The organism is Mesorhizobium sp. P3_A10 (assembly GCF_056403175.1).
Genome location: NZ_JBFUFZ010000001.1, coordinates 733,597 through 846,754, shown reverse-complemented (window position 1 = coordinate 846,754; position 113,158 = coordinate 733,597). Strand labels below are relative to the sequence as shown.

General features: G+C 61.2%; 102 protein-coding genes, 1 tRNA gene and 2 pseudogenes (1 of these 105 cut by a window edge). 58 read left to right on the top strand and 47 right to left on the bottom strand.

Annotated elements, in window-relative coordinates:
• Window positions 1–92 precede the first annotated feature (92 nt).
• The 3 genes from AC1DXU_RS04005 to AC1DXU_RS03995 all read left to right on the top strand — a co-directional run bounded on the left by AC1DXU_RS04005 (window position 93) and on the right by AC1DXU_RS03995 (window position 2,068).
• Window positions 93–485, top strand: coding sequence for a RidA family protein (locus AC1DXU_RS04005; RefSeq protein ID WP_477364636.1), 393 nt, complete (start codon window positions 93–95; stop codon window positions 483–485).
• Window positions 486–681: 196 nt separating this feature from the next.
• A complete protein-coding gene (locus tag AC1DXU_RS04000; RefSeq protein ID WP_477364633.1) occupies window positions 682–1,074 on the top strand; it encodes a RidA family protein in 393 nt (130 codons plus the stop codon).
• Window positions 1,075–1,183: 109 nt separating this feature from the next.
• Complete coding sequence (locus AC1DXU_RS03995; RefSeq protein WP_477364630.1) at window positions 1,184–2,068, top strand: Abi-alpha family protein; 885 nt, start codon at window positions 1,184–1,186, stop codon at window positions 2,066–2,068.
• Window positions 2,069–2,185: 117 nt separating this feature from the next.
• On the opposite strand, the gene carB is transcribed toward AC1DXU_RS03995, so the two are convergent.
• The 4 genes from carB to AC1DXU_RS03975 form a co-directional block, all read right to left on the bottom strand.
• Window positions 2,186–5,689, bottom strand: a complete 3,504-nt coding sequence (gene carB / locus AC1DXU_RS03990) for a carbamoyl-phosphate synthase large subunit (protein ID WP_477364627.1) — start codon at window positions 5,687–5,689, stop codon at window positions 2,186–2,188.
• A gap of 361 nt (window positions 5,690–6,050) precedes the next feature.
• The gene (locus AC1DXU_RS03985; RefSeq protein WP_477364624.1) at window positions 6,051–7,076 is read right to left on the bottom strand and encodes an SH3 domain-containing protein; all 1,026 of its coding nucleotides are present in this window, start codon (window positions 7,074–7,076) and stop codon (window positions 6,051–6,053) included.
• The gene (locus AC1DXU_RS03980) at window positions 7,037–7,795 is read right to left on the bottom strand and encodes a metallophosphoesterase family protein (RefSeq protein ID WP_477364622.1); all 759 of its coding nucleotides are present in this window, start codon (window positions 7,793–7,795) and stop codon (window positions 7,037–7,039) included. The genes AC1DXU_RS03985 and AC1DXU_RS03980 overlap by 40 nt, the downstream gene beginning before the upstream one ends.
• Window positions 7,796–7,823: 28 nt before the next feature.
• Window positions 7,824–8,180 carry an ArsR/SmtB family transcription factor gene (locus AC1DXU_RS03975; protein ID WP_477312707.1) on the bottom strand — a complete coding sequence of 119 codons (357 nt, stop codon included), beginning with the start codon at window positions 8,178–8,180 and terminating at the stop codon, window positions 7,824–7,826.
• Window positions 8,181–8,372: 192 nt separating this feature from the next.
• On the opposite strand from AC1DXU_RS03975, the gene AC1DXU_RS03970 reads away from it, so the two are divergent.
• A complete protein-coding gene (locus AC1DXU_RS03970; protein WP_477364619.1) occupies window positions 8,373–9,551 on the top strand; it encodes an MFS transporter in 1,179 nt (392 codons plus the stop codon).
• 35 nt (window positions 9,552–9,586) lie between these two features.
• On the opposite strand, the gene AC1DXU_RS03965 is transcribed toward AC1DXU_RS03970, so the two are convergent.
• Window positions 9,587–10,051 (bottom strand): MarR family winged helix-turn-helix transcriptional regulator, encoded by a 465-nt coding sequence (locus AC1DXU_RS03965; protein WP_477312703.1) that lies wholly within the window; start codon window positions 10,049–10,051, stop codon window positions 9,587–9,589.
• Window positions 10,052–10,235: 184 nt separating this feature from the next.
• Here AC1DXU_RS03965 and AC1DXU_RS03960 point away from each other — a divergent pair, with 184 nt between their 5' ends.
• Window positions 10,236–11,030, top strand: a complete 795-nt coding sequence (locus tag AC1DXU_RS03960) for an SDR family NAD(P)-dependent oxidoreductase (RefSeq protein WP_477364616.1) — start codon at window positions 10,236–10,238, stop codon at window positions 11,028–11,030.
• Between the two features lie 9 nt (window positions 11,031–11,039).
• Here AC1DXU_RS03960 and AC1DXU_RS03955 read toward each other — a convergent pair whose 3' ends face one another.
• Window positions 11,040–11,639 (bottom strand): LysE family translocator, encoded by a 600-nt coding sequence (locus AC1DXU_RS03955; RefSeq protein WP_477364613.1) that lies wholly within the window; start codon window positions 11,637–11,639, stop codon window positions 11,040–11,042.
• Window positions 11,640–11,733: 94 nt separating this feature from the next.
• Between AC1DXU_RS03955 and AC1DXU_RS03950 the strand changes: the two genes are divergently transcribed.
• Window positions 11,734–12,603: a LysR substrate-binding domain-containing protein gene (locus tag AC1DXU_RS03950; RefSeq protein ID WP_477364610.1), complete on the top strand. Its 870-nt coding sequence runs from the start codon at window positions 11,734–11,736 to the stop codon at window positions 12,601–12,603.
• A gap of 66 nt (window positions 12,604–12,669) precedes the next feature.
• On the opposite strand, the gene AC1DXU_RS03945 is transcribed toward AC1DXU_RS03950, so the two are convergent.
• The 3 genes from AC1DXU_RS03945 to AC1DXU_RS03935 all read right to left on the bottom strand — a co-directional run bounded on the left by AC1DXU_RS03945 (window position 12,670) and on the right by AC1DXU_RS03935 (window position 15,778).
• Entirely contained in the window at window positions 12,670–13,320 is a 651-nt protein-coding gene (locus tag AC1DXU_RS03945; RefSeq protein WP_477312695.1) for a dihydrofolate reductase family protein, read from the bottom strand.
• Window positions 13,321–13,437: 117 nt separating this feature from the next.
• Window positions 13,438–14,325 carry a protein-L-isoaspartate O-methyltransferase family protein gene (locus tag AC1DXU_RS03940; RefSeq protein WP_477364607.1) on the bottom strand — a complete coding sequence of 296 codons (888 nt, stop codon included), beginning with the start codon at window positions 14,323–14,325 and terminating at the stop codon, window positions 13,438–13,440.
• Window positions 14,326–14,410: 85 nt separating this feature from the next.
• Window positions 14,411–15,778, bottom strand: a complete 1,368-nt coding sequence (locus tag AC1DXU_RS03935) for an Nramp family divalent metal transporter (RefSeq protein ID WP_477364604.1) — start codon at window positions 15,776–15,778, stop codon at window positions 14,411–14,413.
• Window positions 15,779–16,020: 242 nt separating this feature from the next.
• On the opposite strand from AC1DXU_RS03935, the gene mntR reads away from it, so the two are divergent.
• The gene (mntR, locus tag AC1DXU_RS03930; RefSeq protein ID WP_477366016.1) at window positions 16,021–16,473 is read left to right on the top strand and encodes a manganese-binding transcriptional regulator MntR; all 453 of its coding nucleotides are present in this window, start codon (window positions 16,021–16,023) and stop codon (window positions 16,471–16,473) included.
• Window positions 16,474–16,567: 94 nt separating this feature from the next.
• The gene (locus AC1DXU_RS03925; RefSeq protein WP_477364601.1) at window positions 16,568–16,756 is read left to right on the top strand and encodes a hypothetical protein; all 189 of its coding nucleotides are present in this window, start codon (window positions 16,568–16,570) and stop codon (window positions 16,754–16,756) included.
• Between the two features lie 37 nt (window positions 16,757–16,793).
• Here the strand turns inward: AC1DXU_RS03925 and AC1DXU_RS03920 are convergent, their stop codons facing one another.
• Window positions 16,794–18,845 (bottom strand): hypothetical protein, encoded by a 2,052-nt coding sequence (locus tag AC1DXU_RS03920; RefSeq protein WP_477364598.1) that lies wholly within the window; start codon window positions 18,843–18,845, stop codon window positions 16,794–16,796.
• A 201-nt stretch (window positions 18,846–19,046) separates the two neighbouring features.
• Between AC1DXU_RS03920 and ypfJ the strand changes: the two genes are divergently transcribed.
• From ypfJ to AC1DXU_RS03905, 3 genes are all read left to right on the top strand, one after another.
• Window positions 19,047–19,976, top strand: a complete 930-nt coding sequence (ypfJ, locus tag AC1DXU_RS03915; RefSeq protein WP_477364595.1) for a KPN_02809 family neutral zinc metallopeptidase — start codon at window positions 19,047–19,049, stop codon at window positions 19,974–19,976.
• Between the two features lie 213 nt (window positions 19,977–20,189).
• Window positions 20,190–21,455: a TCR/Tet family MFS transporter gene (locus AC1DXU_RS03910; RefSeq protein WP_477364592.1), complete on the top strand. Its 1,266-nt coding sequence runs from the start codon at window positions 20,190–20,192 to the stop codon at window positions 21,453–21,455.
• Window positions 21,452–22,372, top strand: a complete 921-nt coding sequence (locus AC1DXU_RS03905; protein ID WP_477364590.1) for an aldo/keto reductase — start codon at window positions 21,452–21,454, stop codon at window positions 22,370–22,372. The genes AC1DXU_RS03910 and AC1DXU_RS03905 overlap by 4 nt, the downstream gene beginning before the upstream one ends.
• A gap of 3 nt (window positions 22,373–22,375) precedes the next feature.
• On the opposite strand, the gene carA is transcribed toward AC1DXU_RS03905, so the two are convergent.
• Entirely contained in the window at window positions 22,376–23,575 is a 1,200-nt protein-coding gene (gene carA, locus AC1DXU_RS03900) for a glutamine-hydrolyzing carbamoyl-phosphate synthase small subunit (protein WP_477364587.1), read from the bottom strand.
• 253 nt (window positions 23,576–23,828) lie between these two features.
• Between carA and AC1DXU_RS03895 the strand changes: the two genes are divergently transcribed.
• Window positions 23,829–24,278 carry a GatB/YqeY domain-containing protein gene (locus tag AC1DXU_RS03895; protein ID WP_477364584.1) on the top strand — a complete coding sequence of 150 codons (450 nt, stop codon included), beginning with the start codon at window positions 23,829–23,831 and terminating at the stop codon, window positions 24,276–24,278.
• 48 nt (window positions 24,279–24,326) lie between these two features.
• Here the strand turns inward: AC1DXU_RS03895 and AC1DXU_RS03890 are convergent, their stop codons facing one another.
• The 3 genes from AC1DXU_RS03890 to AC1DXU_RS03880 all read right to left on the bottom strand — a co-directional run bounded on the left by AC1DXU_RS03890 (window position 24,327) and on the right by AC1DXU_RS03880 (window position 27,609).
• The gene (locus AC1DXU_RS03890) at window positions 24,327–25,508 is read right to left on the bottom strand and encodes an MFS transporter (RefSeq protein WP_477366013.1); all 1,182 of its coding nucleotides are present in this window, start codon (window positions 25,506–25,508) and stop codon (window positions 24,327–24,329) included.
• Between the two features lie 128 nt (window positions 25,509–25,636).
• Window positions 25,637–25,846 carry a DUF2061 domain-containing protein gene (locus AC1DXU_RS03885; protein ID WP_477272597.1) on the bottom strand — a complete coding sequence of 70 codons (210 nt, stop codon included), beginning with the start codon at window positions 25,844–25,846 and terminating at the stop codon, window positions 25,637–25,639.
• A gap of 98 nt (window positions 25,847–25,944) precedes the next feature.
• A complete protein-coding gene (locus AC1DXU_RS03880) occupies window positions 25,945–27,609 on the bottom strand; it encodes a Na/Pi cotransporter family protein (protein ID WP_477364581.1) in 1,665 nt (554 codons plus the stop codon).
• Between the two features lie 338 nt (window positions 27,610–27,947).
• Here AC1DXU_RS03880 and AC1DXU_RS03875 point away from each other — a divergent pair, with 338 nt between their 5' ends.
• The 7 genes from AC1DXU_RS03875 (at window position 27,948) to AC1DXU_RS03845 (ending at window position 34,935) form a co-directional block, all read left to right on the top strand.
• Window positions 27,948–28,259, top strand: a complete 312-nt coding sequence (locus AC1DXU_RS03875) for a hypothetical protein (RefSeq protein WP_477364578.1) — start codon at window positions 27,948–27,950, stop codon at window positions 28,257–28,259.
• A 119-nt stretch (window positions 28,260–28,378) separates the two neighbouring features.
• The gene (dnaG, locus tag AC1DXU_RS03870; protein ID WP_477364575.1) at window positions 28,379–30,319 is read left to right on the top strand and encodes a DNA primase; all 1,941 of its coding nucleotides are present in this window, start codon (window positions 28,379–28,381) and stop codon (window positions 30,317–30,319) included.
• Between the two features lie 378 nt (window positions 30,320–30,697).
• A complete protein-coding gene (gene rpoD, locus AC1DXU_RS03865; RefSeq protein WP_477364572.1) occupies window positions 30,698–32,722 on the top strand; it encodes an RNA polymerase sigma factor RpoD in 2,025 nt (674 codons plus the stop codon).
• A gap of 209 nt (window positions 32,723–32,931) precedes the next feature.
• Window positions 32,932–33,225 carry a GYD domain-containing protein gene (locus tag AC1DXU_RS03860; protein ID WP_477245259.1) on the top strand — a complete coding sequence of 98 codons (294 nt, stop codon included), beginning with the start codon at window positions 32,932–32,934 and terminating at the stop codon, window positions 33,223–33,225.
• Window positions 33,226–33,309: 84 nt separating this feature from the next.
• A complete protein-coding gene (locus AC1DXU_RS03855; protein WP_477364569.1) occupies window positions 33,310–33,435 on the top strand; it encodes a hypothetical protein in 126 nt (41 codons plus the stop codon).
• 51 nt (window positions 33,436–33,486) lie between these two features.
• A complete protein-coding gene (locus AC1DXU_RS03850) occupies window positions 33,487–34,551 on the top strand; it encodes a DMT family transporter (protein ID WP_477364566.1) in 1,065 nt (354 codons plus the stop codon).
• Window positions 34,552–34,554: 3 nt separating this feature from the next.
• Complete coding sequence (locus AC1DXU_RS03845) at window positions 34,555–34,935, top strand: thiol-disulfide oxidoreductase DCC family protein (RefSeq protein ID WP_477364563.1); 381 nt, start codon at window positions 34,555–34,557, stop codon at window positions 34,933–34,935.
• A 58-nt stretch (window positions 34,936–34,993) separates the two neighbouring features.
• Here AC1DXU_RS03845 and AC1DXU_RS03840 read toward each other — a convergent pair whose 3' ends face one another.
• Entirely contained in the window at window positions 34,994–35,251 is a 258-nt protein-coding gene (locus AC1DXU_RS03840) for a DUF2798 domain-containing protein (protein ID WP_477364560.1), read from the bottom strand.
• A gap of 272 nt (window positions 35,252–35,523) precedes the next feature.
• Here AC1DXU_RS03840 and AC1DXU_RS03835 point away from each other — a divergent pair, with 272 nt between their 5' ends.
• Both AC1DXU_RS03835 and AC1DXU_RS03830 read left to right on the top strand, forming a co-directional pair.
• Window positions 35,524–36,198 (top strand): PadR family transcriptional regulator, encoded by a 675-nt coding sequence (locus AC1DXU_RS03835; protein WP_477364557.1) that lies wholly within the window; start codon window positions 35,524–35,526, stop codon window positions 36,196–36,198.
• Window positions 36,199–36,368: 170 nt separating this feature from the next.
• The gene (locus AC1DXU_RS03830) at window positions 36,369–36,665 is read left to right on the top strand and encodes an HlyU family transcriptional regulator (RefSeq protein WP_477364554.1); all 297 of its coding nucleotides are present in this window, start codon (window positions 36,369–36,371) and stop codon (window positions 36,663–36,665) included.
• A 69-nt stretch (window positions 36,666–36,734) separates the two neighbouring features.
• Here AC1DXU_RS03830 and AC1DXU_RS03825 read toward each other — a convergent pair whose 3' ends face one another.
• The 3 genes from AC1DXU_RS03825 to AC1DXU_RS03815 form a co-directional block, all read right to left on the bottom strand.
• On the bottom strand, window positions 36,735–37,766 hold the full coding sequence (locus AC1DXU_RS03825; protein ID WP_477364551.1) for a hypothetical protein: 1,032 nt from the start codon (window positions 37,764–37,766) through the stop codon (window positions 36,735–36,737).
• The gene (locus AC1DXU_RS03820; RefSeq protein WP_477364548.1) at window positions 37,756–39,462 is read right to left on the bottom strand and encodes an Hsp70 family protein; all 1,707 of its coding nucleotides are present in this window, start codon (window positions 39,460–39,462) and stop codon (window positions 37,756–37,758) included. The genes AC1DXU_RS03825 and AC1DXU_RS03820 overlap by 11 nt, the downstream gene beginning before the upstream one ends.
• Before the next feature lie 274 nt (window positions 39,463–39,736).
• Window positions 39,737–40,372: an FMN-dependent NADH-azoreductase gene (locus tag AC1DXU_RS03815; RefSeq protein WP_477364545.1), complete on the bottom strand. Its 636-nt coding sequence runs from the start codon at window positions 40,370–40,372 to the stop codon at window positions 39,737–39,739.
• 109 nt (window positions 40,373–40,481) lie between these two features.
• Here AC1DXU_RS03815 and AC1DXU_RS03810 point away from each other — a divergent pair, with 109 nt between their 5' ends.
• Entirely contained in the window at window positions 40,482–41,438 is a 957-nt protein-coding gene (locus AC1DXU_RS03810; RefSeq protein WP_477364542.1) for a LysR family transcriptional regulator, read from the top strand.
• On the opposite strand, the gene AC1DXU_RS03805 is transcribed toward AC1DXU_RS03810, so the two are convergent.
• Window positions 41,371–41,997 (bottom strand): TetR/AcrR family transcriptional regulator, encoded by a 627-nt coding sequence (locus AC1DXU_RS03805; protein WP_477364539.1) that lies wholly within the window; start codon window positions 41,995–41,997, stop codon window positions 41,371–41,373. The genes AC1DXU_RS03810 and AC1DXU_RS03805 overlap by 68 nt on opposite strands.
• A 66-nt stretch (window positions 41,998–42,063) precedes the next feature.
• Here AC1DXU_RS03805 and AC1DXU_RS03800 point away from each other — a divergent pair, with 66 nt between their 5' ends.
• Window positions 42,064–42,489, top strand: a complete 426-nt coding sequence (locus AC1DXU_RS03800; protein WP_477364536.1) for a VOC family protein — start codon at window positions 42,064–42,066, stop codon at window positions 42,487–42,489.
• A 102-nt stretch (window positions 42,490–42,591) separates the two neighbouring features.
• Window positions 42,592–43,503: an arginase family protein gene (locus AC1DXU_RS03795; RefSeq protein ID WP_477364533.1), complete on the top strand. Its 912-nt coding sequence runs from the start codon at window positions 42,592–42,594 to the stop codon at window positions 43,501–43,503.
• Window positions 43,504–43,506: 3 nt separating this feature from the next.
• Here the strand turns inward: AC1DXU_RS03795 and AC1DXU_RS03790 are convergent, their stop codons facing one another.
• Window positions 43,507–44,457 carry a S1C family serine protease gene (locus tag AC1DXU_RS03790; protein ID WP_477364530.1) on the bottom strand — a complete coding sequence of 317 codons (951 nt, stop codon included), beginning with the start codon at window positions 44,455–44,457 and terminating at the stop codon, window positions 43,507–43,509.
• A 169-nt stretch (window positions 44,458–44,626) separates the two neighbouring features.
• Here AC1DXU_RS03790 and AC1DXU_RS03785 point away from each other — a divergent pair, with 169 nt between their 5' ends.
• The 3 genes from AC1DXU_RS03785 (at window position 44,627) to AC1DXU_RS03775 (ending at window position 47,150) form a co-directional block, all read left to right on the top strand.
• Window positions 44,627–45,517, top strand: a complete 891-nt coding sequence (locus AC1DXU_RS03785) for a S1C family serine protease (RefSeq protein ID WP_477312647.1) — start codon at window positions 44,627–44,629, stop codon at window positions 45,515–45,517.
• A gap of 8 nt (window positions 45,518–45,525) precedes the next feature.
• On the top strand, window positions 45,526–46,170 hold the full coding sequence (locus AC1DXU_RS03780) for a helix-turn-helix transcriptional regulator (protein ID WP_477364527.1): 645 nt from the start codon (window positions 45,526–45,528) through the stop codon (window positions 46,168–46,170).
• A 113-nt stretch (window positions 46,171–46,283) separates the two neighbouring features.
• On the top strand, window positions 46,284–47,150 hold the full coding sequence (locus AC1DXU_RS03775; protein ID WP_477364524.1) for an SDR family oxidoreductase: 867 nt from the start codon (window positions 46,284–46,286) through the stop codon (window positions 47,148–47,150).
• Window positions 47,151–47,167: 17 nt separating this feature from the next.
• Here AC1DXU_RS03775 and AC1DXU_RS03770 read toward each other — a convergent pair whose 3' ends face one another.
• Complete coding sequence (locus AC1DXU_RS03770; RefSeq protein ID WP_477364521.1) at window positions 47,168–47,686, bottom strand: TIGR00645 family protein; 519 nt, start codon at window positions 47,684–47,686, stop codon at window positions 47,168–47,170.
• Window positions 47,687–47,907: 221 nt separating this feature from the next.
• A complete protein-coding gene (locus tag AC1DXU_RS03765) occupies window positions 47,908–50,079 on the bottom strand; it encodes an OmpA family protein (RefSeq protein WP_477364518.1) in 2,172 nt (723 codons plus the stop codon).
• 199 nt (window positions 50,080–50,278) lie between these two features.
• Between AC1DXU_RS03765 and AC1DXU_RS03760 the strand changes: the two genes are divergently transcribed.
• Complete coding sequence (locus tag AC1DXU_RS03760) at window positions 50,279–50,725, top strand: YcgN family cysteine cluster protein (RefSeq protein WP_477313675.1); 447 nt, start codon at window positions 50,279–50,281, stop codon at window positions 50,723–50,725.
• Between the two features lie 266 nt (window positions 50,726–50,991).
• Complete coding sequence (locus tag AC1DXU_RS03755) at window positions 50,992–51,381, top strand: hypothetical protein (RefSeq protein WP_477364515.1); 390 nt, start codon at window positions 50,992–50,994, stop codon at window positions 51,379–51,381.
• A 176-nt stretch (window positions 51,382–51,557) separates the two neighbouring features.
• Here AC1DXU_RS03755 and AC1DXU_RS03750 read toward each other — a convergent pair whose 3' ends face one another.
• Complete coding sequence (locus tag AC1DXU_RS03750; RefSeq protein ID WP_477364512.1) at window positions 51,558–52,268, bottom strand: SIMPL domain-containing protein; 711 nt, start codon at window positions 52,266–52,268, stop codon at window positions 51,558–51,560.
• A 134-nt stretch (window positions 52,269–52,402) separates the two neighbouring features.
• Between AC1DXU_RS03750 and AC1DXU_RS03745 the strand changes: the two genes are divergently transcribed.
• A tRNA-Ile gene (locus AC1DXU_RS03745) sits at window positions 52,403–52,478 on the top strand.
• 143 nt (window positions 52,479–52,621) lie between these two features.
• On the opposite strand, the pseudogene AC1DXU_RS03740 reads toward AC1DXU_RS03745, so the two are convergent.
• Together AC1DXU_RS03740 and AC1DXU_RS03735 are read right to left on the bottom strand one after the other, a co-directional pair.
• A pseudogene (locus tag AC1DXU_RS03740) lies at window positions 52,622–53,110 on the bottom strand (tyrosine-type recombinase/integrase); the annotation flags it as partial.
• 563 nt (window positions 53,111–53,673) lie between these two features.
• A complete protein-coding gene (locus tag AC1DXU_RS03735; protein WP_140734961.1) occupies window positions 53,674–53,922 on the bottom strand; it encodes a hypothetical protein in 249 nt (82 codons plus the stop codon).
• A 562-nt stretch (window positions 53,923–54,484) separates the two neighbouring features.
• On the opposite strand from AC1DXU_RS03735, the gene AC1DXU_RS03730 reads away from it, so the two are divergent.
• From AC1DXU_RS03730 to AC1DXU_RS03705, 6 genes and pseudogenes are all read left to right on the top strand, one after another.
• Window positions 54,485–54,685 carry a hypothetical protein gene (locus AC1DXU_RS03730; protein WP_477364509.1) on the top strand — a complete coding sequence of 67 codons (201 nt, stop codon included), beginning with the start codon at window positions 54,485–54,487 and terminating at the stop codon, window positions 54,683–54,685.
• 458 nt (window positions 54,686–55,143) lie between these two features.
• A complete protein-coding gene (locus tag AC1DXU_RS03725) occupies window positions 55,144–55,758 on the top strand; it encodes an HNH endonuclease (protein ID WP_477364506.1) in 615 nt (204 codons plus the stop codon).
• Window positions 55,759–55,826: 68 nt separating this feature from the next.
• Window positions 55,827–56,016: pseudogene (locus tag AC1DXU_RS03720) on the top strand (hypothetical protein); the annotation flags it as partial.
• A 268-nt stretch (window positions 56,017–56,284) separates the two neighbouring features.
• On the top strand, window positions 56,285–58,942 hold the full coding sequence (locus AC1DXU_RS03715; RefSeq protein WP_477364503.1) for a TrlF family AAA-like ATPase: 2,658 nt from the start codon (window positions 56,285–56,287) through the stop codon (window positions 58,940–58,942).
• Between the two features lie 2 nt (window positions 58,943–58,944).
• A complete protein-coding gene (locus tag AC1DXU_RS03710) occupies window positions 58,945–59,364 on the top strand; it encodes a GNAT family N-acetyltransferase (RefSeq protein ID WP_477364500.1) in 420 nt (139 codons plus the stop codon).
• A gap of 347 nt (window positions 59,365–59,711) precedes the next feature.
• Window positions 59,712–60,857, top strand: coding sequence for a restriction endonuclease (locus AC1DXU_RS03705; protein ID WP_477364497.1), 1,146 nt, complete (start codon window positions 59,712–59,714; stop codon window positions 60,855–60,857).
• Between the two features lie 185 nt (window positions 60,858–61,042).
• Here AC1DXU_RS03705 and AC1DXU_RS03700 read toward each other — a convergent pair whose 3' ends face one another.
• The 4 genes from AC1DXU_RS03700 to AC1DXU_RS03685 form a co-directional block, all read right to left on the bottom strand.
• The gene (locus tag AC1DXU_RS03700; RefSeq protein WP_477364494.1) at window positions 61,043–62,116 is read right to left on the bottom strand and encodes a hypothetical protein; all 1,074 of its coding nucleotides are present in this window, start codon (window positions 62,114–62,116) and stop codon (window positions 61,043–61,045) included.
• 507 nt (window positions 62,117–62,623) lie between these two features.
• Window positions 62,624–64,447 (bottom strand): hypothetical protein, encoded by a 1,824-nt coding sequence (locus AC1DXU_RS03695; protein ID WP_477364491.1) that lies wholly within the window; start codon window positions 64,445–64,447, stop codon window positions 62,624–62,626.
• A 351-nt stretch (window positions 64,448–64,798) separates the two neighbouring features.
• On the bottom strand, window positions 64,799–65,032 hold the full coding sequence (locus tag AC1DXU_RS03690) for a hypothetical protein (RefSeq protein ID WP_477364488.1): 234 nt from the start codon (window positions 65,030–65,032) through the stop codon (window positions 64,799–64,801).
• A gap of 14 nt (window positions 65,033–65,046) precedes the next feature.
• Complete coding sequence (locus AC1DXU_RS03685) at window positions 65,047–65,871, bottom strand: hypothetical protein (protein ID WP_477364486.1); 825 nt, start codon at window positions 65,869–65,871, stop codon at window positions 65,047–65,049.
• Window positions 65,872–66,496: 625 nt separating this feature from the next.
• Between AC1DXU_RS03685 and AC1DXU_RS03680 the strand changes: the two genes are divergently transcribed.
• Entirely contained in the window at window positions 66,497–66,760 is a 264-nt protein-coding gene (locus AC1DXU_RS03680; RefSeq protein WP_477364483.1) for a DUF982 domain-containing protein, read from the top strand.
• A 71-nt stretch (window positions 66,761–66,831) separates the two neighbouring features.
• Window positions 66,832–67,425 (top strand): SOS response-associated peptidase, encoded by a 594-nt coding sequence (locus AC1DXU_RS03675; protein WP_477364480.1) that lies wholly within the window; start codon window positions 66,832–66,834, stop codon window positions 67,423–67,425.
• Window positions 67,426–67,605: 180 nt separating this feature from the next.
• Here the strand turns inward: AC1DXU_RS03675 and AC1DXU_RS03670 are convergent, their stop codons facing one another.
• Complete coding sequence (locus tag AC1DXU_RS03670; RefSeq protein WP_477364477.1) at window positions 67,606–68,361, bottom strand: hypothetical protein; 756 nt, start codon at window positions 68,359–68,361, stop codon at window positions 67,606–67,608.
• A 157-nt stretch (window positions 68,362–68,518) separates the two neighbouring features.
• Between AC1DXU_RS03670 and AC1DXU_RS03665 the strand changes: the two genes are divergently transcribed.
• Window positions 68,519–68,980, top strand: coding sequence for a hypothetical protein (locus AC1DXU_RS03665; RefSeq protein WP_477364474.1), 462 nt, complete (start codon window positions 68,519–68,521; stop codon window positions 68,978–68,980).
• Between the two features lie 409 nt (window positions 68,981–69,389).
• Here AC1DXU_RS03665 and AC1DXU_RS03660 read toward each other — a convergent pair whose 3' ends face one another.
• The 9 genes from AC1DXU_RS03660 to AC1DXU_RS03620 all read right to left on the bottom strand — a co-directional run bounded on the left by AC1DXU_RS03660 (window position 69,390) and on the right by AC1DXU_RS03620 (window position 86,957).
• Window positions 69,390–69,680: a ribbon-helix-helix protein, CopG family gene (locus AC1DXU_RS03660; RefSeq protein WP_477364471.1), complete on the bottom strand. Its 291-nt coding sequence runs from the start codon at window positions 69,678–69,680 to the stop codon at window positions 69,390–69,392.
• A gap of 436 nt (window positions 69,681–70,116) precedes the next feature.
• Window positions 70,117–70,578, bottom strand: a complete 462-nt coding sequence (locus AC1DXU_RS03655) for a hypothetical protein (RefSeq protein WP_477364468.1) — start codon at window positions 70,576–70,578, stop codon at window positions 70,117–70,119.
• Window positions 70,579–70,762: 184 nt separating this feature from the next.
• On the bottom strand, window positions 70,763–75,442 hold the full coding sequence (locus AC1DXU_RS03650; protein WP_477364465.1) for an AAA family ATPase: 4,680 nt from the start codon (window positions 75,440–75,442) through the stop codon (window positions 70,763–70,765).
• Window position 75,443: 1 nt separating this feature from the next.
• Complete coding sequence (locus AC1DXU_RS03645; protein ID WP_477364462.1) at window positions 75,444–76,799, bottom strand: hypothetical protein; 1,356 nt, start codon at window positions 76,797–76,799, stop codon at window positions 75,444–75,446.
• On the bottom strand, window positions 76,792–78,345 hold the full coding sequence (locus AC1DXU_RS03640; protein WP_477364459.1) for a hypothetical protein: 1,554 nt from the start codon (window positions 78,343–78,345) through the stop codon (window positions 76,792–76,794). Before AC1DXU_RS03640 ends, AC1DXU_RS03645 begins: the two co-directional genes overlap by 8 nt.
• Window positions 78,346–78,398: 53 nt before the next feature.
• On the bottom strand, window positions 78,399–80,453 hold the full coding sequence (locus tag AC1DXU_RS03635; RefSeq protein WP_477364456.1) for a Druantia anti-phage system protein DruA: 2,055 nt from the start codon (window positions 80,451–80,453) through the stop codon (window positions 78,399–78,401).
• Window positions 80,454–80,722: 269 nt separating this feature from the next.
• The gene (locus tag AC1DXU_RS03630; protein ID WP_477364453.1) at window positions 80,723–81,406 is read right to left on the bottom strand and encodes a hypothetical protein; all 684 of its coding nucleotides are present in this window, start codon (window positions 81,404–81,406) and stop codon (window positions 80,723–80,725) included.
• Window positions 81,399–82,751, bottom strand: a complete 1,353-nt coding sequence (locus tag AC1DXU_RS03625) for an FAD-dependent oxidoreductase (protein WP_477364450.1) — start codon at window positions 82,749–82,751, stop codon at window positions 81,399–81,401. Before AC1DXU_RS03625 ends, AC1DXU_RS03630 begins: the two co-directional genes overlap by 8 nt.
• A 420-nt stretch (window positions 82,752–83,171) precedes the next feature.
• The gene (locus AC1DXU_RS03620) at window positions 83,172–86,957 is read right to left on the bottom strand and encodes a CHAT domain-containing protein (protein WP_477364447.1); all 3,786 of its coding nucleotides are present in this window, start codon (window positions 86,955–86,957) and stop codon (window positions 83,172–83,174) included.
• A 485-nt stretch (window positions 86,958–87,442) separates the two neighbouring features.
• On the opposite strand from AC1DXU_RS03620, the gene AC1DXU_RS03615 reads away from it, so the two are divergent.
• Complete coding sequence (locus AC1DXU_RS03615) at window positions 87,443–89,572, top strand: ParB/RepB/Spo0J family partition protein (RefSeq protein ID WP_477364444.1); 2,130 nt, start codon at window positions 87,443–87,445, stop codon at window positions 89,570–89,572.
• A 220-nt stretch (window positions 89,573–89,792) separates the two neighbouring features.
• Here the strand turns inward: AC1DXU_RS03615 and AC1DXU_RS03610 are convergent, their stop codons facing one another.
• Window positions 89,793–90,119, bottom strand: coding sequence for an HU family DNA-binding protein (locus AC1DXU_RS03610; protein WP_477366009.1), 327 nt, complete (start codon window positions 90,117–90,119; stop codon window positions 89,793–89,795).
• An 863-nt stretch (window positions 90,120–90,982) separates the two neighbouring features.
• Between AC1DXU_RS03610 and AC1DXU_RS03605 the strand changes: the two genes are divergently transcribed.
• Window positions 90,983–91,294: a DUF736 domain-containing protein gene (locus AC1DXU_RS03605; RefSeq protein ID WP_477364441.1), complete on the top strand. Its 312-nt coding sequence runs from the start codon at window positions 90,983–90,985 to the stop codon at window positions 91,292–91,294.
• Between the two features lie 89 nt (window positions 91,295–91,383).
• On the opposite strand, the gene AC1DXU_RS03600 is transcribed toward AC1DXU_RS03605, so the two are convergent.
• Window positions 91,384–91,914, bottom strand: coding sequence for a Ros/MucR family transcriptional regulator (locus tag AC1DXU_RS03600; RefSeq protein WP_477366006.1), 531 nt, complete (start codon window positions 91,912–91,914; stop codon window positions 91,384–91,386).
• A gap of 414 nt (window positions 91,915–92,328) precedes the next feature.
• Between AC1DXU_RS03600 and AC1DXU_RS03595 the strand changes: the two genes are divergently transcribed.
• Window positions 92,329–93,534, top strand: coding sequence for a DUF932 domain-containing protein (locus AC1DXU_RS03595; protein ID WP_477366003.1), 1,206 nt, complete (start codon window positions 92,329–92,331; stop codon window positions 93,532–93,534).
• 233 nt (window positions 93,535–93,767) lie between these two features.
• On the opposite strand, the gene AC1DXU_RS03590 is transcribed toward AC1DXU_RS03595, so the two are convergent.
• Window positions 93,768–93,983 carry a helix-turn-helix domain-containing protein gene (locus tag AC1DXU_RS03590; protein ID WP_136616935.1) on the bottom strand — a complete coding sequence of 72 codons (216 nt, stop codon included), beginning with the start codon at window positions 93,981–93,983 and terminating at the stop codon, window positions 93,768–93,770.
• A gap of 126 nt (window positions 93,984–94,109) precedes the next feature.
• On the opposite strand from AC1DXU_RS03590, the gene AC1DXU_RS03585 reads away from it, so the two are divergent.
• From AC1DXU_RS03585 to AC1DXU_RS03540, 10 genes are all read left to right on the top strand, one after another.
• Window positions 94,110–94,388, top strand: a complete 279-nt coding sequence (locus AC1DXU_RS03585; RefSeq protein ID WP_477364438.1) for a DUF2285 domain-containing protein — start codon at window positions 94,110–94,112, stop codon at window positions 94,386–94,388.
• 172 nt (window positions 94,389–94,560) lie between these two features.
• On the top strand, window positions 94,561–94,728 hold the full coding sequence (locus AC1DXU_RS03580; protein ID WP_477366000.1) for a transcriptional regulator domain-containing protein: 168 nt from the start codon (window positions 94,561–94,563) through the stop codon (window positions 94,726–94,728).
• Complete coding sequence (locus AC1DXU_RS03575; RefSeq protein ID WP_477364435.1) at window positions 94,673–95,314, top strand: DUF2285 domain-containing protein; 642 nt, start codon at window positions 94,673–94,675, stop codon at window positions 95,312–95,314. Before AC1DXU_RS03580 ends, AC1DXU_RS03575 begins: the two co-directional genes overlap by 56 nt.
• Before the next feature lie 134 nt (window positions 95,315–95,448).
• Window positions 95,449–95,739, top strand: a complete 291-nt coding sequence (locus AC1DXU_RS03570; RefSeq protein ID WP_064994699.1) for a helix-turn-helix transcriptional regulator — start codon at window positions 95,449–95,451, stop codon at window positions 95,737–95,739.
• 18 nt (window positions 95,740–95,757) lie between these two features.
• Complete coding sequence (locus AC1DXU_RS03565) at window positions 95,758–96,642, top strand: replication initiator protein A (RefSeq protein ID WP_477364432.1); 885 nt, start codon at window positions 95,758–95,760, stop codon at window positions 96,640–96,642.
• A gap of 319 nt (window positions 96,643–96,961) precedes the next feature.
• Window positions 96,962–97,426: a DUF2840 domain-containing protein gene (locus tag AC1DXU_RS03560; RefSeq protein WP_477364429.1), complete on the top strand. Its 465-nt coding sequence runs from the start codon at window positions 96,962–96,964 to the stop codon at window positions 97,424–97,426.
• Window positions 97,423–97,983, top strand: a complete 561-nt coding sequence (locus tag AC1DXU_RS03555) for a S26 family signal peptidase (protein ID WP_477364426.1) — start codon at window positions 97,423–97,425, stop codon at window positions 97,981–97,983. The genes AC1DXU_RS03560 and AC1DXU_RS03555 overlap by 4 nt, the downstream gene beginning before the upstream one ends.
• Before the next feature lie 45 nt (window positions 97,984–98,028).
• Window positions 98,029–98,355, top strand: a complete 327-nt coding sequence (locus AC1DXU_RS03550) for a DUF736 domain-containing protein (RefSeq protein WP_477364423.1) — start codon at window positions 98,029–98,031, stop codon at window positions 98,353–98,355.
• A 4-nt stretch (window positions 98,356–98,359) separates the two neighbouring features.
• Window positions 98,360–99,448 carry a lytic transglycosylase domain-containing protein gene (locus tag AC1DXU_RS03545; RefSeq protein ID WP_477364420.1) on the top strand — a complete coding sequence of 363 codons (1,089 nt, stop codon included), beginning with the start codon at window positions 98,360–98,362 and terminating at the stop codon, window positions 99,446–99,448.
• 247 nt (window positions 99,449–99,695) lie between these two features.
• On the top strand, window positions 99,696–101,435 hold the full coding sequence (locus tag AC1DXU_RS03540; protein ID WP_477365997.1) for a relaxase/mobilization nuclease domain-containing protein: 1,740 nt from the start codon (window positions 99,696–99,698) through the stop codon (window positions 101,433–101,435).
• A 51-nt stretch (window positions 101,436–101,486) separates the two neighbouring features.
• Here AC1DXU_RS03540 and panD read toward each other — a convergent pair whose 3' ends face one another.
• From panD to AC1DXU_RS03515, 5 genes are all read right to left on the bottom strand, one after another.
• A complete protein-coding gene (panD, locus tag AC1DXU_RS03535; RefSeq protein WP_477364417.1) occupies window positions 101,487–101,939 on the bottom strand; it encodes an aspartate 1-decarboxylase in 453 nt (150 codons plus the stop codon).
• A 62-nt stretch (window positions 101,940–102,001) separates the two neighbouring features.
• Window positions 102,002–102,856 (bottom strand): carboxylating nicotinate-nucleotide diphosphorylase, encoded by an 855-nt coding sequence (nadC, locus tag AC1DXU_RS03530; RefSeq protein ID WP_477364414.1) that lies wholly within the window; start codon window positions 102,854–102,856, stop codon window positions 102,002–102,004.
• Window positions 102,856–104,391: an L-aspartate oxidase gene (locus tag AC1DXU_RS03525; RefSeq protein ID WP_477364411.1), complete on the bottom strand. Its 1,536-nt coding sequence runs from the start codon at window positions 104,389–104,391 to the stop codon at window positions 102,856–102,858. Before AC1DXU_RS03525 ends, nadC begins: the two co-directional genes overlap by 1 nt.
• Window positions 104,388–105,362 carry a quinolinate synthase NadA gene (gene nadA / locus AC1DXU_RS03520; protein ID WP_477364408.1) on the bottom strand — a complete coding sequence of 325 codons (975 nt, stop codon included), beginning with the start codon at window positions 105,360–105,362 and terminating at the stop codon, window positions 104,388–104,390. The genes AC1DXU_RS03525 and nadA overlap by 4 nt, the downstream gene beginning before the upstream one ends.
• Before the next feature lie 59 nt (window positions 105,363–105,421).
• On the bottom strand, window positions 105,422–106,396 hold the full coding sequence (locus AC1DXU_RS03515) for an NUDIX hydrolase (RefSeq protein ID WP_477365994.1): 975 nt from the start codon (window positions 106,394–106,396) through the stop codon (window positions 105,422–105,424).
• 344 nt (window positions 106,397–106,740) lie between these two features.
• Here AC1DXU_RS03515 and AC1DXU_RS03510 point away from each other — a divergent pair, with 344 nt between their 5' ends.
• The 6 genes from AC1DXU_RS03510 to trbE form a co-directional block, all read left to right on the top strand.
• Window positions 106,741–108,738, top strand: a complete 1,998-nt coding sequence (locus AC1DXU_RS03510; protein WP_477364405.1) for a conjugal transfer protein TraG — start codon at window positions 106,741–106,743, stop codon at window positions 108,736–108,738.
• 55 nt (window positions 108,739–108,793) lie between these two features.
• Complete coding sequence (locus AC1DXU_RS03505) at window positions 108,794–109,195, top strand: CopG family transcriptional regulator (protein WP_477365991.1); 402 nt, start codon at window positions 108,794–108,796, stop codon at window positions 109,193–109,195.
• Between the two features lie 214 nt (window positions 109,196–109,409).
• The gene (gene trbB / locus AC1DXU_RS03500) at window positions 109,410–110,408 is read left to right on the top strand and encodes a P-type conjugative transfer ATPase TrbB (protein ID WP_477365988.1); all 999 of its coding nucleotides are present in this window, start codon (window positions 109,410–109,412) and stop codon (window positions 110,406–110,408) included.
• A 49-nt stretch (window positions 110,409–110,457) separates the two neighbouring features.
• On the top strand, window positions 110,458–110,721 hold the full coding sequence (locus AC1DXU_RS03495) for a TrbC/VirB2 family type IV secretion system protein (protein ID WP_245461199.1): 264 nt from the start codon (window positions 110,458–110,460) through the stop codon (window positions 110,719–110,721).
• Window positions 110,721–110,984, top strand: a complete 264-nt coding sequence (locus tag AC1DXU_RS03490; protein ID WP_477364403.1) for a VirB3 family type IV secretion system protein — start codon at window positions 110,721–110,723, stop codon at window positions 110,982–110,984. The genes AC1DXU_RS03495 and AC1DXU_RS03490 overlap by 1 nt, the downstream gene beginning before the upstream one ends.
• A 13-nt stretch (window positions 110,985–110,997) precedes the next feature.
• A protein-coding gene (gene trbE / locus AC1DXU_RS03485) for a conjugal transfer protein TrbE (protein ID WP_477364400.1) crosses the window boundary here: on the top strand, window positions 110,998–113,158 show its 5' portion. It continues 392 nt past the right edge of the window; 2,161 of the gene's 2,553 nt are visible here — the first part of the coding sequence; the start codon lies at window positions 110,998–111,000; its stop codon lies beyond the right edge, outside the window.

Sequence of the window (113,158 nt, the reverse complement as noted above, 5' to 3'; positions counted from 1 at the left end):
CCCACCTTCTCCCACAAGGGGAAAAGGGAAGAACGGCGCTGGCGTTCGCCGGGTGGCGCGATAAGCTCCCGGCAAACCCAGGGAGGATTGTCATGAAGAAGGAAATCATCGAGGTCCCGGTGCTGTCGGCGGCCGTGCGCGCGCTGGGCCTGCCGCTGTCGCTGGTGACCAAAGCTGCGGGGCTGGTCTTCGTGTCCGGCACGCCGCCGCTCGATATCTCGACCGGCAGACTGGTCAAGGGCGACATCGAAACCCAGACCGAGGCGTCGCTGAAGGCGCTGAAACATTGCCTGGAAGCGGCCGGAACCTCCCTGGACAATGTCGTGATGGTGCGCATCTACGCCGTCAATTCCGGCTTCTACAACGCCATCAACCGCATCTATGCCAGGCATTTTCCCGAAAATCCGCCGTCGCGGACCTTCGTTCCGGTGGCGTCATGGCCGATGGAGTTCGATATCGAGATCGAGTGCGTGGCGACGGCTTGAGCCCTGGACCATGCATCGGCGCTGGCGTTCCGCCAGTGCCGGGATAAGCTCCCTGAAACAATAGGGTTGTCGCAGAAGACCCCCTCATCCGGCCGCTTCGCGGCCACTTCTCCCCTCGGGGAGAGGTCAGCCGAGCGTAGCGGAGGCTGGGTGAGGGGGCCTTTGCGCCAGCGTGACCAACAAACGGAGGACCACCATGAAAAAAGAAGTCATCGAAGTGCCGGTCATGTCGGACAAGGTGCGGGCGCTTGGCCTGCCGTGTTCGACGGCGGTCAGGGCCAACGGCTTCGTGTTCATCTCGGCGACGCCGCCTGTCGACATGGTGACCGGCGAGATGGTGCGCGGCGACATCGAAACGCAGACCGAGGCATCGTTGAAGGCGCTGAAGCATTGCCTGGAAGCGGCGGGAACCTCGCTGGACAATGTGGTGATGGTGCGCATCTACGCCGTCAATTCCGGCTTCTACAACGCCATCAACCGGGTCTATGCGAAGTACTTCAGCGTCAACCCGCCGGCGCGCAGCTTTGTGCCGGTGGCGTCTTGGCCGATGGAGTTCGATATCGAGATCGAGTGTGTGGCGGTGGCGTGAGGGGGGAAGCTACTGGAGAACTCTGTTGTTTCCTAAAGAAGCGATTCGATAAATCTGCCAGAGATGACTATGTTTAAGTAAGTTCAACTAGCTGGAGGCCGCAGGAATTTTGAGCAAGCTCCCTATTTCATTGGATTTAGGTTTAGGCGCCAAAGCGGAAATACGGGCAGAGGTAAAAACTGAAATTCCATCAGAGACGTCAGGAAAATTTCTCGATGCGATAACTGACATCTTTCGCCCATTTAGTGAACGGCGCGGTTTGCGAGCAGATCAAATCCGGCTGCAACGCGAGGATGTGCTCATCGCAATTGCAAGAAAGGCTCAGGAAAGGCTCGCAGTTGAGGGCAAGGTTCCCAACTCGATCCCGAACAGAGTGCTGATTCCCTTCATGGAGAAAGCATCTCTCTCTGATTTGGAGGATGAAGTCCTTACGAGCGCCTGGTCAAATATTCTTGCCGCAGCTTCGAACGGCGTAAAGGCAAACCACGCGGTTTTTGTCGACATTCTTGGAAAATTGGATTCCGCTCACCTACGATTTCTCTCTTTTATCGCTCAGCCCGAAAAATTGGAATCTGCAGAAGATGGATTTCTGAACCTAGCTGATAACTTGGTGAGGGCTGAGATTGATACACTAATCGAACATCATATCGAGAATGAAAGTGAGCAATCTTTTGATGAGAGAATTGAACAATTTTCAGATGCGATAGCTAACTTCCTGCGCCAACGGGGATCTTGCCTTATCAGCGGCGGCTTGGAACTGATAAAAAATGAAAATGATTCAGATTACTATGAATTGTTGGGAGAAAGAGATTTTGAGGAATTTCCGGAAAATATCTCGGGTGCCCTGGAAGGGTTAAGTCTAATAAAGCGTGTTGAATTGCACAATTTTCAGAAGAGTAATTTTGTGTTGTGGCTCGATTTTCACGTCATGACTATGTTTGGGTATGAATTCTTTTACGCCTGCCATGATGGAAGAGACGTATTCGAGATTTGAAAATTGGCGGTGTGTTAGCCGTAGTAGCTCGGCTGCAGTGGCGGACTGGATGCCAGCCGTTACTTCCAGTCATCCCGTTCCGGCGCTATCGCGCCGGTCCACCTTTCCCGCAAAGGTCTACGCAAAATACTCCTGCAGCGGCCTGACCTCCAGGCTCCCCGCCTTCAGCGCCGCAATCGCCTCCGCCACCGCAGCCGCGCCCGACAGCGTCGTGTAATACGGCACCTTCTGCATCAGCGTCGCCCGGCGCAGCGATTTCGAATCCGACACCGCCTTCTGGCCGTCCGTCGTGTTGAAGACGATCTGCACCTGGCGGTTGCGGATGGCGTCTTCGATGTGAGGGCGGCCTTCCAGCACCTTGTTGATTTTCTGGGCGTCGACGCCGTTTTCAGCGAGGAAGCGCTGCGTGCCTGAGGTCGCCAGCACCTTGAAGCCGAGGCCGGCGAGGCGCTTGACCGCCGGCAAGATGCCCTTCTTGTCCTCGTCGCGCACCGAGACGAACAGCGTGCCGGATCGCGGCAGGTCGACGCCGGCCCCTAACTGGCTCTTGGCGAAGGCCAGTGCAAAATCGCGGTCGAGGCCCATGACCTCGCCGGTCGAGCGCATTTCCGGGCCGAGCAGGATGTCGACGCCGGGGAAGCGGGCGAAGGGGAAGACGGCTTCCTTGACCGCAATGTGGCCGGGATTGCGGGGGTCGGGCATGGCGCCGTAATGGGCGAAGGCGTCTTCCAGTTTCTCGCCGGCCATGATGCGGGCGGCGATTTTCGCGATAGGACGCCCGATGGTTTTTGCGACGAAGGGCACGGTGCGTGACGCCCGCGGGTTGACCTCCAGCACATAGACGGTGCCGTCCTTGATCGCATACTGCACGTTCATCAGGCCGCCGACATTGAGCGCGCGGGCGAGTGCCGCCGTCTGGCGCTCCAGCTCGTCGACCAGCTCCGAAGGCAGCGAGTGCACCGGCAGCGAGCAGGCACTGTCGCCGGAATGGATGCCGGCCTCCTCGATGTGTTCCAGAATGCCTGACACAAAGGTCGACTTGCCGTCGCACAGGCAATCGACGTCGACCTCGATGGCGCCCGAGAGATAGGTGTCGAACAGCAGCGGGTTCTTGCCCAGCAGCGTGTTGATCTGGCCGGTCTTGTCGTTGGGGTATTTCTGCTTGATGTCCTCCGGCACCAGGCCGGGCACGGTGTCGAGCAGATAGGATTGCAGCATGCTCTCGTCATGGATGATCTGCATGGCGCGGCCGCCGAGCACATAGGACGGGCGCACCACCAGGGGGAAGCCGAGCTCGCCGGCGACGAGGCGGGCCTGCTCGACCGAATAGGCGATGCCGTTCTTCGGCTGGCTGAGGTTCAGCTTGTGCAGCAGCTTCTGGAAACGGTCGCGGTCCTCGGCCAGATCGATCATGTCGGGTGATGTGCCGAGGATCGGGATGCCGGCCTTCTCCAGCGCATCGGCCAGCTTCAGCGGCGTCTGGCCACCGAACTGGACGATGACGCCGACCAGTTCGCCCGAGGCCTGTTCGGCGCGCAGGATCTCCAAAACGTCCTCCGCCGTCAGCGGCTCGAAATAGAGCCGGTCGGACGTGTCGTAATCGGTCGACACGGTCTCGGGGTTACAGTTGATCATGATCGCTTCGAAGCCGGCGTCGCGCAGCGCAAAGGCGGCATGGCAGCAACAATAGTCGAACTCGATGCCCTGGCCGATGCGGTTGGGACCGCCGCCGAGGATGACCACCTTCCTGCGCGACGAGACCTGCGCCTCGTTGGCGAGCGCGCCGGCGAAGGGCACTTCATAGGTCGAATACATGTACGCGGTGGGCGAGGCGAATTCGGCCGCACAGGTGTCGATGCGTTTGTAAACCGGATGAACGTCGAGCTTTTCGCGAGTCTTCTGAATCACTTCGGCGTCGGTCTTCGTCAGCGACGCGAGGCGGGCGTCGGAAAAACCCATCGCCTTCAGCATGCGCAGATTGACGGCATCCTCGGGAATGCCGTGCTCGCGAATGCGGGCTTCCATATCAAGGATGCCGGCGATCTGCTCGAGGAACCACGGGTCGATCTTGCACATGGCGTGCACGTCTTCGAGCGACGTGCCCATGCGGATCGCCTGCGCCACCATGCGCAGCCGGTCGGGCGTCGGCGTGCCCAGTGCGGCGCGGATGGCGTTGCGGTCGTCGGCATGGTTGGCGACGGCGGCACCGTGGCCGAGGCCGGGGATCTCGATCTCGTCCAAACCCGTCAGGCCGGTTTCCAGTCCCCGCAAAGCCTTCTGCAGCGATTCCTGAAAGGTGCGGCCGATGGCCATGACTTCGCCGACCGACTTCATCGACGTGGTCAGCACCGGCTCGGCGCCAGGGAATTTCTCGAAGGCAAAGCGCGGGATCTTGGTGACGACGTAATCGATGCTCGGCTCGAACGAGGCGGGCGTGGCGCCGCCGGTGATGTCGTTCTCCAGCTCGTCCAGCGTGTAGCCGACGGCGAGTTTGGCCGCGATCTTGGCGATCGGGAAACCGGTCGCCTTGGAAGCCAGTGCCGACGAGCGCGAGACGCGCGGGTTCATCTCGATCACCACCAGCCGGCCATCGGCCGGGTTGACGGCGAACTGCACGTTGGAGCCGCCGGTCTCGACGCCGATCTCCCTGAGCACCGCAATCGAGGCGTTGCGCATCATCTGGTATTCTTTGTCGGTCAGCGTCAGCGCCGGGGCAACGGTGATTGAATCGCCGGTGTGCACGCCCATCGGGTCGATGTTCTCGATCGAGCAGACGATGATGCAATTGTCCGCCTTGTCGCGGACAACCTCCATCTCATACTCCTTCCAGCCGAGCACGCTTTCCTCGATCAGCACTTCGGTGGTCGGCGAGGCGTCGAGGCCGGACTGGACGATCTCATAGAATTCGGCGCGATTGTAGGCGATGCCGCCGCCGGTGCCGCCCATGGTGAAGGACGGGCGGATGATGGCGGGCAGGCCGACATGGTCGAGCGCCTGGGCGGCGATCGCCATGCCATGACTGATGTAGCGCTGCTTGCGGTCGCCTTCGCCGAGGTTCCAGCGGGTTTCCAGCGCGTCGAGCGCGGCGTCGAGATTGTCCGGCTTCTCGGCCTTGAGCGCGGCGCGCTCGGCCTCATGCGTCTTGCGGTCGGTGTTCTTGACGTCGGTGGCGTTGGCCAGCATCGACTTTGGCGTTTCCAGGCCGATCTTCTGCATCGCCTCGCGAAACAAGGCGCGGTCCTCGGCCTTGTCGATGGCATGCGCGTCGGCGCCGATCATCTCGACATTGTAGCGGTCGAGCACGCCCATGCGGCGCAGCGACAAAGCGGTGTTGAGCGCGGTCTGGCCGCCCATGGTCGGCAGCAGCGCGTCCGGCCGCTCCTTGGCGATGATCTTGGCGACGACTTCGGGCGTGATCGGCTCGATGTAGGTGGCGTCGGCCAGTTCCGGGTCGGTCATGATGGTGGCCGGATTGGAATTGACCAGGATGACCCTAAAACCCTCTTCCTTCAGCGCCTTGCAGGCCTGGGTGCCGGAATAGTCGAACTCGCAGGCCTGGCCGATGACGATGGGGCCGGCCCCGATGATCAGGATCGACTTGATGTCAGTGCGTCTTGGCATGTCATAGGTCCGTTCGGCGGGCGGCTTGCACAAAAAACCGGGACGGGGAAGACCCGGCCGGTTGTGCTCGCGATTCTGGTATCAGGCTAGGAGGGCCTTATAGGGAAGAGTTTTGGCGGATGTAACCCCGAAAATGCGGGTTCTTATGGCAACTAGCGCCGCGTTCCTTCGCGCCCCCCTCTGCCCTGCCGGGCATCTCCCCCACGAGGGGGGAGATTGGACGTCATGAACGCTTTCGCCAATTTTCAACGACGAAGGAAGGTGGAGGCGCCGGAACTGCCGATCTCCCCCCCATGTGGGGGAGATGTCCGGCAGGGCAGAGGGGGGCGCTGTCCCGCCAGCGTTCAAAGTGAGATTTACCTTAATCCCCAAACGCCAGCGCATCCGTAATCTCGAAACGCTCAGATACTCCGACACGGACGATGCTCAGGCTGCCCTCGCGGGTGAAGCGGAAGTCGCCGGGGGCGTTCGAACCGGTGGGCAGACCGGCGGTAAAGCTGATGACACGCGTGCCGCCATCGGGCCAGGTTACGGTCACGTCGGCCTTGTCGCCGCCTGTGCGGACAACGCTTGCCGCGCAGCCTGTCATCGGCTGGCCGATATACCGGGCGCACGGAACCTCGCCGGTGGCAGTTGGAGCGGGCGCGTTCACCGCCGGCGCCTCTGTCTCCCCGGTCGACGGGTCGGCCGCGAGCGCCATTGTGTAGGCATCCTCGATGGCGGTCTTGCCGATGATCTCGGCGGCCGTCTGAGCGGTTTCAGGATCGTCCAGCCGCGCTGTCAGGCCGGGCGGCGGCTGGTCCGCTGTGGTGGGACTTGCACCGGTCGCCTCGGTGTCCGCAACGGCCACCGGGTTCTCCGGGTTCAAATAGCGCGCCGGCGCCCATCCGCTCATTTGCGGGTTGTCGATCGCTTCGACCTTGCACCAGCGATGCCCGTTGACGTCGTTGCAGCCGAGGTTCTTCAAGCTCGAACCACCGGGCAGGCGCGCTTCGGTCTTGCCGATCGGCGATGGCGTGGTGCGGACGTTGAGAAGATCGCCCGGGGCGAGGTTGGTGACGATGGAGATGACCAGAGCCGGATCGTCCTCGGCCTTGGCCGCGATCGCCGCCAGCAGCAGCGGAGCGGCAATCAGCGCGGCTAGCGTCGTCCGGAGGGAATGTGTGCGCCTCATCATCTGGCCATGGGCGATCGATTGCGTTGCCGAGAATGCGGCCAGACTCAAGAGCGCCACCGCATGCCACGCCGGTTTTATAGGGAACGACATGGCGCTATGTAAGCCCGAAAATACGGCTGGTTTGCGGGGAGCGCCGTCCCGCTCTGCGGGGGCATGAACGCGTTCCGCGTTCAGCCCGGCATATGCCCGGTCCGCAGCGCGTGGGCCCATTCCGGTCGTCCCGCCTGTTCGGCCTGCCGTGCCGCCGCCTCATGGTCGTAGTCGACGGCGATGGTCTCGAAGATGTCGGGCCGGCCCTCACCACCCAAGGTGACGATGCCGTAGCGCGCATGCGGCGAGCCTTGCTCGGAGACATGCGCCGGCGGGGTCGAATCGTCATAGGCGGGGCAGCCGATGCTGCCCGGATTGAAGATGACCGGACCGTCTGGCATGCGGATCAGCTCGCTGCGGTGGCTGTGGCCGCACAGCGCGATGCGGCAAGAGGGGTCGAGGGCCTTCAGCCGCCGTCTGATCGCCGCCAGCGGCGCGCGCACCAACTGGCCATCGGTAATCGCATCGGCCAGATATTTCTCGTCATGGTCGGGCCGGGCATGGAAGGCGATCACGCCGGGCGCGATCACCAGCGTCAGCGGCTGGGCGAACAGAACCTCGCGCTGCGCCACGGTCAGCCGCTCCTGCGCATAACGGTCGGACGCCCACATCGTGTCGTCGGCCGGGTCGCGGGCAACGCGGCGATCGTGATTGCCGCGCACCGTCGGCAGGTTGAGCGCTTCCAACCGCGCAAAAGTCTCGCGCGGCCACAGCGGACCGGAGACGCTGTCACCGAGATTGACGGTGAGGTCGGCGCCGCCGCGCCGCTTCAAATCGCCGAGCACTGCGTCGAGGGCGAGGACATTGCCGTGGATGTCTGCGAGGACGGCGATGCGCATGAGGAGGCTCCGGTGGTGAGGAACACCCTCAGGCGGTGATTTCAATCTCGTGGCCGCCAACCGCGGGCAGGGCCGTATCCTCGCCGGCGGCGGCAATGACGCTGTCGAGCAGGCCGGGGAAGCGGGCGTCGAGGTCGTCGCGGCGCAGCGTGATCAGCCGGCTGGTGCCGACCACTTCGGCGCGGGTGACGCCGGCTTCGCGCAGTTTGGCCAGGTGATAGCTGAGATTGGTTTTCGAGCCGAGATCGAGGAACTGGCTGCAGTTCAGCGGCACGCCTTCCTTGCTGGCGAGATAGCGCACGATGGCGAGCCGCGTCGGGTCGCCAAGCACGGCAAGCACGATCGGCAGGCTGATCTGTTCGATGTTGGGGTGGGGCAAGGTCATGCCGCAGAATTAAGCACAATCGGGGCCGATTTCAACGCATCTCCTCCTTTGGCCGGGGCGCACGGTTTCTCGTTTCGCGATCCGTCCTGACACAGGGCTGTCAGCAGGGTTGGACTATTTATGCTCCCGGACATTGACATGATGGCACCTTATGTCCAATTGTTCAATAACTTTTGAACTAAGGACATCGCCATGGACAAGCGCCTTTTCTGGCTTGCGCTCGGGTCGTTCACGATCTCGACCGAAGGCTTCGTCATTTCCAGCCTGCTGCCCGATATCGCCAGGGATGCCGGCATCTCCATTCCGCTCGCCGGCACGCTGATCACCGCCTTCGCACTCGCCTATGCGGTCGGCACGCCGATCCTGGCGACGCTGACCGGCGAATGGGACCGGCGCCGCGTCATCCTGTGGACGCTGGTGTTTTTCGTTCTCGGCAATCTGGCGGCCGCGTTGAGCTCCTCCTTCGAATTGCTGCTGATCGCCCGCATCGTCATGGCGCTGTCTTCCGGCCTGTTCGCGGCCACCGCGCAAGGCACGGCCGTGGCGCTGGTCGATAGCCATCACCGCGCACGCGCCATCGCCGTCGTCGTCGGCGGCACCACGGTTGCGGTTGCGGTCGGCGCACCGCTTGGCGCGCTGGTCGCGGCCTTCGCCGGCTGGCGCGGCACGTTCTATGCCATTGCCGGGCTCGGCGCGCTCGCCGGCGCCATCCTGTGGTACCGGCTGCCGCGCGGCATCATCGGCACCAAGCTGCCGCTTAGGCGCAGGCTTGCCGCGGCGCTGCGTCCCGGCGTGATGCCGATCCTGTTGACGACGCTGCTGGCGCTGACCGGCGCCTTCACCGTGTTTGCCTATGTCGCGCCGCTGGCCATTCAAGGCGGTGGGCTGAGCCCGATCGCGCTGCCCGGCATGCTGCTCGCCTTCGGCGTCGGCGCCGTCATCGGCAACATCGCCGGCGGCCAGGCTGCCGACCGTTTCGGCGCGACGCGCACCGTCGGCTGGTCGCTGGGGTTGAGCGCAGCCATGCTGGTCATGCTGTCGGTCATCCCGACCTTCCTGCCGCCGCATATCGCCGGACCGGCGCTGATGGCGATGATGGTGCCGTGGGGCATCGTCGGCTGGGCCTTCCCGCCGGCACAGGCCAGCCGCATCATCAAGCTGGCGCCCGACGCCGCACCCATCGTGCTGTCGCTCAACGGCTCGGCACTTTATCTCGGCGTGGCGCTGGGCGCCGTGGTCGGTGGCGGCGTGCTGCGCTACGGCGTGCCTGCCGACCTTGGCCTGATCGCGGCGGCGTTCCCGATCGTGGGACTGGGTGTCGTGCTGGCCGGCCGCTGGGCGGCGCGGCCGGTGGCCATGCCGGCCGAATAGCACCATTTCCAGAGCTGATTGCCGGCGCCGCTCTTTCAGGTTGAAAGGGCGGCCGGCGGCACTTCGTAGTCCAGCGCGGCGACTTCGTCGAGCAAGGCGCGCAGATCTGCCGCCCGTTGCTGGCCGACCATGGCCTCGAAGCGCCGCTGGGCAATGCTCCATAGTTTCGTGGCCTCGTCTAGCTTGGCGAGGCCTTGTGGCGTCAACCGCACCCGCTTGACACGGCGATCGTCCTCGTCGGCGAAGGTTTCGACATAGCCGTCTCGGACCAGCGGCTTCAGCGTGTGGCCGAGCGCCGACAAATCCATCACCATCGCTTCTGCGATCGTGCCCATCGCGGGCTCGCTGCTGACATAGATCTGGTAGAGCAGACCGTATTGCGTGCCCTTCAGGCCCGAAGGCGAGATCACATCGTCATAGAAGCGACCGAGCTTGCGCGCCGCGCGCCGCAGCGTGGCGTTGTTGCAAGGGCTAAATCCCGGCATCGCGGTCTTTGTCATTACGACTCCTCGCCGGCAAAAAGCTTCGCCGGCCTACCGCAAAAATAGTTTCTGTCGCCTCCGTTGACAAGATAGTGGCATATACCTACTTCCCAGAAAGTGGCATATGCCACTAATTAGAAATCAGGCGGCGGGCGAGGAACATCGGCCTGTTCCGCCGGGCAGCAACAGAAGGAACAGGACAATGAGTGCAGAAAACAACAAGGGTACGGCGGTCGTCACCGGCGCCTCATCGGGCATTGGCGCGGTCTATGCCGACCGGCTCGCCGGCCAGGGTTATGATCTGGTGCTTGTGGCGCGGCGCGCCGACCGGCTGGAGGAACTGGCCGAGAAGCTGCGCTATGCCTACAACCGCAAGGTCAGTGTCATCAGTGCCGATCTTGCCGACGACAACGACGTCCGCCGGGTCGAACAGGCGATATCAGCCGACGACAGTGTGACGCTGCTGGTCAACAATGCCGGCCTCGGCGGCGCGCAAGTGGTGGCGACGGCCGACGCCGATGTGGCCGAACGCATGATCAAGGTCAATGTGGTCGCCTTGACGCGGCTGACCCGCGCCGTGCTGCCGGGTCTGATCGCGCGCAACCGCGGCGGTATCGTCAACATCGCCTCGGTGCTCGCCTTCGATACGTCGTTCGGTGGCATCTACAGCGGCACAAAGGCCTATGTCGTCAACTTCACCGAAGCCCTGCAGCGCGAAGTCGCTGATACCGAAGTAAAGGTGCAAGTCGTTCTGCCGGGGGCGACCCGGACCGAATTCTGGGAGCTTGCCGGCAGCGACATCGACAACCTGCCGAAGGAGATCATCATGACCGCCGACGATCTGGTCGATGCCGCTCTTGTCGGTCTGGCCAGAGGCGAAGCCGTCACCGCGCCGGCGCTTACCGATGCGGCCAAGCTGGACATTTTCCTCGGCGCCCGGCAAGCCTTCTACGGCAGCCTGCACGCCAACAAGCCGGCGGCGCGCTACGCGGCTTGAGGGCTGGTCTCATGCTGCTCGCCACATCGGAATGATCGAGGCGGCGAGCAGCAGGCCAAGCGCGATGTTGAGCACACGCCACTGCCGCTCGGTTCTGAGCAACCGGGCGAGCAGCGTGCCGGCCACGCACCACAGCGACAGTGACAATGCAGCGGCAAGGCCAAACACCGCGCCAAGCAAAAGGGCAAGTTGCAGTGGTCCGTTGGCCAGTGCCGCGAACGATGCCGCGGCGCCCAGTCCCATCGCCCAGCCTTTTGGATTCATCCATTGCAGGCCAGCGCCACCCAAAAAGCTGTTCGGCCTGGCCATCGTCACCTCCAGATTGGGTGGTCCGCTGCGGCCGATCTTGAGGGCGAGCCAGACGAGATAGAGCGAGCCGGCGATCTTCATCGCCAGCTGCAAGGACGGGACTGCCGCCAGCAGGCCGGCAAGCCCGGCCGCACCGGCAGCGGCCACGGTGGCAAGACCAGCCGCGCTGCCGGCCATCAGCGGCATGGAGCGGCGAAAGCCGAACTGTGCGCCGGACGCCGTCGACAAGGTCGTCGCCATGCCAGGCGTGGAGGTGGCGACCAGTGCGAACAGGACGAGAGGAAGGATGGCCTCAAACATGCGGTTTCTCTCCTGGGAAGCCGCATGCTAGGCGCCATGTCGCATCAGTAAATGCAATGTTTGCGATGGTTAGCATTAGAGATTATGATGTCGCATGATCCGCAATCTCGACACGGCCCTGATCCGCACCTTCGTCACCGTCGCCGACAAGGCCAGTATGACGGCGGCCGCCAACGCTTTGCATCTGACACAGGGCGCCGTCAGCCAGCAGATCAAGCGGCTGGAGGAGGCTCTGGGATGCAGTCTGTTTGAGCGCGACCGGCGCGGGCTGAGGCTGACGCACTCCGGCGAGCGGCTGTTCGGCAAGGGCAAACGCCTGCTCAGCCTCAATGACGAGATCTGGGCCGAGATGGCGGGCAATGCGTTCGCGGGTGAGGTGCGGCTCGGCGTGCCCTACGACCTTGTCGGCACCTTGCTTGCGCCAATTTTGAAGAGCTATGCCGAGACATATCCGCAGGTCGAGATTTCGCTGGTCTGCGCCTCGTCGCCGGAACTCGCCGCGGCATTGGCGACCGGCACGATAGACCTCGCCGTCATCGAGGAGCGGGTCGGCCCGTCGGCCGGCGAATGCCTAGCCATCGACCGGCTGGTCTGGGTCGGCGCCAAGGGCGGTGTCGCGCGCCGCAAGCGGCCACTGCCGGTGTCGATGGTCGCCGACACCTGCGCGTTTCGGCCAGCGGTGCTTGCGGCTCTCAACGAGCACGGGCTGGAATGGCGCACCGTGTTCGAAAACGGCAACATCGACGCGACGACGGCCACAGTGCGTTCGGACCTCGCCGTCACCGCCTGGCTGGCGTCGACCGTGCCGGCCGATCTCAACATTCTGCCTGCCGATTCCGAGCTGCCGGCCTTGCCGAATTTTTCGATTAACCTGCACCTGCCGCAGCATGGTGTCGGGCCGGCGGCGCAGGAGTTTGCACGCCACATCCGCGATGGGCTGGCGCGGCGGGCGGTGGCTGCTTGAGGCCAAGCAGAACTCGGTTTCCTCTCCCCCCTCCGGAGGGAGAGGAAAGGTGCCAAGACCGTCCCGCTACTTCCAGTTCTTGCGCCGTTCGAGCTCGGCGTGGGACGGCTCTTGCGTGACAAACGACCCGACCTTGATCTCACCTGATAGTTCGTAGGTCGCCACAATGACGCCGGTGGTCGTGGCCTGCGACTTCACGAGCTTGAAGGCGGCAGGCATCGCACTATCGCCGAACAGCCGCTTGCCCTTGCCCAGTAGCAGCGGGAAGGTCATCAGCCGGATCTCGTCGATCAGCCCGTTGGCGAGCAAAGTCTGGATCAGCTCGCCCGAGCCCTGGATGAGAAGGTCAGGTCCATCCTCCTTTTTGAGGTTGCGCAACGTCGCGACGATATCGTCGCCAAGCCATTGCGTGTTCTCCCAGGTCAGGCTGTCCGGCCGGTGCGTCGCCACATATTTGGTCGCAGGGTTGAAGGCATCTCCGATCGGATCTTTCTGGTAAGGCCAGTATGCCGCGAAGATGTCGTAGGTTCTGCGGCCGAGCAGCAGGGCGAAGGGTTTGGAGAAAAGTTCCTCCATGGCCACGCCCGCCACCTCGTCAAAGTAGTGGAACGTCCAGCCGCCATATTCGAAGCCGCTGACCGGATCTTCCTCCGGCCCGCCGGGCGCCTGCATGACGCCGTCGAGGCTGACGAATGTTGCTGCGGTGATCTTCCTCATTGGGGTGCTCCTTTTTTATCATCCCGCCGGCGGGGCCGGACTTCGATCCAAGGACGGATGATCAGGCGTCTGCCCGACAGCAGCCTGAGAAATTCCGGCATTCGGGACCCTCGGAGATCACAAGGCGGTCTTGCGCTTGGTCCGTGAAGTCCGCGGTCGGTTCCCAAGGCTCTGTGACGAAAACCAGACATTGCCGATGATGGCGGTCGCGGTCCCGTCCGGGGACCTGTCCGATGTCAGCCAGATCGAGCGGCTGCGCGCGGCCTGTTCGCTGTCGGGGATTTTTGCAGCCGGACTTGCCGTCGAGGCGCCAACGCAAGGGATGAACCACGAGCGCATGAACGGGTCGCAGGCAAAGCCTTGTGAGGTGCGAGTCACCAGCACCGCCAGGGCGACACGCTCGGCCGGACGCCACGGGAAGATCAAGCGGCCCCCCGGCCTCAGCGCCTTCAACCATCCAGCTGGTGGCGCGGCTACGCCGGCATTGACATAGATGATATCGGATGGTGGCAGCGTCGTGGTGACCGCGTCGCCGTGGACGACCGTCACATTGCCATAGGTTTCGAGATTCTTTGTCGCGCGGTCGGCGAGATCGGCCTCCAATTCGAATCCGGTAACAGCGCCGCCAGGCGAAACCAGCCGCGCCAGCAAGGCGGTGTAGTAGCCGGTGCCGGCGCCGACATGGGTAACGGCCTCGCCCGGTTTGGGCGCGACCTTGCCGATCCACATGGCGTGCAGGGAGGGCTCGCCATTGTTGATGCCCTTGTCGGCATCGAGCGCCACCAGCACGTCCTGATAGATGTGAACCGGATCGGCGCTTGGGGTCACGACCTTGCCATTGCCGGCTGTGACCATCCTGCCAACGATGACCGTCCATGGTCCTGGACCGAGAAAGGCTTCGCGCGGCACCGTGGCGAAAGCCTCTTCGAGACGCGGATCGGCCGAGCCGGAATTGGCAGCCATCAGCCGCGCGTAGAATTTTCGAGCTTCCGCAAGGACGGTCATCGTCTGTCAAGATAGCGCAGACAGCCGATTTGTCTCACCGGTTTGTCGGACAAGCCGGTGAGGGAGCAATTGGACTGTTCGTTGTTCAGCCGACGCCGAAGACGGTGTCGTAGAGCAGCTTGAAGTTGAGCACCAGGATGATGGCGGCGACCACCCAAGCGAGCGCGGCGACGCTGCGTGGTATCGCGAGATTGCCCATCTTCTTCTTGTCGGAGACGAACTGCACCAGCGGGACCACCGCGAAGGGCAGCTGCATCGACAGGATCACCTGGCTGAAGACGAGCAGCTGGCCGGTTCCTTTTTCGCCATAGAGCGCGGTGACGATCACCACCGGAACGATGGCGATGCCGCGCGTCACCAGGCGGCGTGCCCATTGCGGGATGCGCAGGCGCAGGAAACCTTCCATGACGATCTGGCCGGCGAGTGTCGCCGTCACCGTCGAGTTCAGGCCCGAGGCAAGCAGCGCTACGGCAAACAGGGTGGAGGCGATGCCGAGGCCAAGCAGCGGCGACAGCAGTTCAAAGGCCTGGCCGATCTCGGCCACGTCCTGGTGACCGGTGCCGTGGAAGGCCACCGCCGACACGATCAGGATGGAAGCGTTGATGAACAGCGCCAGCATCAGGGCGATGGTCGAGTCGGTGGTTGCCCATTTGATGGCGTCGCGCTTGCCTTTCTCGGTGCGCTCATAGGCACGCGTCTGCACAATCGAGGAGTGCAGGTAGAGATTGTGCGGCATGACGGTGGCGCCGATGATGCCGATGGCGATGTACAGCATGGCCGGGTTGGTGACGATCTCGGTTGACGGCACGAACATGGCGTGCAGGACCGAGCCAACCGGCGGAGAGGCAGCAAAGATCTGGACGGCGAAGCAGCCGAAGATGATGATCAAAAGCGCGATGATGAAGGCTTCGAGGGAGCGAAACCCCTTGTTCATCAGCAGAAGCAGCAGGAAAGCGTCGAGCGCGGTGATGAGCGCGCCGCCGATCAGCGGAATGCCGAACAAAAGCTGCAGCGCAATCGCCGTGCCGATGACCTCGGCCAGGTCGCAGGCGATGATGGCCAGTTCGCAGGCGATCCACAGCACGAAATTGACCGGCCGCGGGTAATAGGCGCGGCAGGCCTGGGCGAGATCGCGGCCAGTGGCGATACCGAGCCGTGCGGAGAGCGCCTGCAGCAGGATGGCCATCAGGTTCGACAGTAGGATGATGAACAGCAAGGTGTAGCCGAACTGGGCGCCACCGGCGAGGTCGGTCGCCCAGTTGCCGGGGTCCATGTAGCCGACCGAGACCATGTAGCCTGGACCCATGAAGGCGAACAGCCGGCGAAACCAGACGCCCGAGCTCGGCACGGCGATCGAGGAATTGACTTCGCGCAGGCTGGGCTGGTCGTCCTCTTCCGGCCGGGCAAATCGCCACATGGATCGGGATTCAGAGGTGGCTTGGGCTTCCGACATGAAAGGGATTTCCGCTGGGATCGGTGGATGTTGCCGCCAATCTATGCCACGGCTGAACATTATGCAATATGCTATATTTCATTGTATGTGCTTTTTAAGAGCGCCTTGTCAGAGAGCAGGGGGTAATCGGGGGAACCCTGTTGCGCCCGCCGAGGAATGCAAATAAACGGCCAGAACATTTCAAGCCCGTGCTATGAATGTTCAATGTCGGGACATCCGCCGACGGCCACAAGGAGCGCATATTGGCGCTGAAAAACAGACCCGTCCCGCGCGAACCGCTGCCGGATGCCGACGTCCATTCGGAGGGATTCCGGCATACACGCGAAGCGCGCCGCAGCGCGCTGGTCGAGGACTATGTCGAGCTCATCGCCGACCTGATCGAGGACGGCAACGAGGCGCGGCAGGTCGATATCGCGGCAAGGCTCGGTGTCGCCCAGCCGACGGTCGCCAAGATGCTGACGCGGCTGTGCACCGACGGGCTGGTGTCCAGGAAACCCTATCGCGGCGTGTTCCTGACCGATGCCGGTCGCAAGGTCGCCGAGGAGAGCCGCATCCGCCACCAGACCGTTGAAGCTTTCCTGCGCTCGCTCGGCGTCAGCGCCGAAACGGCGCGCATCGATGCCGAGGGCATCGAGCACCATGTCAGTGCCGAGACGCTCGAAGCCTTTCGCAAGGCGATGACCGCAACGCGCTAGTAGTCCTCCTATCCCACAAAGCTGCCGGAACCGCCGCATCACGTATGCGTTGAGGGGCATGCCGCGCGGTTGGCGCGAGGCCGAGGAGGACATTATGGGCGTTGAACAGGCACCGACCGCGAAGGGCAAGCAGGCGGCCAAGGGATTGAAGCAAGCTGCGGCGAAGGACGAGCGCAAGACCGAAGCCGAATCCGGTCATCCCCTGAAGAAGGGCGCGGCCCGCTTCGAGGAGCGTTCGAAAAGCTCGGACGGCCAGAGCGCCGGCGCCAAGCAGAAGAGTTGAGATTTCGTCGCGGGGGCGGCGCGTCTGCTCAGCGCGTCTAATCCTCGGTGTCCTGCACCCAGCTTCTGGGATGGCCGTCGACGCGGAACTGGAAGATGAAATAGGGCGGGATGCAGGTGCCTTTGCCGGGTTTCGCCTCCGCCAGATCGTCGTAGCCGGCGGTGCAGATATAGTCCTCGCGACAGGGATGCGCCTTGTCGCAGGCGCGTAGACCAGCTGTCTTGGTGAATTCCTTGGTGCAGAATTTATGATCCTTACCTGAGGCGATGCAGTCGTTGAAGCCGGTCTTGGCAAGCCGTCCGCAAGTCGCCTCGTCGGGCAGTTTTTCGCAACTCGCCTTGCGCAGCATGCCGCCGGGAAAACCGCCGGTCTTCTGCTCGGGATTGTCGTAGCGCTGGCGCGCCGCGCCGTACCCGGCCAGCTTGATGCGCGGTTTCTTGTCTCTGGCGGGGTCGATGGCGCAGGCTTTTGCGGTCGCCGGTGACAAGCGGCAATATTTATCGTCGCCCCATTTCGACATCTTGATCTCGCCGAACTCGACGGGGTCGCCGACTGCGGTTCCCGCTTCGCTGACGCAGGTGCCGAAGCCGGGATGGATGGCGCTTTCATGCACGCCGGCGCAGCTCAGGCCCTTACCGCAGGCCCAATCCTTGAAGCTCGCATCCTCACCGCGATAGCAGATCGAGCCCCAGCCATTGTAGAGGTCGGTGCCCTTCAGCGCTTCGGCGTATTTGGCGTCCGGCCGGGCGACGAAGCCGCGAGAAAAATCCGGGTGGCCGCCGGCGGCAAATTCCTCGACGATGGCGCGGCGGCGCGGCAGGTCGGCGAAGAACACGGCCGAACCCGGCACCAAGACCGCGTTGCGGCGCGGTTCGCTGGCCGGATCGGCGCCGGTGTAGTGGAAACCGGCAATGCCGTGTGTCTGGTGGCAACCGGTGCAACTCATCTCGTTGAGCCGCAGATTGAAGCCGGCCACCGACTTCACAGTTTTCAGCTCGTTGCCCCTGGCGACATAGTCCTTCAGCGCCCTGTCGATGGCGTCGTCGTCGAGCAGCCCATAGGCGAGATTGTTCTGCGACCGGCTCATGCCACCCGGCGCCACCGAGACGGCGCTGGTCGCCAGGAACTTTTCGTCGATGACCAGCCGGCCGCGGTCGAGGTCGTAGATATTGCGGTCGGTGAGCAGCCATTTTGCGAAGGCCTGCCTGTCGGCCAGCACCACTTTGCGGTCGATCTCGTTCTCCATCTTCGATTCCTGGAAGGTGGAGGTGGCCGGATCCCATTTGAAGATCTTCAGCAGGTATTCCGCGTGGCCGCCGAAATCGCGGCGGGTCGAGGCCGACAGCCGCAAAACCTGCATGTTGAGCTCGAGCCGCATGATCTGCGAGGAATTCAGCATGGTGTTCGAAAGCGGACCCTCGTCCGAGCGCAGCCAAGCCGCGAGTTGTTCGGGCTCGAGGTCCTTTTGCCCGGCGGCAAGCCAGCGTTTGGCGACATCCGCACAGGAGGCGCCAGTGGCGCTGGGGCGGTCTTTCGAGGCACGGGCCTGCGCCTCGGTGGGCCTGGCGTTGAAGACCAGGCTCATGGTCAGCGGCAGGCGCGACGAGATGCGCTGGCCAGGTGTCTCCTCGACCGAATAGTGAAAGCGGTAGATCAGCCTGATCTCGCCGCATTGGGTGTGGCCGAGATAGCCGCGATCCATGCGGTTGACGACACCGGTGAGGTCGAGCGTCGAGCCGTCGTCGTCGATGTATCTGGGGTTGAATTTCTGGCTTGTATCCTTCGATTTGGCCAGTGAGGCGACATAAGGGTCGGGGCTGTTGCCGGGCTCGTCCATGATCTGCTGCTTGACGGCGTTGCGCACCGGGGTCAGCGCGCGCACCGAAAACAGCCCATGGTTGTCGACATCGCGCGTCAGGCCAAGTGCCGGTCCAAGCAGGCGGCTGATCGACAGCCCGCCGCGTTCGAGCGCCTGCAAGGTGGCGGGGTCGGTGACGGCGACGCTGGAATCGAGCGTGACCGCGCGGGCCGGCCAGGGGCCAAGGCAAAGCAGCGCCACCAGCAACAAGAATCGGCCGATCGTGCGCAAACGCCCCTCAAATCCTTTTGTCGACGCGGATGCTACAGGTCTCACGCGGTCTCGGCCAGAGCGGCGAAGCAGCAATGCCAGCAGCACTTCTGCCGCGAAAAATACTGTGACTTGGTGCAACCATTGGGATAATTGTTTGTTGGGTCGGACCAGGCCATGACATCGGCAGGTCAATCGAAACGTGCATCACGGGGAGTTGCCATGCTCTGGAAGGGCCGCCGTCAAAGTGACAATGTCGAGGACGAGCGCAGTGACAGCGGTGGCGGCGGGATCGGCGGCGGCGGCCCCGGCCAGTTCCGCATCCCGATCGGGGGACGCGCCGGCGGTGGTTCGAGCCTCTTTATTATCGTCCTGGTTGTCCTTGCCGGATGGTACTTCGGCTTCGATCCTTCACAGATTCTGGGCGGCGACAGCGGTGGTTTGCTGCCGGGTGGCGACGGTCAGATTACCGACAACAGCGGCGCGCAGGACGGTGGCACCGGTGCGCCGGCCTCCGACGAGATGAAGCAGTTCGTTTCGACGGTGCTGGCCGAAACCGAGGACACCTGGAAAGGTATTTTCCAGGCCAACGGCCTGAAATATGAGGATCCGAAACTGGTCCTGTTCAGCGGCCAGATTCGCTCGGCCTGCGGTGCCGCCTCGACCGCGGCTGGACCGTTCTACTGTCCCGGTGACCACAAGGTCTATCTCGACACCAGCTTCTTCCAACAGCTCGACCAGCAGTTCGGCGCCTCGGGCGACTTCGCCCAGGCCTATGTGATCGCGCATGAGGTCGGCCATCACGTGCAGAATCTGACCGGCATCCTGCCCAAGTTCAACCAGATGCGGCAAGGCATGAGCGAGGCCGACGCCAACCACATGTCGGTGCAGGTCGAACTCCAGGCCGATTGCTTTGCCGGCATCTGGGCGCACTTCACCGCGCAAAAAGGCATTCTGGAACAGGGCGACATCGAGGAGGCACTGAACGCGGCCCAGAAGATCGGCGACGACACACTGCAGAAGAAGATGCAGGGCTATGTCGTGCCGGAAAGCTTCAACCATGGAACGTCGCAGCAGCGGCAGACATGGCTGGCGCGGGGCTACAAGAGCGGCAAGCTTTCGGATTGCGATACGTTCAACAATCCGATCTGAGGCTCTGGGCCAATCTGAGGCTGGCTCATCTGAGACGCTGGAATTTTTCTGGAAAACCGACGCATCTAACGATGCGGCGCGGACAGCATCCATCATGGCAAGTGATGTCAGGATGAGAATATCTGACCCGTTCCCTTATTGTTCCTGGCGGCGGGCTCGCCTATAAGGTGCGTCCGCCTGCGCCCCAGGGTGGTAAGAGGAGTTTGACCCATCATGATCGACCCCAAAACAGCCAGGCGGGGCCTTGCGCTTGTTTTCACCACGCTGCTGCTCGACATCATCGGCTTTGGCATGATCATGCCGGTGCTGCCGGCCTATCTCAGGGAATTGTCCGGCGTCAGTATCAGCGGCGCGGCGATCGAAGGGGGCTGGCTGTTCTTCGTCTATGCGGCGATGCAATTCTTTTTCGCGCCCATCATGGGCGGGTTGAGCGACCGCTTCGGCCGGCGGCCGATCCTGCTCGCCTCGGTGCTGACCTTCTCCATCGACAATCTGATCTGCGCGCTCGCCTGGTCCTATCCGATGCTGTTCATCGGCCGTGTGCTGGCCGGCATTTCGGGCGCCAGCTATTCGACGACGTCGGCCTTCATCGCCGATATCTCCAACGACGAGAACCGGGCCAAGAATTTCGGCCTGCTCGGCATCGCCTTTGGCGTCGGCTTCGTCATCGGTCCGGTGCTGGGCGGACTGCTCGGGACGTTCGGGCCGCGCGTGCCGTTCTATTTCGCCGCCGGGCTTGCTTTCGTGAACTTCCTGATCGCGATGTTCTTCCTGCCGGAAACGCTGGATGACAAGCACCGCCGCCGCTTCGAGTGGAAACGCGCCAACCCTGTGGGGACACTCCTCCAGATGCGCCAATACAAAGGCATTGGCTGGGTCGGGCTTGTCTTCTTCCTGATGACGCTCGGGCACATGATGTACCCGGCGGTGTGGTCGTTCGTTTCCACGTACCGTTATGGCTGGAGCCAACAGCAGATCGGCTTTTCGCTCGGTGCCTTCGGCCTGTGCGGAGCGATCGTCATGGCGACTGTGCTGCCGCGGGTGATCCCCAGGCTTGGTGAGTGGAAGACGGCGGCAATCGGTCTTGCGTTCACGGCACTCAGCGCCTTCGGCTATGCCTTCGCGTCACAAGGCTGGATGATCTATGCAGTGATCGTCGTCGGCTGTCTCGAAGCGCTGGCCGACCCACCGCTGAGGAGTCTGGCCGCCGCCAAGGTGCCGCCTTCGGCGCAAGGCGAACTCCAGGGCGCGATGACCTCGATCTTCTCGATCACCTCGATCATCACGCCGCTGCTCTATACGGCGATCTTTTCCTGGTTTACCGGGCCGAACGCGCCGGTGACCTTCGGCGGCGCGCCCTATCTGGTTGGCGGGTTGTTCATGACGCTGGCGCTCATCGTCTTTGTCACCAAAGTGGCGAGGCCCGCGGCACTTGGAAAGGTCACGAGCGACGTCGCGGAAGATGGGGCCAAGATATGAGCCATGCGCGCCGCATCGTCCTGACCAAGGATGGGCTGTCGCTGTCGCGCCTCGTCTTCGGCGCCTGGCGCCTGCTCGACGGTGATGCTCGGCCGGATGCGGAAGCCGTCGCCCGGCTGATCGGCACGGCGGTCGATCTCGGCCTGACCAGCTTCGACCATGCCGACATCTACGGGAACTATGAGGTGGAAGCGGCCTTTGGCACCGGGCTGGCGCGCTGGACGGGCAAGCGCGACAGCATCGAGCTGATCTCCAAATGCGACATCATGCTGAAGTCGGCCAACCGGCCGGGCAACAAATTGAAGCACTACGACACCAGCGCTGCTCACATCGTTGCGTCGGTGGAGCGCTCGCTGACCAATCTCGGCACCGACTACCTCGACCTTCTGCTGCTGCACCGGCCGGACCCGTTGATGGATGCCGATGAGACGGCAGGGGCACTGGCCGGGCTGGTCACATCGGGCAAGGTGCGTGCGCTCGGTGTTTCCAACTTCACGCCGTCGCAGTTCGACCTGCTGGCCTCACGGCTGCCTTTTGCACTGGTCACCAACCAGATCGAGATGTCGGTGCTGAAAACGACAGCGCTGACGGACGGCAGCCTCGACCATGCGCAGCGGCTTGCCTATGCGCCGATGATCTGGTCGCCGCTTGGCGGCGGCTCGCTGTTTACCGGCAAAGGGGAACGCGAGGCGCGGGTGCGTGCAGCACTTGCCGCCGTGGCGGCGGAAACCGGAGTTGCCGATCTCGCTGCGATCGCCATTGCCTGGCTGCTGCGCCATCCCGCCCGGCTGCTGCCGGTGCTGGGCACGATGAAACCGGAGCGATTGGCCGGCATGGTCAAAGCGCTGGATATCAGCCTCGACCGCCAACAATGGTTTGCCATCCTGGAGGCCAGCGAAGGCCGTCCGGTGCCGTAAGCATCAGGCGCGCTCGGCCAGCAATTCTTCGCCGCGCTTCTCGCGAATGAGATTGACGAAGCGGCGGAACAGATAGTGCGAGTCTTGGGGGCCCGGCGAGGCTTCGGGATGATGCTGGACCGAGAACACCGGCCTTCCGGTCAGCGCGATGCCGCAGTTCGAGCCGTCGAACAGCGAGACATGGGTTTCCTCGACGCCCTCGGGCAGCGAGTCGGCATCGACGGCAAAGCCGTGGTTCATCGAGACAATCTCGACCTTGCCTGTCGTGTGGTCCTTGACCGGATGGTTGGCGCCGTGATGGCCCTGATGCATCTTTGCGGTCTTGCCGCCCAGCGCCAGCGCCAGCATCTGGTGGCCGAGGCAGATGCCGAACACCGGGATATCGGTCTTCAAAAGATCCTGGATGACCGGCACGGCATAGTCGCCGGTGGCTTCCGGGTCGCCGGGGCCGTTGGAGAGAAAGATGCCGTCCGGCTGCATGGCCAGGATCTCTTCGGCGCCGGTGCTGGCCGGCACCACGGTGACCTTGGCGCCGAGACCGGCAAGCAGCCGCAAGATGTTGCGCTTGACGCCATAGTCGATGGCGACGACATGCATGGACGGATCGGCCTGTTCGCCAAAGCCTTCGTTCCACACCCATTGCGTCTCGCGCCAGACCGAGGACTGGCCGGAGGTGACCTCCTTGGCGAGATCAAGCCCGATCAGGCCGGACCATGCGGCAGCGCGCTGCTTCAGATCATCAATGTCGAAGACGCCGTCGGGCGCGTGCGCGATGACGGCATTGGGCATGCCCTTTTCGCGGATCAGCGCGGTCAGCGCGCGGGTGTCGATACCCGACAGGGCGACGATGCCGCGCTTCTTCAGCCATTGGTCGAGACCGGTGCCGGCGCGGTAGTTGGATGGGTTGGTGACATCGGCCTTGAACACGGCGCCGACGGCGCCTGAGCGTGCCACTGGATTGAGATCCTCAATGTCCTCGTCATTGGTGCCGATGTTACCGATATGCGGGAAGGTGAAGGTGACGATCTGGCCGGCATAGGACGGGTCGGTGAGGATTTCCTGGTAGCCGGTGAGCGCGGTGTTGAAGCAGACTTCGGCGACGGCGGAGCCGGTGGCGCCGAGGCCCCGACCCTCGATGACGGTGCCGTCGGCCAGCACCAGCAGAGCGGTCGGCTTCTCGGTGGCCCAAGGGGTCGTTGCCATCGCGGCGCTCCTATCAAGCTGCTTTGCGGATTGCCGCGCGCAGCATTCGGCGTGGCGGCGATTTATCGAGCCCGCTCACGTCAATCCATTGTCTTATGCAAGGCCGAGTACATAGGGGAAGGCGCCAGAACGGTCAATCATGCCGTGCCAAAACGGTGGGCATTTGTTTCGTCAAACAATATCAGTAACTTGGCGCGTTTGCTTTACGGGTTCGCCGCGGTTATTGTCCGCGCCGTTCGAAGGAGAAAGCATCATGCGCGCAAAAATCGCCGAATCCCTGAAGAGTGCGATGAAGGCGCAGGACAAGCGCCGGCTGCCGACGCTGCGGCTGATCCAGGCCGCCATCCATGACCGCGACATCCTCAATCGCGGTTCGGCCAAGGAGCCGGCCAGCGACGAAGAGATCCTGCAGATCCTGGCCAAGATGGTGAAGCAACGCGAGGAGTCGGCCAAGGCTTTCGACGATGGGAAGCGGCCGGAGCTTGCCGTGCAGGAGCGCGACGAGATGACCATCATCCGGGATTTTCTGCCGACGCAGCTCGACGACGCCGCGGTGACTGCGGCCGCGCGCGAGGCGATCGCTGCCACCGGTGCAGCCAGTCAGAAGGACATGGGCAAAGTGATCGCCGCGCTGAAGCAGAAATATGCCGGCCAGATGGATTTCGGCAAGGCAAGCGGCATCGTCAAAGGGTTGCTGCAGTAGTCTGCTGCCACCTTTCGGGTGTGCGTTAGCGCCGGCTTGGCGCTGTGTCTATTCGGCAGCGGCGGGGACAGGCAGCGTTGCGTTGCTGCGTCCCTCCGAAATGTAGGAAACGGCAGCGACCGCCACCGCGACCAGCATCGCCAGCGCGCCGACGACCGGCAGGCTGCGATAGCCGTAGCCGGCATTGAGCATGGCGGCACCCAGCGATGCGGCGAGCGCAATGCCGACATTGAAGCCCGACGGAATGAGCGAGGAGGCGAGGTTGGAGGCGTCCGCCGTCCACGCCAGGATGCGGGTCTGGATCGGCGTGCCGATGGAGAAGTTGAGGCCGCCCCAGATGACGATCGCAACGACCATCGGCAGCGGATAGGGGCTGACGGCATAGATTACCGCGAGCGTGACCGCTTGCAGGCAGAGCAAGGTGATGAGCGACGGCATCAGCTTCCAGTCGGAGAGCTTGCCGCCGACGAAGACGCCGATCGTGGCGCCGACACCATTGAGCAGAAGCACCCAGGGCACCAGGCTCTCGTCGAGGCCGGTAACTTCTAGCAGCGTCGGCGTGATGTAGGTGAAGAGAGTAAACTGGCCGATCATCAACATCAGCATCAGGATCAGCGAGGTCCAGACCTGCTGGCGGGCCAGCACGCGCACCTCGCGGGCAAAGCCTGCCTGCCGGTTCGTCGCGCCTGCCGTACGCGGCAAAAGCGCCAGCATGGCCAAGGTCGCGACCACGCCCAGTGCGCACATCACCCAGAAGGTGGCGCGCCAGCCCCACAGCGTGCCGATCGCGGTTCCGGCGGGAACGCCGATGACGTTGGAGACGGTGAGGCCGGACAGGATGACCGCCACTGCCATGCCGCGCTTGTCCTCGGGGACGAGGCCGACCGCGACCACCATGGCGACGCCGAAATAGGCGCCATGCGCCACGGCCACGGCGATCCGCAACGCCAACATCGACGCAAAGTCGGGCGCCAGCGCGCAGGCGGCCTGGCCGATGGTGAAAGCTATCGAAAGGCCAAGCAACAGGGCCTTTCGCGAAAGGCCTTTGGTGGCGAGCGTCAGCAGCGGGCCGCCAATCGCGATGCCGCAGGCGTAGCCGGAGACGAGATAGCCTGATGTGGGGATCGAAACGCCAAGGCCATCCGCCACCTGCGGCAGCACGCCAGCAATGACGAACTCGGTGGTGCCGAAGGCGAAGGCGGCAAAGAACAGGGCGAAAAGCGGCAGCATGGCGCGGAAGCGATCCTCAGACAAGGTCGCCTCAAATCATGGATGGAGCTTGCCGGCAATGCAGAAATTGTCGCCGACGCTTTAGGTTTTCTTGATCAGCTCGCCTTGGCGATGTGCTGCCAGCAAGGTTACGCGGCCGTTTTCCGACCGTAAGGAATCTTCAGCCACGCCCGTTCATGAAAATAGTAGAGCAGCGATTTGGTGACGACTTCGGTCAGGCCGATGGTAGCGGCGAGTTTGATGCTGCCGGTCACGACGAGCGAGATGATGATCGTGTCGATGGTGCCGGTGACGCGCCAGGAGAGCGCCTTGGCGAAACTGCGCGAATGCGTATCCATCGATTTTCCTCCCGGTGGACTTTGATCGATCCTTAGCCGACGGACAGGAGGTGGCGCAAAGGTATTATTAGGCCCGGCTGCTGAACTTGGGAGACCGCTCAGCTCGCCTTCAACCTCGACCCGGTGAGCAGGCCGCGTTCCTCGAGTACGGGATAGGCCATCGACGCCAGCAGCGAGTTGATCTGCTTGAGGTCGCGGATGGTGTCGAGATGGATCGAGCTGGTCTCGACGCTCTTGGCGGTGCCGTCGCGCAGGCGCACGAAATGGCTGGCGCTGGTTTCCTTCTCGCGGTCGCGCAGCCGGTCCTTTTCCAGCACCAGCTGGCGGGCGGTCTCGGGATCGCGCGACACCAGAACATTGAAGGCGAGCCGCGCATTGGCAAGCACCGAGGCGTGGAAGGCGCAAAGCTCGCGCCAGCCCTCGGGCGTGAATTCCAGTCCGCGCTCGAGCTTCTTCTTCACATGCACCAGCATGTTGCGCACGATGATGTCGCCGACCTGTTCGAGCTTGACGCAGGCGCCGATCAGTTCCTGGCAGCGCAGCGCCTCGTCCTCGCTCAGCGGGTTCCTGGTAAGCTTGGCCAGGTAGAGCTTGATCGCCGCGTGCTTGCGGTCGACGCGGTCGTCGAGGGCAGCCAGCGCCTTTATCTTGTCGGCGTCGGCGCTCTCATAGAGCTCAATGATGCGCTTCAGCATGATCTCGACCGTCTCGCAGACCCGCACCACCTCGCGGGCGGCGTTGGCCAGCGCCTGGCTCGGCATGTCCAGCGCACTGTCGTTGAGCGCGGACAACTCGACGACATCGAGCGCGTTGGCCGGTACCGACGGGGTGCCGAGCGCCACGATCTTTTCCGAGGCGCGGTAGACGAGACCGGCCAGCGGCAGGCCGGCGAGCAGGATCAGGACATTGAACAGGATGTGGGCGTTGACGATCTGGTCGGGCACGGTGGCGCCGAGAAAGGCGACCGGCGGCTTGAAGGTCATGAACAGGATCAGCATGACCAGCGAGCCCACGCCGCGCATCAAGAGGTTGCCGATCGGCACGACGCGTACGCCGGGCTCGGCATTGCGGGTCAGCAGCGGGGCGATGATCGATGAGCCGAGATTGACGCCGAGCACCAGCACGATGCCGAGCTCGGGCGGAATGAAGCCGCGGCCGGCCAGCGTCACCATCAGCAAAACGGCGGCGATCGAGGAATGAAACAGCCAGGTGATCAGCGCCGCCAGCAGATAGGCGGTGATCGGGTCGCCGGAGAAATAGTTGACGATCATCGGCATCAGCGTGCTCTGGCGCAGCGGCTCCGACGCTTGGCCGATCATTTCCAGCGACAAAAGCAACAGGCCGATGCCGACCAGGATGCGGCCGAACTGGCGCCAGTCGCGCCGCTCGGTGGCCATGAACATGACGGTGCCGGCGGCAAGGCAGATCGGCACCAGCAGCGACAGGTCGAAGGTCAAAAGCTTGACCACCAGGGCCGAGCCGATCTCGGCGCCGCGCACGGCAAGCTGGCCCGATATCCCTGAGACGATGCCGGCGCCGGCGAAGGAACCGACCAGCAGGGTAACGGCGGTGGAGCTCTGCAGTGCGATCGACAGGCCGCAACCGGCCAGCACCGCCATGATCGGGTTGCGCATGGTGGCGCGCAGCTTGTGGCGCAGCACGTCGCCATAGGCGCGCTCGACACCGGTCTTGACCATGCGGGTGGCAAACAACATCAGCGCCACGGCGCCGGCCAGATGCAGGAGGACGACGGAGCCGCTCATCTCGGGGTGTGCATGCCGGCAGGGGCCGCCACGCGGACAGCGTGGCGAGCGGGGTGAAAAACAGGAGTACGAATCATGTTCATGACAGCGACCGATAATAGTCCGAATATTTTAGCCGGATAATAAAATCTTGTCGATTTCAGGGACTGTTGCGGCGCGACAGGCGGTGTCGGAAAATGAACGGATGTGGAGTGGCCGCATTGCCAGGTGGCGGTGGTGTGGCAGATCGGCTGAGCGCGCCGCTCTGCGGGCCTGTCTTTGCGGTGATGTTAAATTCTCTTGGATAAACGAAGGAATTCATTACATAATTGCGATGCGCGCAGGGTCAGGCTGCATCGATGAGTGCGCCGGTCGTGCCGCAGTCAAACTACACGCAGGTTGACTGGCAGAAGCCCCGCAAGCACGTCGACGTCAGGAAGCGCGCCATCGTGAAGAAGCGCATCGTGGTGAAGAACAACCACTGGAAGCAAGGCCAGAAATATTCCAGCTGGAAGCGCCACCAGCCGATCCGTGACTACGGCCGCTATGGCTGCATCGCCCCGGCCGCAGCCAAGAATGGATCCACGTCGGCAACGACTATGTGCTGGTCAGCATCCTCTCCGGCATCATCTTCGGCGCCATCGCCGCGCACTGATCCGGGCGGACCATGAAAGGAAGGTGGTCAGCGATGGCCGCCTTCCATTTTTGCCCTGTGGAAACCGGGTATGGTCTGCATTAGGGGTCGTCGGCCCCGGCAAGCGTGATTATATGGGCAGGAAAAGAGTTTCCGATGCGCTTTCCGCCCGCCTTCCTTGATGAGATACGCGACCGCGTGCCGATTTCCTCGGTGATCGGCCAACGCGTCGCGTGGGACCGGAAGAAGACCAACGCGTCGCGCGGCGACTATTGGGCCTGCTGTCCGTTCCATGGCGAGAAGAGCCCGTCCTTCCACTGCGAGGACAAGAAGGGCCGCTACCATTGTTTCGGCTGCTCGGTTTCGGGCGACCATTTCAAGTTCCTGACCGAACTCGAGGGACTAAGTTTTCCCGAAGCGGTCGAGAAGATCGCCGACATGGCTGGCGTGCCGATGCCGGTTCGCGATGCCCAGGAGGAGCGGCGCGAAAAGGAACGCGCCAGCCTGACCGATGTCATGGAAATGGCGACCGCCTTCTTCCAGGAACGGCTGCAAGGGCCGGAGGGTGCAAAGGCCCGCGCCTATCTCAGGGACCGCGGGCTGACGCCGGCCACACAGCAGTCATTCCGCCTCGGCTTCGCGCCGGACAGCCGCAATGCGTTGAAGGAGCATCTTGCCGCCAAGGGCGTGCCCAAGGCCGATATCGAGGCCTGCGGGCTGGTGCGCCATGGCGACGACATTCCGGTGTCCTACGACTGGTTCCGCGATCGCATCATGTTTCCGATCCCGGATTCGAGAGGCAAGATCATCGCCTTTGGCGGCCGGGCGCTGGCGCCCGATGCGCTGGCCAAATACATGAACTCGCCCGACACCGAGCTCTTCCACAAGGGCAATGTGCTCTACAATTTCGCCCGCGCCCGCAAGGCGCTGGCCAAGGGCGGCACGGTCATCGCGGTCGAAGGCTATATGGACGTCATCGCGCTGGCGCAGGCCGGCTTCGAAAACGCAGTGGCGCCGCTCGGCACCGCGCTCACCGAAAACCAGCTCGAGCTGTTGTGGCGCATGGCGCCGGAACCGATGCTGTGCTTCGACGGCGACCAGGCTGGGCTGAAGGCGGCATGGCGCGCCGCCGACATGGCGCTGCCGGCGGTCCAGGCCGGCCGTTCGGTGCGCTTTGCGCTGCTGCCGGAGGGCAAGGATCCAGACGATCTGGTCAAGGCGGAAGGACCGGACGCGTTTCGTGTCGTGCTGGCGGAAGCGCGGCCGCTCGCCGATTTGTTGTGGATGCGCGAGACGGCGGGCGGTGTCTTCGACACGCCGGAGCGGCGGGCGGGGCTAACAAAGACGCTGCGCGAACTGACCAGCCGCATCCGCGATGAGAGCCAGCGCTACCACTACCAGCAGTGGATGCGTGAGCGGGAGCAGAACTTCTTCAGCGCCCAGCGCAATGTTCGGCAAGATCGTCAGGATTGGAAACCGGGGCAGGGCAAGACGCCCCCACCTGGCGGACAGTTCGCGAAAGGCAGCGGCGTCGGCGCGCGGGCCGCGATCACCGAAAGCCTCAGCCGCTCCGCCATGGTCAAGCGCGGCGGCGAGATGATGTCAGTGCGCGAGGCGACGATCATCGTGGCGCTGATCAATCATCCGGCGCTGATCGACGAGAACTTCGCCCATGTCGAGTTCCTCGACCTCGCCAACACCGATCTGAAGCGGCTGCACGCCGCTATCCTCGACGCCATGGCGCATGACATGGCTAATGACCGGCACGCGGTGATCGCGACAATTGAGCGCGCCGGCTGCAGCGACATCTGGGCGCGCTCGGTGGCACTGATCAAGCGTGCCAGGCAATGGCCGGCGCTGGAAACCGCGGCGCTCGACGATGCCCGCGACGCCTTCAACCAGGCGCTGCACTTGCAGCGCAGCGCGCGCACCTTACATAGAGAGCTAAAACAGGCGCAAGCGGCGCTCGATGCGGATCCCTCGGACGAAAATTTCCGGCATCTGGTCGAGATTCAGGCGCAATTCAATGATGTGCAAGCGACGGAAGCGTTGATCGAAGGGTTTGGCGTGTCTTCAGGGCGTGCCGGGCGCGTGTAGGTCAAAGCCTGCGTCGAAGTGAAAGAGCAAGAACGTGCTTACGCGTCGAATTGGGCGCGCGGCGCTCTAAGTCGGGTAATTGATTCGCTTTTTTCATGCGAATCATGCGAGAGGCGCTTGACCTTCTGACAGAATGGCGGAATCAGGACGATTCGAAACGTTAACCCGCACCCGGCGTCGATGGGCAATGCAACGATGTGAGGTACTGGTCACTGGACAGGCAAGCTGCCTGCCCCAGATATCAGGGTTAATCTGGACTTAACGAGAGATGCAGTTACTGGCCCCGGTGAAGCGCGTTTGACAACGAGCGCATCCGATTTGACCGGTCCGGCAGCATACGCGGCTTTGATGTTCAGCCGCTAGGAGAAAACAAAGACTATGGCGACAAAGGAAAAGGAAGAGGTCGAAACCGAACGCGAAGGCGCCACCGATGGGCCTCTGCTCGACCTTTCCGATGATGCTGTCAAGAAGATGATCAAGGCCGCCAAGAAGCGCGGCTATGTCACCATGGACGAGCTGAATTCGGTGCTGCCCTCGGAGGAAGTGACCTCCGAGCAGATCGAGGACACGATGGCGATGCTGTCCGACATGGGCATCAACGTGGTCGAGGACGACGAGCAGGGCGAGGAGCCCGAAGCCGCCGACACGGCCGCCGACGCCGAGGAAGACGCCAACGAGCTGGCCGAGCAGACCGGCACCGCCGTTGCCGCGACGACCACCAAGAAAGAGCCGACCGACCGTACCGACGATCCGGTGCGCATGTATCTGCGCGAGATGGGCTCCGTTGAGCTTCTGTCGCGCGAAGGCGAAATCGCCATTGCCAAGCGCATCGAGGCCGGTCGCGAGACGATGATTGCGGGCCTGTGCGAAAGCCCGCTGACCTTCCAGGCCATCATCATCTGGCGTGACGAGCTCAACGAATCCAAGATTCTGCTGCGCGAGATCATCGATCTCGAGGCGACCTATGCCGGACCCGAAGCCAAGCAGGCGCCGGTGGTCGAGCGCATCGAGGAAACCCCGAAGCCCGAGGAAAAGTTGCGCCGTTCGCGCGACGAGGAAGAAGACGTCACCAATGTCGGCGCCGACACGCGCGGACTGGTCGATGACGACGAGGAAGACGAAGACGAGGCCAGCCTGTCGCTGGCGGCGATGGAAGCGGAACTGCGCCCGCAGGTGATGGAGACGCTCGACGTCATCGCCGACACATACAAGAAGCTCAGGAAGCTGCAGGATCAGCAGGTCGAAAACCGGCTGGCTGCCGCCGGCACTTTGTCGCCCAGCCAGGATCGCCGGCTGAAGGAGCTGAAGGACCAACTGATCAAGGCGGTGAAGTCGCTGTCTCTCAACACGGCGCGCATCGAGGCGCTGGTCGAGCAGCTGTACGACATCAACAAGCGGCTGGTGCAGAACGAGGGCAAGCTGCTCAGGCTCGCCGAAAGCTATGGCGTGCGCCGCGAGGAGTTCCTGAAGGAATATCAGGGCTCGGAACTTGACCCGAACTGGACGCGCTCGATTGGTAATTTGACCTCGCGCGGCTGGAAGGAATTCACCAAGAACGAGAAGGACGCGATCCGCGACCTGCGCGCCGAGATCCAGAACCTCGCCACTGAAACGGCGATCTCGATCCTGGAATTCCGCAAGATCGTCAACCAGGTGCAGAAGGGCGAGCGTGAAGCCGCGATCGCCAAGAAGGAAATGGTCGAGGCCAATCTGCGCCTCGTCATCTCCATCGCCAAGAAATATACCAATCGCGGCCTGCAGTTCCTCGACCTGATCCAGGAAGGCAATATCGGCCTGATGAAGGCGGTCGACAAATTCGAATACCGCCGCGGTTACAAGTTCTCGACCTACGCGACATGGTGGATCCGGCAGGCGATCACCCGTTCGATCGCCGACCAGGCGCGCACCATCCGCATTCCGGTGCACATGATCGAGACGATCAACAAGATCGTGCGCACCTCGCGCCAGATGCTGCACGAGATAGGCCGCGAGCCGACGCCGGAGGAATTGGCCGAAAAGCTCGCCATGCCGCTGGAAAAGGTGCGCAAGGTGTTGAAGATCGCCAAGGAGCCGATCTCGCTCGAAACGCCGGTCGGCGACGAGGAGGATTCGCATCTCGGCGATTTCATCGAGGACAAGATGGCGATCCTGCCGATCGATGCGGCGATCCAGGCCAATCTGCGCGAGACGACGACGCGCGTGCTGGCCTCGCTGACGCCGCGCGAGGAGCGCGTTCTGCGCATGCGCTTCGGCATCGGCATGAACACCGACCACACGCTGGAAGAAGTCGGCCAGCAGTTCTCGGTGACACGCGAGCGTATCCGCCAGATCGAAGCCAAGGCGCTGCGCAAGCTCAAGCACCCGAGCCGCAGCAGAAAGTTGCGCAGCTTCCTGGACAGCTGATACCCGCCACGGGTACGAGCAATTCAAAAGGGCGCCGATGGCGCCCTTTTTCGTTGGTGCCAAAGGGATCGCGTTGCCAGAGGCGAGACCCTTGCCGCGCTCATCTTTCGGGCAGATAGTCTCCAAGTCGGATGCATTTTCTGGGCGACAACCCGGATGCCCGCCCCGGCGGTGACGCCGTGCTCCGTGGCCCCGGAGGGAGGTGTGCCATGACGACTTACATCGTGCTTATCAACTGGACGGAGCAGGGCGCTAAGAATGTGCGCGACTCGCCAAAGCGGCTCGATGCCGCCAGGAAGATGCTGGGGGACATGGGCGGGTCGTTCAAGGCGTTTTATCTCACCATGGGCGAATGCGACATGGTGGCGGTGGTCGAGGCGCCCGACGATGCGGTGCTCGCCCGCTTCTCGCTGATGCTGGCGAGTGGCGGCAACGTCAAGACGCGAACGCTGAAGGCTTTCCCGGAGGTTGCCTATCGCGAGATCATCGCATCACTTGGATAGATACGGTCCAGATTCGAGCGACGAGCGGTAAGACCAAATAACCTTCTCGATCGCCCATGGTCAGGCGCCGCTTGACGGCGCCTGATGGCGCTTCCCAGGGCGAACATCAACGCGCCCTTTGACTATCGCACGCACTATGATGACGAGGCCAAAAGAATCGTTCGACGGCTCTATCTCAGAGATTTCGAGCGGTTCGGCTACGAATTCTGATTCCGGGCGCGCAACGGGAAGACGCGACGCGACGTCGTGGTAGGATAGGCCATGTCTGAACCGCATTCACATTCGCATCTGTGGCCCGGTGTGCCGCTTGCTCTCGGCTCTGCCGCCTTGTTTGGTGCGGCACCGCCGCTTTCCAAGCTGCTGCTTGATACCGTCAACCCCTTCATGCTGGCCGGCCTGCTCTACCTCGGCGCGGGTGTGGGGCTGGCCGTATTTCGTCTGCTCCGAGGCGCGGAAGCACGGGCCGGCGAAGCACAGCTGGCGCGCAAGGACATACCATGGCTGGTGCTGGCCATCGGCATGGGCGGCATCGTCGCGCCGGTGCTTTTGATGTTCGGCCTCACACTGAATACGGCATCCAGCTCCGCGCTGCTGCTCAATCTCGAAGGGCTGGCGACGATGGCGATCGCCTGGCTCATCTATCGCGAGAATGTCGACCGGCGTTTGCTTTTCGGTGCCTTCGCCATTCTTGCCGGCGCGGTTCTGTTGTCATGGGAGGGCAAGGGTGTTGCCTTCAACCTCGGCGCTCTGCTGGTTGCCGGAGCTTGCCTGGCATGGGGGCTGGACAACAATTTCACCCGCAAGATCTCGGCCACCGACCCGGTGGTCATCGCCATGCTCAAGGGCCTTGTGGCGGGCATCGTCAATGTCGGGCTCGGCTTCATTGCCGGTGCATCATTTCCCGCCGCGTCCTTTGTCGCCGCTGCGGCCGCTGTCGGCTTCTTCGGCATCGGCGTCAGCCTGGTGATGTTCATCCTGGCGCTGCGCCATCTCGGCACGGCACGCACAGGAGCCTATTACTCGCTGGCGCCGTTCATCGGTGCGCTGCTTGCCATCGCTGTCGTCGGCGATCCCTTGACGCTGAAGCTGGCGATTGCCGGACTTCTGATGGGCGTCGGCCTGTGGCTGCATCTTTCTGAACGCCACGATCACGAGCATGATCACCAGGCTCTTGAGCATGAGCATAGTCATGTGCATGACGAGCACCACCGGCACCATCATGACGGGCCGGTAACAGAGCCGCATTCGCACCCACACCAGCATGCGCCGATGCGCCACGCGCATGCGCACTATCCCGATCTGCATCACCGGCATGACCACGGCTGACATATGGCCCGGCCTCTGCTGACCGTCTGGTACAACACGCGTTGCCCGGTCTGCGATGCGGGCATCAGCCGGCAGAAGCGGCGGCTGATCGAGGCGATCAAGGCCGGGCGGATCGCGTTTCGCGACATCAATGCCGAGCCGGCGGCGCTGGCCAAATACCATGTCTCGCTGGAAGACATCCGCCGCCGGCTGCACGCCACGAACGCGGAGGGCAAACTGCTGGTCGGCGCCGATGTCGCGGTTGCCGTGTGGAGGGCGACGCCGGGCGAAGGCTGGCTGGCTTGGCTGTTCGGCAATCCTGCCGTGCTGCCGCTGACGCGCTTTGCCTATGACCGCTTCGCCGATCTTCTCTATGCCTGGAACCGGCGCAAGGGTCGCTGGTAGTCAGCACTCCGGCAGGTTGAAAGGCCCGGAAGCATTTCCGGGCCTTTCCCATTGGCTTCTATCGGGTCGCGGGTTCGCACAGCCAGCCAACGATGCGGCGCACCATCGGCAGCACCAGCAGCAGCGTTGGAAACGCCACCAGCCAGGACAAGCCCCAGGCGGTGAGCCAGACGGTTGGCAGGCCGGGCTGGAAGCCGAGGCTTTTCAGCGTCGAGATGAACGAGACGATGAAGGTCATCAACAGTGACAACACCAACGGGTTGACGATCGTCGCATAGCGCGCAGGCAGCTTCCTGCGCCGGGTTTTCATGGTCATTGGGATTTTCCCTGAAGCATCCGGTCCATCGCATTGGCATCCGTTCGCCGATTTCCGGCGTAACTGCCCGGAAAGACCGGGTTGGATGCGTTGCTTGACGTCAGACGCTTACGGAGCAGCCCTGGGGCGCTCAAGCGGCCTTCTAACGGGGCTGGCCGACGATATCAACCCCGCTGGCGCCACTCTTAGATACATCGTAAGATATATCTTGACTCGACGGAAGTGCGCGCCTACTTAAGATATATCGTAAGATAGAACTCATGGAGCAATCAATGCACAGACATCATCCCTTTGGCGAGCGCGCAGAGCGCGCTTTCATGCATATGGCCGGCAAGTTCGGCGGCCGTGGCGGCGGCTCCGGTCCGTTCGGACATGGCGGTCGTGGCGGCGGACGCGGCGGGCCGGGCGACATGTTTCGCGCCGGACGCATGCTGGCCGACGGCGACCTCAAGCTGATCACGCTGTCGCTGCTGGCGCAGGCGCCGCGCCACGGCTACGACATCATCAAGGCGCTGGAAGAGCGCACCAGCGGCATCTACAGCCCGAGCCCGGGCGTTGTTTATCCGACGCTGACCTTTCTGGAAGAGGCCGGCTATGCCGCCTCTGCAGCCGATGGCAACAAGAAGGTGTTTTCGATCACCGAGGAAGGGAAGGCGCATCTCGACGAAAATCGCGAGATGATCGACGGCGTCCTCGAGCATCTCGAGCGCTTCGGCCGCAAGATGGCCAAGGCGCGCGACTGGTTCGGCTGGAACGACGACGGCGAGGAGGGCGGACGGCGTGGCGGGCGTGGTCGCTCAGATGCCCGCGATGAATTTCGCGCCGTGCGCCACCGGCTGCGTGCCGCACTCGGCGACTTCGTCGACGCGCCGGCTGAAAAGCAGGCCGAGGCGATTGCAGTGCTGGAGGCCGCCGCCGAGGCGCTGGAAGCGCTCTCGCGCGGTTGAGCAGTTTCTGTTTATGCATGTCGTTGTCCCAAAACCGCTGCACACTTTTGGACGACATGCTGAGCGTGCGGGCCGGATGCGGCCTTGCCCGTTTGGCTGAGGAACGGTACTGAAAATGATCCTGCACCGCGAGATGCGGTGCAGGATCATTGCCGTTGGAGGAAGCCCCCATGTCTTTTCTGAAGCGTCTTTTCGGTGGTGGCGGCGGTGAGGCGGGCGAGCCCAGGAGCGCCGCACCGGCAAAGCAGGTCGAGCACAAGGGATTTTTGATCAGCGCCACGCCCTACAAGGCGGAGGGCGGCCAGTACCAGACCTGCGGCGTGGTCTCGAAGGAAGTCGGCGGCGTCATGAAGGAACACAAATTCATCCGCGCCGATCGCTTTGCCGGACTGGATGACGCCGTCGACATCTCGATCAAGAAGGGCATGCAGCTGGTGGATGAGCAGGGCGAGAGGATTTTTGGGTAGGGCCTGCGGTGACCAACATTGCTCCTGTCGTTTATCTTTTCCCCCGATTTCCGTTCGATAATTTTCGACTTATGGCTCCGGCATCCCACTCATCTTCTTGAAACATTCGTCAAACGACAGATTACGACAGAGGCCGGGAGGAATGCCTGCGGGCACTTGTGTGGCATCGGGCCGTGGGAATGTTTTCGCGGGCTCATTTGAGCCCGAAAGAACGGCGGCAAGTTTAACAAGCACAAAAAAGATCACAAACCATCCCCACCCGGTAATAGGTGATTGACGCGCCGAACCGGCGGTTTGGATCGATGGTGCGATCGTTTCGGGCTCAGGGTCCTGTCGCGGCGTGGACGCCATACGATATTGGGGTGCCGTCTCAGGATCGATTAGCGCGTGCAACCAGTCAAGCTGGTGACGCTCCCAATAGTTTGATCCGCGATTGCGTGTCCAGCCAAAGCGTTCGTCAAGCAAGTCAAGCAAGCGCTGAACCATCCAGGGCTTGGCCAACGGACGCTGCCGCTCGCCGAAGCCTGATTGCTCACAGACATAGGTCCGCATGCGGGTTTCAAACTCTTGAATGTCATCAATCGTCTGTAGGAGCTCGCCATCCAGAATTGCCAGCCAGTTGTCTATTCTCTGCCATTTCCATGGTTCGGTGATAAGCGACTCGACAGCTTTCATGGCGCGCAAGGCAGGCGCTTCGATGACAATTGAAGCCGTGCGGGCAGGAGCCGCTTCTTTCGGTGCATCTGGTTCGATGTTTTCGATAAGGAGCGTCTCGATATCATCTTCCATGGCCCGCAGAGCGTGTGCTTCGAGGATAGCGGGCGCCGCGCTCTCGTCGGATAGTGGCACGTTCTTCAACGCGCGCGAGTCGGTGTCTTCGGCAATTTGTGTCTCGTCAGGGAGCGTAATTTTCTTGAAATATTCCCGCCCGTTGACTTGATCGCGCGCCTGCTCGAATGCCTGACGCAACGCAATGAAGCTGTCGCGATCCTCATTGATGTTGATTAGTTTGAGCTTTGTAGCGTAGGCGCGCTTGATCTCGCGTTCGGTGACGTCTTCCCGGTCGGATATTCCGAGCATGGAAAACGCATCAATAAACATCGTACTTCTCTAACGCTTCGAGTTCTTCCGTGATTTGGGATCGCACGGCGGCGATTTCCTTGGGATATTGCCGGGCAAGGATCGCCTCGAATTCCCCAAGCCGTGCCGACAACACCTTGCGTTGCGGCCCCAAGGCATTTTCAAAAGCTTTCGTGATGCGCGCGACGAGCGCCGCGTTAACCGCTTCTTCGCGTGGATGGATCTTGATCCGTTCAAGTTCCGCCAGGCGCTGCAGAATGTCTTTTTGCGAAAGAGCGCCCGGATTGCCTTCTATTACGAGTCGATGAGCCTTGCCATTGGTGACGACCGTTGCGATGACTTCGAGCACTCCGGACGTATCGTAGGTAAAGCGAACATCGACCGCTTCATTTGCGTTGCGGTTGACGGGAATAGGAACGCTCAATGTGCCTATCTTCACATTGTCGCGTACCAGCGGCGCCTCGCCCTGAAAGACATTGAGTTCCACTTTCTGCTGGCCAGGAACTACACTATTGAAACGCTCAATTCGGCTCGCTGGAATAACTGTGTTGCGCTCAATGATTGGAGCAAAATATCCGGGCAGGGTTTGGCCGTTCGGTCCGACGTGATGGTTTGTCTCGATACCCAAGGTGAAGGGTGAAACATCGGTCATGACGATGTCGTCGAGTGCCTGATGCCGGGAAGCAAGGCCGGCCTGCACCGCCGCGCCCAGGGCCACGACATGATCGGGGTCGAGATCATGTTCCGGAAAACGTTTGAAAAGCTTGGTTATTGCAGACTTGATGATTGGCATTCTCGTTGCACCGCCAACGAGTATGATCCGGTCGATCTGGTCGTTGCCCAGGTTTGCGTCGCGCATCGCGCGCTGTAAAGGGGCCTTCATCCGGTTGACTAACTGCGTCGTTGCCTCCTCAAAACGATCTGCAGAGATAGAAAGATGCTTCTGTTCGCCGTTCAGAACATATCGGATATCGGCGTCTTTGCTGGTTGAAAGCTTGTGCTTTGCTTCGTCAGCCAGCGCACGCAGCCGGGACAGATCTCCCTTTCCCAAATCATCACGGCCAAGATCCTTACCCAGCAACGCCACAAGGATATCCGTGAAGTCTTCTCCGCCAAGAAATGCGTCCCCGGCCGACGCCCGCACCTCCATGACGCCAGAAAACATCTCCAGAATTGAAACGTCGAATGTGCCGCCGCCAAGATCCACGACAAGAAAGGTGCTTTCATCGTCCTTGCGATGCAGGCCATAAGCCAAGGCCGCCGCGGTCGGTTCATTGATCAGCCGGCTTACCTTAAGGCCCGCGAGTTGTGCGGCAGCGATCGTTGCCTTGCGTTGCACGTCGTTGAAGTAGGCCGGCACGGAAATGACCGCATCGTCAATAGGCTGCTGGAGATGCGCCTCGGCGTCCGCTTTCAAGGAGCGCAGAATGAACGCGGACAACTCTTCCGGGCGAAATGTCTTGCGGCCGAGATGAACCATGTGGTCCGTGCCCATATAGCGCTTGAATCGTGCCGTGCTTATATCGGGATTGGACACGAGCCTGTCCTTGGCTGCCTGGCCGACCAGCAAGTCACCACTGTCGCTAAGCCCCACGGCGGAAGGCGTCAGAAAAGCGCCCATAGCATTGGGGATCAATATGGGACCTTCTGCGGTAAAATGAGCTACCAACGAATTGGTCGTGCCAAGGTCAATGCCGAGAATTGGGAACTCAGACAAACAAGTCTCCGTGGGAGGTTTTGAGGTGGCTTGTCATTTATGACGTGTGTGACTTGCACATACTGTACTTGGCATAAAACTCAAAATTGAACTTATCTGAATAATCAAACACGTGTGAAGAGGATTCGCCCGACAACGCGCACACGGTTACGTGGCGATCTCGCGGCGCGTTTCACTACACGCGCTGCTCCGTTTCGGTCGACGTTCGTGGAACAACAAAAAGGCAGGCGCCGGAGCACCTGCCTTTTTCATTCGGGTCGGGAATGGCCTGCGGTTACGCCGCTGCGGCAACCTGCTGGGTCGCGGCCACCACGGCGTCGACCTTGGCCGTCGCCTTGGCGAGCGCGGCGGTCACCGCGTCGGGACCCATGCCGACGCCTTCAATGCGGATGACGTCGACGTCGGTCATGCCGAGGAAACCGAGCACGCCGCGCAGATAAGGGATGGCGTGGTCGAACTGCACGGCCGCACCTTCGGAATAGATGCCGCCCGAAGCCAGCACGATATAGACCTTCTTGCCGGTGACGAGGCCCTTGGGGCCGTTCTCGCCGTAGGAGAAGCTCTTGCCGGAGCGGGCGATGTGGTCGACCCAGGACTTCAGGGTCGACGAGATACCGAAGTTGATGAAGCCGGTGGCGAGTATGATGGTGTCGGCCGCGAACACTTCATCGAGCGCGGCATCGGAAACGCCGACCACTTCGGCCTGGCGCTGGGTGCGAGCCTCGACAGGCGTGTAGATGCCGGTCGAATAGTCGGCATCGATATGCGGCAGCGGATTGGCGACGAGGTCGCGCACGACAAGCGTGGCCGACGGATCGGCGGCAAGCAGCTTTTCAGCGAATTCAGTGGCGATGCGGGTCGAGTGCGAGGCATTGCCGCGCGGGCTGGACGTAACGAGAAGGATGGACATGGGGGCTCTCCAGGGTTGGAATGAATTGTCCAGCCAGATATGGGGCCACCGACCCATTTGAAAAACTGGTATATTTTGTATAGTATCCATCTACAATCTGGATAAGACGATGCAACCCAACCCGACGCTGGACCAGCTTCAGATCCTTGTGGCCGTTGCCGACACCGGCAGTTTCTCGGCCGCCGGCCGCAAGCTCAACCGGGCGCAATCCGTCATCAGCTATGGCATTACCAATCTCGAGGCACAGCTTGGGCTGAAACTGTTCGAGCGCGAGGGCACGCGCGAGCCGCAACTGACCGATGTCGGCCGCGCGACGCTGGAAGATGCGCGGCGCATGATCGGCGTGCTGCAGCGCATCCGCTCGCGCGTCGACGGCTACCGGCAAGGACTGGAGGCGGAAGTCGTCCTGTCGGTCGACATGGCGCTGCCTTCACCGGTGCTGGTGCGGGTGCTGAAAGCGTTCGAGGCGCAGTTTCCAACGGTGACGCTGCGCTTGCATATCGGCTCGCTGGGGCTGATCGTCGATCAAGTCGTCGAAGGGCTGGCCGATCTCGGCGTCGGCGGCATTCCGGGCGATGCGGACGTGCAGATTTTGCGCATCGGCTTCACCTCGATGGTGCCGGTCGCCGCACCCAGCCATCCCTTGGCGCTGCTGCCAAAACCGGTGCCGGTCGAGGATGTGCGTGAACACACGCAGCTTGTCGTCACCGACCAGTCCGAGCGCACCAAGGGACGCGACTACGGCGTGTTCGCCTACCGCACCTGGCGACTGACGGATGTGCGCACCAAGCATGCGCTGATGCGCGAGGGGCTGGGCTGGGGCGGGCTGCCGCGATGGCTGGCCGCCGACGATCTGGCCAGCGGCCGGCTGGTTGAGCTCGATCTGGAACCCTACAGCGAGGTGCGCTCGCCGCTGTTTGCCATGCACCGTGCCGACCGCAGTCCGAAACCGGCGGCGGCCTGGCTGATCGACCAGTTCAAACGCCAGCTCGGCTGCTTCAACGAGTTCGAGCCGGGTCAGGTGCCGGAAGAGGAGCCGGGGACAATCCATCCATCAGCGCCATGAGAACGGCGCGGTAATCCTCGGCTGAAGCGCCGGCCTCGGCGGCCAGAGCGGCCCGGTCGAAGGCGGCGGCAAGCAGTGCGGTCAGTGCGTCCACGGGCAATTTTGCCATCGACTGCTCACGCATCGACGCCACGAGGCCTTCGCGCAGCGAGCGGTTGCCGTGCCGATTGTCTATCTCGTCCATGCCGGCGCGGCCGAGCACGGCCGGCCCGTCAAGCAGCAGGAGCCGGGTGCGGCCGGGCACGCGCATGGCGCTGAGATAGGCGTCCGAGCCGGCGATCAGTGCGTCGCGGGCAAACAGTGAGGGCGGCGAAGCGCGCTCGATTTCCTCCGCCACCGCAGCTGCCTCCTGCTCGACGACGGCGGCGAACAGTGCCTGTTTGTCGGCGAAATGGTGGTAAAGCGCACCCCGCGTGACGCCGGCGGCCGCGACGATCTCGGGGGTGCCGGTCTCGGCATAGGGTTTTTCAATGAACAGTTTTCGCGCCGCGGCGATCAAATCGGCGCGCGTCGCTTCGGTGCGGTCGCGGTTGGAACGGTGCGTGGTTTCTCGTTGCATACATGCAGCCTGTATGTTATTTCAAGTTACATACAGACTGTATGTTATGTGGTGGGAGAAAGAAAGATGAAGACGACGAGCTATTATCCGGTGCTGATGACGGGCGACGTGGCCGGCACGGCAGCCTTCTATGTCAAGCACTTCCGCTTCAAGCCGCTGTTTGCGAGCGACTGGTACGTGCATCTGCAGTCGGCCGAGGACCGGCGCGTCAATCTCGGCATCGTCCAGGGCGACCACGAGACGATCCCCGAGGAGGGGCGCGGGCGAACGTCAGGCCTGCTGATCAACTTCGAGGTCAAGGACCCGGACGCGGTTTATGAACGGATCGTTGCGGCCGGATTGCCGATCTTGCTGTCCTTGCGGGATGAACCCTTCGGCCAGCGCCATTTCATCACCAAGGACCCTAATGGTGTGCTGATCGACGTGATCCAGCCGATCCCGCTCAGCGAGGAATTTCTGGCGCAATTCGTGGAGGGTGCGGCGGGGGTATGAACCCGCGCCGATGGCAGCAAGTGTCGGTAGGGGGCTCCGGCCCCGGTGGCCGGAGTTCTGCCATGCGGTCTATGTTGGGTGATGTGAAGCTGGATCTGCCGCATGCGCGATATCTGCCTTGTTCGTGCGCCTTCCAATCTCGGCCTTCGGCCGTTGCAGCCGGGCCATGTGCCCGGGACCTGGCGCGCGCCGCAGGCGCTGACTGAGGCCGGCCTCATCAAGGCGCTGGCGCCAGTGCGAGTTGTCGATCTCGAACGGCCCGCTTACAGCACCGAAACGCCGCCGGGCACAAAGCTGCGCAATGGCCCGGCAATCCGCCGCTTCAATCTGGAACTTGCCGAGATCATCGCCGCCGCGCTCAGGCAGAGCGAGTTGCCGGTGGTCATCGGCGGGGATTGTTCGATCCTGCTTGGCGCACTGGCGGCCGCGCGGCGATTCGGTCCATTGGCGCTGGTGCATGTTGATGGCCACAGCGATTTCCGCCATCCCGGCAATTACGACATCGACGCCATGCTTGGCTCTGCTGCCGGCATGGATCTGGCGCTCGCCACCGGACGCGGCGAAGCTTTGCTGACCGAGTGGCCTGGCATTGAAGGACCGCTGGTGGCCGACGCGGCGGTGGTGCAGATCGGCGAGCGCGAGAGCCGCGATGCCGATTTTGCCTGGCCCGACATCAATTCGACGGCGATCACGCGCATCGATGTCTTTGCCGTGCAGAACATGGGCGCCGCCAAAGTGCTGGAGACAACGAGAGCGACGCTGGCACGTGCCGATTGTGCCTACTGGCTGCATTTCGATGTCGACGTGCTCGACCAGACGGTGATGCCTGCGGTGGATTCACCCGGCAGTCCCGGCGTCGATCCAGACGATCTGGTCGCCATCCTGTCGGCACTTGTCGGCGATCCACACTGTGTCGGCATGGACGTGACCATCTTCGATCCCGATCTCGACCCGAATGGCGAGCTGGCGGCGTTGCTGGTGTCGCTGCTCGGGCGGGTGCTCATGCCGCGATAAGGCTCAGCTCGCCCTTGCCACCGGTATCACCGTTACCTGGCTGACGCCGGTGCGGCGCACCACGGTGCACAGCGTTTCGCGGCCGATGCGTTCGGCATCGAGCATGCGCACCAGATCGTCGACGCCGGTCACCGGGCGGCCGTCAATGGCCGCGATGATGTCGCCCTCCTTCAGGCCGGCCTTGGCCGCCGGGCCGTTCTTCTCGATGCTGCGCAGGCGCACGGCCGTGCTGGTCGACACTTGCGACAGAAGGGCGGCGCGGCGCGGCAGGTTTGTCGTGTCGGCGGAAATGCCGATGAAAGCGCGCCGGACGCGGCCGAAGCGAATGATCTCCGAAATGACGAAATTGGCGGTGTTGGAGGCAACCGCGAAAGCGATGCCTTGCGCACCGTGGATCATGGCGGTGTTGACGCCGATGACCTCGCCGGCCGAAGAAACCAGCGGCCCGCCGGAATTGCCAGGGTTCAGCGCCGCGTCGGTCTGGATGACGTCGTCGATCAACCGGCCTGTGGAAGCGCGCATCGAGCGGCCGAGCGCCGAGACGACGCCAGCCGTAACAGTCCATTCGAAGCCGAGCGGATTGCCGATGGCGATGGCGATCTGGCCGCGCCGCAGCCGCTTGGAATCGCCGAGGGGTGCTACGTCGGTAAAGCTGCCGTCGGCGCGCACCAGCGCAATGTCGGTGTCGGGGTCGCGGCCGAGCACGCGGCCTTCGCTGGAGGCGCCGTCCGGCATCGAGACGCGCACCGTGCGGGCGTCGCCGACGACATGGAAATTGGTGACGACCAGCCCGTCCGGCGCGATGACGAAGCCGGAGCCATGGCCGCCGGCGCCACCGATGCGCTCGATGCGGCAGACGGCCGGACCGATGCGGTCGACCGCATCGGCAACCGTCGTGGAATAGGTGTCAAGCAGCGTGTCGTCGGATTGGAATCTTGGGGCGAGGAGGGCCATCGGCGGGGCTCCGTGTTATCAGGCTTGATGATGACTATATGTGCGAAGCGGCCCATTCGGTCGCGACCTGACCAGATGGCCAGTCGAACGAGCAACTAGCCGTCAGGCGAGTACAAGCAAACGCGTAGCCGAGCGATATCTGGGGCATGAGAAAACCCAGGAGACAATCATGAGCGACTTCAACCTGAGCGCATTTTCCGACGCCATCGCCGACATCGCCGCAACCGCGGCACCGGTGGCGGCGAGCTTCGCCACCCATCACCACCGCACGGCAACCGCTTTCCATTGGCGCGACGGCTATTTCGTCACCGCCGAAGAGGCGGTGGAGACCGGCGAAGAGATCGAGCTGACGCTGGCCTCCGGCGAGACCGTGAAGGCCGAACTGGTTGGACGCGACCCTTCGACCGGCGTCGCCTTGCTGAAGCCGGCAGGTGCTGTCAGCGCGCCGTCTTTGTTAAGCAAGGAGGGGCTGGCCAAAGCCGGCGCGGTGCGGCCGGGCAACCTGGCCATCGCCGTCGGCAACAGCGATGGTTCGGCGCTCGCCGTCTTCGGCACGGTCGCCGAGGTCGGTCCGGCCTGGCGCTCGATGCGCGGCGGCACGATCGACCAGCGCATCAATCTTGCGGTTGGTGCCGGCGGCCGTTTCGAGGGCGGCCCGGTTCTCGACGCCAAGGGTGCGTTGATCGGCATGCTTTTGTTCGGGCCGCGCCGGCGGGCGTTGGTCATGCCCTACGAGACGATCGAGCGGGCTGTGGCGACGTTGCGCGAGAAGGGTCATGTTGCGCGCGGCTATCTCGGCGCCGGCCTGCACCCGATCCGCGATGGCAACGCGCATGGCGCCATGGTGATGAGCCTTGACGACAATGGTCCGGCCAAGGCCGCCGGCCTCTCTCTGGGCGACATCATCGTCTCGTGGAATGGCGAAGCGGTGCACGGCCCGCGCGAGCTGATCCGCAAGCTCGGGCCCGACAGCGCAGGTGCCTCGGTGACGCTCGGCGTGGTGCGCGGCGGCGAGACGCGCCAGGTCGTGCTGACCATCGGCGAAAAGCCGCTGAGCTGAGAGGATCGATGGCAAGCAGCGAGGCTGACGGAATCTCAGGGCGGCGGCTGACAGTGCTGATCGCGCTCGGTGATGCCGCGCGCGCCGAGCGCCTGTCCGCCGCGCTTGCCATGAGCGACGATCTGCTGCCCGTTGTCGTCGGCGGCGGCGAGGCGGCTGATGTCGCCATCGTGGATGCCGACGCGCTGGAAAACGGCACGCTGAGCGGCGGCGGCGCCGATGCACCGCGTGTACTGCTCTCCTCGGGGGCAAGCCGCGAGCGTCCCTCGGGTGCGGTGTTTGCCGTGCTGCCGGCGGCAGCGGACGCGCTGCTGGTCGCCGCTGCCGTCAGGCTGGCGGCGGCGGGCTACCGGATTTCAGGCGAGGGGCGCCCCTTGTCCGACCGGCGTGACGATTTCCATGATGGCGATGGCGACCCGTTCGAAGATGAGACGCTCGACGGCGTTTCATCCAGGCCATCGCTTTCGCCGCGCGAGAGCGAAGTGCTGGCGCTGCTGGCCGAGGGCGCGCCCAACAAGGTCATCGCGCGGCGGCTCAACATCTCCGTGCACACGGCAAAGTTCCACGTCGCCGCGATCCTGATCAAGCTGGGTGCCGCCAACCGCACCGACGCGATTGCCATCGCCATGCGGCAGGGCCTGGTGCTGGTTTAGGGAACCCAAGTTCTGGGCGGCCCTCCGCAGCGTCACCATGGCTTCCCCTTACAATCTCTTGTATCCGCAAGCTGCGCAGGCAAGGATTGCGCAAAGAGATAGGTGGAGGAAAAATGTCGCTCAAGGGAAAGACGCTGTTCATCTCCGGCGGATCGCGTGGCATTGGTCTGGCGATCGCGCTACGCGCCGCGCGCGATGGCGCCAATGTGACGATCGCGGCCAAGACCGCCGAGCCGCATCCGAAGCTGCCGGGCACGATCTACACGGCGGCTGAAGAGATCGAACAGGCCGGCGGCAAGGCACTGCCGATGCTGTGCGACATACGCGAGGAGGCGCAGGTCGCCGAGGCGGTGGCAAAAACCGTCGAAAAATTCGGCGGCATCGACATCTGCATCAACAATGCCAGCGCCATCCAGCTTACCGGCACGCTGGAGACCGACATGAAGCGCTACGATCTGATGCACCAGATCAACACCCGCGGCACGTTCCTGGTTTCCAAAATGTGCATTCCGCACCTGAAGTTGGCGCAAAATCCTCATATTTTGAATCTGGCGCCGCCGCTCGACATGAAGGCCAAGTGGTTCAAGAACCATGTCGCCTACACGATGGCCAAATTCGGCATGTCGATGTGCACGCTGGGCATGAGCGCGGAGTTCGCCAAAGACGGCATCGCGGTCAATTCGCTGTGGCCGATCTCGACCATCGACACGGCGGCGGTGCGCAATCTTCTGGGCGGTGCGACGGTGGTGGCAATGAGCCGTTCGCCCGACATCATGGCCGATGCCGCGCATGCGATCCTGATGCGGCCGTCGCGCGAGGCGACCGGCAATTTCTACATCGACGAGGAGGTGCTGCGCGCCGAGGGCGTCAGCGACTTTTCAGTCTATGCGCCCGGTGCAACAGGCCCGCTGGCTGGCGACTTCTTTGTGCCCGATGAGGTGTTTGCGAACTCGAGCACGAAGATAAAAGGCATCTACTAGCGGCACCGCCGCTGGCGTCATTCCTCGCCGGCCTTCTTGACTTTGCCCAGACCCATCAGCCGGTCGATATAGGCGAGCATGAACGCCGAGGCGACGAAGGCGAGGTGGATGATGGTCAGCCACATCAACTGGTCGGTGGTGTAGGAGACCGAATTCAGGAACACCTGCAACAGGTGGATCGAGGAGATCGCAACGATGGTCGAGGCGACCTTGACCTTCAGCGAACCGACATCGATCGTGCCCAGCCAGTGAACCTCGCCGTCATTCTCGTCGAAGCGGCTGACGAAGTTTTCGTAGCCGGAGATGATGACCATCACCACCAGCGAGGCGACCAGAGCCGCGTCAATCAGGCTGAGCATCTTCAGGATGGTGTCGGTCTCGCCGAGCGTGAAGGCCATGAGAACGAACTCATAGAGCTTCTTGCCGAAGGACAGCGCATAGATGGCCAGCGCCAAGCCCAGTCCGAGATAGAACACCACGAGCAGCCAGCGCGACGCAAGAATGATCGATTCAATGGCGAGTTCGAGGCGTTTCATAGAACGGTTCCGGTCTGGTTCTTCTTGAGGGCGGTATTTCAGGCAGACCGCCACCGTTTGCAAGGGCAGTCATGCCAAAAACAGAGACCCCGCCGGGAGGGCCGGCGGGGCTCATGTGTCCCGCTGGAGTCGGGACAGGGCAGGGAACGCCCTGTGACGAATCTGGGGTGGGTGACCGCGCGATTCAATGATCTCTTCGAATCGCGCGGTTCACATCTTGGTCAGTTGTCGCTTGCCACCGGCGCCACCAGCGAGGTGATGCGGCGGATGGCGACACGGCGGTTCTCGCGGTTGGGCGCCTGCGTGTTGACCTTCAGATATTCCTCGCCATAGCCCTGTGTCGTCAGGTTTTCCGGCGGGATACCGAAGGCATTGGTCAGGGCCTCCGCCACCGCCTCGGCGCGGCGATCCGACAAGGCCAGATTGGCCACCGGCGTGCCGACCGCGTCGGTATGGCCTTCGATCAGGAAGGTCTCGGCCGGGTTCTTCTTCAACAGCTTCTCCATCGCATTGGCGACACCCTCGAGTTTCTGCACTTCGGTGTCGGAGATCGAGGCCGAACCGAATTCGAAGTTGAGCGTGTCGAGGTCGACGCGCCGTGCAATGTCGCGCACGCGGGCCGATCGCTTCACCTCGTCGATCGAATAGAGGCGTTGGACTTTTTCCACCGGCGGCTGTTCGAGGAAGGTGTAGTAGTCGTCCGGATCCTCCACATCCTCCGAATCCAGAATGTAGTCCCGACGCGAGATGTTGAGCCGCATCGGCGGCAGGTCGTCGCCGGGATCGCGCCAGTCGTTGTCGTCGTCATAGTGCCGCTCGTCGACATAGCTCAGCACATATTCGCGGCCGTCCGGCGTGATGCGCGAGCGCTGGATGACGTCGCCGTTGCGGTTGCGGATGGTGACGATCTGGACGCCGTTGGCGCGCACCACGGTTTCGCGGGTGCGGCCGCGCGGCAGATCCTCGTAGTAGACATCCTTGGCGCCGCGGTTCATGCGCGGGCCGTCATTGCTTTCGACGATCGTCTGGTTGTTGAACTGGATGATGACGCGGTCGCCGATCTCCTTCAACACGTCCACGCCCTTGGGGCGCCGGCGGTCGCGAACATTCTCGTCGGGTGCGCGCTCGACGCGCGTGCCCTGTTCCTCCGTCACCGGAACGATCTTTTCAGGCTTGATTTCCTGCTGGGCTGCCTTGTCGTCGGTGGGCGGCGGTCCCTGGTCGACTGGAGGCTGTGCTACCTGCTCGCCATTCTGCTGTTCGGTCTGGTTGCCGCCCTTATCCTTGCCACCGCCCTTGTGCTTGCGCTGGACATCCTTCTGGCTGTCCAGAATGGGGGCTGCGTTGGGATCGACCGGGGCTTCGCCCTGAACCGGATTTTCACCCTGGACCGGCTGCGCGCCAGTGACGGGCTGCTCGCCAGTAACGGGTTGCTCATCTGTAACAGGCTGTTCGCCGGTGGCGGGCTGTTCCGCTGTTGCCGGCTGTTCGCCGACAGGCTTCTTGCCATGCTTCTTCTTGTCCAGCGGCTGCTCGCCCTCGGCAGGAGCGGCCTGCTGGTCGGTCGGAAGCGGTTCAGCCTGCGGCACGGGCTCTCCGGCAGGCGCTTCTGTCTTGACTGGCGCCTGTTCCGCAGGGGCGGCCTCGATTTGCTGGTCCTGCTTGTGCTTTTTCTTGCGCGGGTTCGCCTGCTCATTGTCGTTTGCGGGCGCGACCTGTTCGGCAGGTGCAATCTGTTCGGCCGGCTGTTCCGCAGGGGCAGCCTCGATCTGCTGCTGCTGGTCATGCTTCTTCTTGCGCGGCTTGAGCGGCTGTTCGTCGACTGCCGGGGCTGCCTGTTCGATGGGCTGTTCGGCAGGGGCCGCTTCGATCTGCTGCTGCTGATCGTGCTTCTTCCTGCGCGGCTTGAGCGGCTGTTCATCGACTGCAGGGGCTGCCTGCTCGACAGCAGGAGCGGCTTGCTCTGCCGGCGCTGCCTCGATCTGCTGTTCCTGCTTGTGCCTCTTCTTGCGGGGCTGCTGTTCTTCGACGGCTGGAGCCGCCTGTTCGATTGGGGCAGATTCCGTCTGCTGCTGCTGATCGTGCCTCTTCTTGCGGGGCTGCAGTTCTTCCACAGCTGGAGCGGCCTGCTCGGCTGGAGCAGATTCTGTCTGTTGCTGCTGGTCCCGCTTCTTCTTTTCGGGCTTCTGTTCCGGTTCTGCCTGCTGGTTCTGCGCACAGGCTTCGGCCGATTCCCCTTCGGCGCAAGCTGCTTGCGCCAGGATGAGCGGTGCTGCCGTGCGCTGCAGCGGGGCGAATGCGGCACTGCCGTGCAGCGGGAACGCGCCCAACGGCGCGGATGCCATCAGCAGGCCAAGCGCTGTGCCTGCCAGAATCCGTGGTTGGCGTTTCATGTCAAAAATTCTCCTTGTGGGTCCCATCCCTGCCCAAACTGTCCTTAACCGGATTGGTTCCGATTTGCAGGCATTACCGGCAGCGAAGGACGTTTGGCCGGCGTTTTGAAGGCGATTTCGTGTTTTTCGTATGGTGCGGCCGGCAATTGCGACCATCGCGCTGCTTGACCTTGACGCCAACGCGGGCCACATCCCCGCAATGGACACGCCATTCTGGAAAACCAAGACGCTGGAGGCGATGACCCCGACCGAGTGGGAGTCGCTCTGCGACGGGTGCGGCAAATGCTGCCTGTCGAAACTCGAGGACGAGGACACCGGCGAAATCTACTGGACAAGTGTCGGCTGCCGGCTGTTCGACGCTCAGACCTGCCGCTGCTCGGACTACGCCAACCGGCTGGCGCGGGTTCCCGACTGTGTCGGGCTGACGCCGCAAAATGTGCGCACCATCAGCTGGCTGCCCAGGACATGCGCCTACCGGCTGGTCGCCGAGGGCCGCGATCTCTACTGGTGGCACCGGCTGGTTTCGGGAAGTGCCGAGACCGTGCACGAGGCCGGCATCTCGATCCGCGGCCGGGTCAGCGCCAGCGAGACCGAGCTTGCCGAGCCGGAGGACTATTTCGACCATATGCTCGACGACGAGCCCTGAATCGTTTGCGGAACAGACTTTGCGCTCAGGCGTTTTGGGCGATCAGGCGTTTGGACAATCAGGCGTTTGGGAGATCGGATTTTTTTGGGGTTCAAGATCGTTTGCAAACGGGGAAGGTCGGAATTCCATCTGCTTTCGCCTGGTCCTGCGGATTAACCGAAAATGAACAGCCGGTTCGCAATGAGTTCAGACTGGAAGGAGCATTCTCCGCTCCATCGGTTCGACGAAGACGGGCAGAAAAAGGCCCTCAACAAGGAGAGAAGACAATGTTCAACGTGATCAAGACCGCGACGCTTTCAGCCATGATCGGCCTTAGCACGCTTGCCACCATCCCCGTCGCTCATGCCGACAGCATCTATCTCGGCTTCGGCAACAACAACGATCCCCGCTTCGGCGTCTATACCGGAGACGACGACAACTACTATCGCCGCCGCCATCACCGCCATGACGACAACGAATGGCGCCCTGACGACCGTGGCGGACGCCGGTTCTGCTCGCCCGAGCGTGCTCTCGACAAGGCCGAGCGCATGGGTCTGTACCGCGCCCGCATCGTCGACATCAACCGCCGCACGGTGAAGGTTGCAGGCCGCCAGGACGGCGACCGCGTGCTGGTCGTGTTTGCCAATGAGCGCGGCTGCCCGGTCCTCTACCGCTAAGGCGAAGATCAGCTTGAAAACTGACTTCTGCGAAGGTCAGTCTGGAGTAGTATGAGCCCCTCCACACAGGGAATGCGCGGCTCAAACAAAACCCCGGAGGATCGATCCTCCGGGGTTTTTCATTTTTCTCATGAATGACGTTTCAGGCGCCGGTCACTTCAACTCGAAAGTGCCAGTCACTTCAGCTCGAAAGTGACGGTGACCTGCACCGCATAGGAATTCTCGCCGGCCTGCACCGGAACCGCAGCACCGGCCGCGTCGAAGGCCTTGGCGTTGATCGGCATCGGCGCCGGCGCGACATTCTGGTCGGTGATCTCGAGCACCCGGCCAATGCTGACGCCTGCGGCTTGGGCGAGTGTCTTGGCCTTGGCCATCGCGTTGGCGACCGCTTTCTTGCGGGCTTCGGTGATGGCCGCCGCCGGATCCTCATTGGTGAAGGCGATGCCGCCGCCCTGGTTGACGCCGAGCGACACTGCCTTGTCGAGGATGTCGCCGGTCTTGTCGATATCGCGGATCCGCACCGAAAGCGTGTTGGTCACCTGGTAGGCGACGAGCTCGGCCTCCTGGCTGCCGTCCGGCTTGTTGGTGTAGTTGTAGCGCGGGTTGATCTGGATGCCGGCGGTCTGCAGGTCGCGTTCCTTGATGCCGGCCGATTTCATCGCCGCGATCACGGCGGCCATCGCATCATTGTTGGCATCGAGTGCTGCGCGCGCGGTTTTTGCCTCACGCATGACGCTCAGCGTCAGCAGCGCCAGATCGGGCGCCATGGTTGCGTCGCCTTCACCGGAAACAATGATGCGGGGTGATGGCGGCGAATCGGCAGCGCCAGCCATCGCCGGAAAAGCGATTGCGGCAGCAAGTGCTAGGGGCAAAAGATATCTGGTCATGAAAATCTCCTTGGTCTGCGATCCGGTCGCACCTGCCAACTAGGGCGCGAATATGGGCTGATTTGGGCGATCGCTTCCAGCCCTTCCGGAAAGCCTTGTGCCGCTCGGGGAAAAACATTAATCCAGCCCACGTGGGGCCTGTAGCTCAATGGTTAGAGCCGGCGGCTCATAACCGCTTGGTTGGGGGTTCGAGTCCCTCCGGGCCCACCATTATCGTTATTTATCAATGGTTTATTGACCGGTTCGCCACGAGGTTCGCCAATAGGTTCGCCAAGCAGCGGTTTGCGCGTTACGAGCCGTACGACTCGGTCCATGCCCTGCACAGCCAAACGCACCTGCGACGCTTCCCGGGAATAGAGTTCGGCATGGTCGATGTCGTCATGGCCGAGAACGTCCATCATCTGCCTGGTGGATGCTTCCGCTTCGGCGAGATAAACCCCGAGTGACTTCCTCAAACCGTGCAGCGTAAGACCCTTCGGCAATCCGGCGAGAGCGCTCCAGTGTGCCATGGCACCGGTCAGGGATTTCGCCGAGAAAGGTTGGCCATATCCTGTGACTAGGACTGTTTCGCCTCGCCGATCCGCTGCGTCTAGGATCTCAGCGAGCATGGGAGTGACTGGAACGAAAAGCCGCTTGCCGCCGGTCCTTCCCTTGTTCTTGGCCTGAACAATGTCAAATCCGTCGAATTGGCGCTCAACACCATCGATGAGGACTCGGTGGTTTACGCGCTGATCCCATCGCAAACCTGCGACATCGCCTCGACGATTGCCAAGCCAAAGAGCAAGCCCGTAGCACGTTCGCGCGGAAGTGCCGACTGGCCAGCGCCGTTCGAATTGTTCCATTGCTTCGCGAGGCCATGCCTTCCAACCGGTATAGGCTGGCCGCCATTCAACTGAGGCGGTAGGGTCTGTTTCGATCCAATCCTGGCGCAGCCCGACATAGATCAATTTGCGAATTGCGACCAACAGGTGCTTCGCCTTGTGAGGCGTGGCAATGAAACGGCCTAGAAGTTCTTCGACATGGACACGCCTGAGATTTTTGACTGGCACGTCGCGCCAGGTAAGTGAATGGTCAGGCACAACTCGCAGGTCCAGGAACTCATCGATTAGACGAGTGTTCTTTCGTCTTGTCGCTTCGTCGTGGGCCAGCCATTTGACCGATACTTTTAGCCTCTGATTAGCCGCGCCGAACGTGCCGGGCAGGGCAGCGCCCGGCATCCTGACGACGGGCGCCTTAGGGGCCTTTCGGCCTTCGACTGCAGCTAAATATGCCTCCTTGAATCCCGGCTGGTTCGGTGCAGGCAGGCTAACCACGCGCTCCTTGGTTCGATAGCGCCAGCGAACTTTGCCATGGCGATCGGTATAGGAGGAGAGGCCAGGATATTTATCCGTCATCGCGAACGAATCTATTCCTTTCTATGATTCCCCTGCAACAGGAAGTCGACGATATTCTCATCATCGTCGCCGGGCAGGTCGGCAAATGCCGCCTCAAGTTTGATACGATCCCAAATCACCCGGCCGTCTACCTTCTTCGGCTTCGGCATGCGACGGTCCGAAACCATTTGGTCGAACTTGGTGATGCCGACGCCGACGTATCTCGCAGCTTCTTCGCGTGACAGGCCTCGTGGGGGATAGGAGAGAGGATCGCTCTTCACCGCTTTATCCAAGGTTTCTATGCATAAGACTGGCCTTGGCTAGCCCCCAATGATCATGGAAGGAAGAGAGCTGATCGGGTCGTTCGGAAAATCGCGGTCGCGACCTGTAAATAGGATAGTCGCCTTCGGCCGCTGCTTCGCCCATCGTCAGTGTCGGGGGTTGGTAGCGGGAGACCGCTACATCGCAACACCCACTATCGAAGAGGCGTTCTTCTGCTATCGGATGCACGCGTCATCGCGGTGGCGCTTATCGCGTTCGCCGCCTGACTGAAACATCGCCTTGACAAAACGCCGCGTCGATCACATCTGACCCTTACGGCGGCGCTTATGCCGTCTGAGGCTAGCGTTTCTTCCGTAACCGCGACCTCTTCAATGTTGATGTTATGACGAGCTTCCTTCCGACAGGGGGAGCTTCGGTTTTCTCGGTGCGAAGGCCCCCGACAAAATGAAAGGGCCTGAACGGAAGAGCTCTGAGGAACTTCGATTCGACCGTGTTAACCGGGTCGATGGAAGTTCCTTGGCTGCGCACAAAGGACTTCCTCGACCAAGAAGAGAAGTCCAAATGCACAACAAATCCGCTATTGTGGCAGCCTGCCTGATCCTGACCGTGCTTTGCGGTCTGGGCGCAATCGCCATCGCCATCGTCGCCTCTATCTATCCGATCGGCGAAGCAAACACGATCATCATGCCCGTGCTGACGACGCTCGTAACGTTGTTCGGCCTCGGCGCGTCCGCGTTCTTTTTCAAGGGGCTCGGCGGCTGACAACGTTAACGACAAACGGGGCGCCTTGCGGCGCCCCGTCCATTCCATCGAAGCTTCCGCATGTGTCGGCAATCCTGTCCGTCACCCTCACCAGCACGGTATCTGCCGGACAGCATCGCCTGAAGTTCCGGCCGGTTCGCGTTCTTCCCGCTGCGCTTCTCATGGGAGATACGCACTCACCCGGCTTTGGCAACCCTTCTCAAGCTGGTCGGCGAGGTGTTGACCCTCAGTAGAAACCCTTGTGTATCCGTGGATCATCGCTCCTTTCCGGACCGATGTCGGCAAGAGTATACGCCTTTCAGCTGCGCAGACGTGTTGTGGGCATTGCGCACGATATTCGGCCGAATTCCTTCACCCTGACCGTCACAACGGCAAACGTTTGTACTATTTCACAAATAGACGGTTGCGTTTCCTGCCCTGAATGACACGGTCCGGACGGGCAGAAAACAGGGGACTTTATGAAGGCACCTACCAAAGCGTCGATCGAAAAGCGCATGGCCGAATTCCGGCGAATTGGACAGCCCGCGTTCCTAGCCAAATACGCCAATGGAAGGGCGCCTCATCATTTCTACGTCGAGGAGGACGGCGTCTATTATCCGATGAAGGCTCTGTGGGCCTCGTCCTTCCGCCCGCGTATTATGCCCGCTCGCTTTCAGCCCAAGGATGCGATGCGCGGATTTGATAACCTCGACTACAAAATCGCAAATCTGTCGGGAGTTTCAGTCGAAGATGTCTCGGCCATTCTCGATCTCCAGGCTGAAGAGGGCGAGCGGTATCGGGCCGAAGTGGTTCGGATTTGGCGAAACGCGAACATCGTTGCTGATGCGAAGGCCTACTATGGGGCCATTTGCCAGGCATGCGATTTCGACTTCGAGCACTTCTACGGCAAACACGGCAAGGATTACATCGAATGCCACCACGTTGACCCGCTCTCCGGGCGCGACGGAAAGGGCGAGGTCACGACCATCGAGGATCTGGCAATGCTGTGCTCCAATTGCCACCGGATGGTGCACCGCACAAAGCAGTGTCTCACCATCGAAGAGCTTAAGGCCTTTATCGAGGAAGCAGCGTAGGAATCTCTTGCCCCTTACGTAAGCCTCCAGATCCGTAGCTCCCCCCAGGCGCCGAGGCTACCGAAAGTATCTATGCCTCGCTCCGAGCGGACAATGCCGACATGGACTCGCCCATCGCGACGCTTAAGGCAGCGCTGACAATAGAGGGCACAAAACAGGCGGTGTTCGATCCGACCCAAGTTGGCGAAGAACAACCGATCGGGCCACAAGTTGATGCAGGCTTATTTTCGGCAGCGCGGAGTGAGCGTAACGTTTTCGGACCGCGCGCGGGCGATCTCAAACGCGTCATTGGGAGTGCTGGGCTGGTCCGGCGGTTTGCCAACTGGAAATCGGGACTGCGCCTCAATCAGAAGTCGAAGCCGTCGCCGCCTCTTCCCACAACCGGACGCCAAGAAGGGCACTGCCGACGTTTGGTCCAGGCGCAGATGGCACGCCTCGGCGGGCGCGGCAGCACGCCCAACATACTGGATTTATGAAGATAACGATCCATATCGCGCGGCGCTTCTGGGTGTGATACTTGTGCGAAATGCTCCACGATCAAAAGAAGGAAAATAGCTTCGAAACATTCTTCCCTAACGGTTCCGCCTGGGTCCGGGTAGACTTCCATCTGCATACCAAGGCCGACAAGGAATTCGCCTATACAGGGCAAGACAACGATTTCGTCAGCGCATACATCGCTGGCCTGGAAGCCGCAGGCATCCGCCTCGGCGTGGTCACCAATCACAACAAGTTCGACCTCCAGGAATTCAAAGCTCTAAGAAGAGCCGCGAGGCAGGAAGGCATCGGCCTGCTCCCGGGCGTCGAACTGTCCGTCAAAGATGGAGGAAATGGTGTCCACGCCCTCATCGTGTTTTCCGATGAGTGGCTCGAAAACGGCCACGACTTTATCAACGCGTTTCTCGGAAACACCTTCAGCGGCCGCACGCCAGCGCAGTACGAAAACGAGAATGCCCGCTCGAACGAAGACATCGTTTCAACTCTAAAGACCCTTGAGCAGTTCAACCGCGATTTCCTCGTTGTATTCGCCCATGTTGAGGCATCTAGCGGGCTCTGGAACGAGGTCAAAGGCGGGCGAATGCAGGAGCTGGCCGCCAATCCGCTCGTGCAGAAATACTGCCTCGGCTTTCAGAAGGTCCGCACGCACGATGTGCCGGATCGAGTCGGCCGAACGAAAGTCAAACAATGGTGGCCGCAATACCCGGCGGAAGTCGAAGGTAGCGACCCGAAGAGCATCGAGCAGATTGGCAAAGGCGAGCACACCTTTCTTAAGCTCGGTGACCTCACCTTCGAGGCCGTGAAGTTCGCTCTGCGCGATTTCGAGTTCCGCGCAGCAGGCGCTGCACTCAAACTGACACACGGCTATATCGAGGCCGTACGCTTTGAAGGCGGGCTGCTGGATGGTGTCCGTATTCCGCTCTCGCCGCACCTCAACTGTCTGATTGGCATCCAAGGCAGTGGAAAGTCATCCGCCCTCGAATGCCTTCGATGGGCGCTCGACATTCCATTCGGCGATAGACCCCAAGATCGAAAGTACAAAGAAGACCTAGTTCCGTTCGTACTGAAGAGTGGCGGTCGCGTTATCGTCGAGGCGGTTGATCACCTCGGATCAAAATATGAGGTTCGCAGGATCTTGGGACACGACCCGGAAGTCTACCTGAACGGCGTCCTACGGAGTGGAGTCGCCGTCAGACAAAGTGTGATCCGAAACCCGCTCTACTTCGGGCAAAAAGACCTCTCGGCCGCAGGCCAGGATTTTGGAAAAGACCTGGTCGAGAAGCTAGTCGGTGAATCTCTGCGGTCTATCCGTGAGTCGATTGCGACTAAGGCTGGTGAGCTTAAGTCTGCGGTTACGCTACTGCAGGCGATCCAAACCGACACCGAAAAACTTACCGGTTTTCGCCAGGAGCTTGCTGCCCTCGAATACCAGATCGAACAGTTTGACAAGCATGGTGTGAAGGACAAGCTGGAAAAGCAGCTTGCCTATAATCAAGACGCCTCGTTCGTAACCTCAGTCGATGAAAAGGCGGAAAGTTGGAGTGAAGCCGTCGGTGATCTAACCGACGAGGGCATCGAGCAGCTCGATGCCCTCGCTGTCCCCGGCTCAAAGTACAACGCCGCTTTCTTCACCGACTACGCGCTAGCTCTCGCCGAACTGAAAGCGTCTGTAGCCTCGATCAAGGCTGTTCAAACAGCCATCGACACCGTCCGCGACAAGCTTGGCGAAAAGCACGCCGCTCTGAACGGCACGATCAGTGGTCTCAAGGAAGAGTTTGCCTCCGTTGAGCGCGAGCTTCTCGAAGCGCTCGCCGACAAAGGTGTTACCGCGCTTCAGCCCGATGACTATCTCAAGAGCACTGACCGAAAAACGGTGATCGAAGGGAAGATCGCTGAGCTCGTGACCGCAACCTCTAAGGCTGCGGACCGTAGAGAACTCGTCGCCAACACGAGCAGTGCGCTCAATGAAAAGTGGCTCGAAGAGTATCGGGTGACGGCCGCCGCCCTCGACAAGATCAATAATGTCCAATCTGAGCTAAAGATCACCCCGACGTTCAAGGGCGACAAGAAAGCCTTCACGATGCGGCTAGAGGCCGCCCTCAAGGGTAGCAGCGTACGAAGTGAGAGCATCGAAGCCATCTGTGGAAAGTACGTGGACTTCGCGGCTATCTACGCCAACCTCGACGAGGCAGCAGCCTTGGCGAAAGGACGTGCAGATGCTTTTCGTGAATACTTCCTGAGGGCGCTGCCCACGCTCCTGACCTTCCAGGTGCCCAACACCTACGAAATCAACTATCACGAACGCCCTCTACGTTCACATTCCCTCGGTCAGCGTGCCTCCGCGATGATGCTCTTTTTGCTGAGCCAGCAGGAACACGACCTCGTTCTCATCGACCAGCCTGAAGACGACCTCGACAGTCAAACGGTTTACGAAGAAGTTGTGAAGCGCATCCGCAAGATCAAATCCAACAGGCAGTTCATCTTCGCGACCCACAACGCAAACTTCCCGGTACTGGGAGACTCGGAGTCTGTCTCCGCATTCAGCGCATCCGATGACAGGATTGCCGTTTCCTCTGCCAGCATCGACGCCGCCGACACCCAGAAGCTAATCATCAGGATCATGGAAGGCGGGCCCGAGGCGTTTGCGCGCCGCAAAACAATCTACGAACATTGGAAGGCAGGGCTATAGCAATGGAGCGGACACACGCTTCCCAGATTGCCGAGCAGCTGAATGCGCAGAACCAACTTGCGATAAAGTACGACGCCCAGCGTGTTCTTGATCATGCGAACGAGTACGTAGTCGACCTCTCGGAAGACGGGCGCGTCGTGTGCTGTGCTCAACTCAAGCGCGTGCAGTGGTATCAGGCCGAGATTTCGCACGTGACCACACATGTGGATTTTGTTCGCCAGGGTCGAGGCGGACGATTGATAGAAGCGGCAGAGCACCGCGCGCGTAAAGATGGGGCACGTTTGCTTCAATGCACGGTACGGACCGAAAATAGTCCGAGCGAGGGTATGCTCGCAAAGGCCGGATTCCAACGTGGCCCGACGTTTGGAAATCCTCAGACCGGAAACAGTGTGACGGTCTGGAGCAAAGCGCTCTACTCCTGAGCAACCTGTTCGGGACGGCCAAGGCAATCAGCGGAAAGTGCGCTCAGGGCCTTGTCGATACCCATTTCGCCAAATTGGTGCTGGAAGCGGCCAGTCCGCTTCCCGCCCACTGCGGTCTTTCGAGAACTGGCGGCGAATGACCGCTACGGCGCTTCTACGCCGTTCTGGGGGTTCGTGTGCCCTTTCCGTTCAACAACGTTGATCCGCAGGCCGGACGTGCCCAGGGCTATCCATTCTGGATAGCCCGGCGCGTCGCCGGGCGGTTGCTGGTGTGGCTTCAGCGCGGCTTCACTAGGAGCGAGGACGCTCCCCCGCTAGCTTCGCCGAGTTGATTTTGAATGCAACGAATGATCTATGCCACGTCCATGACCCGTGCGCTAAAGGAGCAATGGAGCCAGCCGCTGCCGGCCGGGTACGTGCGCAACACGCCGGTGCTGCAGAATTTGTTGGCTGCCCTTGGCGATGGCGATCCAATCATCGAGCTGGTCGGCGCTCACGGCACCGGCAAGACTACCTTGCTGCAGTCGCTGATGCACGACCGGCCTGAACGCTTCGATGGTGCGATTGAGCATTTTGGCGGGAGCCCGGGCTTTCCACTCGTGGATGCCGTCGATGTCATCGCCGAAATCTTCCGGAGTTCCCGCGGGCGAAACCTCCTCATCATCGATGAGGGCGAGCGCATGGACAGGGGCGACCTGCTCGAAGGCATCAAGCGGCTCGGCACTGGGCCATGGCGTTTCGCAGCCATCATCGCCACGACGGAGCCGCTCAACGTTGGCCGACCCGTATACATTACGCCGCTAAGCTACGAGGATATGGGGTTGCTGCTGGAGGCCCAACTCGGGCAGCCCTTGCCCCACGAGGTGCTCGGAAAGCTCTGGGCCGCGTCCCAAGGTGTACCGCGCCTCGCCCATATTCTTGCCAATGAATGGCGCGCGGGCAGCGTGCGCAACTTCGACGCCCTGGCGGACCTGTTCAACCCGCTCGCCCTACCAGGCTTGGTCGACCCTTACGGGCGACCGCTATCGCGGGGCAGCCACGAAGAAAAGACCATCATCTCGGACGTCCGCTTCGTGAGCGACGCGCTGCTTAAAGCGGTGGGCCAGGATCCGGATCTGGTCCATGCACTGACGCCACGCGAGTTCGAAGAATTGTCCGCCGAATTGTTCCAACGACAGGGCTACAAGGTCACGATCACGCCGCAAACCCGTGATGGCGGCAAGGATCTCTATCTGGCTAAGGCGGACGGCTTCGGGTCGTTCCTATATATTGTTGAGTGCAAGCGTTACGCGCCGGACAACCCGGTCGACGTTGGTGTCGTCCGCGCGCTTTATGGGGTGGCTCAGCATGAGCGCGTCACTGCAGCAATGACGCTTACCACGTCTTATTTCAGCAAGGACGCGGCGGATTTCGCCGCCGAGATCCAGTATCAGCTGACGCTTAAAGATTTTATTGGTTTGAAGCTATTACTCACACCTTATCGCGATAGCTGATCTACGAAGCGATCGCGCGAAATAATCTCGACCAGGACACGTGTCGCGCGTGGATAAGCGCGAATATCAAGCCCTGATATCGTGAACCGTGCATGGCTTTGCCTCCGGCTCATCGTCGCTCCCAATTTCGTCGGTGCCTTCGCGAGGTCCTTGCCGCGACAGAACCACTTCGGGCCATACAAACCTCAGACGATAACCAACCGATTGGCGTCATCGATCAAGTAGCGTGCTGTCTTCTCACCGACGGGCGAGATCGCGGCGACGATGGGTTTTGGGTTCCACAGGTTCCAAAAGGGTCCACTGAGCTGTTGCCACGACGCGAACGGCAACTGAACGACCAGCTCGGCCACTGCGGTGGCGGCTTCCTGAACCCACGGCCGCTCGTGGGGCATTGCATATACCCGGTCGGCGCGTTTCAAGATCTCGGTTCGCAGGTCAATACTTGAAATTGGCGCCGTCGCCGCGCTGGAGACATCAACGGCGGCGAGGGCGATGGCGGACAGAACTGCAAGATCCATGTGATCCCGCCGAAGGTTTGGAAGCAGCTGCGACGCTGTCGATCTATCCTCGTATTTCGCCAGGATTTGGATGAGGTGCCGATAATCGCCGTCCCACACACCAGCATTTAGAAAGTCGCCCTCAATAAATCGGTCGTACACTGTCGGATCGAAATGTTCCTTACCGTAATAGAACGAGCCGGCCGCCAGCAGGTCTGCCTTCATGGCGTCCCACTCGAGACCTTTGATCCAGACGACATCGAGGTGGGTGGCGAAGATGTCATCGGGAAGCGGGAGGCTGACGTACACCTCGGTGACGCCGCCGGTATAGACATCATAGGCTGATACCCACAATAACCGGCTGATCACCCTTTCGACCGGGGCGGCAGTCACTCCGATAGCTGCGTCGATCAGCGCCTGTACGGCAACGCGCCCAGCACCAACAGTGTCAGCGGCGCGCTTTAGGCGCACGGGAACGCTCGGATCATGCTTGGCGTGATTGTAGAGCTCGCGGAGGGCATGCAGCTGGCCGCGCGTGGCTTTATCAACGCCGTTTGCCTTGAGGCGATTGATGAGGCTGTCGAAAGTGTCGCTGGGGACCGCGTTGGGAAAGAGCGCAGACTTAAAGAACCGTTCCACCCGAGACCCGAGACGCTCGACGATACTCCGGAGAGCGACATCCTCATAGTGTTCCAGTCGAAGCGCATCGAGGGCCGCACAAGCCTCATCGAAAGCAACGACAATTTCCTCACCACGCGTCAAGATCGCTCGCATCCTAGTTCCCTGTTGCGTCCTGCCCCGAGATACGCTTCCGGTATCAAGCGGTCATCCTTATGGCCGGCATGACCTGTTTGTCTTCGCACTATTCCGCAAACCGAGAATGGTCGGTTCTAGCACACCATCCGCCGGGTGCAGGAGGAAGCGAACGAGTGCGGCCTTTCCGGACCCGTGGTCGAGTGCGTCGGCCTTGGCGAAGCCACTAAAGGCGTCATTCTCCGTTCGCGGGCCAGGAAATACATAGGCGGGGGACGGTGCTTTCTGCGTTCCTCGATATACTCGACCAGAGGGATACCGATGGGACGGATGGAAGCTCCTTGCTTACTGTCGATCAGGCACAGGCAACTGGAATTCGTGTCGGTCCTCCGACTACATGAGCTTGATCGTCTCGGTTCGGGGGCGGCTGGTCAGGGCGATCTGCCGGATGAGGTGCACCGACGTCCGGCGTTTTTCATCCGGGGCGGCTCGCTGCCATCAGAATGCCGCCCAGCGTCACTCGCGCCGCACCAATCGGAGCAGACGAACCAGTTGGTGAGCATCCACCAACTCAACGGGTGTGCTGTTCAGGCTGGCCAAACCAGCGATACCATCCTGATCAGTTACGAGGGTGATTGTCTCGTGGCTCGCCAGAAGTTCGACAATGGGAGCGAACAGGGACGTTGACTGCCCCAGCTTTTCCACTGCGATCCACTCCCGCAAATGCCGGCGCTTGACTCTTCCCCTGACAACATTGTCGATGAGAACGAAGTCTAGGTCGTCATGCTCAGGAGCATCGAGCAGGCTCCAGAACCAGGCACTCTCGAGAATTGATGACATTGATGCCGAGACGTCGAGTGCGATTGCGCAGCTGGTTGTTAGTGCCGTGCTGGCGGTCGCGTAGGTTACCGGTTCGCCCACGACGCTGCGTACCAATTGGCGAAACGTCGCCTTTGCTGCCGGGACATCTGGGTTGAAGTCTCCCAAGACGGTGCAGCGGTCCTTGTCTGCGCCCCAAAGCCCAGCATAGTCGCCGGTGGCTGGACCATAGTTTACCAGCACAATCTTGGCCTGGGGGTGTGCTTTGGCGTAGTCGGCGAGCGCCGCTCCAAAATTTGTGGTCGACTCTTTCTTGTAGTGCTTTACCTCAACCACGAGCACACACGTGGCGTCCGTGGTATCACGCGTCCAGATGCCGAAATCCGGTTGCGTAGCGTTCTTCCGAGACTTGCCGACCGGGTTACTGAGCGGGCTCCTACGTTCCGCGTAGAGACTGAGCAACGGGCGTGAGCTTGCAATATCTGCTAGCCGCGTCTCGGTGAAGGCAAAGCGAAGCGCTCCACCGTCATGATTGATCGTGACGTCGTGGTCTTCGAGGGCGTCCATGACCTGCGTCGCTACCCAGACACCATAAAACTCGTACCGACGTTTCCATGCGGGAAGAGAAAGGATCCGCTCGAGGAATTTGACCTCGATCGTTGAGCTGAAACGTCTGCGCCCAAACGGGGCATAGGTCCGTGTGAGTTCGGCACCGAAGGCCGCTTTAGTGTCATCTGGCTCCGCAAGCAGATTGGCCAGATACAGAACTTCGGAACGAAGCCAGTAGTCAGTTTCAGACTGAGCGATGGTCCAAGGATGAAAAGCGTCGGATGGGTCCGAGCGATGCGACCGGGAACGATGCTCTTCCAACATTGCGTCCCTGGACAGGCCACGCTCGCGTATAACGTGCAAGGCCGCCATGATCACTTTCGCCGCCTCGTCCAATCCAGGCGGTTGGATTTCTGGAGATAAGCTCCGCGGGAGCGGCAGATAATACCCGGCGTCATAAGCAGCGAACCATTCATCCACATCTGGCACGCCAATCACGTTGAGACCGCCAGCTTCTGTTTTCCTCGTGCGCCAGTAGTCATAGTCGCCCAGCTTCAGCCGCGCGTTGTTTAGCGCGAATGCGTCTGCCTCGCTGAGAGCGGGAACATCAATATCGAAGTCAATCGAATTCCACGCTTCCAGAAACTCCTCAAAATGCTTGAATTCGGCCATCTCGTCGCCGACGCTGACTCTCCATTGGGCTTGGCCATCGCGTGCGCCGGCCTTCTCAAAGAAAGCGAGGATGTCACGAAACATTTGGGCGAACGGTTGGATCGTTGCCAGAAGGGCCGTCACGAACTGAGCAACTGGCGTCTTGGTCAATGCCTGTTCCAGACTCTCGGCGCCCGGATCGATCCGCTGCTTGAGCTGTGCAAGCAGGTCTTCGTCGCGGCCAGTCGGTTCCAGGCCGCCGATTGACGCCAATGCCCGCCAAGCGCTCAGACTATCGCGGTAGATCTCCGCGTTGCTCATTTCGCATACCTCTCAAGGACAGTTGCGTCAGCGCCGCGAAAGCGAGTCCTTCCGAATGACCTCCGGGGGGTGACTGTTATGATCATCTATCGTCCGTCGTCTTGGTCACGGCGTAGAAGTGGCCCCAAGACGTAGCGTCGGCTCCCGCTGCAGGAGGGCGCCTGGTTGCTGAGGGCCTCGGCCCGTAGCCGGGACCTCGCAAGATGTCGGCGGCAATACAGATTAGCCGAAGCTAATTCCATCGCAGCCGCTCGTGCCAAGGGAGGCCATTGTGCGCCTCCCGTTGGCGGCCGCAAACTGAGAACCTTGTTCCCTTCGGAGCCCAAAGCGCATTTAGTCCAAGCGCCAGCCTTACTTGACGCTAAATCCCTTCTGTTCCAGCTGAAAGAGGGTGTAGTAGCACTGCCCCGCACGGCAGACGCATCCTGTTCCGCAAGACGCTCCATCCATCTTTCCGGCACATGGATTTAGGTTGGCGACCAGAGTATCCAGCGGAAAATAGGCCCTCCCGTTGATTTTTACACGCAGTTCTTTGTCCAGGGACAGACCTGCTCCGTCGTCGCCATTCTTTTCATCTTTGCCCATCTACAAATCCCTTTCTATCTTGCCTGACTGCTAATGGACGCAGCCGTTGCTCCAGCGGTGAGGGCTGCGTCGTGTTGAACTTGCGCTTGCAACGAAAGTTCGGCCGGCCCCGCAGGGCTCGCCGCCTTTGCAAGAGGGCCCAACGTAACAATAACGGTGCTCGTCTTCACGCGGCTCGCGCCCAGGAACGGGCCGCTTGGATTTGCGGTGAACTTAGTGAGCTTCCACGTCGGCGTAACATTTCCAGTGCGAGTGGCTACAAATGTAAGCGTCTCCTGGAATACGCTGAACTGCGGATAGTCGATGGTCTTGGTCGTGGCTACGCCCCCGCCCGCTATCGTTGCCTTATCGTAGATAAACTCGTCGATCTTCAAATCGCTCTCGACTCTCGCACCCGGCGCGAGAACCGAACAATCGAGACTGCCACGCGCTTTGCGCGTGGCCAGCGCATCCTCCAGAAGAACTGCATTCTCAAGGGTGAACGTTATCGCCTCATTTCTTGTTGCCTTCTCTGACGAACTCAAACCGGCGCCAAGAGTGAACAACTTGGAGGCCCCAATCGGATCCGAGTACGTCAATCCTGGGCTTAGATTGGATGCCTCCTCCCAGATCAAATTGAGGGAGATCGTGGTACCATAGCCAGCAATCCAAGGAATATGGCCGGTATTGACCGCATCGTAGATTCCCTTCGTGATCTCGCAGCGAATATTGGCAATCACGTTGCTTTCAAACTTGCCGCTTCGGGAACGGCCCTGCGCATCCACCGCGTTCGCGTAAAACAGCTCCTTTTGGGGCACGTTCAGGCCGCACCCCGCCATCCAAATCGGCATCACAGCCAAGCATGAGGCCGCTGAAATCCTATTACGCAAAGACTGTCCCTCCCGTGCTATCGATTTATAGAGTCTGTCCTGACTTATTCGTAGTCAGAACCGAGGCCAGCGTTGACCTCGGAGTCACTTTGGCCGCCAACCGTAGAGTGCGTGAAGAACGTCTTTGGGAATCGAATCCCGGCCGGTCCGCCAAGTTGGGAATCCGAAGAACTAATCCGGAAATACGAATCACAACTTCAGGGTGCTTGGACTGAACGCTCAATAGCGCCAAATTCATAAAGGCAGAGAAGCTGCCCGGCACCTCTGTTCTGAGAGCAGATCGATTCCCTGTGTCCATTTTGGACATTGTTCCCCAGACGTCCTGCCACAATACAGTCAAAACTCGACCTTGAACACTCGCATATTATCTGAGTTCGCTCTATTGCTCATCCGGTTCAACAGTTCGCCGCTATTTAGCGGGCGTTAAGAAGAATTCTGAGTTGAACGGCATTGTGGCTGCACCGAGCGCCGACATATCACCGCCGATTTCGGAAACGATTGCTCCGAAGTCAGAGGTCACCGGGTCTTCGGCTCGCATAAAGGGAACCTATCGCTTCATCTCGAATTGAGTCGCGTTCGGGTTCGGGAGGTTAGCGTGCAAGACCAGCGATTTGAAAAGCCTGTTCACGTTGCGCTCGGCAGGTCGAGGAACACGGTCTACACTGTGGACCGAGTAGCCCAGGCAGCGGACATCTTACTGAACCGATGGCCGGCGATAACGGGCAAGAAACATGTCGCTGCCCGCAAAGCCTGCCTTGGCGTACTCGAAGGCCTGAAAGAAACCCGCGACGCCCGCAAGGCCTTCGTTGAGGCCGCAAAGGAGGCAGACATCCTCGTTGAGCGGGAGCCGTTCAGTTGAGCGCCGAACCGCTTCTCATCGTGTCCTCGATAGCCTTACTGTAAACAGGTCGCCCAGGTCCGGAGCCTCCCATGTGCAACGATTACGAACAGCATGTACTCTGGGCTGAATATTGCCGGATGATGGCGTCACTGGCGCTCAAAATCCCCAGCCACCAAACCGAACTTGATTTGCCCCAGGCGGATGACGTCCGCATCAGTGACCCGGCGCCAATAATGCGTGCTGGTGATGACACGATCGAACTGACATCGATGACGTTCGGATTTCCGCCGACTGGACCAAAAGGCGGGCCGGTGTTCAACTTCCGCTCCGAAGGCCGGCAGTTCGCCAATAGCAAACGCTGCCTCGTTCCCGCGTCCGCGTTCTTCGAGTTCACAGGCACGAAATATCCAAAGGCGAAACATCGCTTCACGCTCAACGGCTCTCCCTTCATGGCCGTCGCAGGGCTTTGGCGTGACGCTGCCGGTAACAAGCCGCCCACCTTCACCATGCTGACGACCGATCCTGGGCCGGATGTCGCCCCATATCACAACCGGCAGGTGGTCGTTCTTCGGCCCGAGGATTGGGCGGCCTGGATCAATCTAACAAAGCCTGAGGCTGAGTTGCTGCGTCCGCTTCCCGCTGGATCGCTCTCGGTGGAGACAGTTCGCCCCGAAAGCTCGTGACTTAGCTGCGCAAGATCTCTGGTACGTTGAGCGGCCCGAGATCGAGAACCGGCGCGTATTCGCCCGTGCGGCGCCAGACGCCTCGCGCCTTTCCATTTTCCCGATCCGGCAGCGCAATCTGGTGTGGCCAGTCGCGGTCAATGACCGATGGCGTTGGTGAGCCACGACTGCGTTTGACCACTATTCGAAATGCATGGACTGGCCGCGCATCATTGCCAGCGTCAGCGCGATTGCAGGATTTGCCGGTGGCTTCTCCATATGCAACGAGCCGTCGAAATCACGCCATGCCGCCATGCGCAACTCATCACCGTCATCGCTGGCCGCCGGGTCGAAAACGTGGGCATCACAGGGATCTCGGTCAATCTCGATTGTCCAGTCCTTGAGTGCCTTGCGAGCCATCTCTTCCACCTGGGCAAGGTCGCTGGTGAAGAAGGGGATACGATCTCCGTCTTCCGAAAGCGGCTCAACCCGGTCCAGCATCGGCCGCTCGGGAACCCAACCCAGAACGAAAGCAATATCGAAATCGATCTGGCGGTCCGGCCCGGTCGTGATCTCCAGCCGCTTGACGACGACAGGATAGAGCTGCTTCCGCTCCGGCCAGGTGTCTGGAATCGCCTCGGCTTGCAGCTTCGTGCGGGGAACATTGATCAGTTCCATGACCTGATGGTGCGGAACTTTGTCCTCCGGCCAGCCCGCACAACATGCAGCCGACGCAGCCTCGTCGGCCTCCAGCCAGACGGTGGCGGCCCGGTCCTCGTCCTCGGTAGGCTTGTCGTCTTCTGGAAAGCCTTTGATATCCCACCCTTCCGACGCAAACAGCCCTTCCGCGCCTTGCAAAGCTGTAATGCCGGCCCGTGCAAACACTGCTTCAGCTGCCGCGATGCCACGCACGAGCTCTTGGGGTGTTGCTCCCTCGATGTTCAAGCGAAGTTCCATGGTTCGCCTCCTATGACCCAATCCTGTCAATGTGAACAAAATGAGAACAAAGAGTCAAGCAGGCTCTTGACGGGAGAGGAATATGTTCCTTATTTCAGCGTGATCTGGAGCAGCAAAGGACCATGGCTCGGCGTCAATCGCGCTGGCCGGCGAAGCTATGGCAAAAACAGCGGAAGACAATTTTCGGATCGAGGTTTGGGATCGCGACGAGCAGGCGCTGTCGGAAACCATCTCGCGCTCTCCGGATTCAATGGTGAGTCAGGCAGCCTGGCAGGCCGCCATCCGGCGCCGGCCAGGCATGCTGCTGATCCACTACAACAGCCGGCATGTGATGGAGAAAATCTTGACGCCAGGCGAGGTGAAGATTCCGCCACAGACCATCATCGACGGCAGCGTTCACGCCGGTCTTGATGTGGCGCTCGGAGATCTTCGCGAATGGCATGTGTTGCGGGCCTGGTGCAGATCCTGTTCGCACCATGCGACGGTAAAGCCTGCCGGGCTCATCGAGCGCTATGGAAAGGGTGCTCTGTTCAGTTCGGTCGAGCGCGCGCTTTTCTGTACGAGTTGTGACAGGGGCGGGCCGGTCAGGTTGGAAATTCACAAACTTCCACGCAATTGAGGGAGCTGAAGAGACGCAACTTTCTCCGGGCCAACTCGGGCTGATACTGGCCAATTCTATCGCATCGCCGATCTGCGGCCGGATTGCCGAGAAGCGGAACTGCGCGCCATCTCGGGCGGTCGACTTCCATCCTGACGCAAGACATGCGGACCGCCGCGGACGGGGACAGTCGGTCCCGCGTCCCGTCCTGCGGCCGGCGCTATGCTGACGCTCCTACGGCTGTCCCGTTCACCGCCCGCGGCGGGGGCGAATTTCCTCCGTCCTGCGCGCGACAACGTCCACTGTTGCGGACGCGCAGGACTGCGGTTTATACGCCGTTCTTCCTTAGAGCGCCGACGGTTGTCGGCGCGGAGATTGACCAGTGAGCACGCGTCGTCTGGAAAGACGAATGAGGATGGCCCCATCATCACTACGCACTCCCGTCGGTTTTGCTCTCCTCGTCGATCATGCGCACGGGCAGATAGGCGTTCGTCTCCAGCCACTCGCGCAATACAATCTGTATGAGGTCAGATCGGCTCACTCTCATCTCAGCCGCTATGGCGTTGAGTGCATCCTCAGTCGCCGGCTCCAGGGACACGCCGGCAACATTCCTGAGCATCAACGCCGCGCGACGAAGGATGATTTGCAGTTCCGGCCGCGACATGTCCGCTATGCGATCTGCTGCGCTTTCAAGCTCCCCAGCAAAAGGTATGCGAGTCATTGTCGGCTGCGCCGCCGCTCGCTGCGCCTTTTTGCTTTTTCCAGCTCAACGGCGATGTAGGCGGCGGCGTCTTCTGTCGCTCGCCTTGTGTTCTCACGCTGCCGTGCCAACTCCTCTGGGGGGTAGTAAAGTTCGGAGACAGTTGCGGAGACGGTACCGTCCGTGGAAAGCGGTTTCCATTCCTCCTCCCCGGTTTGGGCCAACCGTCCCTTTGTCAGCGCCAGCACAAATGCAAAAGGTGAACGTCGCATCTAGCCAGGATTGCGGAAACCGTACGCGAGCGCAAGCCATGCTGCATCTGCTGCCGGAATTGCCGAAATGACCTGGAGAGCGGCGCCGGGACGACTCGAAAGTCATCTTACAGACCGGGACAGCCGATCCCCCCAATGCGAATTCCGTGCTCGTCATTGCCGCGCCGCCCTTTGAGCGATCCGCCTCATTTTTGATCGCCTATCCACTCTTGGATCAGATGCCAGGCGTCCTCGTAGCTCTCTGGGTTGTCGATCCGAGACAGCGAGACCTTTCCCCACAGATCGGTCACGCTTTGGGCAGCTCGGACAATCTCAACAGGGAAACAGTAGAACCGGGGTGGTCTCCTCCCGTCGTCAGGGGCTCGCGTGGGCGCTCGTCTGAATCTATATCCACGATTCAACGCGGCGAGAACGACAAAGTCGCAGTCAAAGTTCTTTATGGCGAAAGAGCGATCGTAATCGGTTGCCCATCGGCTCTTCACCTGAATCCGCGCCGACCGACCCGTCGAAGGGTCTAGCGCAACCAAGTCATAGCCGGCGAAATTCGTGTATGCCTTAAAGCAGTGGAGCCCCTCGACCAACAGCAGACCGAGAACCATGAACTCAGCGCCCTCTGCCTCAAGCTTGGTGTTCTGCCGCTCGCCCATCTCATTTTCTCACCTGCCGCCACGGTCATCGCGTTGCCATTCTCGCGCAGCGCACGACCAAACCCCCAAATGATCCCTGTGACCTTCCCATGATACCGGAATGGCTCGCTCACAAGGGCCAGTGTCGGGAGATCCTTCGAAAGCACTTTGAAAGCGTTGCCGTAGTTGTTTCAGGCCTTGAACGTTATGTTGTTCGGCGCGAGATGCGATCGCGGAAATCCGGAACCACCGGCGCCGACAAGTAGCGGCGTCCATCAGAAGTAAGACTCCTGCCGCCCGGTCCTACCCGGATCAGATCGAGTCGCGTGAGATACTCGGAAATCTCCACGAAATCTCCGCGATTTGAAATACCGAGACCGCGGCGCACCTCCTCTTCTGACGTTGGACCGCGCGTGCGTAGCAAAATGAGATATTCGCGATGGGTTGGGGTCAGACCGTTCCTGTCAATGGAATGAGTGTTTTCGAACCAGCTTGAAACTGCATCGGACGTCATCAGGCGGGATACGTCCGCACGGCTTGGAACATCCCCCAAGGCGCTTGCAGCGACCCCATAAAAGCTCGCGACCAACGGCTCGAGAATGTTCACGGCTGGGCGAGGCGCGCACTGCATGCGCGCTGCTATTTCTATGCATGTCTCACGGCTCAACGCCGCGCCATCAAGCTTCTCTTTAGAATGGAGCCAAACAATCCCAGCCAGTTCTTCCAGCGTGTAGGATCGCAAAGTCGTGCGATCCGGCCGGCTCAAAAACGCCTCAGTCAACTTGCCTGGGTCGGTAGTGGCGAGCAGGAATACTACTCTAGCGAAGCTATAGACAGTGTTGCCCACGGTCGTGTTGCGACGCTCATCAAGGGCGCTCAACAACACAGTCGCGACGGATCCCGCGATCGCGTGCACCTCGTCGATGAAAATCAGGCATGGCTCGACCTCAACCGTTCCCGTTGCGCGGCGTGGGACTTTTTTGTGCTCTACGAGTCGATCGATGATCATGTCAGGACGGCGAAGATCCGCCCCGTTGAAAATGATCGGCTCCAACTTAAGCACCTGCTCGGCAATCCGACGAGCAAGAGTGGTCTTGCCCACGCCCGCTGGTCCGACAAATAACTTGTCGAGAAAGCGCTCACCCCAGCCCAGCGCCTTTTGCGCCTGATTCACCAGCTCGCGAGCAACTTCATATTGTCCGATCATGCCGAGCGCGTTCACCGCGGGCGGCCATTCCAGTGGATCGACGGGTTCTATGATCAGGGGCGATTGAGCAGGAACTTCAGATTGCTCACTCTTCGGCTCGGCCATTTCCGTTGTTACCGGCTGCACCGCCTCTTCACGGCCAATTGTTGCGTTCGCCAACTCAGCTTCTTTTTCGGTCCCGCCGCTGGCGGGCGCTTTGGGTCTTATTGGCTTGGTAGGCTTAGGGCCTGAGGATGTATCGTCCGGTGGCGCGCGCCCCGGCAGCGGTGGTGTCTGCTGTTCTTGAGCGATTAGCGACTCCGCCAGCGGCTCGGTAATCGTGCGCAGCACTATGGGGATTGCCGTGCCGGGGAGCACGGTTGAACGTGGCGACTCTGCGGAGCGCAATTTGACCAAAACGACCTCGCCATCAATCCGGACAACGGGTCGTTCACTCGTGTTACCAAACAATTTTTGAAGCCAGGGACCCCAGGCCAGGCGCCGCGCACTATCTTCGGCCTCGGTGCTCCACCTGCCCGAGGCAGCGCGTACCAGGACCTCTTTCAACATTTCAGACCGTGGGGCGCCGAAGGGGCCGTCGCCCGCAACGGCGTTAGCGAGAACCGCAGCCGTACTCTGTATCTGTGCCACAGCCCGTGCGACCAGCGCCGCCTCGTCAAATAGGACAGTTTCCTGTGTTGTCTTCACCTCTATGGCCGTCAGCCGGAACGCGCCATCAGGATCACGGCGCACCGACAGCAAGTCGCAGCGTTCGGCCCCCGCTCTTACGCCCAATTTGAGCCACAGCCTCGCGATCTTGCCATCGACGGACGCAATCAATGCGTCGGGGTGAGAGCGTCGCAGATCGCGCGCAGCGAGCAGCATGCCTACAAAGCCTAAGACCTTGCCATTGTCCGGCTGTCCCGATTGCTTCTTGATCATATCGAGCAGACCGGCCCCCACCAGGTTGACGCCTTGACGCAGGATGTCGCCAAGGCCATCGGGCGTGACCGTCAAGTTGCAGGACTGGAATGCCGAATACATAAGGTTCGACAGTCGGCCATAATCGGCCGCACTGAGCAGGAGCTGTCTGTGGCCTTCCTTTCGCTCAAGCAACCGCACTGAACGCATGCCGGTTTCGGTCGGCAGCGCGCGATCGGCGAGAAGCACCCAGCGCGCGATGGGCGCATCGCCAAGTACAAGCTTGTCAATCGTCGCGCGGAGCATGTCAGCATCGGCGGACGCCACCATCGTGCTGTCTCGCTGCTCCTGTTCAAGCTCATGGATCATCAGGACGAAGTCAGAGAAGGGTGGCTCTCCCGGATGAGGGCTGAGACTGATGTCGCCAAGAAATTCGTCAACGACGATCTCGTAACGAATGCAAAATGGGCTCATCGGCAGGAACCGTTCTACCCTGCGTCGCCGTACTGAGATCGCAGACTCGTCAAATATTGCTGCAATATGGAATGCCCTTTCGCTCAGGGCGCCATCGACCAGATGCTGCAGGCTGTCGGCAGCCACAGTCTGGACACGAAGATCAAATCGGCCGGCCGCAACCTTCTCATAAATGAGATCCTGAGCCCGGCCCTCAAGTGTGGCGGCAGCGACCAGACGGTCCTGGTGCCCCGAACTTGCTAGAATCGTCACTTCGATCCCAGGCAGGCGATTCACATTGTTACGTCGCTCGTCCAGAAGCCTCGCAATGCGTTCGAGCAATTTCGAAGGCTCTGGCGGATTGATCAGAGCCAGGCGAAGCGGACGCGGATGGTTTGGGTACAGCAGCACATAGTGATCGATCGCCAGGATGAGCGTATCCACACCATCAGCACTGCTGACAGCGTTGTGCAGATTTTCGAAAGTCGCCATACCCCAGATTGTGTTTGCGACAGGAAGGAGCTGGTTCAAACCACGCCCGTCAGGGGTCGCGCCAGTGCGGATAACCCCCAGAAACTGCTCCGGCCTTTTAAGTTCCGCGATGAGAACGGCTCGATCGGCCTCGTCAAGGGTGCTTGTCTGGGCAAGATCCTTCAGGACCTCACCAAGTCGCTGGTAGCGCCACAAATGCAGCGGATGGAGAGGCAACATGACGGACTTGGCGCTGACGCCGCCATCGGCCCGCCGAATACGGACTTGAACGATGTCGAGCGACAGGATCCCATCAAGGGTCGCTTGCGCCCATTCGCGGGACCGCTCCCAAACCAGCCTGTAGTGGCGCTGAACGTTTCTAAACAATTCAGAGGCTGCAGCCAAATAGGCCTTGCACATCTCGCGGCTTGTCGGATGGCTGTCGAGCCATTCACGAGGGTGTATCGTGAGCGGCTGTACCCAACTTGCCAAGTCAGCGCGCCGCGCGACAAAATCCTTCCATGTGTCTACGAGCGGTCGCGAACATGCTTCACGCACGGCGTCGACGGTATCCCATTTTTCAAGCAAGTTCTCAATGGAGCGCACCTGCCCGTTGTGGCGCCAGATGGCCTCGACATCCAGGAACGTGGGGTCGAACTCGACATAGCGCGCCAGCGCCTGCGGCAGATCCGCGACGTCCGTTTCTATCAGACCGCCGAACCGGTCCACCGCGCAGAAGGCGGTTACCCATTCCAGCAGTTTCTGATCGACAGGCTCATCCAGGGTTACGGTACCCCGGGATGTTTGCGCGCTCGCGGAGATCCTGTCCCCGTCGAATTCCTCCCATGCCTTGTCGAGAGCAACGCCTATCGCCTCTAGGTCTTCTTCACGTCCTTCTAGCAAGGCATCGATCGACTCTACCGAAAGGTCCGGTTCGCGCTGAGGCGCGCGCCCAATCTCGTCCGCATCATCGACGCTTCCCGCCTCGTCATCCACCGGCCTGTCGAGGGGCAAACGAATGAGCTGCGTTGCGTCTTCGAGAGTCAGCCCGGATAGGGGATCACCACGCCTATGGGCGTCGAGCCGGTCCAATGCTGCGCTGACACTGTCGCGGGTAGCGTCATTGACGTATCGAGCGGCTCGAGCACGCTTCTGACGAATTTCCCCGGGAGACAGGATCGTGACGAGCTCGCCCAGCTGGAGATTGCGCTCCAGCTCCTTGCCAATGTCAGGCTTTTCGAACAGATGGGGGTCCGGGAGCAAACCGAGCGCCGGCAATGCCTCCCTCGGTGCGTCGATTGCACCAGCTGGAGCTTTTGACCACGCTTCCAGAAACGCTGTGATGCCATCCAGCGAGCGCAACGGTTTGAGCGCCAGCTGATCGCTCAGCGCCTGCAAAAGCATGCGATGCTGAGGGGTCGCAGTAAATGCCGGATCCGACTTTGCCCAAGCGAGCAAGTAGGAGGCGAGTTCCGACGATGTCGCGCGCGCGAAGAATCGAAGACCGTGGACGCTCGGGTTATATCCAGTCGCGAGCGCAATGATCCGGGGATGCTGATCCCGCTCATTCCGCCATTCCGTCGCTACGTGCAAATCGGTGGTTATGCCGGCAAGGCCCTGCAGTCCGCCTGACTTTACGATCTCCTTCAATGCGTCATCGTCAACGCCAAATCCTACAAGGGCCAGAGAAAATCCTTCATTGACAAAGCGGGATGATTCGCTGAGCGCCTTTACGAGAATTTTCACGTCGCATCGCGGAAGACCTTCGCGTGCGAAATCATTGTCGCGATCGAGTGCCTCGATGATCCAGCAAGCAAGTGCTTGTGCGACAAAATGCGGTGCCAGACGGGTCATTCTAAATAAGGTCCTCGGCATCAATTGCGCACAACGTCAGACCGTCCGACGGCTCGACCGCAAGACCGAGGCGGACAAGCAGAGCCTGAAAGCTCGCTGCGTTGGGCTGCAGGTCCTCGTCGCTGTCGAGCGGACCGAAACGCTGTGCGCGCAACAGCTGGGCATCCTCGGCATCGGCGCCCACGCAGATGCACCACGTCTCGCGCAGAGCACGGGCCAATTCTGATAGGGTCATGATCTGCCGCGGTCCTATCAAGCTTAAGACCAGCACACGCAGCGTGTCGGCTTGAATCTCAATGTGCTTACGCTTCGCGTTCGCAGCGCGAGGTTGAACAAAGCCAATTCGAACGCCGAGGTCGCGGAAATGATCATCAAGGGTTTGGCGGGCATCGGCGGACGCGGCGAAAACAGCCCAATCACTGGCGGACAATTCGGTCGCCTTTCCATCCCGCTGGCGATCATAGCTCGCCGAAAAGATATCCAGCTGCCTCGCGTAGCTTGCTCGGCTCTGCGCACGAACGCGCGGGTTCGCTCCTTGCAATGCGTCTACTAGCAAAAGTGGGTCTGAGCCACCTCGCTTCATCATGTAGACAAACAGCCAGCTGCAAAGGCCGATGATGAGGAAACGGAGCGCATAGGCAGATCGGCTCGTCTCCAAATTCTGCACCAGCCGGCCGATGGCCGCGGTTTGCGCCTGCATTTCGGATCCAAGGAGCCTCAGCCGATTGCTGTCTAACGGGCCGAATTGCTCATCGTAACGGTCCGCAAATGGCTCATCGAACTCATCGAGCAGTGGCGCTCCCAAGTCTGCAAGAGGCGGCGGTGGGGCTTCCAGCAAGCGTCGGCAGCCTTCTAGAACAGCCTGACCCTCAGCCGTTGCCTCCAGAACCCTCACCACGAACGTTCCAGAGTATCCATGATTTTTCGACTTGTTGGAGACGTACCGGAGCGACGGCGCGCTATAATCCGTCCCGGGCGAGTTATACGGGGCGAAGGCGGCGTTCAGCGCTGCGCCATCGTTGTTATAGGCGGCATTAAGATGGGCGCGAAGCGCGCGAAAATCTTCCGCATCGATATCGCTGCTGAGGCGCTCTAACTCGACCAGCCGAGGGTAGAGCCGATCTGACGGATATTCGTCGAGCAAGTTTTTCTTATCGCGTGGTGCGGCTTTGGGCACAGATGCCTTGTTCAGCAGTTCTAGTTCATACTGCCGCTCAGTCAGCGCGAGCAGAAAGCTCGTGGCAAAATGGACTGGCTTCATCCGCTTTGGCTGATACCCCAGAAACGTCGCATGAACGCGCCGCTCAGCTGCGGCATCTGCCGAGATGCCTTCCTTGGTCCGGCGCGGTTTAAGCATAGCGCTTGACCCCATCATAGCGTTTGCCATCAGCGCTCAGGCTGATCTGGATCACGTCAAGATTTTCGAGGTGGACCGACCAAATCGTGCGAACACCACTATCATCCGCCTTACCGAGCCTTTCCAAGAAGGCATCAAGCTTGTGGATATCGCGTTCCGGAATGAGCTTACGCGGAAGTCCGCGCCCGAGGCGTTTGAGCGTGCGATACAGGGGGAAATCAATCCGCAATTTCGGATGGTTGGCCAGGGAAGGTACGCTAAGGGCAATGTGATCGGGCTGATACTCAAAGCAGCCGGTCAACCTCGAAGGTAGGCGAGGCACATCGACGGAGAACCTGTCGATCGCAATCCGACAGGCTGCGAGAAACGATCGCGAAGGCTGCTCGTGGAACCTGTGACCATTCCACAAATAGAGATGATCCTCACTGCCCGAGAATCTCACTGGGCAGTATGCCGCATTGATGGCGGTGATCAGTTGACTGGCGAGTTGACTGCCGTTTGATCCTCCCGAGAGAAGTTTGCTGAAGTCCTGCGCGTCTGGATCCGCAAGCGCGAAAGCGTAGTGTCCATCACGGTGTTCGAAATAGAAGCGCCGCTTCAACGCTGCAAAGTTTTCTTCATCAAGAAGGGAATGCGGTGCCGGCGCGGGAGGTGTTGCCGCCCATCCCGATCGAATGGGTTCGCCGCGAGACTCCAGGACCACGTCCCATTGCGGATGACTGCATCGGGCGGGATCGACATCGCGCATTGCGACGGTAAGATCGAACCGCGCATCGGCGGCAAACAGCGTTTCGGAATACCAGTCGGAACGCTGATAGTCGAGCTGACCGCTCGTTCCGAAAATCAAGCGGGCGGCCAGGATCCACAATTCTCGCACCGTGGCGCGGTGTCCGACCGACAACAGTCGAGCCATCAAAAATGCCAACCGCTCCCGCACCCTCGGGATACTGAGCAGGGCATGGTTTCGAGCTGCGATAGTATCGCGGTCGACATTTATCATATGCCGCAGCGCACTGTCGTTCAGCAGCGTATCGACCAGACGGCTGAAGAAGTTGGCAGCTAGCGGATTGCGAAGGCTCAGGTCGACTACAATGACATCGCTTCGGGCGTGCTCGTCCGCCGAATTGGCACCGTAGGCCAGCCGGTGACGGCATTGGCGTTCGACCTCCGCGAGCTGCTCGAATCCTTCCTTGACGGAACGCAGCTGAAACAACGGGTATTCGTTCGCTGCCATGCAGAACGGTCGACCAGCCCGTAACGCCCCGCGCCAAGCGTTTAGCACAGGCGTTGGATCGTCGCCACGCATGAGTGCCGTCGCGTCGGGCAGTACTTGCGCACCCGCCGACTCAAGTGCCGGTCGGATACGACGCAGAATATGGGTCTTGCCGTCCCCGGCGTTGCCGGTAAGGATGACGCTTCTTCCCTCTGCGACCTGTTTGGCTACGAAAGTCTCGATCGAGGTGGGCACATGCAGGCGGTCGAACTCCTCCGCAGTTAGAGCTTCAGCGATGGCTTTTGGGCCCGCTGCCGCCAGCGTCGTCCACAACTTGCAGTCACCAGTATCCTCTACCCCCGTAGTCTCCGGGTTCCCGCTCTTAATCACTCAATACTGTCCCCTTGGTCGGTCAGATAGTCGCCCAGCGGTCGGAAACTGTCCACCAGCAAATGCTTTAGAGCTGGCTGGTGGTTGAGCCGGCTCGCAAGCCAACGCGACCGCCAATAGTCTGCTATACGCTCAGTTGCTCCCTCGAAATTGTCCGGGTCGGCGACATAGGACGGAAGGCGACTGGTTCGTTCCATAAGCCAGTCCCGCGCAGCGTCGAACAATGGCGCGGCATATATCAGCCGTCGCTGGCGGTGCTGGAGGAGCTTGTCGGGATCAAAGCCCAGCATTCGAAGGCCCATTTTGAGCTTTCGAAGCTTTGGGCTGGTTCCTTCGCCAAAGACACTGTTGACCTCCTTATATTCATGTGTGCGAGAGAGCAGCGCGTCGATGGAGCGACTTGTTTCGGGAGAGAATTGGACCGTTCCGAATCCCGAAGTCGGTCCGATAGACCGATAGGCGATCTCCGCTTGGTCAGGCGCGATCGTCCCCGGGGGAATACGAAGCCGGTTGTATTGGCTCGACCCGTGGACATAGAGGCTAGTCGTTCCGAGATAGACCAGTGCAGTGTCCCGCGTGACCGGTTGGTTTCGCATTTGTGACGATATGATCGACGGACTGTCGTATGCTCGGCGATAGTCCGCAGCCACCTGGGGGCTCAGCATCAGGAGCGCGACGAGTTTGCCACCGAGCATCCCCGAATAGGGGGGGATCGCACCGCATGTTGTGATTTCCAAGAGATTGGCACCGGCACGTCGCGCCTTCAAAGCTTCGAGCACGATGTTGATTGCGCTTCGTACCTCGTCCTGTTCCAGTGTGGCCATCGCTCTGACCGGATCAACCAGTGCCGACCGATGTTTCTTTAGTGTAAGACGAGCTTGCAGCAACCGCCCAATCGCATGCGCGCGTTTCTTCGCGATGAGCTGCTTTCTGGCCGTGTGCATGCGAGCGTCGATGGAAGCCTTTGCCTCCATCTCGAGCACATTGTCGTCGACGGGCGGCGCATCGTCCATTTCCCAACGCGCCACCTCAAAGGCATCGAGCTCGCCATTTGCCAATTCGCGCAACAGCTCTTCGCGAAGGCGTGCAAACTCCTGTCCGCGTCGCAGAAGTTTGCGTATGATGTGGTCATCCGGCTCAGCAACCTGCTCGGCTGTCACCAAGTTTGTCCATTCGACCTCCCCGAGAGACGTTTCGATCTGTTGCTCCAGCCAGCGGACCTCGGCGTCGAGTGCCATTGCCCCTGATGCAGCTGCGGCTGCGAACCGTGGTCCCAAAGCCCGGCGATGCCAGCCGATGAATGATTCGCGCGTCTCACCCATCTCCAACGGGCAATTGTTCAGCGAGGCGATCCCAATGATCGGCTTCGAGAGGAGCGCATGATCACGAACAAGGTAAAGCAGCTGACGGCCAGGTGTTGGCACCTGTGGAATTGACCACGTATACCGGACATAGCGCCAGATTTCGCGCAGGCTGTGGCCTGTCAACTCGTCCTTGGTGTCGTCAGCGAGCTCAAGCACCGGCTTGACCGCCTTGCTCAGCGCCTCGGTTCGAGCCGTTCCCTCCAGGTCCGCTGCTTTGGCCAGCCTTCCGGCGAGCTCAGAGCCCTCTGTAAAAAGAAGTCGAATGCTCTTCTTGTCGCGGCTGCCAGCCTCCATTCTATGAATGAACGCGCGCACCGCGGGCTGGTCGAGTTGATCCTGCACCAGCGGTCGAAGCTCGGAGCGCAGGATCTCCTTACTGGCGACAATCTCGGCTGTTGGACGACCGCTGACCACCTCTTTGGGATTTTCCAGCGCGAACCCGTATCCCTGTTCGACCAGCTTCCACCGAAGCCTCACGAGATCCATCAGTACGCGGATGCACGCCTCATAGACGAGCCGCTGCTCTCCAAGTTGTGTCGCGCGTTCGCACCACCGCAGTTCACTCGACAGGATTTCTTGCATACTGCCACGGTCGCCTGCCTGTTGAGCCGCTGAGAGCGAGCGGGCGAACTCAGGGAAACGCTCCGCCGGACTCCCGTCGAGCGGTGGGAACAGAGGTACGATCATGCAAATAGGCGGAAATTGCCGCTTGCCGGGCTATACACCATGCTTTGCGCGTGGAGCGATTTGCGTCGCAAATTTTCGATCAGAATCATAGAAGTCAGATAGCATATTATGCTTGGCGCGGCCACCCGCATTGCGCATCCCGACTACAACTCCTTCGACGTCAGCCCCTTGCCGACGCCGAGATCAAAAAGAACGACGCGTGGCGGTGCGCTCGTTGGGCAAGCATGGGCGAGCCACTCTCGCAGCCTGCGACACACGATGTGTTTTCTTCAAGCCACCGCAGCCTCGTAGTTGAACGAGAAAACCTCCGAGAAGCTTGGCGGCTGAATCTTGGGTAGCGCTTCCTGCACTGGATAGACGCCCCCTTTTCCCTGTATAGGGTCCCCTTTTTGAAGCGGAAAGTTTCGTAGGGCCGGGAACGGTTCCTTCTGCAATGAGTCGAAAAGCCGGCACAATCCCCGGCTCATGGCGACGATCCGATTAACGCGCTCATCGTCCGCGAAAAAGTTCAGTTGGTGGCAATCGGCGTACAAAATCAGCACGACCTGTTTCTGCGGACCCAAAAATGGGATCGCGAGATAAGAGCTCGGCACGGCATGAAGATCGCCCTTTTCCGCGTCCCGGAGTTCGGCATGTAGCGCCTTAAGGTCTGGATAGTGCTTGGTGCGCCATACCTGTCCGTTGCCGTAAGAGGCACCGATGATTCGATCATCGACCGGGAAAAATCGACCGACTTTACCCCGTCCATCCACTCCGCTTTCGGCCAGATATGCACATACCTGCTGCAGATACCCGTCGCCTTCGCGATTCACGGCGCGGTGCATGGTAATGCGAAGACCAGGGACATTGCCGTTCTCCAGCAGGTATCCGTCAACCGCTGCCAAAAAAGGAAGAACCGCCAACTGCGAAGCAGGTGGCACGGGTTCTGGATTTCGATATAGATTCTCAGCCATCATCTAATCCTCTTTGTTGTTCAGGACTTGGAAACGCGCCTGGGTGCCATATCCGGCGAGGCAGTTGCTCGCGCTTTTCCTTCATTTCAAGCAATCGAGCCTCCACGGCATCGTAGTCAGCTATCATGTCTCGGAGGTGACCGAGCGTGTTCGCTCCATAGCGACATAGGACGTTCTCTTTTGGAATCCCCGTGGTGACAACTGCTTTCTCGAGCTCCTGGAAATTGAGCGAAAACCCACCGCTGCGGAAAAGAAGGAAGGTCATAAGTCTGTTGAGAATGGAGCTATTCTGCCCAAATATGTCGGAAATCCTCTTGATGTTTCCGTCTCTCCCGCGGAGGTGAAGAACGACAGACGTATCCTTGCGTACTCGATTTGATATTTCTCTTCGAGCCTCAGAGAAAAGCTGATCTTCGGATTGCACAAGAAAATCATAGATATTGGCGCTATTACCGAGTCGATCGAGCTCAAGCTGCAATGTCTCTTCAAGTTTTTCGAGCCGCGAACCAAACAGTTCATATAGGATGGTATCTTGCCGGAATCGCTCGACAGTCAATCTGCACAGGTCGACCAACGCGCCATCACCGAATCCCGAGATAAGATACCGACGCTGACTGCCGTCCAAAAGAGGCTGGCCCAGTTGCTCGTTCCGCCAATATGAAGTGAATGGAAAAGGCGAGGTTTCGGTTTCCAGACCGAACCCACAAGCTATGATGATGCAATCGAATGTCGTGCTTCGTCCTTCGCGCCTATCCAGATGAAAGTGCGCTCCCTCTCGGGTCGTGCGCGTCGCCACATAGTCGATCTGCTTGCGGGCAACATCCAGCTGAAAGTTTTGCGACCCAAGAAATACCGTCAGACGGTCAGGATCGGCTGCGAACGCGCTACAGAATTCTCCAAATGAGCGAAGAATCGTTCTTGCGACATCGGATGCTCGTCCTTCTGACCAATTGAGGACGGGCAACGACGCCCCAGGCGCCCTACTACCATATTGCGGCCAATCATAAATTCGGGGATGCAGCCAACGCCCATCTGCGCCCTGTTGAAGGGGATCAAGATCCCACAACCGCTCAAACAAAGTGACCTTTGTGGAAGCGTCAAAACGCGCGAGAAGACACGCGGCAACCGTAAGGCCAGCGATGCCGCCACCAACAATCGCGATGTTTCCTATCGGGTTTGTTCCACGCCTCTCCCATAGCGCCCAAGCCAGGTTGTGTGCCCGCACCTGTTGATTATAGACCGTGACGCCCCGCTCAAGGCTACCAAGGAGGTAACAGCCGTCGCTTACGCGGTAAGCAGCGTCAATCTCATCGGCTTTCTTTTGACTATCGAAATCTGATGGCACGGTCGCTTCCGCGATTCATTCGGGCAGAACGTAGCAGAAACCTAGCGGGTCCTACCATTGGCTTCCGGTTTCAGCAGCAATCTCCTGTCATCCATTACACCAGTCCGACTTAGCCTCCCTTGCCTGCGCCCGTGCGCACTGTCGCACAATCGCTTTGGCCAGTATCGATGAGAACAAAGATAGAACATAGCATACGCTTTTCACGTTTCAAGGGTCAGATGAGTCTGTGGGCGTTCCTACTGACATTTCCGGGCGTTCTAGAACTCGTGTTGCGCCTTGCACGTGCAAGCGCGTGCTCGAACCGTTTTGCCATTCGAAGTTATTGCGGTCGACGCCAACCGTGTAGCTCGCGATGACGTGGATCGCAGTTGCCATCGGATTCTTCGGTGGCCGAAGGGCATGCAGCAGACCGGCAACCGTTCACCGTTCCGCTCGGGCGATCAATGGATCGCCATAGACCGTCATAGCCAGATCGGCGGCAGGCTCCGCGCCGCGCACGGCACGTACGGCCGCATTGGCGTCAAAGCACGCGTCGATCACTGGCGCATGTGCCATCCATCGATCAAGGAAGGTTGGCAGCCATACAGGGGGCACGGAAGTATCGAGCGGCCAGGGCGGGGCCACGACCGCCCGACATCCGCGCGCGAGCAGTTGCTTGGTAAGCCCGATGGTCGTGCTTGCGCCGGGATGCTTGTCGATCCGACCTCCGGAACACACGAACAGCACAACCACGCCGATATCCCGCAACGCTCCAGACACAGTCGACGATGCCAGCGCAAGATCGACATCATCGGTAACGACGCGGAAATAGCGTTTGTCCTCGCCGACGCCGCCATGAGCGCCGATAATAACCATATCGGAATTTGACAGTTCCGTCGGCGTGGCTTCACCATTGAAGAGTTCTACGGCATGATTTTCAAAGCTTGCTCGTAGGCGACTTGCAAGCACGGCAAGAGCGGGCAGCCCCTCTGCGGGCTCAGCGTCGGGGATCCAGGCGCGAATGGCCCCATCACCTTTGAATGCTGTCCGACGCGCGTCGCGAAGCCATGTGATGGAGGGTGCGAGTGCAAGACGATGCTCCTGACCCGCCAGCTGGCGGTTGATCTGAAGAATGTTGGGAGGCAGCGCCTGCAGCCCGGTCTCGGCAACGATGACTGCCCGCGCGGGGAGTGCGGACAGTCCCAAATGGCGCGTGCTCAGGAAGAAATCGTGCGACGTATCGCGCTTCGGATCTTGGTAGGCATGAGGATAGCGCTCGCGCCATTCGCGCAGCGACGCGCCTGAAAAGGTCTCCTCGTCCTCCACCACGATCGACGCGTCAGTTTGCGAAAAGATCACGCGGGTCAATTTGTCGTTGGCCAGCCCAAGCATGACAACGTCAATGCCCTCTGCAGCGACCTCACGGGCATATCGCGCAGGCGCTCCAACCTCCTTTGGAAGTTCTGTCACACGCCCGCCGCTCGGCGCTGGCAACCCAAGGTCGCTGATGATCTCGATGGCGAAGGCTGCCGTGTCAGGATCGTCAGTCCCTACCTCCAGCAGACGTTTTGCTCCGATCGCGAGATGGCGCAGGTCAAAGCCGACATCGTCGGCGTAGCGGGCGGCGTCGATCGCGGCTGCAAGGCGCGCGACAGCCTTCTTGTCTGGCGCCGCGTCGGTGGTGATGGCGAGAAGGGTTTGCGCCAGATCGCCCAGCCGAGCCCGCCCCTCGGCGATAGCCGCCTCGACATCTTTGGGGACTGGGATTCCGGCATGTCGGGCGATGCGGGCGATGGAAGCCAGCAACATGGTGGCGGGCCCAGCATCGTCGTTGTTTTCAATGACAGCCCGCAGATTGGCCGTCGTGTCCGCCATCAGGCCGGCAGCTTCGTCCACGTCGAGCGCCTTCCGGTTGACGCCAGCCAGACGGATCTGCAACTCAATCGTATCGAGCCAATGACCTCGACTTTCCGTCAGACCAGCGATGGCGAGCGCTGCGCGGGCGCGCGCCATTAGGGGAGGAAGGAGTGGAATGAGACCAATGTCGCGGAAAAGGCGGATACCAAGGTGGCTCTCGTACCACAGTTGGTCTCCATCCACCGCGGTGTCGGCCGCCAAGGCGCAAGCATAGCCAATGAGAGCTTCGATCACATTGCCTGACCGGTGATAGAGATCGGCGAAGCTGTACCAAGCGACTCTGATCCGATGCGGGTCCGTTCCGGCAATGTTGAGTGCGTGCTCCGCGAGGTCACGAGCGCGCTGAGCTTGACCATGCAGCGCAAACTTTCCCCCCGCAGTTCGCAGTAGCATCAGGTCAGCGTCAGGCTGCGTGCCAAGAGTGGCTAGCGACGTGGCGACGAGCAGGTAGTTCTCGATTGCGGTGGCGTCCCCTTCGCCGTAGGTCTCTCCCGCATATTCCAGCAGCTCGACGAATCCAGCTACCGCCTCGTCGGCGGGTACCGACAGCTTGTCGGCGGGGAAACGGGAGCGGCCCAGCACGGTCCCAAGCTCCAGCTCAAAGTGCTCCATACCCGTGCGCAGAATGGGCGATAAGAGCTTTGGATCACACGGCCTCGGTCGTTGCTCAAGGGGCGTAGAGGGACGGAGGCTTACTTCGCGTTCGCCATATTGCAGACAGACTTTCGCAATGACGGCCGTCGAGGCCGCGCCACCGATCATCTGCGGAGACAGAAGGTCTGCGACCTTCAATCGGACGTGGCCGTCTAGCGGATTGCGCGAAAGCCAGCGGATGGACTCGCCCACAACCGTCGCCGCCCTTGCGCTGTCGCATGCCGCATCAAGCGTGAGGATACCGCGTTCGAGCATCTCCATCGCAGCCCAGACATTGGCCCGGGATTGTTCGCTGGTGTCGCCGACGTCAGCAAGGAGAAGATCAAGCGCCTCGGCGCGGCGCCCAGCCCGCTCGAGGGCCGTTGCGGTGGCTCGCCGGGCTCGGGCCAGACACGCCGGAAAGGCTAATCGGCATTTCGCCAGCAAGCGTTCAGGTTCCAACGGTTCGACGGTGAGTTCGGCATCGAGCCAGCGGAGATAGGCCGCCTCACGGCCAGCATCGGCATTGCCGGTTTCTTCGAGCCGCAGCGCTGCGTCGCCGCGTCGGTCCTCCGCAACGAGTCGTCGGACCGAGCGATCGACCAAAAGTGGCGATCGGGGATATCTCTCACCAAGAGTCGCCTCAATCGCTTCGACCAGTGCTGCATCTCCCAAGTCGTCGGCATGGCGTAACGCCATCTGCATCGTTTCAGCGCGACTGAGCTCAGGATATGCCCGCGTGAGCAGGCTTTGGGCTGGCTCGGTCAGACCCGCTTCGATGGCGGGTCCGACAAAGAGCAAAGCGCCGTCCCCTTTCTCGGCGTCGATGACGTCTTTCTCCCGCGTGAACTCCGCCACGGTCTCGATAATGAAACCTGCCTCGTTGAAGGCCGTCATTCGATTGAAGACGCGTTGCGCAGGCGACAGACTGGGCTGGCTTGCAATCTCACCAAGGGCCGTGGCGATTTCGCCGGCGCGCGCTAGACCGATCCAGCGCTGTCGGAGTGCGGTGGCCGCAAGGACCGACAGCCCAGGATTGCTCGCAGTCGCAACACCGCAATGGTCGACCGCCGACAACAAGTCCTGGTGCCGCTGGCGTTCAGGCCACCATTCGCCGGCGTCCAAGACCACATAGCTACCCACGGGATACACAGTCTCGACAACGGATTTGCCAAGGGCGTGGAGTTCGGGGACCCAAACATCTTCGGGAGCTTCGGGAATAGCCGGCAAGTCGAGTGGTTTGCGATATCGCGCCGCCCACGGCACGACGAAAGCGGCCGGGTGATGGGATGCCCGGATGAACTCTACGAGAGCGGGCGCGTCGAAGGTCGCCATCGTCTCGAAACGTATTTTAGGCGACAGCGTGATCTGGTCCGACTTTTCCTGTTCGAGGGAATACAACTCAATGGCTTGCTGGCGATAGGTGTTCTCAATGCCCGTCCTGGCCGTCTCCTCGGTTTGCCCGGGCGGCAGAATTATCACCACCTCCTGGACGAGAGGGCCCTTGTCGTTCCCTAGCAGTGTCAAGAGCAAGGCGTGCGCGCCGCTCCGTTCCAGAGAACCGCTGCCGACTACAAAAAAATCGGCGCCCGGCGAGACGCCATTCTTTCTATAGAAATCCACTATCGTGAATCCGGCCAATTCACTGTCGTCCGGTCCGCTGCTTGTCGTATCCATTGTCCTGATAATTTCCTGTGCAAGCTGCGCGGCACGAATGACGGTTCCAGAAACCGGGCGAGCGCTGTCCTACTCTCATCGGTCGCACACCCACAAGAGACAACCTTCGACTGGAATGCGGTCATTTGAGACTGACGAACCGGATGTCTGCTGTTGTCGCTGGTTGAAGCGGCTGCGGTGACGTGACAGGACGACAAGTCCGGTCCCTTTGGCGACAGGCCAAACTCAGATTGCCGGCGATCGCGCGGGGGAGAGATGGTCTTGGCCATCTCTCCCCCGCGAATGCCGCCTGCGGCAGAGCGGGGCCGCCCGCTCGCAAGGCGGGCATAACCGACACCCGCTGAACTGACCCCATCCGCCCCGCTCGACGCGCAACCCAGCTCCGCTCGCCGGCATTCGCCCCCCTCTCTGCCGCGCGCTCACGCGCCCCCGGAAGGCATGCCGAGGGGCATGCCTTCGGCATCTAACGGGAAAGGACGAAAACCATGACGATCAACGTGACAAATGCGAAGACCACAACTGCCGGCGAACGCGGCGCGGAGGTTTTCATTCCGCTGAACAAGCTGAAGAAGTCGCCGCGCAATGCGCGCAAGACCGCGCACAGCGAGGCGATCATCGAGGCCTATGCGGCCAGCATCGCCGCCAAAGGCATCCTGCAAAACCTAGTGGTGGAGCCGGAGCTCGACGGGGAGGGCGCGGAAACCGGCTTCTATTTCGTCAGCATCGGCGAAGGCCGCAGGCTGGCGCAGTTGCTGCGGGTGAAGCGCAAGCAGATCAAGAAGACCGAGCCGATCCGCTGCATCATCGACACCATCAACGATGCGCGCGAGATCAGCCTGGACGAAAACATCACCCGCGAGGCGATGCACCCCGCCGACCAGTTCGAGGCGTTCCGCGAGCTTCACGAAGAGCGCGGATGGGGTGCGGAGGAAATCGCCGCCCGCTTCGGCATCACCGCGCATGTCGTGCGGCAGCGCCTGCGGTTGGGCGCGGTCAGCCCCACGCTGATGCAGGTCTATCGCGATGGCGACCTGACGCTTGACCACTTGATGGCTTTCGCCATCACCGACGATCACGCCCGGCAAGAGCAGGTTTTCGAAAACCTGACCTACAATCGCGAGCCCTACAACATTCGCCGCGAACTGACGCGGACCCATGTTGCGGCGAACGATCGCCGCGCGATCTTCATCGGCGCAGAAGCCTACATGGAAGCCGGCGGCGCCATCCTGCGCGATCTGTTCACCGAGGATCGCGGCGGCTTCTACGAGGATGCCGCTTTGCTCGACCGACTGGTGATCGAGAAGCTGCAAGGCATCTCGGAAACTGTCAGGGAGGCCGAAGGCTGGAAATGGGCGGATGTCCACATCGACTTTCCACACGCAAACGGCTTGCGCCGCACCTACCCGCAACCGGTGGATTTGTCGGAGGAAGACGAGACCGCCTACACAAGGACATCGGACGAATTCAACCGGCTCACGGAGGAATGGAATAGCGCCGAGGAACTGCCCAATGATGTCGATCAGCGTTTCGGGAAGCTTGAAGCGGAGATCGAGCGCATCGACGCGCTACGTCACGCCTACGATCCCGATATTGTTGCGCGCGGCGGCGTGTTCGTCGTGCTTTCCCATGACGGAACGGCCCGTGTCGAACGTGGGTTCATCCGCGCCGAAGACGAACAGGTTGAACCGGAAGCCGGAACGCGGCCAGACGGCGACGCCTACGCCGTCAACGACGATGGCGAGATCATCGAGACCGACAGCGGATCGGACCCCGATGGTGGGAGTGACGAAGATGCGGAAGATGAAGGCGAGCCGCTATCGGACCTTCTGATCCGCGATCTAACCGCCCATCGGACGCTTGGCCTTCGCCTTGCGCTCGGCCAACAGCCGGATATGGCGCTTATCGCCGTCACTCATGCGCTGGCCGGGCAGACCTTCTATCAGGGTGCAGAAGCCCATTGCCTCGAAATCCGCCCGACCAGCGCCTACCTCGCCGGTCACGCGGACGGCATCGAGGATACGGCAGCGGGCAAAGCGTTGGCGGATCGACATGCGGAGTGGGCTGTGGACATGCCTCGCGACGTGGCTGACCTATGGGGCTTCATCGCCTCGCTCGACCATGCCAGTGTCATGGCGTTGTTCGCCCATTGCGCCGCGCTCACCGTCAATGCGGTAAAGCAGCCTTGGGAGCGCAAGCCTCGCGCCCACGAGACTGCGGACAGGCTGGCGAGGGCGGTCAATCTCGACATGACGGCACATTGGAGACCGACCGTCAGGACGTATCTCGGGCGTATCACCAAGGCACATATCCTCGACGCCGTGCGCGAAGCCGCCAGCGAAGAAGCAGTGGACAGGCTATCGACCTTGAAAAAGCAGCCTATGGCGGAAGCCGCCGAGCAGCTTCTTGCCGGAACGGGATGGCTTCCCGCCATCATGCGGACCCAAGAACCGGCCGTGTTTGGCAGCCTCCGGGACGAGGAAGATGCCGACGCCAAATTGGCGAAAGGTATCGATATGGAGCCGGATGCCTCCGAGCCGGACGTGGCGAATGCTGCGTTGGCCGATGGTGGTGCTCCGGCTTCAGAGGGGGAGCCCTTCAACATCGCCGCCGAGTGAGCCGCAGTGGCCGGAGCCGCGATGCGGTTCCGGCCAGCTTTTCAGCTAACCCCGTGAATTTTCCGGCCGCGCCATTGGCGCGACCGGGGACCTCGACTGCCGCACGTCAGGAATCGCAGCAATGAGAGCCGTCAAGAGCACTTCGATTGTCGTAGCCTGGGCGCCATCGTCCCGCATGACAGCGCCTCGCAACCGAGGCGCATCGACGTTCTACGGATGATCAGCCGTTTACCGCGTCCTTGAAGGCCTTTGCCGGCTGAAAGACGACCTTCTTCGAAGCCGCTATCTTGATCGTGGCGCCAGTCGACGGATTGCGCCCCTCACGCGCCGGTTTGTTCTGAACCTTGAACTTGCCGAACCCGGTGAGGCTGATTTCCTCACCCTTGGCAGCGGCCTCCGCAATGCCTTTCAGCACATCCTCGACGACGGTCTTCGCCTGGGTTTTCGAAAGGCCATGCGCGTCTGCAAGGCGTTCGGCAATATCGATCGTGTTTACGGCCATCGTTTCCATCCCTTCTGTATGTGTTGGTTCAACGGCCGGCCTTATGCCACAGGCGGTTCCTCACTGTCATCGCCCCAGGAAATGGAATCCGTAGCAAACTAAGGGTTGGATCTGGCATTTCCATCACCGCGGTCAAGAAAGTCAGGCAGCGGATCTCTTGACCTTGGTATCGAGCGCTTAACGCCAAGGGCGGTGGCGGACCTTTCCGGTACTGCCTCACCGCCGTGCGCGGCCACGGGAGTCGGATCATTCGGTGATGCGGCTGAGAATCCCGTATGAGCATACTCGTCTTCGCTCTCGACCATTTCCGCGTTGATCGAGCGGAGAGGGGAAGGTCGTCACGGTGTGTGGCAGCATGGCAGGCTCTGGCCCCGGCAAGAGCACTGTGTTCCGCCGCAGCACAGTGACAGCGGTTCGGGGCCAAGAGCGGGGCTAGGGCCGGTCATTTCATGGACACTTCTATGCGGGCGGCGTTCGACATCGCCTCGTGGTTGAGAGGCAGGCTCCCTGTCCTCACGCAATGGAGAAGCGCTCACGGTGCGAAGCGGGTGACCGATCACTGTCGCCACAATGGGGTTCCGAGTTGGCTGTTCGTTCCAAGCCACGCCCACTGCGCCCTCGAATGGATTGGGTCTGACCGAAGACCGCCTTCGCTTCGCTCAGCCTCGATCGTCTTCTCGCAACGTCGGCGCTGCGTTTTCTTCCCCTGGCCGCACCACCCCACCACGCAGGCGTGGCAGGGACCCCGGTCTTTACGCGTCCATTCCTCGCGGGCCAAGAAAGCCTCGCGCCGCCGTCTTTCACTCCGTTTCAGCCCCTTCGGGATGCGGACCGATCGTCTCCGGTCTCATGACCACCATCGAGGCCGCGATGGGCGCGGCCCGAGAAAAACAGAAGGAACCACCACAATGGCTACGATCGGCACTTTTTCGCGCACCGCGAACGGCTTCTCCGGCTCGGTCAAGACCCTCAACCTCAACGTCAAGACGGTGACGTTCGCCCCGGCAGAAGGCGACAACGACAAGGGCCCGGACTTCCGCATCTTCGCCGGCGCCACCGAATTCGGCGCAGCATGGAAGAAGACCTCGCGCGAGGGCCGCGACTACCACTCCGTCAAGCTCGATGATCCCAGCTTCCCCGCTCCGATCTATGCGAGCCTGGTCGAGACCGACAGCGAGGGCGACTACTCGCTCATCTGGTCCCGCCGCACCGCAGAGTGATCCGACCTAACACGAAGCCCCGCCGCAAAGGCGGGGCTTCGCCATGTTCAGGTCCTACACGGCCTGGCACGTCCGCCAGGCGCAGCGCGCTAGGGTTTGACCGGTGCCTTGCGCGTCTTCTTCAGCGGCGACTTGATGGCTGCCGCAGTCGTCGCTGCTGCCGCACGAGCAGCCCGTTTTGGTTTTTCTGTCGCGGCAGGTGTGGGCGTCGCCGCCTTGCGCCCGAGCCCTATTGACTTCGCCAGGGCCGAGCGCGTGGCGGCATAGTTCGGCGCCACCATCGGATAGTCGGATGGCAGGCTCCATTTCTGCCGGTATTGGTCGGGGCTCAGATTATAATGGACTCCGATATGCCGCTTCAGTGATTTGAATTGCTTTCCGTCTTCCAGACAGATGATGAAGTCCGGCGTCACGGACTTTCTGATCGATACTGCCGGTTCCTGCTTGACCACTGGTTCCGTGGTCGGCGTGCCGATGCCTTTCAGAGCGGCATGGATATCGCCGATCAGCTTTGGCAGCTCGCCGACCGGCAGTGGATTGTTCGACACATAGGCAGCGACAATATCGGCAGCGATCGATACGGTATCCAGTTGGCCATCTTGTTCGGGAGAAATGATCATAGAGTTTCCTCTTGTCTTGTTGGACGCACTTAAAAACGTGTGATTTACCCATTCCGCCAATCAGGTAAATAATCGGTTTCCTCTCTACAATCCACATCACCCGCCAATATTATCAAGGAAAGCTTCGCTTTTATCGTTCTGATCGGCAGCGGATAACCTTACCGATCGGTTGGGAAGCGAGGAGCTTCCCCTCGCTTCCCCGCCATTGCCGCCTGTGCAGAGCAGCGCCGCCGGCTCGCAAAGCTACCGACTGCAGCAATGGTCGCCACTTTCCATGAGCTCCGCTCGACCGTGCAGCCCGGCTCCGCGCGCCGGCATTGGCCCCCATCACTCCCGCGCGCTCACGCGCCCCCGGAAGGCATGCCGCAGGACATGCCTTCGGTATCAACGGAAAAAGGAGTGAGCACAATGAACATGACCACCATCATCGACGGCGAGAGCAACCGCCAGCAGCAGCCGGCTTCAAGTGGCTTTCGAGTGGACATCTCGCGCGGCGAGCGGATCGGGCGGGTTTCTTCGGAATGGTTTTCGCGTCCCGATGACGAGCGCTATCTGAGCCTCACCGAGCTTTTTGATGCCGTGAAGCAGAGAGCGGACCGCGCTACCGCCCGTACCGTCGAGAGCCGTGCGGTTCGCGTCGAAGCGACCCGCGACAATGCAGAGCGGCTTTCGCTTATCGTCCCCGGACAGGAGCAACCGATTGCGCCCACGCATTGGAGTTTTGGCCAGCTTTGCAGTCTTGTCAGCGCACCGGCAACCTACATGCGCCAGCTTCCTGCGCCTCTGGCAGGCATCAATTTGCAGCATGGCCTTTTGAGCCATCGGGCGGAGTTGATGAAGACCCTCGAGACGGAGGACGGGCGCGTCGAGCTTCGCGCCGTGACCGGCCCGGACTATGGCCGCATCTGGGATCACGAGCTTGTCGCCGCCGTCATGAAGATCGCGGGCAATGGCACCGGTGACACCATGTGGAAGGTGCCGGGCGTTCTCGACTGGGCGACCATGACGCACAATCCATTTGTGGACGTGACCAAGGACACCACCACGCTTTACGCCAGCGACCGCGACGTGTTTCTGTTTCTGGTGGACGACACACATCCGATCGAAGCCGGACGGCTGCCGAATGGCGAACCGGATTTGTATTTCCGAGGCTTCTATTGCTGGAATTCGGAGGTCGGTTCGAAGACGCTAGGCATTGCGAGTTTCTATCTCCGCGCCGTTTGCATGAACCGCAATCTGTGGGGCGTCGAAGGCTTTGAAGAAATCAGCATCCGTCATTCGAAGTTCGCAGCACTTCGTTTTGCTCATGAGGCAGCGCCCGCTTTGACGAGCTTTGCGAACTCAAGCCCGGCGCCGTTCATCGCCGGCATCAAGGCCGCGCGTGAGAAGATCGTCGCCCGTAGCGACGAAGACCGCGAAAGCTTCCTGCGCAAGCGCGGTTTCTCCAAGAGCGAAACAGGCAAGATTATCGAGGCAGTTTTGCAGGAGGAAGGCCGCCCGCCCGAAAGCATCTTCGATTTCGTACAGGGCATGACCGCGCATGCCCGCACCAAGGCGCATCAGGATAGCCGATTGGAGCTCGAAGGCAGGGCGAAGGCCTTGTTGGAAAAGGCGGCATGAGGAAACGAAAGGCCGCGCAGCGAACGTCTCGCCGCGCGGCCTATCAGGTCCGCCCTATCAACGAGACCGTCATAGCAATAAGAATATCTTGCGACCAGGTCATCGGGGTCGGCGCATGCCGCCGCCTTTGAACACGGCGGCCGCTCGCCGGGCTCCGCCCGGCTCGCGATGCAACTGCTGTCATGTTCGCGACTGGTGCACTTCGGGCCCGGTGCGCCATTCCGCCAATCAGTTCACCGTGTCGTTTTTCTGATCAACTCGCATGGGTCCACATTTAGCGCCTTTGCGATCCTACCAAGAACACTAACGCTTGCCGAAACCCGGGCGCGCTCGATCGACCCGACGTAGCGCATGCTCAGTCCAGAGCGGGCGGCCAGTTCCTCCTGCGTCACGTTCTGGTCATGGCGCAGACGACGCATGTTTACCGCCATGATCTCCTTGAGATCCATGGCGGATTAGGGACCAGAAAGGGAACTATCGTTCTAGGAATGATCGTTCCTATTCGTTATGATCAGAACTCGACCTGGATAATAGTTCCTTCGGGATCGCCGCCAAAACATTAGCGATTCGATACGATGCTTAAGCCGCTGCTCGATCCCGATGTCGCCGACGTCGCGCCGAATGCCCCGATCCTGACCGGCTATGATGAGGAGCGGCTGCTAACCTACATCCGCCTGCTCGACGCGGCGGCGGAAGATGCGGATTGGCGCGAGGTGGCCAGGATCGTCCTCCACATAGATCCTGACCAGGAACCGGAGCGGGCATTCCGGTCGTGGGAGACGCATCTTGCCCGCGCCCGCTGGATAACGACGAACGGCTACCGATATCTTCTGGCCGGCGGTGCGCCACACTGAGAGTCCCAAGCCATGGTTTGCTGAATCAGCACAGCGGTTTGCCGACTTTCCAACTACCCGATTTGCGTATCGACAGGGATGCTCATTCCGAAGCCCGCAACCTGATGCGGGCATCGGGAGAGGACTTGGCGCATTGCAAGGCGATTGGACCGATCCGGAAGCCTTCGCGCACATGCAAGGCCACGAGCCTGCGGAGTTCGCTGCCGAATATCTGATCCGGAACGACGACTTCGTCGCCGAGTGCGGCCAGCTTTCGTCACATCTCCCAGGTTCCGTAGACCCTGTTGGGCCACCCGACTTCATCGCTCGTTGGGGCGCGCGATTTCACAGTCACCGGTGACGGGCTTCCGTTAGCTGGGAACATCGTCTGGACGGAACAGGCCTCGCCGCGCGTGTTGCGAGCCACGCAAATCCGATCGTCAGTCAGTCTTTCGCATCAGACTGTCCAACTTTCCAGACTCAGCGGCGCCGCCGTTTGGAAAGCCGACGAGCTGCATATTCTTTGGCCGGCATCGACCGGAACAAATAATCTCGTCACTGACATCCGCAGCGGCGCGACCGAATTCAACGCCATCATCCTGCCACTCGATGCGGCATTCGAGACACGACTCGACGCAGCGCACCGGTTCTGGCGGGCGCTGAACGGGCGACCGCCCGGTCCTGCCTACGGCGCGCTGCCGAAGCAAACGAAGACGAGGCACATTCTCAATCTGCGCGCTTATGACGCCCGTCGTGCAGGGGCCGTCTACCGCGAGATCGCGGAGGTGCTTCTGTCACGAGAGTCGATCCCGCCTCGAGACTGGCGCGATCATCACCTCCGCCACAAGGTTCGAGCGATCCTGCGAAGGGCGGATCGTCTTGTGGCCGGCGGTTACCGCGACCTTCTCTTCTATCCTCACAGCCGCATCCGAAAATCCGATCGCTGAAACCCTTCTCGCATGGGTAGCGAAAACACATAACCCGATGTTTGCCCTCCCTCGCCTTTCCTCAATTCGACCATCGTCCGTTTCGCGCGTCCCGGCAGGCCAGGGCGACAGCAGAACCGAATGGAGATCGAGCGATGTCGAAGGGTCCCGCGGACGCGCCCCAAAAATACCTGCGAACGAAGGAAGCAGCGCCCATTGTCGGTCTTTGCGCTCGCACCTTGGAAAAGCACCGGACCTATGGCACAGGCCCAAAATACCGAAAGGTCGGCGGTCGCGTCCTCTATGACATCGACGATCTGCACGCCTGGATCGAGCTTGGTGCGCGCACTTCCACCAGCGATGCCAACGCGACATTTGTTCCGCCTGCCAAGCCGCATGCCGCCCGCGCGCCGGCCTATGCCGGCCGGCGCGATCGCGTCTCCTGATTCTGCGGTGCAAAGAAAATGCAGCTTCGCTCGACCGATCAGGGACACCTTGATCTGTTCCACGCGCGCGCCAGTGTGATCACGCCACGCGATGCCCAAGACCTGATGTCGTGGCCGTTCTTCTCGCTTGCCAAATCCCGCCGCGTGACACCGATCGACTTTCGCATGGGCGAGGTTTCGATCCGGGTCGAGGCGACGATCGAACATGGCATGGCGACGATCTGGGACGCCGACATCCTAATCTGGGCAGCCAGTCAGATTGTCGATGCACGTGACAAAGGCCTTCGTACGTCGCGTCTGATGGCGGCCACGCCGTACGAGATCCTTGCGTTCATCGAGCGGGGCGACTCCGCTCACTCCTACGACAGGCTGAAAGCCGCGCTTGACCGCCTGCAATCGACGACGGTTGCCACATCCATCCGCCAGTCTTCGGAACGGCGGCGGCATCGCTTCTCCTGGATCAACGAATGGAAGGAGCGGATGGACGCCAGCGGGCGCCCGCTCGGTATCGAGCTCATCCTGCCCGACTGGTTCTATGCGGGCGTTCTCGATGATGCCCTGATCCTCACCATTGACCGCCAGTATTTCGGGTTGACGGGCGGCCTGGAGCGTTGGCTCTATCGTCTCGTTCGCAAGCACGGTGGCCGCCAGACCCATGGCTGGAGTTTTGATCTCCGCCATCTCCATACGAAGTCCGGCAGCCTGTCACCCTTCAAGCGCTTTACCTTCGACCTGCGCGAGATCGTCCGTCGCCAGCCGCTGCCTGGCTACCGGCTGGCACTCTCTGTCGATCCCGACGGTCGGTCACGCCTGAACTTCCAACTCAACCCGGCCGATCCATTCGCGAGCGCCAGCGCAACGCCGCGCTTCCCACTTGCCCGCATCACCAGGGCTGTGAAATGACTGTGGACAGGCCCGTGCTATCAGGAACCGCAACTCCCGTGCCATCGGGAACCGGATTCCCGTGCTATCAGGAACCGGAATCGGGCTTAAGTCATTGCAGCGATTGCCGAACCCGCTCCTCTAACGTTTCTAACTGTGAATCCTTCGGATTCTTTCTAACGGAAAGCGCCGATCCGCGAGGCTGTGGACGACAGCGGAGCCACGATCGTTCGGCCAGCCCGAGAATAGTCGATGTCCGTTGTTCCTCGTGGAGCACGGCTGAATTCACCGCCTCCGGTTTCGCCACGTTCTCCGCCGGCCTCCTGTCATGGAGGCCAGCATGAGCGATCTCACCCAGGTCGAACTGGTGTGGCTGAAGAAGCGGATCGAGAACTACATCCGGTTCGGCAAGGTTGCTTCCAACAGGAACATCGACCGCACTCGTCGGGTCGTCTCCTTCACGCCAGGCTGCGTCTTCGCTTTCGTTCGCTGGACCGCGAACGACTTCGGCACTGTCGCTTCCCGTATTGATATCCTACGCGCTGTTGCCACCGGCGAGCGCAGCTCGACGGTCGCCTATGTGCGACCTGGTGCCGACATCCTGCTTACGGCTATCGGATGGCCGAATGTCGAGAAGGTGCTGAAGATCATCGACGCTATCGAAGCGATCGGCATCGATCCCATTGACGTGTCTCCGGACTACTGGCGGCATGCCCACAGCCGGCTCGCCGCGCGCGAAGCACCCAGACCCTACACTCGCCAGCGCCATGAGGCATGGCTCCTCCGCCGCCGAGTTGAGCCATGAGCATGCGCGCAACGATCATCGTCGCGATGTTCGGCGGCGCGGTCCTGGTCGCCGCGCCGGCATGGGTCGACCATCGACCGAAGTTGATCTGGAACGCGTCAGCGAGCGTCCCGGTCGGGCTCTACCGCGTGGAGCCGGTCGACAGGATCGGCGTTTCCGATATCGCCGTCGTCATGCCGCCCAAGCCGTTGGTGGATTTGCTTGCCCAACGCGAATACTTGCCGAACGGCGTGCCGCTGCTGAAGCATGTGTTGGCACTCGGCGGCACGATGGTGTGCCGGCGAGGCGGCTCCATCATCGTCTATGGCGTGGCCTTTGGACGTGCGCTCGAGCGTGACAGTCGTGGCCGGCCGCTGCCCGTCTGGCAGGGCTGCCGCGTCATCGCTGGCGACGAGGTCTTCCTCATGAACTGGGACGTGGCCGACAGTTTTGACGGACGCTATTTCGGTCCGCTCCCGCTGACTTCGATCATCGGCCGCGCGGTCCCGGTCTGGACCGCCGTCCGCACCTCTCTAGCACCGAAGACTACCGGCGAACCGGCTCCAGGCCAGCCGTGACAGCTCGCACCAACCCCCATCAGCGCTCATGAGAGGAGCAACCCCATGGCCCAGATCGGCACCTTCACCCGCAACGATGACGGCTTCTTCGGCAACATCTCAACGCTGACGCTCGACGCGAAGCTTGCCATCCTGCCGGCCGAGAAATCGGATGCTGAAAACGCGCCAAACCATCGCGTCTTCTGTGAAGGCATGGAGATCGGCGCAGCTTGGAATCGCACCGGCGAGAAGGCAGGCAACTATCTTTCCGTCTCCATCGACGACCCATCCTTCACGCAACCGATCCACGCCAATCTGTTTCAGTCCGATGCTGAGAAAAATGTCTGGGCCTTGCATTGGAGTCGCCCATCTAAGCGCGACGAGCGAGGCTGATCGGATGCACCGATTTCGGTTCAGCGGCCTTTCTACGTCAAACCCTTTGATCGATCGGGCGCCGGTCAAACCCTTCGACCCGATCGCCTGTCAGGCGGCCGCCGCGCGCAGCGAAGGACAAGGGCGGCCGAACGCTTGCCCGTCGTTCAAGACGTTCATGGCGCCGCAGTTTGCGGCAATCAGGTTTGGCCGGCGAAGCCTTGCCCTTGACGGGAGCGAGCACGGTGGCAGGCTGCAGGCGCGTCGGGATCGTCGTGCATGTGCTTTTATCTGCCGAGGCATTGCAGCACTGTCAGCAAGCGTCATGCTCGCCCTCCCAGCGCCTACTGTCTGTGCAGAGCCTTCCGCGCATCGTGAGCGGCCGGCGCACGTCGGCAGCGTCATCTCGTCTTCTGATCCCTGGTCGGCATATATCCGGGAGGCTGCCAAACGCTTTGCCATTCCCGAGCGGCTGCTTCGCGCTGTCATGCATGTCGAGAGCGTTGGGGATGTTCATGCGGTGTCGAGTAAGGGCGCAATGGGCTTGATGCAGATCATGCCGGCGACATGGGAGGAACTACGCATCAAGTATCGCTTCGGCGATGATCCTTATCAGCCGCGCGACAACATTTTTGCAGGTGCTGCGTATCTGCGCGAGATGCTCGACCGCTTTGGCCGCAACGGATTCCTCGCTGCTTACAATGCCGGTCCTGGGCGATACGAAGAGCATCTTGTTACCGGCCGGGCGCTGCCACGCGAGACGATCGACTATGTCAGGAAACTGACGCCACTGATCAATGGTTCGGTTCCCATTCCGATGCGCGCACGGCAAGGAGCGGGCAGGGCGAGCGCACTCGAAGCGGCGATTTTCGCGCGCGTCATGAACACACGGAATGACTCAACTTCGCAAGGCGAGCGCGAGATCGATATCCCCGTCGAGACCGTGTTCACAGCGATCCGCTCACCCGGCGTGCGAGCACCGGTGGACAAAGCTGTCACCGATCTTACGGCGCTCGTACCGCAACCGGTCGGCTCGCGCAGTGAACATGCGTTAGATCCGCCGCCCGCTACGCAGAGCCCGTTTGTGCAAGGTTCGTCCGAGACATCACAATGATCGGTGAATTCCTGGTCAATCGCATTCCGGCCTGTTCTGTCGCAGAAATTGCGGCGGGAGGGTGGGTTTCGAGGCAGTACGGGAAGGGATGGCAGGATAAAGGGCCGCGATGTGCGGCTCGGTCGGTTGGTTGTTTTCCTTATGGTTTTTGTCTCGCTTTGCGATGTGCTCGGGTAATCGGCGATGTGCACCACCGCCATTTGTTCAATCTTTCCGACAGAAACCGCACCTCGTGGGTTCTTCCACCATGAACAGGGACGATAACTTTCGTATCCGCCCCGGCCGCATCCGCTCTCGCGCCAGTCAGCGCGCGCGTCCCTTCATTTTCCAGGCGCTCGCAGCGGCACAGCAAGCGGGCGGCCATATCTCGCGCAAGGGTCGGATCATTTCGCCAAGAAACTCCACCTTTGGACGCGGCAGATCAGCGAGTATCCGCGCCAACCGCCTCATCACCAGCCGCTCGCGTGGCGCCGTCGTCAAGGCCCGCGTCGTCCGGCAGTTCAGGGGATCGACGCCGCTTGCCGCGCATCTCAAATATCTTCGTCGCGAGGGTGTCACGCGAGACGGCAAGAGCGCCAAGATGTTTGGCGCGGACAGGGACGAGGCTGATCATGATGCCTTCTCTGATCGCTGCAGGGACGACCGGCACCATTTCCGTTTCATTGTCTCACCGGACGACACCCACAAATTGGGAGAGCTCAAGGGGTTCGCCCGCGAGCTGATGGTCGATATGGAGCGCGACCTCGGCACCAAGCTCGACTGGATCGGCATCGACCACTGGAACACCGAACATGCTCACGTCCATATTCTCGTGCGCGGTGTGGCCGATGATGGCGAGAACCTCGTCATCTCACGCGACTACATCCGCCAAGGCATGCGCGACCGGGCAAGCGATATCCTCACACAGACGCTGGGGCCCCGGACCGACAAGGACATCCGCCGAACAGTCGAACGACAGATCGACACCGAGCGCTGGACACAGCTCGACCGCCAGCTTGTTCGCGATGCCGATCGCCTTGGCGTCATCGATCTTGCGCCACCTCGTAGCCACCAGCACGACGAGTTCCTGACGGTCAAGATCGGGCGGCTGCGTAAGTTGGAACGTCTTGGTCTCGCCAACGAGATCCGTCCTGGTCAGTGGATGCTTGGCGAAGAGGTTGAGCCGGCCTTGCGCGCACTCGGCGAGCGCGGCGACATCATCAAGCGCATGCATCGCAGTCTCGCCGGGAAAGGCGTCGACAGAGGCGCAGCCGACTATGTACTCGCGGCGGAACAGATCGACAAACGAGTCATTGGTCGACTGGTCGAGCGTGGCCTGGATGACGAACTGCGCGGCTCGGCCTATGCCATCGTCGATGGTGTCGACGGACGCGTCCATCACATTCGCTGTAATGATCTCGACGCCACCGGAGATTCCGCGCCCGGCTCGATCGTTGAACTGCGCCGCTACGAGGATGCAAGGGGCCGTGGTCGTGTCGCACTCGCCGTCCGTTCAGACCTTTCTGTCGAAGAGCAGGTGCGCGCCGGTGGCGCGACTTGGCTCGACCGGCAGCTTTTGGCGCGCGACCCCCCCGAACTCGGTGAAACCGGCTTCGGTAGGGAGATCAGGCGGGCGCTGGCGGATCGCACCGATCATCTGATCGCGCAGGGCCTCGCCAGGCGCGAGGGTCAGCGTGTCATCCTTGCGCACAACCTGATCGATACTTTGCGCAGTCGGGAGATCGGCGCTGTCGGCGCGCAGGTGGCGACAGAGACCGGACTTCCTTTCACAACCACGGCGGACGGCGACAATGTAACCGGCATCTATCGGCGGCGCTTCTCGCTCGCCTCTGGCCGATTTGCCATGATCGATGATGGGCTCGGGTTTAGGCTAGTGCCGTGGTCGCCATCACTCGGGAAACAAGTAGGCAGCCATATTTCGGGTGTCGCTCGCCCTGATGGCGGTGTGGATTGGAGTTTCGGCCGGAAGCGAGGACTCGGGCTTTGAACGGCTTCGACCGTCGCCCCAACCAAAAACTCGTTTCTGCGTCGAGGCAAGTCATGCCCCGGAGACCAGCGCAGGAATGGCTAAAGCCGTATTCGCCTCGTCAAGGATGGAAAAACCGTATCGACCATCTGCATCAAGATCGACGGAGTAGCTCAGCCGGTCGAGTATGTGGTTGTCCTGGTCAAACGTGACGATCCGCGGCTTCAGTGAGGTGATTTGCGCTTCGTCCAGATAGACGGAATTGCAGACGATGATCTGGTCGTCGGGCTGGCAGGTGCGGGCCGCTGCTCCATTGAGGATGCAGCATCGTGAGCCGCGCTCGCCAAGAATGACATAGGTTGAAATCCGCGCCCCGGAGTTTTTGTTCCAAATCTCCACGAATTCCATCGGTAGAATCCCGGCTGCCTCGCAGTGGTCGGGGTCCAGCGTTATCGAACCGTGGTAGTTGAGGTTCGCCTCGGTGACGTGGATACCGTGCAGCTTGCCGGCGACTAATTTTCGCATTGGTCCGTTGCCCTATTCGTGTTGAGAAGCAATCATTCGGATGTCGATGGTCAGCTCGACGATCAAACCTCGCGGTAGTCGAGACCGATATCCAGGATCGGCGCGCTGTGGGTCAGCCAGCCGATGGAAATCAGGTCGACGCCGGTCGCGGCGACGGCGGGCGCCGTAGCGGCGGTGATCCTGCCCGACGCCTCGGTGATCGCCCGGCCGGCAACCATGGCAACCGCCTGGCGCAACTCCTCGATTGACATGTTGTCGAGCAGGACTGCGTCGGGGGCGAGAGCCAAGGCCTCTTCCAGCTGGGTCAGCGTATCGACCTCGACTTCGATCTTGACGAGATGGCCGACGCTGCTCCGCGCGCGCTCGATTGCCGTGCGAATTCCGCCGGCAATGGCGATGTGGTTGTCCTTGATCAGGATCGCGTCGTCGAGACCGAAACGGTGGTTGGAACCGCCACCGGCGCGCACGGCATACTTTTCGATAGCCCGCAATCCGGGTGTCGTCTTGCGGGTGCAGACGATCTTCGCCTTGTGCCCCAGGACTGCATTGACAATCGATGCGGTCGCCGTGCCGATGCCGCTCAGATGGCAGAGGAAATTGAGCGCCGTCCGTTCCGCCGTGAGCATGGCCCGGGCCGGACCGCTCACCGATGCAATGATCTCCCCTTGCGCGACACTACTTCCGTCCGCCCGCTCCACCAAGATTTCGACCTCAGGATCGATCAGCCTGAAAGCGAGCATCGCCAGGTCGAGGCCAGCAACAATTCCGCCCTGGCGCGCCGCCAATACGGTTGTCGCATGATGGCCCTTCGGCACGAGGGCGTCGGTGGTCAAGTCGCCGACTCTGCCGAGGTCTTCGAGAAGAGCTGCTCGTACCAGAGGCTCGAGCATGATTGCAGGAAGTGGTGAGAGGTTCATCACGGGACGCTTTCCAGTGTTGGGGAGTGTGCGAGTTCCCGCATCGCAGACATGGCCGCGTCGAGCGTAGTCTGCGAACGGCGGGCGACGGCCGCATGATGCGGAAAGTCCGTCCGGTAGTGGGCCCCGCGGCTTTCCCGGCGTAGCAAGGCCGCAATCGTGATCATCAACGCGACTGCAGCGGGATCGGATACCGCATCGTGCCGCTGAGCCAGCGGCAGCAAGGCCCGTGCAGCCTCTTTCAATCCATCGCCATCCCGCATGAGGCCGAGGGCACGTGACAAGAGAGGGCGCACAGGTCCTGGATCTGGCGCGGGCAGGTCAGGCGCCATCGTGGGCTTTCCGCGGTGCTCAGGCGACGTGGCTACACTCTCGGCAACCCAGCGCGCGCAAACGACGGCCTCGGTCAGCGAGTTGCTGGCAAGCCGGTTGGCGCCGTGCAGCCCGGTCGATGCGACTTCGCCGCAGGCCCAAAGTCCCGGCACCGATGTGCGCCCGGCCAGATCCACGGCGACACCACCCATGTGATAGTGCTGCGCGGGCCGGATGGGAATGAGATCACGCGCCGGTTCGATGCCGGCCTTGCTGCAGGCTGATGCGATCGTTGGAAAATGCTGCGCGAATGTCGCGCCCGGCTTTTCGCGTGCGTCAAGAAAGACGCAATGGCCTTCGGCAAGATGTCGCCAGACGGCGCGCGCGACGATGTCGCGCGGCGCAAGCTCCGCCCCTCGCACGCTGTCGAGGAAACGCCGGCCTGTCTCGTCTACGATCTTTGCGCCTTCGCCGCGAACCGCCTCGCTGATGAGCGGCATCGGACGGCCAAGCCCGTCAAGCGCAGTCGGGTGGTACTGGATGAATTCCAGGTCGGTAAGCACAGCGCCCGCACGCGCTGCAAGCGCCAAGCCTTGTCCACAGTTGCCCAGTGGGTTGGTTGAATCGTGGAACAGGCCGCCGATCCCGCCAGTGGCGAGAACGACCCGTCCCGTGGCGAGGAACACCGGAGCTGTCGGGCAACTCGCCAGCACACCGGTGACCCTGCCGTCCTCCACGGCCAGCCGCCGCGCTTCCACGCCTTCCACGACCGCAATCGACGGACTGGAACGCACGGCGGCGACAAGTGCACGCATGACCTCCCGTCCGCTACCGTCACCCCCGGCATGAACGATGCGCCGCCGGCTGTGCGCGGCCTCCAGTCCCAGGCGCAGAGCTCCTTCGGGTGTCCGATCGAAGCGAACCCCAAGGTGCGCCAGATTTTCGATCGCGGCGGGCGCCGCGTATACAATGCGCCTTGCCGCTTGCGCATCGCAAAGACCGTCGCCTGCGGCAAGCGTGTCGGCAAGATGGAGCGCCGGTTCATCATCGCTGCCCAGGCTGGCGGCCAGCCCACCCTGCGCCCACACGCTCGACGCATCCGCGCCAAGCGGCGATCTCGACAGAAGAACCACCGGCTCGGGCGCCAGATGCAGCGCGGTCATCAGCCCGGCTATGCCGCCGCCGATGATGACCGGCCGGCCGTCGAGATCGTCTATGCTCATACGGCCAGCATCCGCTCGACGGCCAGCCGCGCGGGTCCGGCAATCCCGGGTTCGATGGTTACGACATGGCGGTTTTGCTCGAGTGCGGTGCGGATGTTGGCGAGCGTTATCCGCTTCATGTGCGGGCACAGATTGCAAGGCCGGATGAACTCGACCTCGGGATGCTCGACGGCGACATTGTCGCTCATCGAGCACTCCGTCATCAACACGACCCGCGGCGGTTTTTGCCTTCCGACATAGTCGGACATGGCGGCGGTCGAGCCCGAGAAGTCAGCTTCCGCGACCACTTCAGGCGGGCACTCGGGATGCGCCAGCACAGTCACGCCCGGGTGACTTGCGCGCAACTCCCTGATGTCGGCTGGTGTGAAACGCTCATGCACCTCGCAATGCCCTTTCCAGGCGATGATCTGCACGTCGGTCTGGGCAGCGATATTCTGGGCCAAATACTCGTCCGGCAACATGATCACCCGAGAAACACCCAGCGACTCCACGACCGCTTTTGCATTGCCTGAGGTACAGCAGATATCGGACTCAGCTTTCACTTCGGCCGATGTGTTGACATAGGTCACGACCGGCACGCCGGGATAGCGTTGGCGCAGCAGCCGGATGTCCTCGGCGGTAATGGAGTCCGCAAGTGAACAGCCTGCCTGCAAGTCGGGAATGAGCACCGTCTTTTGTGGATTGAGCAGCTTCGCCGTCTCGGCCATGAAATGTACGCCGGCAAGCACAATGACATCGGCTTCGACCGACATCGCCTTGCGGGCAAGCGCAAGACTGTCGCCGACGATGTCGGCCACGCAGTGGAAGATTTCCGGTGTCTGATAGTTGTGCGCCAGGATGACGGCGTTTCGCTGCTGTTTCAGATCGAGGATGGCTTCGATATCACCGGTGAAGGCGGGCCACTCGATGGGCGGAATGACACGCCGTACCCGATCGTAGAGCGTGGCCGTACGTGCGGAGGCGATCAGCATAGCCTATTATTCTCCAAATGAGTATAATAAGCATATTCTTATCTTGAGAATAACAAATGTCAAACGCGTGAGAGCGGCAATTTGGTCCCTGCGACAGTTCGCTCCGCCAGAACCGTCTGCCGAAAGCGAAAGCGCTTGGCTGGACGCCCCCCGGTGTCGGACATTGTCTCGCCTGTCTCTTCCACCAGATCCTGCTCTTCGATGAGACGGCGAAAGTTTGGCTTATGAACGAGCCGGCCTGCGAGCGCTTCAACGGTGCGCTGCAGCTGCAGGAATGTAAATGTTGGCGGCATCAACTCGAAGACGACGGGCCGATATTTGATCTTGGTCCGCAACCTGGCGATTCCCGTCGCCAGAATACGGCGATGGTCGGCAATCATCGGCCGGCCAGGTGTCGACGGCAGGCTGCCCATGTTGCTGCCGCGTACAGCTTCCGCCACCAGCGCGGCTTCATAGAGCAGTTCGTATCGCTGCAGGACGAGTTCCTCGTTCCAGTCGCGCGCATCGAAGCCGAAAGCGATTGCCGCGCGCTGCCATCGATCGTGACGCGTGGCCGGGGCGTCGGCCTCATCGGCCCAGGCCCGCAGTCGGGGCATCAGAATGCCAGGCACTATCGGCGGCACGCCCGCGCGATGATCTTCCCACGGAAAATAGTCGTACCAGCCTCGCCAGCCATGCGCCGCCGACTTTTCCGTCTGCTCCTCCCGCGTCAGTCCAAGATAGCTGATCGAGATCACGCGCCGCACGTGCTCGTCATCGATCCGGTCGCGATCGGCAAAGGTATAGAGCTGCTCGACATAGCCCAGTGGGTGATCGGTCTGCCGCTCTACCCAAGCTCGCAGACCCGACTGTAGGGAACGATGGTCGAGTTCGAAGGGACCCGACGGCAAAGCACCGGCGCCCTGTCCGACGGTCAGCACGCGTGGCTCGCCATTTGTCACGGCGATCACAACGGCGATCAGGTCCGCGTTGACGGCCTGGCCGCGGTCGTTTCTAGCGTTCTCGTTTTTCGCCAGAGTTTTCTTGTTTTGCATAGGGGTTTGATGGAATTCCAATTATCAAGTCGCCCCGAAGGGACCAATGTGAGCCAAGGTTGAACTGCTGTCTGCTGCCCGTCAACGTCATCCAGGACGGCGGATTCGGCCACGTCTTGGTCTTTGCCCTTCGCGTCGGCGCATTTCTATACCAAATGCGACAGCCGTGGATGTTGCCTTTTTAGAGCAAACGCATCTCTGAACGCGTGAGCCTCGCACCGTAACCAGCAAGTCTTTCCACGTCGGCCCACGCCATATTGCCGTGGCCGGCCCTTTGTTCTTGCGTGTCCGAAACCTCGACACTTTCTATCTGCTCACGCTTGTTCATCCCCGAGGAGAGAGAAGTGCCGGCGACCAAGATATTGTGGGGCCAGATTCTCACCGTGCTCCTGATCGTGATCGGCACCACCTGGTGCGCGACACAGTGGACGGCATGGCGACTGGGCTTCCAGCCACAACTCGGTTCGCCCTGGTTCGATTTCGCTGGCCAGTCCGTCTATCCCCCTCCTGCATTCTTCTGGTGGTGGTTTTTCTACGACGCCTATGCGCCGGCGGTCTTTCTCGAAGGGGCACTGATCGCGGCGAGCGGAAGCTTTGTTGCAATCGCGGTCGCCATCGGCATGTCGGTGTGGCGTGCGCGCGAGGCGAAGAACGCGGCCACCTATGGGTCGGCGCGCTGGGCGACGCAGGAGGAAGTCTTGGCCGAAGGCATGATTGGCCCCGATGGTGTCGTGCTGGGCAAGCTCGATGAGAATTATCTGCGCCACGACGGTCCGGAGCACATTCTGTGCTTCGCGCCGACACGCAGCGGCAAGGGCGTCGGCCTCGTGGTACCGTCGCTGCTGACCTGGCCGGGTTCGGCGATCGTTCATGACATCAAGGGAGAGAACTGGGAACTGACGGCCGGCTGGCGGTCGCGCTTTGGTCGCGTCCTCCTGTTCGATCCGACCAACGGCGCCTCGGCCGCCTACAATCCACTGCTCGAGGTGCGGCGCGGCGAATGGGAAGTCCGCGACGTCCAGAACGTCGCCGACGTGTTGGTCGATCCCGAGGGCTCATTGGAGCGCAGGAACCATTGGGAGAAAACCAGCCACGCGCTGCTGGTCGGCGCCATCCTGCATGTTCTCTATGCCGAGAACGACAAGACGCTGGCCGGCGTTGCCAACTTCCTATCCGATCCGCAACGGCCAATCGAAACGACATTGCGCACCATGATGCTGACGCGCCATCTGGGTGAGGGCGGCCCGCATCCGGTCGTGGCGTCGGCCGCACGCGAACTGCTCAACAAGTCGGAGAACGAGCGCTCCGGTGTGCTCTCGACGGCCATGAGTTTTCTGGGCCTCTACCGTGACCCTGTGGTGGCCAGGGTGACGTCTCGCTGCGACTGGCGGATTGCCGATCTTGTCGAAGGCGCGCGCCCGACGACCCTCTATCTGGTCGTCCCGCCATCGGACATCAGCCGCACCAAGCCACTCATTCGCCTCGTGCTCAATCAGATCGGCCGGAGGCTGACTGAGGATCTGCACGCAAAGGACCAGCGACAACGCCTTCTGATGATGCTCGACGAGTTCCCCGCGCTCGGGCGGCTTGATTTCTTCGAAAGCGCGCTGGCCTTCATGGCTGGCTACGGCATCAAGTCTTTCCTAATTGCCCAATCGCTCAACCAGATCGAAAAGGCCTACGGGCCCAATAACTCCATCCTCGACAATTGCCATGTGCGGGTCAGCTTCGCCACCAATGACGAGCGGACTGCCAAGCGCGTTTCGGATTCGCTTGGGACGGCGACCGAGATGCGAGCCATGAAGAACTATGCCGGACACAGGTTATCGCCTTGGCTTGGGCATCTGATGGTGTCGCGGCAGGAGACGGCGCGTGCGCTATTGACGCCTGGTGAGATCATGCAACTCCCGCCGACCGATGCAGTCGTCATGGTGTCGGGCCTGTTTCCGATCCGGGCGAAGAAAGTTCGCTATTTCGCCGATCCGCGCCTGGCCGAGCGGGTGCTGTCGCCGCCGGAGCCCGAAATGGCCAAGGGAACATCCCGGGCCGACGACTGGACTGGCGCAACAGTTCCTGCGGCGTTGGAAGGCAGTCCTCTGCAATCGAAACCCTCAGCAGATTTGCAGGATGAGGATTCGGCCAATGGCGGTATTCGCCGCCAGCCTGAACTCCCCGAATACGAGGACATCGCGCCTGCGCGGACGGCGCAGCGCGACGACGAGTTCGACCTCGATAGGGACGAAACTGACGATGAGGCCGTCCGTCGGCGCGCGGTCGATCAGGTCATGCGGCGCGCCGCACGGCAGGCCGCCCTCGATCCGAACGACGGCATTGAGCTTTGAGCCCTTGAAGAACGCCAAGAAAAAACGGCTTTCCGCCTATCTCGATCCTGACGTGATGAACGCGTTGGCCGACTACTCTGCTCGGCGCGATGTCTCGCTGTCATTAATCGCCGAGGCTGCGATCGCGTCATTCTTGTCTCCGGACGCCGAGGAACGGAAGGAGGCGGCAATCACCCGCCGCCTCGACCAGATCGACCGGCGCGTCCAACGCGTCGAGCGCGATGTCGGCATTGCCATCGAAACATTGGCGCTGTTCGTACGCTTCTGGCTGAACTCGACACCTGCACTGCCGGAATCCGCGCAAGCCGAAGCCCGTGCGAAGGGATTGCAACGCTACGATGGTTTTGTCGACGCGCTCGGCCGCAGGTTGAGCAAAGGGCCAAAACTCAGGCAGGAAATTGCTGAGGACGTGCCGCCTGCGTCGCCAGCCGACGCGGATGATTCCCCGGCGAGATAGGCAACGGTGGCAAGCCGACGAGGCCGCCGCACCGCATTTCGCAAGTCTCTGCACGTCGCATCACGATCACTCGTTTTGCTTGTTGCATGGCCGATGTTCCTGCCTCTTCTAATCGTCCCCGACCGCGGCACGAACCAACTCGCCGCAGGAAACGGGGAGTATCGTGGCAGTCAGATACCAGTCTATTGACGAGGCGGTTTCACGCGGGGCGCGCATGCTGCGCACGGCCCTTGGACCTGCCATTGCCGGGTTCCTTGAAGATCCCGATATCGTCGAGGTGATGCTCAACCCCGATGGGCGTCTGTGGGTCGACCGGCTGAAGGAAGGACTTGTCGCCACCGATGGAGTCCTGATCCCCGCCGACGGCGAGCGCATCGTGCGATTGGTCGCGCACCATGTCGGCGCCGAGGTGCATCCTGGCAGCCCTCGTGTTTCGGCCGAACTGCCGGAAACAGGCGAGCGCTTCGAGGGCCTGCTGCCGCCTGTTGTGGCGGCACCCACCTTCGCCATCCGCAAGCCCGCCGTTGCCGTGTTCACCCTCGAAGATTATGTCGTCACCGGCATCATGACGGGACCCCAAGCCGACGTGCTGAGGCTCGCCGTCGAAAAGCGGAAGAATTTGCTGGTCGCCGGTGGTACGTCGACCGGGAAGACCACCCTGGTCAATGCGCTGCTGGCCGAAGTAGCGAAGACCGCAGACCGCGTGGTGCTGATCGAGGACACGCGCGAGCTGCGGTGTACTGCACCCAATCTTGTGGCGTTGCGCACAAAAGATGGCGTCGCCTCGCTTTCCGATCTGGTGAAGTCGTCCCTGCGGCTTCGCCCGGACCGCATCCCGATCGGCGAAGTGCGCGGCGCCGAAGCACTTGATCTGCTGAAGGCGTGGGGCACGGGCCACCCCGGCGGCATCGGCACCATCCACGCCAGTTCCGCCCTTGGCGCACTGCGCCGTCTCGAGCAGCTCGTTCAGGAGGCCGTCATAACGGTTCCACGCGCGCTCATTGCCGAAACCGTCGACCTCATCGCGGTCCTCGCTGGCCGCGGTTCAGCCCGCCGTCTCATTGAGATCGCCTGGGTCGACGGGCTCGATCCCACCACCGACGATTACCGCACCCTCGAAGCCAAGCTCGAGACCAAATCAACCGGCAATCCCCAATCCCTCATGGAGCTCCAGAATGAATCCGATCCGCTTCACTGCATCGTCTATCCGTAAGCTTGGTGCGGTGCTCCCGAAAGCCTCGGCGACCGCTGGGGTCGCCGCGATGATGATCGCGCCTGCACACGCCGCAGGCTCTTCCATGCCGTGGGAAGAACCGCTTCAGCAGATCCTTGAATCTGTCGAGGGACCGGTCGCCAAGATCGTGGCGGTGATCATCATCATCGTCACCGGCCTGTCGCTCGCCTTCGGCGACACGTCCGGAGGATTTAGGCGCCTGATCCAGATCGTGTTCGGGCTGTCGATCGCCTTCGCCGCCAGTTCTTTCTTCCTGTCCTTCTTCTCGTTCGGCGGCGGGGCGCTGATCTGATGGAACAAGACGTTCGCGACTTTTTCTCGCCAGTACATCGCGCGCTCACCGAACCGATCCTGCTCGGCGGCGCGCCGCGCGCGGTCGCCATTGCCAATGGCACGCTCGCCAGCGCCGTAGGGTTCGGCCTTCGCCTCTGGATCGCAGGTCTCGTCATATGGGCGATTGGCCATTTCGCAGCCGTCTGGGCCGCAAAGCGCGATGCGCAATTCGTCGACGTGGTTCGCAGGCACCTACGCTATCCCGCGCATTTCGGTTGCTGAGAGGGTTTTCGAGATGATGAACCTCGCTGAATATCGAAAGCGCTCATCGAGCCTCGCTGACTATCTACCCTGGGCGGCACTGGTTGCGCCTGGTGTGGTGCTCAACAAGGATGGCTCGTTCCAGCGAACCGCCCGTTTCCGCGGCCCCGATTTGGATTCCGCCACGCCGGCGGAACTGGTCGGGACCACGGCGCGGCTGAACAGTTCGCTTCGCCGCCTCGGGTCAGGCTGGGTGATCTTCGTCGAAGCCGTCCGGTTGGCCGCGCAGCACTATCCCGAAGGTCTCTTCCCGGACAGCGCCTCGGCGTTGATCGATCTCGAACGCCGTGAACAGTTCGAGGGTGACGCCAATCATGAATCCTCCTTCCAATGGTCCGACCGCAGGTCAGACGGGGAACTGTTCGAGAGCAGTTTTTTTCTTACGCTCGTCTGGCTTCCGCCGGCCGAGGAAGCCTCGCGCATCGAGAGCTGGCTCTACGAAGGCCGGGAAAAAGGCGGCGTCGATCCGTGGGAATTTCTGAAGAGTTTCGTGGACCGCACCGACCGCGTCCTGAACCTCGTCGAAGGTTTTGTCCCGGAGGCCGTCTGGCTCGATGATGGCGAGACGCTGACCTACCTCCACTCCTGCGTTTCCACCAAGCGCCATCATGTCCGTGTCCCCGAGACGCCGATGCATCTCGATGCGCTTCTTATCGATCAACCGCTCGCCGGCGGGCTAGAGCCGAGGCTCGGCGATGTCCATCTGCGCACGCTCACCATCGTCGGTTTCCCCACCGCGACTTTTCCGGGGATACTCGACGATCTCAATCGGCTTGCCTTCCCCTACCGCTGGTCGACGCGTGCGATCATGCTCGACAAGGCTGACGCCACCAAGCTGCTGACGAAAATCCGCCGGCAGTGGTTCGCCAAGCGCAAGTCCGTCGCCTCGATCCTCAAGGAAGTGATGACCAATGAGGCATCCGTCCTCATCGACACGGACGCCGCCAACAAGGCGGCCGATGCGGACGCTGCCCTTCAGGACCTTGGCTCCGACCAGATTGGCCAAGCCTATGTCACCGCCACGGTAACGGTATGGGATGCCGATCCGTCAATCGCCGGCGAGAAACTTAGGCTGGTCGAGAAAGTCATTCAGGGCAAGGACTTCACCTGTATCGCCGAAGGCATCAACGCAATCGAGGCCTGGCTCGGCAGCATTCCCGGCCACGTCTATGCGAATGTCCGCCAGCCGCCGCTGTCGACGCTGAATCTCGCTCACATGATTCCAATCTCGGCAGTTTGGGCTGGACCGGTTGAGGATGAGCATTTTGCTGCTCCGCCACTATTCTTCGCCCGGACCGAAGGCGCGACCCCGTTCCGGTTCAGCCTGCATGTCGGCGATGTCGGTCACACTCTAATTGTTGGCCCGACAGGTGCGGGAAAGTCGGTCTTGCTGGCCCTGATGGCGCTGCAGTTCCGGCGCTATGAAAACAATCAGATCTTTGCCTTCGACTTCGGCGGCTCAATCCGTGCAGCCATGCTGGCCATGGACGGCGACTGGCACAATCTCGGTAGCAATGCGGTGAGCGGGCAGGGAGCGGACGATCCGCTTGCTCTGCTGACCCCGGCCGATTTGTCGGACGACGTCGACACCGTCTCGCTACAGCCGCTTGGCGGCATCCACCAAACTCCAGAGCGCGCTTGGGCAGCCGACTGGCTGGTCGACATTCTTCTGCGCGAAGGCGTTCCCGTCACGCCGGAGGTGAAAGAACATCTCTGGTCGGCGCTGACCTCGTTGGCCTCTGCGCCGGTAGAGGAACGGACGCTGACTGGCTTGACGGCGCTGCTGCAGTCCTCGCCGTTGAAGCAGGCACTGCGGCCCTATTGTATTGGCGGTCCATATGGCCGTCTGCTCGACGCCGAGCACGAGCGTCTTGGTGAAGCTTCAGTCCAGGCCTTCGAGACCGAGGGGCTGATCGGTACGGGTGCGGCACCGGCGGTGCTCGCCTATCTCTTCCATCGTATCGAGCAACGGATGGATGGCAGGCCGACGCTGCTGATCATCGATGAGGGCTGGCTGGCGCTAGACGATGGTGGCTTCGCCGATCAGCTTCGCGAATGGCTGAAGACCCTTCGCAAGAAGAATGCTTCCGTCGTCTTCGCCACGCAGTCGCTCTCAGACATCGACGGCAGCAGGA

Coding starts and splice junctions, on each gene's coding strand:
- AC1DXU_RS04005 (WP_477364636.1), top strand. CDS start 93: ATGAAGAAGGAAATCATCGAGGTCCCGGTGCTGTCGGCGGCCGTGCGC.
- AC1DXU_RS04000 (WP_477364633.1), top strand. CDS start 682: ATGAAAAAAGAAGTCATCGAAGTGCCGGTCATGTCGGACAAGGTGCGG.
- carB (WP_477364627.1), bottom strand. CDS start 5,689: ATGCCAAGACGCACTGACATCAAGTCGATCCTGATCATCGGGGCCGGC.
- AC1DXU_RS03985 (WP_477364624.1), bottom strand. CDS start 7,076: ATGGGCCCACGCGCTGCGGACCGGGCATATGCCGGGCTGAACGCGGAA.
- AC1DXU_RS03980 (WP_477364622.1), bottom strand. CDS start 7,795: ATGCGCATCGCCGTCCTCGCAGACATCCACGGCAATGTCCTCGCCCTC.
- AC1DXU_RS03975 (WP_477312707.1), bottom strand. CDS start 8,180: ATGACCTTGCCCCACCCCAACATCGAACAGATCAGCCTGCCGATCGTG.
- AC1DXU_RS03970 (WP_477364619.1), top strand. CDS start 8,373: ATGGACAAGCGCCTTTTCTGGCTTGCGCTCGGGTCGTTCACGATCTCG.
- AC1DXU_RS03965 (WP_477312703.1), bottom strand. CDS start 10,051: ATGACAAAGACCGCGATGCCGGGATTTAGCCCTTGCAACAACGCCACG.
- AC1DXU_RS03960 (WP_477364616.1), top strand. CDS start 10,236: ATGAGTGCAGAAAACAACAAGGGTACGGCGGTCGTCACCGGCGCCTCA.
- AC1DXU_RS03955 (WP_477364613.1), bottom strand. CDS start 11,639: ATGTTTGAGGCCATCCTTCCTCTCGTCCTGTTCGCACTGGTCGCCACC.
- AC1DXU_RS03950 (WP_477364610.1), top strand. CDS start 11,734: ATGATCCGCAATCTCGACACGGCCCTGATCCGCACCTTCGTCACCGTC.
- AC1DXU_RS03945 (WP_477312695.1), bottom strand. CDS start 13,320: ATGAGGAAGATCACCGCAGCAACATTCGTCAGCCTCGACGGCGTCATG.
- AC1DXU_RS03940 (WP_477364607.1), bottom strand. CDS start 14,325: ATGACCGTCCTTGCGGAAGCTCGAAAATTCTACGCGCGGCTGATGGCT.
- AC1DXU_RS03935 (WP_477364604.1), bottom strand. CDS start 15,778: ATGTCGGAAGCCCAAGCCACCTCTGAATCCCGATCCATGTGGCGATTT.
- AC1DXU_RS03925 (WP_477364601.1), top strand. CDS start 16,568: ATGGGCGTTGAACAGGCACCGACCGCGAAGGGCAAGCAGGCGGCCAAG.
- ypfJ (WP_477364595.1), top strand. CDS start 19,047: ATGCTCTGGAAGGGCCGCCGTCAAAGTGACAATGTCGAGGACGAGCGC.
- AC1DXU_RS03910 (WP_477364592.1), top strand. CDS start 20,190: ATGATCGACCCCAAAACAGCCAGGCGGGGCCTTGCGCTTGTTTTCACC.
- AC1DXU_RS03905 (WP_477364590.1), top strand. CDS start 21,452: ATGAGCCATGCGCGCCGCATCGTCCTGACCAAGGATGGGCTGTCGCTG.
- carA (WP_477364587.1), bottom strand. CDS start 23,575: ATGGCAACGACCCCTTGGGCCACCGAGAAGCCGACCGCTCTGCTGGTG.
- AC1DXU_RS03895 (WP_477364584.1), top strand. CDS start 23,829: ATGCGCGCAAAAATCGCCGAATCCCTGAAGAGTGCGATGAAGGCGCAG.
- AC1DXU_RS03890 (WP_477366013.1), bottom strand. CDS start 25,508: ATGCTGCCGCTTTTCGCCCTGTTCTTTGCCGCCTTCGCCTTCGGCACC.
- AC1DXU_RS03885 (WP_477272597.1), bottom strand. CDS start 25,846: ATGGATACGCATTCGCGCAGTTTCGCCAAGGCGCTCTCCTGGCGCGTC.
- AC1DXU_RS03880 (WP_477364581.1), bottom strand. CDS start 27,609: ATGAGCGGCTCCGTCGTCCTCCTGCATCTGGCCGGCGCCGTGGCGCTG.
- AC1DXU_RS03875 (WP_477364578.1), top strand. CDS start 27,948: ATGAGTGCGCCGGTCGTGCCGCAGTCAAACTACACGCAGGTTGACTGG.
- dnaG (WP_477364575.1), top strand. CDS start 28,379: ATGCGCTTTCCGCCCGCCTTCCTTGATGAGATACGCGACCGCGTGCCG.
- rpoD (WP_477364572.1), top strand. CDS start 30,698: ATGGCGACAAAGGAAAAGGAAGAGGTCGAAACCGAACGCGAAGGCGCC.
- AC1DXU_RS03860 (WP_477245259.1), top strand. CDS start 32,932: ATGACGACTTACATCGTGCTTATCAACTGGACGGAGCAGGGCGCTAAG.
- AC1DXU_RS03855 (WP_477364569.1), top strand. CDS start 33,310: ATGGCGCTTCCCAGGGCGAACATCAACGCGCCCTTTGACTATCGCACG.
- AC1DXU_RS03850 (WP_477364566.1), top strand. CDS start 33,487: ATGTCTGAACCGCATTCACATTCGCATCTGTGGCCCGGTGTGCCGCTT.
- AC1DXU_RS03845 (WP_477364563.1), top strand. CDS start 34,555: ATGGCCCGGCCTCTGCTGACCGTCTGGTACAACACGCGTTGCCCGGTC.
- AC1DXU_RS03840 (WP_477364560.1), bottom strand. CDS start 35,251: ATGACCATGAAAACCCGGCGCAGGAAGCTGCCTGCGCGCTATGCGACG.
- AC1DXU_RS03835 (WP_477364557.1), top strand. CDS start 35,524: ATGCACAGACATCATCCCTTTGGCGAGCGCGCAGAGCGCGCTTTCATG.
- AC1DXU_RS03830 (WP_477364554.1), top strand. CDS start 36,369: ATGTCTTTTCTGAAGCGTCTTTTCGGTGGTGGCGGCGGTGAGGCGGGC.
- AC1DXU_RS03825 (WP_477364551.1), bottom strand. CDS start 37,766: ATGTTTATTGATGCGTTTTCCATGCTCGGAATATCCGACCGGGAAGAC.
- AC1DXU_RS03815 (WP_477364545.1), bottom strand. CDS start 40,372: ATGTCCATCCTTCTCGTTACGTCCAGCCCGCGCGGCAATGCCTCGCAC.
- AC1DXU_RS03810 (WP_477364542.1), top strand. CDS start 40,482: ATGCAACCCAACCCGACGCTGGACCAGCTTCAGATCCTTGTGGCCGTT.
- AC1DXU_RS03805 (WP_477364539.1), bottom strand. CDS start 41,997: ATGCAACGAGAAACCACGCACCGTTCCAACCGCGACCGCACCGAAGCG.
- AC1DXU_RS03800 (WP_477364536.1), top strand. CDS start 42,064: ATGAAGACGACGAGCTATTATCCGGTGCTGATGACGGGCGACGTGGCC.
- AC1DXU_RS03795 (WP_477364533.1), top strand. CDS start 42,592: ATGCGCGATATCTGCCTTGTTCGTGCGCCTTCCAATCTCGGCCTTCGG.
- AC1DXU_RS03790 (WP_477364530.1), bottom strand. CDS start 44,457: ATGGCCCTCCTCGCCCCAAGATTCCAATCCGACGACACGCTGCTTGAC.
- AC1DXU_RS03785 (WP_477312647.1), top strand. CDS start 44,627: ATGAGCGACTTCAACCTGAGCGCATTTTCCGACGCCATCGCCGACATC.
- AC1DXU_RS03780 (WP_477364527.1), top strand. CDS start 45,526: ATGGCAAGCAGCGAGGCTGACGGAATCTCAGGGCGGCGGCTGACAGTG.
- AC1DXU_RS03775 (WP_477364524.1), top strand. CDS start 46,284: ATGTCGCTCAAGGGAAAGACGCTGTTCATCTCCGGCGGATCGCGTGGC.
- AC1DXU_RS03770 (WP_477364521.1), bottom strand. CDS start 47,686: ATGAAACGCCTCGAACTCGCCATTGAATCGATCATTCTTGCGTCGCGC.
- AC1DXU_RS03765 (WP_477364518.1), bottom strand. CDS start 50,079: ATGAAACGCCAACCACGGATTCTGGCAGGCACAGCGCTTGGCCTGCTG.
- AC1DXU_RS03760 (WP_477313675.1), top strand. CDS start 50,279: ATGGACACGCCATTCTGGAAAACCAAGACGCTGGAGGCGATGACCCCG.
- AC1DXU_RS03755 (WP_477364515.1), top strand. CDS start 50,992: ATGTTCAACGTGATCAAGACCGCGACGCTTTCAGCCATGATCGGCCTT.
- AC1DXU_RS03750 (WP_477364512.1), bottom strand. CDS start 52,268: ATGACCAGATATCTTTTGCCCCTAGCACTTGCTGCCGCAATCGCTTTT.
- AC1DXU_RS03730 (WP_477364509.1), top strand. CDS start 54,485: ATGCACAACAAATCCGCTATTGTGGCAGCCTGCCTGATCCTGACCGTG.
- AC1DXU_RS03725 (WP_477364506.1), top strand. CDS start 55,144: ATGAAGGCACCTACCAAAGCGTCGATCGAAAAGCGCATGGCCGAATTC.
- AC1DXU_RS03715 (WP_477364503.1), top strand. CDS start 56,285: ATGCTCCACGATCAAAAGAAGGAAAATAGCTTCGAAACATTCTTCCCT.
- AC1DXU_RS03710 (WP_477364500.1), top strand. CDS start 58,945: ATGGAGCGGACACACGCTTCCCAGATTGCCGAGCAGCTGAATGCGCAG.
- AC1DXU_RS03705 (WP_477364497.1), top strand. CDS start 59,712: ATGATCTATGCCACGTCCATGACCCGTGCGCTAAAGGAGCAATGGAGC.
- AC1DXU_RS03695 (WP_477364491.1), bottom strand. CDS start 64,447: ATGAGCAACGCGGAGATCTACCGCGATAGTCTGAGCGCTTGGCGGGCA.
- AC1DXU_RS03690 (WP_477364488.1), bottom strand. CDS start 65,032: ATGGGCAAAGATGAAAAGAATGGCGACGACGGAGCAGGTCTGTCCCTG.
- AC1DXU_RS03675 (WP_477364480.1), top strand. CDS start 66,832: ATGTGCAACGATTACGAACAGCATGTACTCTGGGCTGAATATTGCCGG.
- AC1DXU_RS03670 (WP_477364477.1), bottom strand. CDS start 68,361: ATGGAACTTCGCTTGAACATCGAGGGAGCAACACCCCAAGAGCTCGTG.
- AC1DXU_RS03665 (WP_477364474.1), top strand. CDS start 68,519: ATGGCAAAAACAGCGGAAGACAATTTTCGGATCGAGGTTTGGGATCGC.
- AC1DXU_RS03660 (WP_477364471.1), bottom strand. CDS start 69,680: ATGACTCGCATACCTTTTGCTGGGGAGCTTGAAAGCGCAGCAGATCGC.
- AC1DXU_RS03655 (WP_477364468.1), bottom strand. CDS start 70,578: ATGGGCGAGCGGCAGAACACCAAGCTTGAGGCAGAGGGCGCTGAGTTC.
- AC1DXU_RS03650 (WP_477364465.1), bottom strand. CDS start 75,442: ATGACCCGTCTGGCACCGCATTTTGTCGCACAAGCACTTGCTTGCTGG.
- AC1DXU_RS03645 (WP_477364462.1), bottom strand. CDS start 76,799: ATGCTTAAACCGCGCCGGACCAAGGAAGGCATCTCGGCAGATGCCGCA.
- AC1DXU_RS03635 (WP_477364456.1), bottom strand. CDS start 80,453: ATGATCGTACCTCTGTTCCCACCGCTCGACGGGAGTCCGGCGGAGCGT.
- AC1DXU_RS03630 (WP_477364453.1), bottom strand. CDS start 81,406: ATGGCTGAGAATCTATATCGAAATCCAGAACCCGTGCCACCTGCTTCG.
- AC1DXU_RS03620 (WP_477364447.1), bottom strand. CDS start 86,957: ATGGATACGACAAGCAGCGGACCGGACGACAGTGAATTGGCCGGATTC.
- AC1DXU_RS03615 (WP_477364444.1), top strand. CDS start 87,443: ATGACGATCAACGTGACAAATGCGAAGACCACAACTGCCGGCGAACGC.
- AC1DXU_RS03605 (WP_477364441.1), top strand. CDS start 90,983: ATGGCTACGATCGGCACTTTTTCGCGCACCGCGAACGGCTTCTCCGGC.
- AC1DXU_RS03600 (WP_477366006.1), bottom strand. CDS start 91,914: ATGATCATTTCTCCCGAACAAGATGGCCAACTGGATACCGTATCGATC.
- AC1DXU_RS03595 (WP_477366003.1), top strand. CDS start 92,329: ATGACCACCATCATCGACGGCGAGAGCAACCGCCAGCAGCAGCCGGCT.
- AC1DXU_RS03590 (WP_136616935.1), bottom strand. CDS start 93,983: ATGGATCTCAAGGAGATCATGGCGGTAAACATGCGTCGTCTGCGCCAT.
- AC1DXU_RS03585 (WP_477364438.1), top strand. CDS start 94,110: ATGCTTAAGCCGCTGCTCGATCCCGATGTCGCCGACGTCGCGCCGAAT.
- AC1DXU_RS03580 (WP_477366000.1), top strand. CDS start 94,561: ATGCAAGGCCACGAGCCTGCGGAGTTCGCTGCCGAATATCTGATCCGG.
- AC1DXU_RS03570 (WP_064994699.1), top strand. CDS start 95,449: ATGTCGAAGGGTCCCGCGGACGCGCCCCAAAAATACCTGCGAACGAAG.
- AC1DXU_RS03565 (WP_477364432.1), top strand. CDS start 95,758: ATGCAGCTTCGCTCGACCGATCAGGGACACCTTGATCTGTTCCACGCG.
- AC1DXU_RS03560 (WP_477364429.1), top strand. CDS start 96,962: ATGAGCGATCTCACCCAGGTCGAACTGGTGTGGCTGAAGAAGCGGATC.
- AC1DXU_RS03555 (WP_477364426.1), top strand. CDS start 97,423: ATGAGCATGCGCGCAACGATCATCGTCGCGATGTTCGGCGGCGCGGTC.
- AC1DXU_RS03550 (WP_477364423.1), top strand. CDS start 98,029: ATGGCCCAGATCGGCACCTTCACCCGCAACGATGACGGCTTCTTCGGC.
- AC1DXU_RS03545 (WP_477364420.1), top strand. CDS start 98,360: ATGCACCGATTTCGGTTCAGCGGCCTTTCTACGTCAAACCCTTTGATC.
- AC1DXU_RS03540 (WP_477365997.1), top strand. CDS start 99,696: ATGAACAGGGACGATAACTTTCGTATCCGCCCCGGCCGCATCCGCTCT.
- panD (WP_477364417.1), bottom strand. CDS start 101,939: ATGCGAAAATTAGTCGCCGGCAAGCTGCACGGTATCCACGTCACCGAG.
- nadC (WP_477364414.1), bottom strand. CDS start 102,856: ATGAACCTCTCACCACTTCCTGCAATCATGCTCGAGCCTCTGGTACGA.
- AC1DXU_RS03525 (WP_477364411.1), bottom strand. CDS start 104,391: ATGAGCATAGACGATCTCGACGGCCGGCCGGTCATCATCGGCGGCGGC.
- nadA (WP_477364408.1), bottom strand. CDS start 105,362: ATGCTGATCGCCTCCGCACGTACGGCCACGCTCTACGATCGGGTACGG.
- AC1DXU_RS03515 (WP_477365994.1), bottom strand. CDS start 106,396: ATGCAAAACAAGAAAACTCTGGCGAAAAACGAGAACGCTAGAAACGAC.
- AC1DXU_RS03505 (WP_477365991.1), top strand. CDS start 108,794: ATGAACGCGTTGGCCGACTACTCTGCTCGGCGCGATGTCTCGCTGTCA.
- trbB (WP_477365988.1), top strand. CDS start 109,410: ATGCTGCGCACGGCCCTTGGACCTGCCATTGCCGGGTTCCTTGAAGAT.
- AC1DXU_RS03495 (WP_245461199.1), top strand. CDS start 110,458: ATGATGATCGCGCCTGCACACGCCGCAGGCTCTTCCATGCCGTGGGAA.
- AC1DXU_RS03490 (WP_477364403.1), top strand. CDS start 110,721: ATGGAACAAGACGTTCGCGACTTTTTCTCGCCAGTACATCGCGCGCTC.